We start from the raw sequence: 109493 nt of genomic DNA on the forward strand, positions 1-109493 counted from the left end.
CCGGTGAACGGGGTGGCGCTGGTGCCGCTGGCCGACAAGCTGCGCGATTATCCCGGCGAGATCGTGGTGCGCCGCCGCCTCGGGCCACCGCCGTGCCCGCGCCGGCAGCGGCTGGTGGCGCGGCTGGTGCGGCGCCTGCTGCATCGTCCCTATAAGAATTTTGTCTGGTGCAACGCCCTGGATCTGCTCAGCGGTTATACCCGGCCGCCGGACCGGCGCGGCTGGTTCTGTTCGGAGCTGGTGGCGGAGATGTACCGGCGCCTGGGCTGGCTGCCCCGGGACGCCCGGGTGGCCGGTTTCGTGCCCGGTGATTTCGACTCGCCGCGGCTCGCCGGCGAACTGGCGCCGCCGGAACTGCTGAAGGCGTGGCGCGGCGCTACAGCCAGCGCCGTACCCGCTGGCGATAGGTCCGCCACTGATCCCCGAAACGCCGCGCATGAAACGCTTCTTCCGCGGCGATCACGTGAGTTTGCATGACCCACAGCACCGCCAGCAGCATCAACAGCATGCCGGGGCTGGCCAGGCTCAGGGCGCAGGCCAGATGCAGCAGCGCGAACGACAAATAGATCGGGTTGCGGCTCAGCCGGAACACGCCGCCGGTGACCAGCACCCGGGCGGCGCGGTGCGGCATGACCGTGGTGCGATGGCGGGCCAGTTGCAGCAGGGCCGTCACCACCAGCAGCGCGCCGGCCACCGCCAGCACCGTGGCCAGGGTCTGGCGGCCGGCGAAGTCCGGCAGCGTCCAGCCCAGGGCCCGGTCCAGGCCGTGGCCGATCAGCAGGCCACCCAGATGCAGCAGGGGCGGCGGCATGCGCACTTCGGGGTGCGCCGGGTCGGGTTGCTCGGACATGGTTGGCTCTCGGCTTGTCGGTCTCGTTGTCAGGGGTGAAAAGCTGGGTTATGGTAATTCACATCCCGCCCGCGCGGGAGGGATCGCGATCCGAACTGTGCCAGACCAGCCACCGCCGGTGAGCCAAAAACACGGCGGCAGGAGCACGCGTCACTCTCGCGACCCGCTGTTTCCGTTCGCGAGAACCCGCCAGGGGACGTTCGCCCCGGTCGCCCAACCGCACCGTCAGGTGCAGACCAACAGGGGAAACGCATGGAAGAGCGCGCGGCCACTTTGCACTCCGTCTCCGCAGCCAAAGCCCACCCGTCCAACACCCGCCACGGCCAACCCGACGCCACGCCCAAGACCTACGTTCTCGATACCAATGTGCTGATCCACGATCCCAACTCGCTGCTCAATTTCGAGGAGCACCGGGTGGCGATTCCGATGACCGTTCTGGAGGAGCTGGACCGTCTGAAAACCGGTAAATCCCACACCGCCTCGGACTGCCGGGCGGCGATCCGCCAGATCGATCGGGTACTGGGCCAGGCCAGCCCGGCGGAAGTGGAAGCGGGCATCCCCATCAACCGCGGCCGCACCGAGCAGGGCACCCTCACCGTGCTGATGCCGCGCGGCGGCAGCGGCGGCGGCGCCCTGCCGGAGCACCTCAACGACAACCGCATTATCAACGACGTGATGGCCATGAAGATGGCCGACCCGGACAGCCGCTACGTGCTGGTCACCAAGGACATCAACATGCGCCTCAAGGCGCGCGCCTGCGGCATCGACGCGGAGGATTACCAGAACGATCAGCTGGTCTCCGACATCAAGCAACTGACCCGGGGCTTCTTCGAGGTGGCGGGCTCGTTCTGGGACAAGGTCACCGAGGTGGAGACCGTGCAGGAAGGGGCGGAGACCCTGCACCGCCTGTCCCACGGTCTGGTGGTCAGCGACATTCTTGGCGAGGAGGTCTACCCCAACCAGTTCATTCTCGACGAGCAGGGCTTCGTGGGCCGCATCGTCAGCGTGCGGGGTGGCGTGGTGACCCTGCGTCACCACAAGGCCGAGACGCTGATGGAACAGGAGGCCTGGGGGCTCAAGCCGATGAACGTGCAGCAAGCGGTGGCGCTGCAGCTGCTGCTGGACCCGGACATCCACCTGGTGACGCTGACCGGCGCCGCCGGCTCCGGCAAGACCATCCTGGCCCTGGCGGCGGCCATCGAAATGACCGTGGAGCAGCGCCGCTTCAACAAGATCATCGCCACCCGCTCCACGCCGCCCCTGGCCGAGGAGCACGGCTTCCTGCCCGGCACCGAGGAGGAGAAGATGGACCCCTGGCTGGGCGCCATCAACGACAACATCGAGGCGCTGCACCTCAACGACGAGAACCCCCAGGGCAGCATTCAGTACGTCAAGGAACGGGCCAATATCCAGTTCAAGGCGCTCAACTACATCCGGGGTCGCAGCTTTCAGAAATCCCTGATCCTGATCGACGAAAGCCAGAACCTGACGCCCCACCAGATGAAGGCGATCATCACCCGGGCCGGGGAGGGCTCCAAGGTGGTGTGCCTGGGCAACCTGGCGCAGATCGACACCCCCTACCTGTCACCGATCAGCTCCGGGCTCACCTACATGACCGAACGCTTCAAGGGTTTCGAGCACGGCGGCTCGGTGCAGTTGATGGGCGTGCCCAGGTCGTTGCTGGCGGAGTACGCGGAGACGTGGTTGTAGCGTTCCATACACACCGGTAGGAGCGGTCGTCCGACCGCTCCTACATGGGGGCTATCCCCCGAGAGCCTCCTCCAAAACCCCCCGACACGCCTCGCTGTCGTAGAAATCCCCCAGCGCGTTCTCGATCCAGGGCGTGAGGACGCCCTGTTCGTCGAGCACCCGGGCGCCGCTGGCCAGGGCCGGGGCGAGCACCTTGCTGCGTTGTTTCGGGGTGGTGCCCATGGCCTTGAGCAGGCCGGGCAGGTCGTGGTCGAGCAGCGCCTGCACCGCGGCCAGCACGCCGGCGTTCACCAGGGCGCGGCTGTATTCCAGGCGCGCCGCCTCGTCGGCGATCACCACCGCGTGCGGCACGGTCTGCGCCACCAGATCGTCCGGCGCCTGACGGAGGGCGTCGGCGGGGCGCAGCGGCGCCAGCCGGCGGTAGCCGTCCCGGGCCAGTTCGGCGATGCGGCGGTCGGTGAGCTGGGCGTTGAGCCACTGCTCGCCGGTGCGCAGGGTGGCGCGGATATTGTGGCGCAGGTAATCCCGGATCGGTTCTTCCAGCCCGCCCATGGCGCGGCCCACGCTCTTGCGGCCCAGCTTCATCATGCTGCTGACGCCGGGCAGTTTGGCCAGGGCGTTTTCCTCGAGCAGAAAATTCTTGATGCCGGTGTAGAGCATCTCGCTGACCATGTCGCTGACCAGCGGATGGTTGAGGCAGGCGTGGATGGCTTTCTCGCGCAGGGGCTTGAGGCGCAGGGCCTGGGCCAGGATCGCCTCGAAATGGTGTTCCTCAAGCAGTTCGCCCACGGTGGCCGGCTCGTCCAGGGCGCGCCGGCGCACCGCCTCGGCCACCTGCAGGATCACCGGTTCCAGGCCCCGGGTGGTGTGCACCTGGGCGAGCCAGTCGTCGACCACGGTGGCCAGGACGTCGGCGTCCACCAGGGCGCCCACCGGCGTCTTGCCCAGCGCTTTGACGCCGTCGTCCAGTTGCGTTTGCCAGTAGGTTTTTTGCTGCAAGCGCTCACGGGCGTGAGCGACGTGGGCCGCGCGCAGGGCGGCGGCCAGGTCGGCTGCGTTCATCCGCTTCCTCGTTATTCTGAACGGGTGGGCGTCATCATGGCCAAAAGCGGCGCCGGCCGCGCCACTGTCGCGACGGCGCCTGCGGGCGCTGGCGCTAACCGGCCGGGTGGTCGTCGCCGGTTTCCACCTGATCGGGGTAGGCCCGCCGCCAGTACTCGAAACCGCCGTCCAGGCTGACCACGGATTGAAAACCCTGCTCGCTGAGGAAGTCGCTGGCCGACTGGCTGGAATGGCCGTGGTAGCAGTACACCACCAGCGGGTGGGCGCGGTCGGTGGCGGCCAGGAACGCCTCCAGGCCGGCCTGGCTGAGGGGCAGGGCGCCGGGGATGCGCGCCTGCCGGTGGCTCTCCGGGTCGCGCACGTCAATAAAGAGAGCGCCGCCGTCGCGCAGGATTTCGCGGCCCTGTTCCGGGCCGATGCATTCCGCCATGGGAAGCTCCTTTACCGGTCGGCGACCAGGGCCGCGTCCGGGTGTTCGCAGTTGAGTTTCCGGCCGATCGCTTGTTCCAGCTGCGGCAACAGGAAGGCGTCGTCCTCGCAGGCGAAGCTGATCGACACGCCGCTGGCGCCGGCCCGGCCGGTACGGCCGATGCGGTGCACGTAATCCTCCGGGTCTTCCGGCAGGTTGTAGTTGATCACGTGGGAGACCCCTTCGATATGGATGCCCCGGCCGGCCACGTCGGTGGCGATCAGCACCTGCAGGTCGCCGGCCCGGAAGCGCTCCAGGGTCTTGAGCCGCTGGTTCTGGGGCACATCGCCGGAGATCAGCGACACCTTCAGGCCCTTCTTGTGCAGCCGGTCGTTCAGGCGGCGGGTGATGTCGCGGCGGTTGGCGAACACGATCACCTTGTCCATGTTCTCGCGGGTGATCAGGTTATAGAGCAGGTTGAATTTATCGTCGGTGGCGGTGATGTAGACCTTCTGGTCCACCGTCTCCGTGGTCACCTGGGTGGGCTCGATCTCGACCACGGCGGCGTCCTCGGTCCAGCGTTGCGACAGGGCCATGACGTCATCGTTGAAGGTGGCGGAGAACAGCTGGGTTTGCCGGTAGCGGTTCGGCGGGGTCATGCGCACGATGCGTTTCACGTCGGGGATGAAGCCCATGTCCAGCATCCGGTCCGCTTCATCCAGCACCAGGGATTCCACCCGGTCCAGCCACAGGTCGCGGCGCTTGGCGAAATCCAGCAGCCGGCCCGGGGTGGCCACCAGAATGTCGATCAGCCGGGTCTGCAGCCGTTCCTGCTGACGGTTGAAATTCATGCCGCCGACCACGCTCATCACCTGCAGGTCGGTGTGCGCCGACAGCTGTTTGGCGTCCTTCTCGATCTGCATGGTCAGCTCCCGGGTGGGCGCCACGATCAGGGCGCGGGGTTCGCCGGCGAAGCGCTTCACCGTGATCGGGTGGCGCAGCAGGTCGTTGATCATGGTGATCAGGAAGGCGGCGGTCTTGCCGGTGCCGGTCTGGGCGCGGCCGATGGCGTCGGCGCCGGCCAGGGTGTGCGCCAGGACGCTGGCCTGAATCGGCGTGCAATATTGAAAGCCCGCGTCGGCGATGCCGCGCATCAGCGCCGGTTCCAGATCGAAGTCGTGGAAACGGGTCTCCCCTTCTTTTTCCGGCACCTGGAATTGCTCCAGGGTCCAGTCTTGCGTGGTCTCGTTTTGCATCGAATCGCTCGGTCAGGAAAGCCGGGAACGGCGGTCTGGCGGCTCCACCGGCCGGCCGGCGGCGTCGTCAGACCGCACAGTGTATAAAAAGCGGGCTTATCCGAATACCAAAACCCGGTTATTGGCGGGCATGGCGTGGTCGCCGAGCAGGGCGCGACCGTGGTCGGCGAAGCGCGCCACCACCCATTCCTGGTCGCGCAGCCCCATGGCCGGGTCCCGGGCGCGCAGGCTCTCGTCGAAGCGGCGGTTACTGTCGGTGGTGGGCTGGCCGCCGTAGCGGAACGGGCCATAGACGGCGAAGCGTCCGCCCGAGGTAAGCCGACGGCAGGCCTGGTCGATGCAGTGCATCACCTGGTCGCGGCTCATGATGTGGAAGGTGTTGACCGTGAGCACGTAATCGAAGGGGCCGTCCGGCCAGGCGGCGTCGTCCTGGACGCTCAGGCCCACCGCCGGGCCCAGGTTGGCGGCGGGTTCGGCGGCCAGCCGGGGCAGCAGGGCGTCCAGGTAGTCCGGCTGTTCCGACGGCGTCCAGTGGATATGGGGAAAGCGGGGCGCCAGCCAGACCGCGTGCTGGCCGGTGCCGGCGCCGATCTCCAGCAACGTTCCCGGGGCGGTGAGGTACTGACTGAGGACCTCGAAGAGGGGGCCCTTGTTGTTCTCGGCCGCCTGGGAAAACGGGAGCATGGTGGATCCTTATTTCGCGGTATGGCTCATTTCGCGCTAGGACTTCCGCGCCATCTTCTGGCCGGCCACCATGATGCGCTGGTAGGCCGTGGGCATCAGCCGCTGCATGCTGTCGATGGCGCGCGCGTCGGAGCCGATCAGCACGCGCCGCTTGTTGCCGCGCACGCCCTTGAGAATGGTGCGCGCCGCCTCTTCCGGCGTGGTGCGGAACATTTTCTCGAAGTCCCGGCGGGCCTTTTCCGGATCGCCGGTGATGCGCTCCATGCCGTCCGCCATGCGCGCGTTGCGGGCGATGTTGGTTTTGATCCCGCCCGGATGCACGCTGGTGCAGGACACCCGGCCGCCTTCGATTTCCAGTTCCTGGCGCAGGGATTCGGTGAAACCGCGCACCGCGAATTTGGCGGCGTTGTAGGCGGACTGGGTGGGCACGCCGATCAGGCCGAACACGCTGGAGACGTTCACGATATGCCCTTCGCCAGCGCGCTTCAAATGGGGCAGGAACGCCTTGGTGCCGTACACCACGCCCCAGAAGTTAATGCCCATGAGCCATTCGAAGTCGTCGTAGCTCATGTCTTCCACGGTGGCGCCCAGGGCCACGCCGGCGTTGTTGATCACCAGGTGCACGGCGCCGAAATGCCCGGCCACCCGGTCGGCGAAGCCGTACACCGCGTCCCGGTCGGACACGTCGAAGACCTCGGTGATCAGGCGGTCCTCGCCGAGGCCCAGTTCCCGGGCGGTGTCCCGCAGGCCGGTTTCATTGATGTCGGAAAGCGCCAGACGGGCGCCCGCCTCGGCCAGTTGATGAGCCAGGGCGCGGCCGATGCCGGAGCCGGCGCCGGTGACCACGGCGACCTTATCGTTGAACTGTTTCATTGCGACTTCGTCCGTTGCGATGGAATGGCCGGAGTGTATCGATTCCGGCCATTCCAAACGGGCCAATCACCCTGTGGGCGCTGACCCTGCCGCCGTGGCGCGATGTCAGGTCGGCTCCAGGCAGCCTTCGGCGGCGACCCCGGCGATGGCCGACCGGCAGCGCGCCAGCGCGGCCTCCAGCGCCGCCTCGTCGTTGCCGTCCACGACCACCGGCGCGTGCACGGTGAGCGTCGCGCCGCCGGGGTGCATGCGCAGGCTGTCCGGCGGCAGGATCTCGCGGGTGCCGGTGAGGGTCACCGGCAGCAGCGGCAGATCCAGGTCCCGGGCCATGCGGAAGGCGCCTTTCTTGAAGGGGCGCAGCGTGCCGTCGCGGCTGCGGGTGCCTTCCGGGAAGAACAGAATGCTGGTGCCGCCCACCAGGCGGGCCTTGGCCGTCTCCAGGCTGGCGATGGCGGCTTGGGCGTCGCCGCGGTCGATAAAGATGTGGCCGAGCAGGGCGCAGCAGGGGCCGATCACCGGCACCTTGCGCAACTCGTGCTTCATCACCCAGCGGAAATCCTTGTCCAGGTGCCCGTAGAGTACCCAGATGTCGTACTGGCTGAGGTGGTTGGCGACGATCACGTAGCTCTGTTCCGGGTCCAGGTGCTCCAGGCCATGGAGGCGGACCTGCACGCCGCTGAGCATCAGGCCCAGGCGCGACCAGGGCACGGCGGTGAGGCGGCCGGCGCGGCGCGGGCCCAGGAACGGCACCAGCAGGAAACACAGCAGCCCGAACAGCACGGTGGCGGCCAGCATCAGAGGCGCGAAGATAAACCAGGAGTACACGAAGAAGAGCGCGTTGATCATGCCTGTCGACTCCGTCCGGGCGGCGAAAAAAGGAGCGGGGCTCAATAATAGCGGAAGCGTCGCGGCGCTGTCCGAAAAGGACAGGCGTTATTGGGGTTTTGTTACGTTTTCCACCTGCACGGGGCGGCCCGGCCCGCGCAGATCCAGGCCGCTGTAGTAATGCCCCTGGTAACGGGGTTGACGCACCGCCGCACGCAGCCGCCGCAGGGTGAAATGGGCCGCGTCGCGCAGCAGCAGGCGGGCCAGCCAGGCGGGCAGGTCGCCGCCCGGGTCCAGCCGCAGGCGGTAGTCCACCTCCACCCGGTCGCCCTCCAGGCGCCGGAACGCCAGGCTGCCGCGCAGCCGGGGCACGCGCACGTAGGCCGGGTCGGGGGGCAGCAGCCCGGGCCGGTTGCTCAACGCCACGGTGATCTGATCCGCCGAGGCGGGGGCGGGCAGCAGGCGGCTTTCCAGCAGCGCTTCCCGGTCGCGCAGCGGCCAGGGCAGGCGCGTGGTGAAGCGCAGCCGGCGGCCGCCATCCGGGCTGGCGGCCAGCTCGTCCACCTCGGTGACGAAATGCAGCCATTCCGGATAGGCGGCGTAATCCCGCAGTACCGCCACCAGGGCGTACTCGTCGCGCAGCGCGAAGCGGGTGGTGCCGCGGATGGCGAAATCCGGGCCGTCGTCGTTTTGGCGGAACACCCGTACCTGCTGGCGGTCACTGATCAGGGACCAGAGCGGCGGCGGACCGTCCGGCACCGACACCAGGCCGTCGGCGCTGCCCACCAGCAGAGGCAAGAGCAGCACCATGGGCAGTGGCAGGACGCTTTTCCGCATATCGTCTGATCCGAACGTCTTAGGAGGTCGCGGCCATGATAGGCCCATCATCTGGTAAGGGGTGGGCCGTTGGTCCGATTTTCAAGCGCGTCGGGCGGTCCGGCCGAGGCCAAACGCGGCCGGCCGGTGTTAGACTCGGCGATCTTGACCGCAACGCAGCCATAAATGACAACGCAACAATGAGACGCCCGCGACTATGACGAAGCGTTTCCCGCCCCGATGGACGCATCGGTGGCCGCATTGGGTGGTAGGGGTGATGTTGGTGGCGGCCTTTCTGGTGACGCTGCCGGAACACGAGGAACGGGTGGACGAGCCCGCTTTCCGTACCGACTACGTGCGCGGCCACGACAACCTGGACGGCCGCTGGCAAATGCGGTTCGCCTCCGACGCTGAAACTCCCCTGGTGCACGCCGCCTCCATGGTGGAATTGCCCGATGGCCGGCTGCGGGCGTTCTGGTTCGCCGGCTCCGCCGAGGGCGCCGAGGACGTGGGCATTCACTCCGCCGTCTTCGACCCGCGCCGGTCGCGCTGGAGCGAGGAGGAGCGGGTGGTCACCCGCGAGCAGATCCGCCGGCAATGGGGGCGCCACGTGCGCAAGCTCGGCAACGCCGTGCCGGTGCTCGACGACGACGGCCGCATGCGCCTGTTCGTGGTGGCGGTGAGCTTCGGCGGCTGGGCGGCCAGCCGGCTGGTGGTGTTGGACTCCCACGATCTGGGCGCCACCTGGACCTTCGACGAAGCGCTTACCACCAGCCCGTTCCTGAACATCAGCACCCTGGTGAAAACCCCGCCGATCCACTACCAGGACGGCACCGTGGGATTGCCGGTCTACCATGAGATGGTGGGCAAGTTCGGTGAAATCCTGCGTCTGGACCGCGACAACCATATCGTCGACAAGGAGCGCATCGGCCACGGCCGCAAGGCGATCCAGCCGCTGGTTCTGGTGGACGGGCCGAAGCGCGCCACCGCCCTGCTGCGCAACGAGAGCGAGGACGACCAGGGGCGTCTGTACCGCAGCGACACCGGCGACGGCGGCAATGACTGGACGCCGTTGTACGGGTCCAAGCTGATCAATCCGTCGGCGGCGGTGGGCGGTGTGGTGCTGTCCCCGGGCCATTGGTTGGTGGTGGCCAACTGCAACGCCTACGAGCGCGACGACCTGTGCGTCCACGAGACCTTCGACAGCGGCCGCACCTGGAGCGACCGGCTGTTCTTCCATAACCGCGAAGCCTGGCGCGAGGGCCGGGTGGAGGAAACCGCCTTCCTCGGCATGATCGACGAGGAAGTGGCGGACACCCTCAATGCCGAGAACCCGGCGCTGCTGCGTCGCCGCGTGGACCACAACAAGTGCGCCCGCGACGGCTGTGAGTTTCAGTACGACTATCCCTATGTGCTGCAGGCCAGCAACGGCGACGTGCACATTCTCTATACCTGGAACAAGACCGCCATTCGCCACGCCTGGCTGCCCGCCGGTGACGGCCAGGGGGACAAAGGATGATGATGCCGGAACTGATCTGCGCGCTGGTGCTGGTGGCGGTGGCCCTGCGCCTGGGCGCGCGCCTGCCGAGGCCCGCCCGGGCGGTGCTGGCGGCGCTGGCCCTGGTGGCGGCGCTGTTGCCGTTTCCCTACGGCCTGAGCGGCTGGGTGCTCAGCTACCTGAGCCATTTCAGTCTGTCGTCCGGGCTGCTGGCCCTGGTGGCCATCCAGCATCGGCTGACCGGCCACTACTGGCTGCCGGTGCGGGAACTGCGCGCCGCCTGCCTGTTGCTGGTGGGGCTGGCGCTGTGGTTCTACCCGATGAGCCTGGGCTCCAGCTACGCGGACCCCTATGCGCTGGGCTTCGGCGATACCCTGTTCAGCGCGGTGCTGCTGCTGGTGGGGGTGTTCGCCTGGCTGAACCGGGCCTACGCCAGCTGCGTGGTGCTGGTGGTGGCCCAGCTTGCCTACGGCGCCAACGTCCTGCACTCCGACAATCTCTGGGACTATCTGATCGACCCCTGGCTGGTGTTCTGGGCGATTGGCTGGCTGGTCCGCGACCGTCTGCTGGTGCGCCGCGCCCAGCGGCTGCCGGCGGCGCAACCGTCGCTGGACGCCCCCGCCCCGGCGGCGGCGCGGGTGGCCGGCCAGCGCTGATCAGCGGGCCCGGCGCGGCCAGTACAGGGCCGCGCCATAGCCCACCACAAACATCACCAGATTGCCGATCAGGCCGGTGTAGTAGAGGTCGAACGGCGCGCTCAGCGTCGCCGGCAACATCCCTTCGTTGGTCAATACCGTCCAGGACGTGAACAGCAGGGTGGCGACGATGCCCCACCAGGCCGCCCGCGCGTCCCCCCGCCGGCTCAGGAAACCGAGCAGATACAGCCCCAGCATGCCGCCGCCGAACAGCGACACCAGAATGGTGGAGGTGTCCTGCAGGGTGTGGGTGTCGGCGCCGTTCAGCCAGAGGGCGCCGACGATCATCAGCACGGTGACGGCGGTGGCCACCCAGCGCGCCGAGCGCAGATAGTGGCGGTCGTCCAGGCCGGTGCGCAGATGGCGCCGGTAAAGGTCGACAATGGCCACCGTGGCCACCGAATTGATGCTGGAGTCCAGGGAACTCATGGCCGCCGCCAGCGCCGCCGCCACCACCAGCCCGGCCACGCCGGCGGGCAGGTACTCGGTGATGAACCAGGGCACGATGGTCTCGGCCTTGGCGGTACCGGCCAGCACCGCCTCGGCCACCGGATCCGGGTGATGCTGGAAGAACACCCACAGGGCGGTGCCCAGCAGCATGTAAAAGGCCCACACCGGCAGCGCCGTAAACAGGTACACCCACAGCCCCCGGCGGGCTTCCCGGGTGGAGCGCGACGCGCAATAGCGCTGCACCGTGTTCTGATTGCTGGAATATTCGGTGAGCCAGTTGGTGAGGCCGATGAACAGCATCATGGTGGCGGTCTTCTCACTCAGCGACAGCCCCCAGCGCACCGGCTGCGGTTCGCCGTCCCGCCATTCCGACAGGGCGAACTTGCCGGCGGCGCCGGCTTCCCGGAACACCTGGCCGAGCCCGCCGGGCAGGGCCTCCACCACCACCCACACGCACAGCAGGCCGCCGAGCAGCAGCACCAGGGTTTGCAGCACATCGGTCCAGATCACCGCGTCGATGCCGCCGACCACCGTATAGAGCCCCACGAACAGACCGGCGGCGATGATCGCCGTGGTCGGCGAGACTTCCACCAGTTGCAGGATCAGCAGCGACAGCAGCCACAGGATCATGGCCAGGCGCACCAGTTGGGCGACGATAAAGGCCACCGCCCCGTACACCCGCACGCTGGGCCCGAAGCGCAGCTCCAGAAACTCGTAGGCGCTGGTCATGTTGCCGCGCCGGAAGAACGGCAGGAACACCCGCGCCGCCATCACCAGCGCCAGCGGCAGGGCCAGGTTGGGCAGGTAGCGCAGCCAGCCGGTTTTGAAGGCGTCGGCGGGGTAGGCGAGAAAGGTAATGGAACTGATCGAGGTGCCCACCAGGGACAGGCCGATCACCCAGCCGCGGAAGCGGCGCCCGCCCACGAAGTATTCCTCGGTGCTGGTGTTGCGCCGCGCGAACCAGAAACCGATCAGCAGGACCACCGCCAGATAGGCCAGCAGCACCGCCCAGTCCAGGGGCGCCAGGGTCATTCCAGGATTTCCACCTGATCGGCCTGCTCACCGCGCTCGGAGTGGCGGGTGACGAAGCGCACCGGGGTGCCCGCCCGCAGGCTGCGACGGCCGCCGTCCAGCACCGCCTTGAAATGGACGAAGATCTCCTCGCCGTCCTCGGCGAGAATGAAGCCGAACCCCTTCTTGGGATTGAACCACTTCACCTCGCCCCGGCGGCGCCCGTCGTTCTCCGCCGCCGACGGCAGCCGGGGTGCGGGCAGGCGCCCCCAGGGCAGCAGGGCCAGGGCGTACAACAGCACCGGCACCCACAGCCAGGCGGCGGCGCCGAAGGCGGCCTCGCCGTGGCTGGCCACCAGGCCGATCAGGTACACCAGCACCGCCGCGTGCAGCGGCCGCCGGGTGGCGCCGCCGGCCAGGCACACCAGATTGACCGCCGCCGCCAGCAGCAGGCCCAGGCCGGTTTGCTGGGACAGCAGCGGAGAGATCATCAGCACCTGCTCGCCACCATGGACCAGCAGCACGAAGCGGTCGGGGGCGAACAGCAACCCGGCGCCGGGCAGCGCCAGCAACAGGACGGCCAGAGCGTACACGGCCGCCAAGGGTTTGGAGACTTTCATGGAATCGGCTTACCTTTTTTCGAAGCAAGTAGGTCGCGGAACGGGTGGGAGGCTTGAAACCGGCCTCTCTGATTATCGCCGCGCATTTTGTTGCCGCGAATTGTAACGAAGCGGACACGCAATCTCATGTCCCGTGACTCTCGCCGCCGCGCGCCACGGCCAGTATCATGCGGAAATGCGCTTTCCCTTTCTTACCGACGCCTTCCTGGGCGCCCTGGAGGACACCGGCGCCGCCACCCCGGAGCGCGGCTGGACCCCCTGTCATTTACGAAACGGCCCTGTAAAAGATAGCCCTCCGCAAGAGGGCGACGCTTTTCTGCCGCTGTATGCCCGCGACGGCTCCCGGGGCGAATACGTGTTCGATTTCGCCTGGGCGGACGCCTACCAGCGCCACGGGCTGCCCTATTACCCCAAACTGGTCACCGCCATTCCCTTCACCCCGGTGGTGGGGCCCCGCTGGCGCGGCGACTGGCGGGCCGACGACCTGTGGCGGCGGGTGCGCGAGCGGGTGCGGGAGCAGGGCGCCAGCGGCTGGCATCTGCTGTTCCCGGACCGCCCGGCCCGGGAGGCGCTGGCCGAGCTGCCGCTGATCGAGCGCCAGGCCTGCCATTTTCGCTGGTTCAACCGGGACTACGCGGACTTCGAGGCGTTCCTGGCCACTTTCAATTCCCGCAAACGCAAGAGCGTGCGCCGGGAGCGCCGCCGGGTGGCGGAGCAGGGGCTGACCGTGGAGCGGCTCACCGGCGCCGACATCGGGCCGGAAAGCTGGCGCTTCTTCTACCATTGCTACGCCAACACCTACCTGGTGCGCGGGCAGCTGCCCTATCTGAGCGAGGCGTTTTTCCTGCGGCTGGCGGAGCGCCTGGGCGATCAGCTTCTGCTGGTGCTGGCCAGCCAGGGCGATGAGCCGGTGGCGGCGGGGCTGTATCTGTTCGACGACCGGGCGCTGTACGGCCGCTACTGGGGCAGCGTGCGGGAGTACGACGCCCTGCATTTCGAGGTCTGCTATTACCAGGGCATCGAGTTCGCCATTGAACGGGGTCTGTCGGAGTTCGACCCGGGCGTGCAGGGCGAGCACAAGATTCTGCGCGGCTTCGAGCCGGTGCTCACCTATTCGCTGCACTGGCTGGCGGAGCCGGCGTTCCATGAGGCGGTGGCGGATTTCTGCCAGCGCGAGGCACGTCAGGTGCTGGCCTACCGGGACGAGGCGCGCACCTTGCTGCCCTATCGGGCGGATCAGGCCGGCACGGTCACCGGCGCCGGGTCCGGGGACGGCGCCAGCCCGCGCTGAATCATCAGCGCCATGGTCACCGGGTCGCGGGGATCGGTGCGCGGGTGGGTGGGGCATTTCGGCCCCAGGGCGCCGGTCACGTCGTCCAGGGTATCGTCGTCGCTGTCGTCCAGATTCACCAGGTATTCCAGCACCCGGCCGCCGCCGTCCACCAGGGTGCCGGTGTACATGCGCTCGTCGCAGCGGCAAACCAGAGCGAACACGCTGTCGCCGACGGTCACCCCCTGGGCGGCCAGCCAGGCGGTCAGGCCCGGGTCCAGTTCGCCGTCGCGGATAAGGCGGGTGCGATCACAGACCGCCTGCCAGGTATTACGATGACTGATCTTGGTCAGCTCCATCCCTCATTCCCCCATTCCCCAATTTGTGAACGGTATCACAAATTGTAAAATGTTCAAATATTGGCCAGGGAGGACCGGAACAGCGGTGGCATGGGGCAATCCAGCAGCGCGCCCAGGGCGCGCAGCAGCTCGGCTTCCGCCACCTGAACCTGGCCATCGGACAGCACCAGGTCGGCGGCGGCGTCGATCAGCGGCGCTTTGAGCAGCGGCGTCAACCGGTTGAGCCGGTCCACGGCGGTCTGCAGCCGGGCCGGGCCGCAACGGTCCGGCGGCAGCAGCAGACGACCGGGCGGCAGCAGCCCGTGGGTGGCGCGCTGAAAGCCGGCCAGAGCGGTGGTGCGAGCGGAATCGCCGGCCCAGGCCAGCACCGAGAACACCACCTGGATTTCGTTGGCCACCGCGCTCAGACGGTGGATCTCCCGGCCCGGCAGGCGCCGTTTCGTCGGCGTCAGCGCCTGACGCGCGATGGCCGACAGCGCCCGGCAAAGCAGATCCTGCTCACCCCGATGCCGGGTAATCGCCTGCAACTGGGCGACGATCACCGGGCGGCGGCGCTCCGGCGCCTGGCGCAGGGTGGCCACCGCCAGATCCAGCAGCGGCAGACGCAGTCGCGTGCCCAGGCCGCGCACCTGCTCCACCAGGGCGCCCCGGCGGCCGCCGCGCAGGGCCGGTGGCGGTGGCGTATCGCCCAGCACCAGCGCGTAGAGCACGCATTCGGCGCCTTCCTGGGTGTGCAGCGCCCGCTGCAGGTCCACGGGAATGCTGGCCAGCAGCGAGCGGGCATAGCCCAGATTGGCCGCGTCCAGATGACCCACCCGGGTGGACGCCGCCGACGACGGCGCCCGGGCCTGGCGGGTGCGCACCCGGGCCCGCACCGGCCAGTCCGCGCCCAGGGCGCGCAGCCGCTGGTCCAGGCTCGGATGGGTGGCCAGCAGGCGCCGCCAGCGCAGGCCCAGGGTTTCGGCGAAGGCCATGTGGCTGAGGTCCTCCGCGTGCAGGCTGTGCAGGTGCGAGCCCTCCTGGCGAATCTTGATCAGGGCGCCGGCCAGGCCGGCGGGCTGGCGGGTGAACTGCACCGCGCTGGCGTCCGCCAGCCGTTCCCGCTGGCGGGAGATGGCGGCCTTGATCAGCCGCCCGAAGAACAGGCCGGCGAAGCCGATCGCCATCAGCAGCGCGCCGCCCAGGGCGAACAGCGGCAGGCCCCGGCGGTGGCCGTCGCCGGCGGTGGCGTGCAGCAGGAACTCACCCACCTTGCCGATCGCCAGCACCCCGGCCAGGGCGGCCAGCAGGCGCAGGTTCAGGCGCATGTCCGCGTTCAGAATATGGCTGAATTCGTGGGCCACCACGCCCTGCAGTTCGTCGCGGCTGAGCCGCTCCAGGGCGCCCCGGGTCACCACCAGCACGGTGCTGGAGGGCGTCAGCCCGGCCACCAGGGCATTGATGCCGTCCTCGCGCTCCAGCACGAAGCTGCGCGGCGGCACGGTGCCGGCGGCCAGGCTCATTTCTTCCACCACCCGCAGCAGGCGCCGTTGGCGGGCGTCGCCGGGCTGGGCGGGCACTTCCCGGGCGCCCAGCAGCCGCGCCAGGGCCGGGCCGCCGTCGCGCAGCTGCCAGGCCTTGCGCAGGGACCCGCCGATCAGCACCGCCAGGGTGGCGGCGGTGAGCCACAGGCCGGCGTCGCTCAGCAGCCAGGCGCGCCAGGACAGGTCCGGGTGCAGCCAGTGGCCGATCAGCCAGGCACAGACATTGACGGAGGCGGCCACCGCCGCCAGCGCGGCCAGGAAATACCCCACCAGCAGCACCGTGCGCCGCCGGGCCCGCGCCTGATGATCGAAGAAGTCCATGTTGGGAGGGTCAGAAGGCGACGTGAACCGCGCGGCGCGCTTCCGGATTCTCGATGTCCAGCAGGGCGGCTTCCTTGAACGGCCCGAAGAAGCCGCTCACCGCGTTGTGGGGGAACTGTTCCCGGTAGGTGTTGTAGCTCATCACCGCGTCGTTGAACGCCTGGCGGGCGAAGCCGATGCGGTTCTCGGTGGCGGCCAGCTCCTCCATCAGATCGGCCATGGTGCGGTCGGCCTTCAGTTCCGGGTAGTTCTCGCTGACCGCCAGCAGCCGCGACAAGCTGCCGGAGAGGATCGATTCGGCGCGCCCCAGGCGGTCCATGACGGCGCCGTCGTCCGGCCGTTCGGCGGCGTCGCGGCGGGCGCCCTCGGCCTGGTTGCGCGCTTCGGTGACCCGCGTCAGGGTCTCGCGCTCATGGTCCAGATAGGCCTTGGCGGTGCTCACCAGATTGGGAATCAGATCGTGGCGGCGCTGCAGCTGCACGTCGATCTGCGCGAAGGCGTTTTTGAAGCGGTTGCGCAGGCTGACCAGGCGATTGTAGATCGCCACCAGATAGATCAGCCCGGCGATGATAACGGCGAAGAACAGCCAGGTACCCATGTTTCCCCCTTTCCCCTGCCGGGTCGGCTTGACCGTGCTTAACGTTACTGCAAGCGGCGGCCCCTGGCTATTGGCGCGATGACGATCGCATCACGGTTGCAGCGGGTGCAGGGGCAGGTAGTGGTCCACCAGCAGGGCGGTGAACAGCACGAACAGATAGACGATGGAATAACCAAAGGTTTTCATCGGCAGTTTGGGGTTGCTGCTGAAGCGCAGCCGCACCGCGTGCACCAGGAAAATGCCGCTGAGGATCACCGCGCTGACCAGATAGATCAGCCCGCTCATGCCGGTCAGGTAGGGCAGCAGCGAGCAGATGAACAGCAGGATGGTGTAGTACAGCACCGACTCCCGGGTAAAGGGGATGCCGTGGGTCACCGGCAGCATGGGCACGTCCGCCTTGGCGTACTCGTCGGCGCGATGGATGGCCAGCGCCCAGAAGTGCGGCGGTGTCCAGACGAAGATGATCAGCACCAGCAGCCAGGCGTAGGGGTCCAGGGAATTGGTCACCGCCGCCCAGCCAAGCAGCGGCGGAATGGCGCCGGCGATGCCGCCGATCACGATGTTCTGCGGCGTGGCGCGCTTCAGATAGAGCGTATAGACGAAGGCATAGCCGACGAAGCCGAACAGGGTCAGCCCGGCGGTCAGCGGGTTGACCAGGAAATAGAGCATCGCCATGGAGGCCAGCGCCAACAGCACCGCGAAGGTCACCGCCGCCTTCGGCGAAATCTTGCCGGCCACCAGCGGGCGCTTCTCGGTGCGCTTCATGATGGCGTCGATCTTCTGATCCATGATCTGGTTGATCGCCGCCGACGCCATCATCGCCAGGGACAGCCCCACGAAGGCGGGGATGAAGATGTCCAGGGGCACCATGCCCGGCGGGTCGGTGGCCAGGAACATGCCGGCCACGGCGGTGACCATCAGCAGCATCACCACGCCGGGCTTGGTCAGCGCCAGATAGTCGCGCCAGCCCGGGGTCGGGCGTTCACGCGACTCCGGCGGGGCGCTCATGGTCTTGTCGTTCGCGCTCATGGTGGCTCCCTCTCGGCCTGATCTGGACTAGTCCCGGGGCGGCCCGTCCGGGCCCCGCGGATGACGGGCCGCGCATTTTACGTTGATGGCGCGGATAAAGAGTACCAGCGATATCAGCAGCAGCACCGCCACGAAGTTGTGCGATACCGCCACCCACAGCGGCACCGAGAACACCACATTGCTGATGCCCAGGGTGATCTGCAAGGCCAGCAGGCCCAGGATCACCAGGCCGAAGTTGCGGAAGAACACGCTGCGCGCCCGGGTCAGGATGCGTCCCACCAGCAGCAGGACCATCAGAGTCACCAGCAGGGCGCCGAAGCGGTGCAGCACATGGATGGTGGTGCGCGCGTCGTTCTGCAGCACGCCGAACTCGTAGTCCGGCTTGTCGTGCTCGTGGCCCCAGAACACGAAGGCGTCCTCGAAATTGATGTGCTCCACCCAGCCGTCCTCGCAGATCGGCAGTTCGGTGCACACCACCGCGGCGTAGTTGGCGGTGGTCCAGCCGCCCAGGGCGATCTGCAGCACCACCGCCGCCAGGCTCAGCCCGCCCAGGGTCTTCAGGCTGCGCACGTCGCAATCATTGAGAAAGCGCGGCCAGCGGTAAAGACGGGCGGTGAGCAGGGCCAGCAGGGTGAAGGTGGTGAAGCCACCCAGCAGATGCAGCATGACGATGGTGGGCTGCAGCCCCATGGTCACCGTCCACATGCCCAGGATGCCCTGGAAGATCACCAGGGCCACCAGGAACAGGGGCAGCTTGAGCGGCTGCTTCTCGCGCTTGCGGTTGACCAGGCTGAGGCCGGCGACGATCAGGATCAGCAGGCCCAGGGTGGAGGCGAAATAGCGGTGCACCATCTCCGGAACGGTTTTGTGGGCCTCGCGCAGGGCCCCCGGGGAGCTGGCATTCTGTTCGTTGACGTGCTCGATGGCCTTGCGCACGTCCAGATGCCCGTAGCAGCCGGGCCAGTCCGGGCAACCCAGACCGGCGTCGGAAAGCCGGGTCCAGGCGCCCAGGATGATCACGCCGGCGGCCAGGATCAGCGCCAGCACGGCCACGCGACGCAGCCAGATTTGCGAGGAAGTCAGAGGTTGCCGGGGTTCGGGATGCATGTGTCGAAACCTGTAGGGGTAGCGGGCGCCGCCTCAGATCAGCGAGCCCTTCAAGGTACGTTCAAGATCCAGGCGGATGTTTTCCGCCTCCTCCAGAGTGGCGTCCATGTCCTCGTGGGTGGGGTAGCGCAGAAAGATCTGGCCGTCCGGGCTGACCACGAAAATGTCGCCGAGGGCGTCGCCGCCGGCGTCTTCGTAGACCGGTGCCAGCGCCGCCTTGACGGTGCCGGCGTCGCCACGGGTTTCCACCATGCCGGCGGCCTGATCGTCCAGAAAGCCGCGCAGGTCCTCGGACGCCGGCGCGGTGAGGACCACCACCCGGCGCAGCCGTTCCATGTTCTCGCCCAGGGTGCGTTGCACCTGGCGCATCTGATAGTAAAGGCCGTTCTTGCAGGCCCGTGCGCAGTCCGCGCCGGCCACGTACAGCAGGCTCCAGCGGCCCTCGGTGTCGGCCTGATCGTAGGGCTCGCCGTTGGCGTCGCGCAGCGCCAGGGCCGCGATCTGCACGTGGGGAATGATCAGCTGGCCCTTGTTCTCCCGGGGCAGCGACCAGGGGTCCACGAAATAGCGTCCGGCGATGAAGAACACGATAAAGGGGCCGACGATGGCCAGCAGGGTCAGCCTGTTTTTGAGACGTGGCGACATGATGTTTCAGTGATCCGGTCGGGGGCGCCGGCGGAAATGGGCGACCAGGTACATGATCAGGGCGGCCAGACCCAGCCCCAGCCACTGCAGCGCATAGGCCTGGTGACGTTCCGGGCTGATCGCCGCCGTGATGTCCTGCCAGGGCCTTGGCAGTACGGGGGCGTCGCCCAGGGGCTGTTCGGGCGGCACCCGAATCTCGAAGGGCGCCAATTCTACCCCAAGTCGGCGCCCGATGGCTTCAAAATCCACCTTTTGCACCCGCAGCGGCCATTGGTGTTCCGCCAGCGGTGTGTCCTTGAGCACCAGGGCGCGGGCGTCCGGCTGATACAGCGGGCCGCTTACCGTGATTGCGCCGCGCACCGGCGCCACCTCGGGCAGCGTGCCGCGGTCGGCGCCGCGGGGCAGCCAGCCCCGGTTGATCAGCACCCAGCGGCCGCTTTCGTCGCGCAGCGGGCTGAGCAGGTAATAACCGGCCACGCCCTGGTAGGTGCGATTGTCCAGCAGCACCGGATGGTCGTTGTCGATCTTCCCGCGCACCCGCACCGGCAGGTGCTGGCGGTCATCGCGGCGCAGCGCCTCGGCCAGACCCACCGGGGCGGCGTGGGCCTTGGCCGCCTGATCGGCCAGCCAGGCGCGTTTCTCGCCGGCGCGCTGCCATTGCCACCAGGACAGGCTCAGACACGCCGCGACCACCAAGAGCGTGAGCAACAGGCCAAGGGGGGAAAAGCGCCTCTTCATCTTTCACTCGCTGGGGTGGCGGCTACAATGGGCGCGTATTGTACCCGACCGGGTTCGCACGTCGAGGCAATGCCGCCCGACGTTGGCTGAGGAGAAATATATGTGGTGGGTGAAGCTGATCGTCATCGTGCTGTTGATCGCGGCGGTGATCTCCCTGGGCAAGGCCCTGATGTCGCTGGTGCGCGGCCAGGGCAAGGACGGCAAGACCATGCGTGCCCTGGCCTGGCGGGTGGGGTTTTCGGCGGCGGTGTTCCTGTTCATTCTGCTGAGCATGATGATGGGCTGGATCCAGCCCCACGACGTCAACCCGGGCCAGCGCTACGGTGAGCCCATCGAACAGACGCAATAAAGGCGGAAAACAAAAAGCCCCGGCTTTTGACCGGGGCTTTTTGTTTCCAGGGTGGTCGGCGGGGTTACAGCCAGTACACCACCACGAAAAGGAACAGCCAGACCACGTCCACGAAGTGCCAGTACCAGGCCCCCGCCTCCCAGGCGAAATTGTTTTCCGCGTCGAAGTGGCCCTTGATCACACGCAGCAGCGTGACGAACAGGAAGATGGTGCCGATGGTCACGTGGGCGCCGTGGAAGCCGGTCAGCAGGAAGAACAGGCTGCCGTAGATGCCGGCGTGCAGGGTCAGCCCCATTTCCACGTAGGCGTGGTGGTATTCCCAGGCCTGCAGGCCCAGGAAGATCGCGCCCAGCAGCACGGTGGCCGCCTGGAAACCGATCAGCTTGCCGCGCTTGCCTTCCAGCAGAGCGTGGTGGGCGATGGTCAGGGTGATGGAGCTGGTCAGCAGGATGGCGGTGTTGATCGCCGGCAGACCCCAGGCGCCCATGGCCTGGGTGGTGGTGCCGTCCGGGGTCTTGATCAGCGGCCACATGGCCTGGAAGTCCGGCCACAGCAGCTCATGGGTCATGGCGTTGCTGCCGGCGCCGCCCAGCCACGGCACGATCAGCCAGCGGGTGTAGAACAGGGCGCCGAAGAAGGCGCCGAAGAACATCACTTCGGAAAAGATGAACCACAGCATGCCCTGGCGGTAGGAGATGCCCAGCTGCTTGCTGTGCAGGCCGCCCACGGATTCCTTGATGGTGTCACGCCACCAGATGGCGATCACCAGCCACAGGGTGGCCAGGCCGAAGAAGAACAGCGGCATCCCCCAGCTGCCCTCGAACTTGTCCGGGGCGGTGCTCTGCTGGATAAAGTGGGCGCCGCCCACGGCGGTCATGAACAGCCCCACCGAAGCCGCCAGGGGCCAGGGGCTGCTCTCGGGTACGTAATACTTTTCAGTAGCCATTTTGAAGAAGTCTCCTGTACAACCGGGCCGTTACTTGGCGACCGTATTGTTGTTCATCACGGTGTCGTTGTTGGCGGCGACCCGATCGGTCACGTCGAATATCGTGTACGACAGCGTCAGCGTGGTGATGTGCTCCGGCAGCTCCGGGTCCAGATAGAAGATCATCGGCATTTCCTTGCGCTCGCCGGCGCCCAGGGTCTGCTGGTCGAAGCAGAAACACTGGGTTTTGTGCAGGTAGCGCGCCGCTTCCCCGGGGGTCACGGACGGAATGCTCTGGGTGACGATCTCGCTGGTCTTCGGATTGCTGGCGTAGAAATTCACCAGGGTGATTTCCCCCGGATGCACCTTCACCCGGCGGGTGGCGGACATGAAGTCCCCGTTCACGCCCTGGCCCCGCTGGGTGATGAATTCCACGGTCACGGTGCGGTCTTCCACGGTCCGTGCCGGGCCTTCGGTGCTCGCCGTCGACGAGGTCTTTCCATTCAAGCCGGTGATGTCACAGATCACGTCGTAGAACGGCACCATGGCGAACGCGAAGCCGAACATCGCCAGCGCCCAGATCAGGAGCTTGCGCAGGGTGCGCTTGTTGCGATGTTCGAGGCTGTCGTGACTCATGGCGCCGTGATCCGTGATCCGTTATTTCACCACCGGGGGCGTTTCAAAGGTATGGAACGGGGCCGGTGAGGGCACTTCCCATTCCAGACCCTCGGCGCCGTCCCAGGGACGGGCCGCGGCCTTCTCGCCTTTCTTCATGGCGCACAGCAGACAGACCGCCAGGAAGAACAACTGGGACAGACCGAACCAGAAACCACCGATGGAAATCCAGAAGTTGTAGTCCGCGAACTGCAGGGCGTAGTCGGCGTAGCGACGCGGCATGCCGGCCAGGCCCACGAAGTGCATCGGGAAGAACAGCAGGTTCACCGACAGCAGGGAGCTCCAGAAGTGCAGCTCACCAAGCAGCTTGTTGGGCATCACGCCGGACCACTTGGGCAGCCAGTAGTAGGCGGCGGCGAACATGCTGAATACCGCGCCGGTCACCAGTACGTAGTGGAAATGCGCCACCACGAAGTAGGTGTCGTGGTACTGGAAGTCCACCGGGGTGATCGCCAGCATCAGACCGGACAGACCGCCGCAGGTGAACAGGATCACGAAGGCGATGGCCCACTTCATGGGCAGCTCGAAGGTCATTGAGCCGCGCCACATGGTGGCCACCCAGTTGAACACCTTCACGCCGGTGGGCACCGAGATCAGCATGGTCATGTACATGAAGAACAGGGTGCCGGCCAGCGGCATGCCCACGGTGAACATGTGGTGGGCCCAGACCACGAAGCTGAGCAGCGCGATGGAAGCGGTGGCGTAGACCATGGAGGCATAGCCGAACAGCTGCTTGCGCGCGAAGGTCGGAATGATGGACGACACGATCCCGAACGCGGGCAGGATCATGATGTACACCTCGGGGTGCCCGAAGAACCAGAACACGTGCTGGAACAGCACCGGGTCACCGCCGCCGGCGGCGCTGAAGAAGCTGGTGCCGAAGTGACGGTCGGTGAGCATCATGGTCACGGCACCGGCCAGTACCGGCATCACCGCGATCAGCAGGAAGGCGGTGATCAGCCAGGTCCATACGAACAGCGGCATTTTCATCAGGGTCATGCCCGGCGCGCGCAGGTTGAACACGGTCACGATCACGTTGATCGCGCCCATGATCGAGGAAATCCCCATCATGTGCACGGACAGGATGAACAGGTCGGTGGAGGCCGGGCCGTACTCGGTGGAGAGCGGCGCGTAGAAGGTCCAGCCGAAGTTCGGCGCGCTCGGGTGGCCGGCGCCGAAGGCGCTCATGAACACCGAGCTCAGCAGGATCAGGAACGCGAACGGCAGAATCCAGAAGGACCAGTTGTTCATGCGCGGCAGCGCCATGTCCGGCGCGCCGATCATCAGCGGAATCATCCAGTTGGCGAACCCGACGAAGCCCGGCATGACGGCGCCGAACACCATGGCCAGGCCATGGACGGTGGTCATCTGGTTGAAGAATTCCGGGTCCACGAACTGCATGCCCGGTTCCAGCAACTCGGTACGGATCACCATGGCCAGCAGGCCACCGACCAGGAACATGATGAAGCTGAACCACAGGTACAGCGTGCCAATGTCCTTATGGTTGGTGCTGAACAGCCAGCGTTTCAGGCCGGTCGGGGCGTGGTGATGATGGTCATCGTGTGCAGCGGCAGCGGTACTCATCGCTCTCCCCTCCCTCACTCTTGTTCGTAGACGTCTTCGGGTTGAATCAGGTCGCCGGTCTCGTTACCCCAGGCGTTACGCTCGTAGGTAATGACGGAGGCGATCTGGCGCGGTGACAACTGGGCGGCGAAAGCGGGCATGGCGCCGCGGCCTTCCACCAGCACGTGGATGTGCTCTTCCAGATGTTCTTTCTTGGTGGCGAAGTCGCTGCCCGCGAACGGCAGGCCCACACCGCCTTCCCCATTGTTGCCATGACACACGGCGCAGTTGCCGGCGTAGGTCTGCTGGCCGAGCTCCATGGCTTCGTCCAGATCGGCGAACGGGGTCAGGTCCGGCGCGGCGGCGGCCTCTTCCTTCTTCTGCGCCAGCCAGTCGGCGAATTCGGCCTGGCTCACCACCTTGGCCTCGATGGGCATGAAGGCGTGGTTCTTGCCGCACAGCTCGGCGCACTGACCATAGTAGGTGCCTTCCTTGCCTTCGGGAACCTTGGCCCAGGTCTCGTTGACAAAGCCGGGGATGGCGTCCTTCTTGCCGCCGAAGTCCGGCACCCAGAAGGAGTGGATCACGTCGGCGGAGGTGATCAGGAAGCGCACCTTCTGGCCGGAGGGCAGCACCAGCGGGCTGTCCACTTCCAGGTTGTAGTTGGCGCCTTTCTCGGGGAACTCGTTACCCACGGCGTCCTGGGCGGTGCCGTAGGGGAACAGGCCGCCGGCGAGTACCGGGTTGTTGATCTGTTCCGGCGGGGTGGCGATGTTGGACATGAAGGACACGCCGATATTGTTGTCGTCGGCGTAGGTGAGGTACTCGTACTCCCACTTCCAGCGATGGCCGGTGACCTTCACGGTGAGTTCCGCGTCGGAGGAGTCATCCAGCTCGATCAGCACCCGGGTGGCGGGCACCGCCATGGCGATCAGGATGACGAACGGAATCACCGTCCACAGCACCTCCAGGAACACGTTCTCGTGGAACGTGGCCGGGTTCGGATGGCGGGAACGGCGGTGACGGATCATGGAGATCAGAATCAGGCCGAACACCAGCAAGCCGATGATGGTGACGATCCAAAGGATGGTGGTGTGAAGATCGTACACTTCCTGGCTGACCGCGGTGACCCCGGGCCGCAGGTTGTGGTCGGAACGTTCAGTCCAATCGCTGGCCACGGTCCAGCCGCTGATCATCAGCGAAATGAGACCGACCGCCGCGCGGTGGAACAGAGTTGACTGCATGCGTTAGCTCCCTGTTTTCCCCAGCGAGTCCCCCCGGAACAAGGGGCACGCCTTTTCTTTTGCCGTCACCGGCACCTGGAAAGCGAGTTTCAGGATAAGATGCCGTGGAGCCCTGCCGGGGCCCTGCCCGGAAGGGCGGGGGCGGCCAAGGGGGTGGCCGAAAACCCGCCTTATTATTGAGAAAATCGCCTTAGAACAATCACTTACGAAAAGTGAGGGAAAAGGCGGCGGTCTCCCAGGGTGCGGCAAAATGCCCCACGGCATTGTGGGCCGTAACTCTAGTCATTCAAAGGGGCAAAGTCCAGCCGCAAGGCCCGCAAAACAGAGGCTTGCGGGGGGTGCCGGGCGGTCAATCTGTGCTAGACTGCGCGCCCGTTTCAGGCACTCATACCTCCCGGATCATGTCGAAAAGCCGTCAAATCTATCGGGTTATTTTCCTCAACCAGGGCCAGATCTACGAGATCTACGTGGGTCAGATCTACGCCAGCGACCTTTATGGCTTCATCGAAGTGGAGGAATTCCTGTTCGGTGAGCGCGCGCAGATGGTGGTGGACCCCTCCGAGGAGAAGCTCAAGAACCAGTTCGCCGGGGTACAGCGTTCCTTTATTCCCATGCACGCGGTGATCCGCATCGACGAGGTGGAGAAGGAAGGCGTGGGCAAGATCACCGAGGCGGGCAGCAACGTCACCGCCTTCCCCCTGCCGTTCGGCCCCGGTGGCGGCAAGAAGACCTGATCCCTTATGGCACGGCAAAAAAGAAGGGCGTCAGCCTGACTGTACGCCCGGAGGGTTGCCTGATTGTATTGGGAGACTCATTGGGTTAGTGCCGTATCGGTGGAAGAAGTTCCCCACCTGGCGTTCCCGTCCCGATAAATTTTCGAATCAGCGCTTCGTATTCGGCCGACCGCGCCGGCGGAGCGCATGCGTCCTTGCTCCCTGGCCCTCCCTGATGGCCTTGCGCCCACCAACAATCGCGCCGTCGGTATGCAGTCAGAGCCCGCCATCCGGGGGGCGTTCCTGGCCCGGCGCGGAACTGTGAACGACCTCACGCCGGTTTTTCGGATTTAACCTTTCGCGGTCAGTCCTGGCGGTCCCGGTCGCTGGCGGGAACCAGCAGCACCGGGCTGTTTTCCGCCACTTCGTCGCTCACCGAGCGCGCTTCGCCGGACTGGTCGCCGCCGCTGCTCCACACCGAGCGGGACAGATCGGCCTGGGCGGGCAGCCACAGGGCGGAGGTAATGGCGATCAGACCCTGGATGGCCAGTTTGGTCATGGCGAGCGCTCCTGAATGGCGAATGATTTCCATTTTTGAGAGTCGCCCGCCCGGTTCGGTTCCGTGGAACGTCCGTTAATGAGGCGTCGGCTCAGCGGTTGAGTCTGAAAATGTCCATGATCACCTGGGTGGCATCCAGAATGCGGACCACCTCGTTGTCGATCACCACGTCCGAGTAGCCATCCGGGGTGCGGTAAACCGACTCGGGCAGACGGTAGCCCTGATAGTAGAGGTCGTCCGGCAGGCGCCGCCCTTCTCGCAGTTTGTCCCGCCAACCCGGAGGCAGATCGCCCCCCCGGGCCACTTTCTTACGCAGCCCGGGCGGCAGATCGTCGCCGCGGTAGCGATCGCCGTAGCGGCGCAGGGCGTCTCGTTCCCGGTCGCTGAACAGATGCGCGTCGCGCTGCGGTGTTTCCGTACGCGCGCCGCCGGCCTTTCCGTTACCGGCCCAGGAGGGTGGGTTTGCCTGGACGGTCAGTGGCAGGGCCGCCAAGCCGGCGGCGAGCAGCATATGGGAGAAGCGGGTTTTCATGGTCGGCCTCCTTTGATGGGCTTTCGGGCCCATGAAAGCGAGATAAGGGTGAAAGCGCCATGATGCGCTTCCGATTCATTGCGGGGGTAAGGTAACGAAGTGTTTAATGGCGGGCGCTTTGACCGGGAGAAACGCATGAGTGATATCGTCAATCAGGCCATCGACTACGAGGTGGATGGCCAGACCTTCCAGGGCCATCTGCTCTATCTGCGCGGCGCCACCCCCAGCCGGGCCTTGCTGATGGCTCCCAATTTCTTCGGCATCAGCGACGCCGCCATCGCCCAGGCGGAACGCCGCCTGGACAACACCCGGGCGATTTTCGTGCTGGACCCGTTCGGCAAGGACGTGCGCCCGCAAACCCCGGAGCAGGCCATGGAGGCCATGGGCGCGGTGCGAGCGGATAATGCCGCCCTGCGCGCGCGGCTGCGCGGCGCCCTGGCGGTGCTGGAGCGGGAAGCCGGTGAACTGGGCATCGCCCGGGACCGGCTGGCCATGTTCGGCTTCTGTTTCGGTGGCGCCTGTGCCCTGGAACTGGCCCGCGACGGCGCCGACCTGCGCGCCTTTGTCAGTTTCCACGGCCTGCTGGATACGCCGGCGCCGGCCTCCGGCCCGGTGAAGGGCAGCGTGCTGGTACTCAACGGCGCCGACGATCCCATGGTCAGTGAGGACTCACTGAAGGCGTTCAAGCAGGAAATGGACGGGGCCGGCGCGGACTGGCAGCTCACCCATTTCGGCGGCGCGGTGCATTCCTTCACCGACCCGGGGGCGAACATCCCCGGCCGCTCGGTCTACGACCCGAAAGTGTCTCGCCGTGCCTTCGCCGCCATGGATGATTTGCTTAACGAGGTATTTGGCGCCTGACAGCCATCGCGGCTAAAGCCGCTCCTACGGAGCCCCTTGTAGGAGCGGCTTTAGCCGCGATAGCCGTTAATCGAAGACCCGCGCCAGAAACGCGGCGATGTCCTGGATCTCTTCCAGGCACACCGCGTGCTCCATCGGGTAGGTCTTGTACTCGGTGGGGTAGCCCTTGGCGCTCAGGGCGTCCGCCGCCCGGCGGCCGCCCTGTTCCGGCACCATCGGGTCGAAGGTGCCGTGGGCGATGAACACCGGCAGGCCGGCGTTGGCCTCGCTGAACGCCACGCTGTCGGCGGTGGCGAAATAGGTGGACAGCGCCATCAGCCCGGCCAGCTTTTGCGGGTGCCGCAGGGCCGCTTCATAGGCCACCGCGCCGCCCTGGGAAAAACCGGCCACCACGATGCGGTCGGCGGGCACGCCGCGCTCGATTTCCCGCTCGATCAGGGCATCCACCTGGGCGGCGGAACGGCGGATGCCGTCCTCGTCCACCGGGCTGGTGCCGCCCAGGCCGGCGATGTCGTACCAGGCCGGCATCACCATGCCGCCGTTCACGGTCACCGGGATTTGCGGCGCATGGGGAAACACGAAGCGGGTGCGCTTGCGACCCAGCTCCGGCACCACCGGCTCGAAGTCGTGGCCGCTGGCGCCCAGGCCGTGCAGCCAGATCACGCTGGAATCGGCGGGCTGTGACGGCTCGATTTCGACGCAGGGCAGGTAATCCATGCTGTTCTCCTTCAGTTGCCAGCGACGATGACGCGCACCGCCTCCAGGCGGAAGCGGGCATCGCCGATGCGCTCTTCCAGGGCTTCGGTCTGCTGTTCCAGGTAAGTGATTTCCTCCTCCCGGACCAGCGGATTCTTGTCACGCAGGGCGCGCAGCCGGCGCAGCGCCTGGTCCTGGCTGTCGCGCATGGCGGTCAGGGCCTGGTCGATCACCGCCCGGGCCTGGCTGGCGGCGTTCTGCTCGTCGTCCTTGAGCAGCTGCTCCAGCAGCCCTTTCTGGCTGGCCACGATCTTGCGCGCCAGCGGCTTCTCCAGCTTGTGGCACTGCCGGCAAAGGGCATCGTGGGTGATCGCCGAGGACAGGTCGCGGCCGTTGGCGTCCAGCAGCCGGCGCACCGTGGTCACCGGCAGAAAGCGGTCCGCCTGCAGGTGCCGGGGCGCTACCGGCTCCACCGTATAGACCGCCTCCACCAGCAGGGTGCCGGCCTTGATCTTGGGATTCTTGAGCAGGCTCACCGAGGCCTTGCCGCGGTGCTCGTCGAGAATCAGATCCAGGGCGCCGCCCACCAGCGGATGCTCCCAGGTGAGGAACTGCATGTCGTCCCGGGCGATGGCGGTGCCGCGCCGGTCGGTGACGGTGACGCCTTCCTCGGGCAGGTGCGGGAACGGCTCGCGCAGGTGCGGGCCGGGCTTGAGAATCCAGGCGTCGTCGGAGTGCTCTTCCTGGTCCACGCCGTAGTGGTCGAACACCCGGGTCATGAACGGCCAGGGGCTGTCGGCGTCGGCGGCGGCCAGTTGTTCCTTGAGGGTCTCCGCCCGGGCAGGGTCGAAGGAGGCCAACTCCAGCAGCCGGTCGCGGCCCTGTTCCAGGCGCTCGCGCAGGGCGCCGGCCTCGCGGCGGGTAAGGCTGACCAGTTCGTCCAGCAGGGCGCCGTCGTCCGGCTTGGTGAGCGCGGCCTCCAGGGCCTGGCCGGTGCGCTGGCGGATTTCGTGGCCGGCGGGATTGGTGTGCTCGAAGGCGTTCATGCCCTGGTGGTACCAGTGGAACAGCACCTCCTGGGCGTGGCCCTGGAAGTAGGGCACATGGATTTGTACGTCCTCGCTCTGGCCGATGCGGTCCAGGCGGCCGATGCGCTGCTCCAGCAGGTCCGGGTCCAGGGGCAGGTCCATCAGCACCAGATGGTGGGCGAACTGGAAGTTGCGGCCCTCGGAGCCGATCTCCGAACAGATCAGCGCCTGGGCGCCGTCCTCGTGGTCGGCGAAATAGGCGGCGGCCCGGTCGCGCTCGATCAGGTCCATGCCTTCATGGAACACCGCCAGGTTCATGCCCAGCTTGTAGCCGCAATGGGCGTGCAGGTCGATGGCGGTGTCGCGGCGGGCGCAGATCACCAGCACCTTGTCGCCCCGGTGCTCCTTGAGAAAACGCTCCAGCCAAGTGACGCGCGGGTCCTCGCCGCACCAGCGGTCGTCGCCGAAGCCGGCTTCCGGGTACAGGCGCAGGGCCAGTTCCTCGTCCGCGTCCACCCGGTAGTTGTCCGGCAGCGCCAGCGGTTCGCCGTGCACCTGGCGGGCCGGAAAGCCGGCCACGTTGTGGCGGGTGTTGCGGAACATCACCCGGCCCGGGCCGAAGCGGTCCAGCAGCTCGGCCAGCACCGCCTCGCGGTGGGCTTCGTCCACGGTCTCGTCGGGCAGCAGCGCGGCGGCGCGCCGTTTCAGGTCCGCCGGCCAGCTGTCCTGGTCGTGCAGCTCGCCGACCAGTTCCGCCACCTCCCGGTAGTGCGCCTGTTCGGCCACGAAGGTGTCCAGGTCCGGATAACGGTCCGGGTCCAGCAAGCGCAGGCGGGCGAAGTGGCTTTCCAGGCCGAGCTGTTCCGGGGTGGCGGTGAGCAGCAGCAGGCCGCGGCTGGCGCCGGCCAGTTGCTCCACTCGCCGATAGGCCTCGGAGGGCGCGTCCGGCGACCAGCGCAGATGGTGGGCCTCGTCGACGATCACCAGATCCCAATCCGCCGCCGCCAGGCTGTCGATGTCGCAGCCTTCCAGGAAGGCGGTGCTGCACAGCACCAGCTGCTCGGAAAGGAAGGGGTTGTCGTCCATCTCCGGCGCGTCGCCTTCGCCCTCCGCTTCGGCGAACAGGTCCGCCAGCATTTCCTTGACCTCGTCCACGCTGGGACGGGACAGGGCGTTGAGGCGCTCCTCGTCGAAGATGGAAAAGCGCAGATTGAAGCGGCGCGCCATTTCCACGAACCACTGGTGCACCAGGGCGTCGGGCACCACGATCAGGGCGCGGCGGGCGCGGCCGGTTTCCAGCTGCTGGTGCAGGATCAGACCCGCTTCGATGGTCTTGCCCAGGCCCACTTCGTCGGCCAGCAGCACCCGGGGCGCATAGCGTCGCGCCACCTGATCGGCGATGTGCAGCTGGTGGCCGATCAGGTCGATGCGCGGGCCGCGCAGGCCCTGGATCGGTGAGCCCTCGCGGCGGGCGCGGGCCTGCAGCGCGGCCACCCGCAGCTCGAACCAGCGGTTCGACGACAGCTGATTGGTGAGCAGCCGGTCCAGGGCGCCGCTCAGGCGCAGCCGGTGGCCCAGCAGGGACTCCGGCACCGGTTGCACGTTGTCCGGCTCGTCGGCGGGGTAAGCGTGATAGACCACCAGGCCGTTGTGGTCCTCCACGTCCTTGACCACCAGGTCCAGGCCGTCGCCGGTGGTCAGGGTGTCGCCCACGTCGAAGGTAATGCGCGACAGCGGCGCGTTGTTCTTCGCGTAGGTGCGTTCTTCTTCCACGGCCGGGTAACTGACCGTCACCAGACGGTAGTCCACCTCCTTGATCAGTCCGAGCCCCAGTTCGGTCTCGGATTCGCTGAGCCAGCGCTGGCCGGGGGTAAATTCGGTCATGGCTATCCTGTGGCCGATCAATTGGGGAGCGGGATTATACGGGTTCGGCCGCGTCGGCGCGATGAAAGCGCCCGCCGGCCGCTTCGAAAAAGGCGCGGGTGGCGTCATCGGCGGGGAAATAATGCTCGATGCGCAGCTCCTCCATGATCACATCCATGGCGGTGCCGAAACTGGCGAGGGTGGAGAAGGTGGTCAGGCGCTGGCCGCCCACCATCATCTGCAGGGTCAGCATGGGTTCCACGCTGACCGGCGTGGCGCCCAGCAGGGCGGGCACATCGGCCAGGTCCTCCAGGCGCCGGTACAGGCGCTGCAGCTGCGGGTCCGGGCGCAGGTCCAGGTCCCGGCGCAGACGACGCAGCAGCGCCGAGGCCACCAGTTCCCAGTTGAGAATAAAAGGTTTGAAGCCTTCCGGATGAAAGACCAGCTCGACCAGATTGCCGGTGGCCGGCAGCGGGCCGCCTTCGGCGACCATGGCCTGGATCAGCCCTTGCAGGGCGGGGTTGGCCAGCAGCAGGTTCCAGTGGGCATCGAGCACGCCGGCCGGGTAGGGCAGATGGTTGTCGAGCATCACCTCCAGGGCCTCGCGCACCGGCGCCATGGCCGGCTCGTCCAGGCGCGTCTCGCCGTACACCGGCGCGTGGCCGGCGGCCACCAGCAGCTGATTGGTGTCGCGGCAGTTGAGGTCCAGGGCCGCCGCCAGCCGCCGCAGCAGGCCGGCGCTGGGCCGGGCGCGGCCGGTTTCCACGAAACTCAGATGGCGGCTCGACACCGCCGCCCGGCCGGCCAGCTCGAGCTGGCTGAGGCGGCGCGTCTTGCGCCAGTCGGAAAGCAATTCGCCCGGTTCCATCTCCGCTCCCTTTGAAGAGCCGGCTTTTGAGGTGCGTGCCCGGCCATTACCCACCAGGTAATTGTTTCACTTCCCCGGCGTGACGATGCTGACTCTACCAGAAACGACGAGGAGAAAGACCATGCCCTGGCAATCCCTGAAGCACGCGCTTTGGTTCAACGCCGTCGGCACCGCCCTGCTGGGTGTCGTCCTGATCGCCGCCGCCGGGCCCCTGGCGGGCCTGTTCAGCGCCTACCCCGGCGCCGTGCCGCCGCTGCTGATGACCGGCGCCGGGGTAGTCTGCCTGCTGTTCGCCGTGGATCTGGCCTGGGCCGCCCGCCGCCACGGCGACCGCCCCGGCCTGGCGCGCCTGCTGACCCTGGCGGACGCCGGCCTGGTGCTGGCGCTGCCGGTGGTGATGCTGGTGGCCGCGCCCCGGTTGTCGCTGTGGGGCCAGCTGCTGCTGGCGGACCTGGCCCTGATCACCGCCTTTCTGGTCGGGTGCCAATGGCGGGGCCTGGGCGCCGCCACGGTGGCCCTGGACGCCCGGCGATGAGCGCGCTGATGCCGGTGGCGCTGGCCTTCCTGGCCATGGGGGCGGTGGCCATCGCGGCCCCCGACCGGGTGCTGGCCCTGGTGGATGTGCCGCGCCTGCCGTGGGCGGCCCGCAGCGAGGTGCGGGCGGTGTACGGCGGTTTCGGCCTGGCGGTGGGCGGCCTGTTGCTGGCGGCGCCGGCCCTGCCCGCCTGGCGGGCCGGCATCGTGGTGACGGTGGCGGTGGCCCTGCTGGGCATGGCCGGCGGGCGGCTGGCCGGCCTGTTGCTGGACCGGCGCTTGCCGGCCTGGCCGGCGGGCTTTCTGGCCACGGAATTGCTGCTGGCGGCACTGTTGCTGAGTACCCTTTGACACCGGCCCCCGCCGGTTGCGGTATTCTTGGGGCGGGTAAGTCAATCAAGGTGATACGATGGGCGAGATCGTTCCGTTCAAAAAGCCGGCCCGTAAAAAGCCCAAAAAGGGACTGTGCCAGCACGGCTTCCACAAGTGGAAGGTGGTCAAGAACACCCGCTTCGACAGCCAGCGCGGTAAGCTGGTGACCCGCTATCAATGCGAACGTTGTGGTAAACGGAAGGTGGAGGCGCACTGACATGCTGGAAATGAAAGGCCACTGCGAACACTGCCAGCAGACCCTGGCCGAGGACGGCGAGGCCTACATCTGTTCCTACGAGTGCAGCTTCTGCGTGGACTGCTGCACCGCCTTCAGCGCCACCTGCCCCAACTGCGCCGGGGAGCTGGTGCGCCGGCCCCGTCGCGCCACGGACCCCGCCGAATGAACGGCGAGCCGTTCAGCGTCGACAACGGCGCCGGCTACCGGGTGCCCCTGAGCTGGTACCCGGCCGCCGCCGGCGCACCGATCCTGCTGGTGCTGCCGGCCCTGGGCGTGTCCGTGCGCTTCTACGACAAGTTGGCGGCGGCGCTGGCGGCGCGCGGCTTCAGCGTGGCGCTGATGGAGCAGCGCGGCCAGGGCGACAGCGCCCTGCGCCCGTCCCGGAACAGCGACTGGGGGTTCGCCGAGGTGCTCGACCGGGATTTGCCGGCGGTGCTGGACTGGCTGCGCGACCATCACCCGGAAGCGCCGCTGTATTTGCTGGGCCACAGCCTGGGCGGCCACTTCGCCGCCCTTACCGCCGGGCGCCTGCCGGCGCGGGTGGATGGCCTGGTGCTGGTGGCCACCGGCAGCCCCTGGCTGAACGCCTTCGCCGGGCCCATGCGCAAGAAGATACGGCTGCTGACCCGGCTGATACCGGTCTGCAATCTGGTGCTGGGTTATTACCCCGGCGACCGCATCGGCTTCGGCGGCCGGGAGGCGCGTACCCTGATGGCCGACTGGCGCGGGCTGGCGCTCACCAACCGCTACCGGGCCCGGGGGCTGGACCAGGACCTGGACGCCGCCGTGGCCGCCTACCCGGGCCCGGTGCTGGCGATCCGCCTGGCGGACGACGCCTTCGCGCCGGCGGATTCGGTGCACGCGGTCACCGACAAATTCCGCGCCGCCCGTCTGATCGAGGAAACCGTGAACGCCAGCCAGCTCGGCGACAAGGCGGACCACTTCCGCTGGGCGCGCCAGGCCGACACCGTGGCGGAACGGGTGCGCATCTGGCACGGCGCCCCGGCGGACTGAGCGGGCCTTTGTCCCCGGGCCCCGGGGGCGGTACTCTTAGCGGCCAGAACCCGTCAGTGAAGCGCCGCCGATCCGAGTGGCCGGGTCCCTGGAACACCGTCCGGAAACCATGCCCTTGCCCACCCCAGCGTCCGAGCCGTCCATTACCACCGATCCCGTGCTGATCTTCGATTCCGGCGTCGGCGGCTTGTCCGTGGTGCGCGCCCTGCGCGCACAGCTGCCCGGCGTGCCGCTGGCCTATGTGTGCGACAACGCGGCGCTGCCCTACGGCACCAAGGCGGACGACTGGTTGGTGGCGCGCATCGTGGCGGTGTGCGCGGCGGCGGTGGCGGCCAGCGGCGCCCGCGCCCTGGTGGTGGCCTGCAACACCGCCAGCACCCTGGCCCTGGAGGCGTTGCGTGACCGTCTGGCGATCCCGGTGGTGGGCACGGTGCCGGCGATCAAGCCCGCCGCCGCCCTCAGCCACAGCGGCGTGATCGGCCTGCTGGCCACCTCGGCCACCGTGTGCCGGCCCTACACCGACCGCCTGATCGCCGACTTCGCCGCCGGCCGCACGGTGGTGCGGGTGGCCGCCGACACCCTGGTGGCCCAGGCGGAACGCCTGATCGCCGGCGAGCCGGTGGATCCGGCGGCGCTGGACCGGGGCCTCGCGCCGCTCTGGGCGAACCCGGCCCTGGATACGGTGGTGCTGGGCTGCACCCATTTTCCCCTGCTTGAGGGCGTGCTCGCCGAGCGCGCCCCGCGCCCGGTGCAATGGGTGGACTCCGGCGCCGCCATCGCCCGCCGGGTGGCGCAGGTACTCGATCCCCTGCCGCCCGCCGACGCCCAGGCCGATGACCCGGCCTGGGCCACCGGGCCCGTGTCGCCGGGTCTGACACGGGGCTTCGCCGGCTTCGGTTTCGGCGCGCCCGGGTTGTTGGTGCTCTGATCCGGGCCGGATCGCGGTCGGACGACCGCGCCTATACCGCGCCTATGGGGCGCCGATCACCATCACCGCCTGGCCGGCGTTGATCTGCTGGCCCTCCTGGCGGGCCACGTGGACCACCTTGCCGGCTTCCGGGGCGGCCACCTCGATCTCCATTTTCATGGCTTCCAGGATCGCCACGGGCTGGCCTTCGCTGACCGTGTCGCCTTCCTTCACCAGCAGCTTCCAGATATTGCCGGCCGTGGGCGCTTCCACCGGGGTGCCGTCGGGCAGGCCGTCGGCGGCGCCGGCGTTCAGGTCCTGCTGGGATTCGAAATGCAGCTGGCCGCTCTCTTCCCAGCGTTGCAGTTCCTCGTCGAAGGCCCGGTTGCGGGCCTCGGTGAAGTCGCGGATGGACCCTGCGTTGTGTTCCAGAAAACGCTGGTATTCGCCCAGGTTGAAGGTGGTGTCCTCCACCTTGAACGGGTAGCGGCCCTTGGGGAAATCCCGGCGGATTTGCTGTAGCTCCTCGGCGGAGACTTCATAGAAGCGGATCTGGTCGAAGAAGCGCAGCAGCCAGGGCTGGCTGAACGCCTCGGTGCGGTGAAAGCGGTTCCACATTTGGAAGGTGCGCCCCACGAACTGGTAGCCGCCGGGGCCTTCCATGCCGTACACGCACAGATAGGAGCCGCCGATACCCACCGAGTTTTCCGCGGTCCAGGTGCGCGCCGGGTTGTACTTGGTGGTCACCAGCCGGTGGCGCGGGTCGTAGGGGGTGGCCACCGGCGCGCCCAGATAGACGTCGCCCAGGCCCATCACCACGTAACTGGCCTCGAACAGAATCCGTTTCACCTCGTCGACGCTGCTCAGGCCGTTGATGCGGCGGATGAACTCGATATTGCTCGGGCACCAGGGGGCGTCCTTGCGCACCGACTGCGTGTATTTCTCGATGGCCAGCCGGCAGGCCTCGTCGTCCCAGCTCAGCGGCAGATGGACAATGCGCGAGGGCACTTCCAGATCGTCCTGTTTGTCCAGGGTCCGCTCGGCGTCCTTGAGCAGAGCCAGCAGCTCCGCCCGGGGCAGCACCGCGGGGTCGAAATGCACCTGCAGGGAGCGGATGCCCGGGGTCAGTTCCAGCACGCCGTCCAGGTTCTTCTCCTGCAGCCACAGCATCAGGGCGTGGGCGCGGAAACGCAGCCGCAGGTCCAGCTCCAGCGGGCCGTATTCCACCAGCACATAGCGGTCGCCGGCGGCCCGGTAAACCACCGCCGGGCTCTCCGCCTGTTCCTCCAGCCGGCCCAGCACCGGCGTGGTCACCGCCGCCGGTGTCACGGTGCGGGCCGGGGCGCTCAAGGTGTCGAGGCAGCGGTCCTGTTCGGCGGCCAGGGCGTCCGCGTCGTCCAGGCTTACCGGCACGAAGCGCAGGGTGTCGCCGGCCTTCAACTGGCCCAGCTTCCAGCGGTCCGCCCGGATCACCGTGGCCGGGCAGACGAAGCCGCCCAGGGAGGGGCCGTCCGGGCCCAGGATCACCGGCATGTCGCCGGTGAAATCCACGCTGCCGATGGCATAGGCGTTGTCGTGAATATTGGAGGGGTGCATGCCCGCCTCGCCGCCGTCCCGGCGTGCCCACTGGGGCTTCGGGCCCACCAGACGCACGCCGGTGCGGCTGGAGTTGTAGTGCACCTGCCAGTCGGCGCTGAAGAAGGTCTCGATGTCCTGGTCGGTGAAGAAGTCCGGCGCGCCGTGGGGGCCGTAGATCACCCGCAGTTCCCAGCGGTCGCCGAGGGCGGGCTTCAGCGCCTCCGGCACCGCCGGTGACGTCGCGCCATCGGTGGGCTCGCCCAGATGCAGCACGTCGCCGGTGCGCAGCGCGCGACCACCGTGGCCGCCGAACTGCCCCAGGGTGAAGGTGCTGCGCGAGCCCAGATAGGGCTGGCACCGCAGGCCGCCGGCCACCGTCAGGTAGGCGCGGGCGCCGTGGCCGCTTACCTTGCCGAGCTTGAGGGTCTGGCCGGCGCCGACCGCGATGGCCTGGTAGGCGTCCACCGGCTCGCCGTCCAGGGTGGCGTTCATATCGGCGCCGGTGAGGGCGACGCGGGTGGCGCGATTAAAACGCAGGGTGGGGCCGTTGAGGGTGAACTCCAGGCCGGCGGCGGTTTCCTGGTTGCCCAGCAGCCGGTTGCCGAGCCGGAAGCTGAGGGCGTCGAAGGGCCCGGACGGCGGCACCCCCACCGGCCAGTAACCCTGGCGGCCAGGGTAATCCTGCACCGTGGTCAGGGTGCCGCCGGCCAGCACGTCCAGGGTGTCGGGCACATAGTGGAACTGGTTGAGATAGCGGGTGGTCATCTCGCCGTTCCGGAACACCGGGTCGGCCAGCACCGCGCCCAGGTACTGACGGTTGGTCTCGATGCCCTCGATCAGAGTGTGCTCCAGGGCGTCTTCCAGGGCCGCCAGCGCGGCGGCGCGGTCCGCCCGGTGAACAATCACCTTGGCCAGCATGGGGTCGAAAAACGGCGACACGGTCAGGCCCGGTTCGATCCAATGGTCGATGCGCAGCCCTTCCGTTCGCGGGGCGGTGTCGGGAAAGGCCACGGCGGTGAGCAGGCCGGCGCAGGGCTGGAAATCCTTGTTCGGATCCTCCGCGTACAGGCGCGCCTGGATGGCGTGGCCACGGGGCCGCAGCGGCGCCGCCATCGCCGTCAGGTCGTCCAGCTCGCCGGCGGCCAGGCGCACCATCCAGTCCACCAGATCCACCCCGTAGACCGCCTCGGTGACGCCGTGCTCCACCTGCAGCCGGGTGTTCACTTCCAGAAAATAAAAATCGTTGCTGTCCTGGTCGACGATGAATTCCACGGTGCCCGCGTTGCGGTAGCTGACCGCCGCCATCAGCCGGCGGGCGGTGTCGTGCAGGGTGGCGCGCACGGCGTCCGGCAGATGCGGCGCCGGGGTTTCCTCCAGCACCTTCTGGTGTCGGCGTTGCGCGGAGCAGTCGCGCTCGCCCAGGGCCACGGCGGTGCCCCGGCCGTCGCCGAATATTTGCACCTCGATGTGCCGGGCCCGCTCGATGTATTTCTCCAGGAACACGCCGTCGTTGGAGAAATTGTTGGCGCTGAGCCGGCGCACCGTGTCCCAGGCTTTCGTCAGTTCGTCGTCGTCGCGGCAGATCTGCATGCCGATGCCGCCGCCGCCGGCGGTGCTTTTCAGCATCAACGGGTAGCCGATCCCGGCGGCGGCCCGGCGGGCCGCGTCCAGATCGTCCAGCAGGCCGGTGCCGGGCAGCAGGGGCACGGCGTTGGCCTCGGCCAGCGCGCGGGCGGTGTGCTTGAGGCCGAAGTCGCGCATCTGTTCCGGGGTCGGCCCGATAAAGGCGATGCCGTTGGCCTCGCAGCGCTCCACGAAGCCCGGGTTCTCGCTGAGAAAGCCATAGCCGGGGTGCACCGCGTCGATGCCGTGTTCGGCCATCAACGCGAACAGCTTGTCCTGATTCAGATAGGTTTGCGCGGCGTTGCCCTCACCCAGGCTCAGGGCCAGATCGGCCTCGGCCACATGGCGGGAGTCCGCGTCGGCTTCGGCGTACACGGCCACGCCGGTGACGCCCAGGGCACGCAGGGTGCGCAGGATTCGGGTGGCGATGGCGCCACGGTTGGCGATCAGTACCTTCTTGAACATGGGGTCGCTCGCTGGCTGGGCGGGCCGTCCCGCCGTGGTCACGGATCACCGGGGTCGTCCCCGGCGCGGCGCGCGGGCGCCGGTCAGTGCCAGATCAGCACTTCGATGGGCGTCGGGTCGTAGCCGTTGCAGGGGTTGTTGAGCTGCGGGCAGTTGGAAATCAGCACCAGGGTGTTCATCAAGGCCTTCATTTCCACGTACTTGCCCGGCGCGGAGATGCCGTCCGCGAAGGTCAGGCCGCCCTCGGCGGTGACCGGCACGTTCATGAAGAAATTGATGTTGTGGGCGATATCGCGCTTGTCCAGGCCGTACTCTTCGTGTTCGTTGATGGCCAGCATCCAGCTGTCCCGGCAGGCGTGCATGCAGCGCTTTTTCAGGTCGTAGCGCACCGTGTTGCTCTCGGTGGCGCAGGCGCCGCCCAGGGTGTCGTGACGGCCGCAGGTGTCGGCGGTGATTTCCAGCATCGGCCGGTTACGGTTGGAGCGCAGCACGGAGCCGGCGGTGAGATACACGTTGCCCTGCTCACGCACCGTGTCCTGCGCGCTGTAGCGCTCGGCGGTGTCGTCGGCGTTGTAGAACAGGGTGTCGGCGGCCTGGTTGCCTTCCAGGTCGAGAATGCGGAAGGTCTCGCCGGCGCGCACCACTTTCAGGAAGTAGTCCCCGGCGGGCACCACCTGGCGGAAGGCGGCGTCGTCGGGTTTAAACGGACTTTCCTTGATCATCGTCGTTCTCCTCCTCTCAGGCGCCCAGGTAATACAGGCGGTTGTTCTCGAAGGCGCGGGCGTTCTCCGGGCGGAAGTTGAGGCAGTAATCGTCCTCGGTGACCGGCTCCGCCTTGAGCATCTCCACCCGGACTTTTTTCTTCGGGTAGGCCGGCGCCGGGTTGAGCGGGTGCGGGCAGGTGTGCAGCAGCACCAGGGTGTCCATTTCGAAACGCAGGGTGACCCGGGCGCCGGCCTTGGCCGCCGTGGGGTCGAAGCGCAGGGCGCCGTCGTCGCCGCTGACCACCTTGCTGAACACATTCAGGTTGGCGGCCAGGTCGCGCTCGGTGAGGCCGTACTTGGCCATCTCCACCAGAAAGCTGTCGTGGCCGCTCAGGTACCAGCCGTTGCGGTGTTCCTGGTAGCCGTGCTCGCCGTACTTCGCCTTGAGCGCGTCCGGGTGCAGATTGCCGCACACGGTGTCGTGCCAGCCGAAGTCGTCCTCGACGATGGAGGCGAACACCCGGCCCATGTCGGAGTACAGGCAGTTGCCCCGGGTCAGTTTGAAGGTGTGCTGGCCCTTGAGGGTGTCCGGCGCGTTGTAGCGTTCGCGTTTTTCTTCCGGGTTGTAGAACAGCAGGCCCACGTTGGCGCCGCCGTCCAGGTCGGTGAGGCGCAGGGCGGTGCCGCGACGCATCCGGAACGACCAATGGGCGCCGCCGGGCATGGTGTATTCATACAGCGGTTCGGTCATGGCGTGGCTCCTTGTAGCAAACGGGAGGTGTCGTGCACGTTGCGGGCGATGGCTTGCAGGGTGCCCTTCTTGCTGTCGCCCACGGGCAGGTCGTAGGTGAGGCGGGCGCCGTAGCTTTCCGGCGACTGGGCGTCCCGGCGCACCTTGTCGAGCACCCACAGGCGGGTGCCCAGATAGAAGCCCTCCGCCAGATCGTGGGTGATCATGAACACGGTGAGCCCCTGTTCGCGCCACAGGTCCAGCACCAGCTGGTGCATGTCCCGGCGGATGCCCGGGTCCAGGGCGCCGAACGGTTCGTCCAGCAGCAGAATGCGGGGTTTCTTGATCAGCGCCTGGGCCAGGGCCAGGCGTTGTTGCATGCCGCCGGACAGCTCGTGGGGGTACTTGTCCAGGGCGGCGCCCAGGCCCACCGCCTCCAGCATTTCCACGGCGCGGGCGCGGATCGCCTTGCGGGTGGCGCCAAAGGCGCGCCCCAGCCAGCGGTTGGCGTCCAGCTCGCCGCACAGGCTGGCGTTCTGCAGGGCGGTGAGGTGCGGCAGCACCGAGTAGCGCTGGAACACGATGCCGCGGGTTTCGTCCGGCTCGTCGGGAATCGGCGTGCCGTCCAGCAGCAACTGACCCCGGCTGGGCCGTTCGGTGCCCAGCAGCATTTTCAGCAGGGTGGTCTTGCCGCAGCCGGAGGCCCCCACCACGGTGATGAACTCGCCTTCTTCCACGCGGGCGTTGAGGCGTTCCAGTACCACCTGGTCGCCGTACTCCTTCCACAGATTGTTCAGTTCGATGATGGCCACGGTTCCCTCCTTAACGGGCCTGGTGGAACCAGGGGTAGCGCCAGCGGGAATAGCGGGCCAGCGCGAAATCGATGGCGAACGCCAGGAAGGTGATCCAGGCCACGTAGGGCAGAATCACGTCCATGGCCAGATAGCGCCGCACCAGGAAGATGCGATAGCCGAGCCCGTCGGTGGCGGCGATGGCCTCGGCGGCGATCAGGAACAGCCAGGCGGACCCCAGCGACAGCCGCACCGCGCTGATCAGGCGCGGCATCACCTGGGGCCACACCAGCCGAAGAATGATCTGCCAGGTGTTGGCGCCCAGGGTCTGCATCTTGATCACCTGCTCGGCGGGAATTTCCTCGGCGCGCTGCTGCAGATCGCGGATCAGGAACGGCGTAATGCCGATCACGATCAGCACCACCTTGGCCAGCTCGCCCAGGCCGAACACGATGAACAGGATCGGCAGCACCGCCAGGGGCGGCACCAGCGACAGGCCGGTGACCAGCGGCGCGATGCCGGCGCGCACCAGCGGCAGGGCGCCGGTGGCGATGCCCACCACCAGCCCGATGGCGGCGCTGATGGCCACCCCCAGGGCCAGCCGGGTGAGGCTGGCCAGGGTGTCCTGCCACAGCAGGTACTCGCCGGTGCGTTTGCTGGGCTCGAAGGCCATGCGCTGGATGGCGTCCACGAAGCTGGCCAGATCCGGCAGCAGCTTGTCGTTGGGGTTGGCCGCCAGGCGCGCGTCGGAGGCCACCAGATAGAGCACCACCAGGATCACGAACGGCAGCAGCCCCAGGGCCCAGCGGCCCACCGGCCCGGCTTGACGGTTGATCAGCTTCTTCATGACGGCTCCCGGCCGGCGTCGTGGATCAAAGCTCGCCGTCGGCGGCCATCTTCATGTAGGTCGGGTCGAAGCGCAGTTTCACGTTGCCGTCGCTGCCGAACACGCCGGAGGGGGTTTCCACGCCCACGAAGCCGGCGTCCGGGGCGCCTTCGCCCAGCAGACCGTGCTTGAAGGAGAACTCCGCCACCCGCTGCATGGTGGTTTTCACGTCCGGACTGTTGACGAAGTTCACCGCCTCGCTGGCGTCGTAGAACACGCGGGTGGCCTTGAGCTGGGCCTCGAATCCGGCCCGGTCGGTGCCGGCGATCTCGCCCATGGCGGCACGGGCCTGCTTACCGGTTTCTCCGTCATCGCGCATGTCCGCCATGATCTCGTACCAGGCGCCGGCCAGGGCCTTGCCCAGTTTCGGGTTGGCCTTGAGGGTGTCGGTATTGACCACCATCAGGTCGATGATCTCGCCGGGAATTTGTGAGGAGTCGAACACCTGATGGGCGCCGGGCTGTTCGGTGATGGCGCTGAGCAACGGGTTCCAGGTGACCACCGAGGTGACATCGTCGGTTTGATAGGCCGCCACCAGATCCGCGTCGGAGGTGTTCACCACGGTCACGTCGCGCTCGCTCATGCCCACGGTTTCCAGGGCCCGGGCCAGCAGATAGTGGGAAACGGACAGCTCCACCAGATTGACGTTCTGCCCTTTGATGTCGGCGAGCCGGGTTTTGTCCTTGAGGACGATGCCGTCGTTGCCGTCGGAAAAGTCGCCGACGATCAGGGCGGTGGTGTCCACGCCGCCGGCGGCGGGAATGGTCAGCGCGTCCATGTTGGTCATGGTGCAGCCGTCGTACTGGCCGGCGGTGTACTGGTTGATGGACTCGATGTAGTCGTTGATCTGCACCACGTCGATGTTGATGCCGTACTTGTCGGCCCATTTGTCGACGATGCCCTGGGCGGCGCCGTACTGCCAGGGAATCCAGCCCACGTAGATGGACCAGCAGACTTTGAAGTCATCCCGTTGGCCGGCGGCCAGGGCAGGTTTGGGCAGGGTGGAGAGAGCCAGCAGCGCGGCCGCGGAAAGGCAAGCAGTCAGAATACGGGTCATGTCGACCTCCTTCAGGCTATGACGGTGAGGAATCCAATGACACTGTCGTCATGGTGTCTCCTCCCGGGCTTTTGTCCCGCCGTGTAACCTTGCAAGAAGGTCGATCGCTCTCGGACCAGTCGTGGGCGAGGCCCACCGGAACCCTAGCGATCCATTTTTCCGGATTGTGCGAGTCGTGATGGCCACAGACGCCATTCGATTCCTGCGTGGGTCCACGCAAGTCCGATGCCAGTCCGGGCAAGTGGCTGATTCAAAAGGGGGAAGGCGGGCGGGGCGGGCCAGGGCGTGAGCGTTAATGGGGCTTCGGGTGGGCCGCGATGGTGCGCCGTGCCCCGGAGTGGGGCACGGCGGGCGAGGTCAGGGCGTGTCGATAAAGTCCTTGAGCGCGCCCCAGCTGATGTCGTCGGCGTGGCCGTCGTAGGCCAGCGGCATTTCGAAGCGCTTGCCGAGCTGGTCGGCGCGGGGGTTGGTGAAACCATGCTGGGCGCCGGGGAAGCTCAGCAGCTGGAACTCGACGCCGGCGGCGGTCATCTCCCGGACCAGGGCGCTGACCTGCTCGGCGGGTACCATCGGGTCCGCCTGGCCGGTGGCCACCAGCACCTTGCCGTCGAAGGTGCCGCTTTGCAGCGGCTGCTCGGTGCCCAGCGGGCCGTGGAAGCTGGCCACGCCGGCCAGGTCGTTACCCTGGCGGGCCTGCTCCAGCACCACGCCGCCGCCGAAGCAGTAGCCCACCGCGAACACCCGGTCGTCGTCCACGTACTGCTGCTGGCGGAGCAGCGTCTTGGCGGCGTTGATGCGGGCGGTGGTGCGTTCCGGATTGGCCTGGGCCTGGGCCATGAACGCCTTGGCGTCCTTGGGATGGCTGGCCACCTGGCCCTGCTCGTAGAGGTTCACCGCCAGGGCCACGTAGCCCTCCTTGGCCAGCAGACGCGCCCGGTTACGGGCGTAGTCGTTGAGCCCCCACCATTCGTGCACCACGATCACGCCGGCGGTCATGCGGTCCAGGTCGTCGTCCATGAACAGCACGCCGTCGCCGGCGCCGCCGGGCAGCTTGATGTCCTGCTCGATCACCTCGGCGGTGGCGCCACCGGCGCACAGCAGCAAACAGAGGAAGACGGTAAGGCGTTTCATGGTGGGCTCCTTCACGGAAAACGGAATCAATGGACGGGAACGAACGGCGGAGAGCCGGACCGGTGTCTAGTCTTCCCAGACCCAGCGCAGCGGCTCACCGAAATCATCATAGACCAGTTTGCGGCGCGGGCCGCGTCGGGCGGAGGCCGGGCGGCGGGTGCGGCGGGCTTTTTTGCGGGCATCGATGGTGGCCGCCACCTGGGACAGGTCGGTGCGGGTGGCCGGCGGGCCCTGGGTAAACGGAAAGGAACGCCGCTCGCGGGGCTGGTCCGGGGCATCGCCGGTGGTGCCGCTGGGCACTTCCTCGATACGCCCGCCCCGGGAAAGGAACCGCTCCATGTCCCGGCGCAGGCGCTGGCGTTGTTGTTCCTTGCTGTTGCGCACTTTCATGGGACTGTGGATGGCGGTGGCGAGCCTTCAACCATAGCAAGGCCGTGCCCGGGGGGCCAGCCGGGCCGGTCAGAGCGCGGCGCGCACGGCCTCTTCCAGTTCGCCGTCCAGGGGCCTGGCCGAGGACGGGTAGTGTTTGATCACGGTGCCGTCGCGATCCACCAGATATTTGTTGAAGTTCCAGCGCGGTTCGCCGGCGTCCTGGTTGAGGCTGCGAAACACCGGGTTGGCGGCGTTGCCGCGCACCGGCGAGGTGGCCATCATCGGGAAGGTGACGCCGTAGTTGATGTAGCAGACCTTGGCGGTCTGCCCCTCATCGTCCAGCTCCTGGCGGAAATCGTCGGAGGGGAAGCCCAGTACCACCAGGCCCTGGTCCCGGTACTTCTTGTACAGCGCCTCCAGACCCTCGAACTGGGGCGTGAAGCCGCACTGGCTGGCGGTGTTGACCACCAGCACCACCTTGCCGGCGGTGGCCGCGCACAGGTCCAGGTCGTCCTGACTGTGCAGCTTGCGCACCTCATGGTCGAAACGGGCCGCGCACTCGTCGGCCCGGGCCTTGGTGGTCAGCGCCAGGCTGAACACACTCAGCAGCAATACGAAGGCAAAGCACCAGCGTAGATGGATCATCGGAGGTTCCTCGGTATCCGATATCTGTATTGATCAGACACTACTATCCGGCGCCGCCGGTCAAGGCGGCGCCAAGACTCTCGAGCTCGGCCGGCGGCCGCCTTACAGCGGCGTGCGCGGGCCGTCGGGAATGGCGGTGCCGCTGGTGCCGCCGTTGCCGGCGCGCAGCGGGTTGCAGTTCTTGATCACCACCTGGCCTTCCAGCAGGTTGCCGCGGGAGTATTCGCGGAAGACGCAGCGGTTGGTTTCCGGGTCGTAGTTCTCGATCCACAGGTTGTCGCCTTTCCAGGTGGCGGCGATGTGCTGCTGGCCCTGGGGCACTTCCAGGTTCATGGTCCCGCCCAGACGCTTGACGAAAATCTGTTCCAGCCAGAAGTAGTAGAGCAGGGTGCCGGCCAGCCAGATGATCACGGCGATGATCAGCGCCGGCTTCCATTTGCCCATGCGCACGCCGATCCCGAACAGCGCCGCGAAGATGACCAGCGCCAGTACCAACCAATACAAATAGGTGATCATGCGAAACTCCCTGTTTCAGGCTATTGTTTACCGCACGATGATAGCAACTTGATCGCAAGGAGATGTAAAACCGTGAAACAGGGCACGGGCTGGTGGGTTTACATGCTGCGCTGCGCCGACGGCTCGCTGTACACCGGCGTCACCACCGATGTGCTGCGCCGCTGGAAGGAGCACAACGGCGGCCCGCGGGGCGCCCGTTACACCCGGGTGCGGCGCCCGGTGGCCCTGGTGCTGTGCGTGGAAGTGCCCGACCGGGCCCGCGCCGGCCGCCTGGAAGCGCGCCTCAAGGGGCTCACCCGGGCGCGCAAGGAACGCTTGATCCGCGCCGTCACGGTTGCCAACGGCGCCGGGAGTTGCTTGACTGCCGACACTTCTGAACAGGAGATTCTTGCATGAACCTTTGGCGCGCCTTCGTGCTGGCCTGGCTGGCCATGACTCTGGCCGGCTGTGGCATCAACAACATCCCCACCTACGACGAGCAGGTCAAGGCGGCCTGGTCCCAGGTGGAAAACCAATACCAGCGCCGCGCCGACCTGGTGCCCAACCTGGTCAACACGGTGAAGGGCTTCGCCGCCCAGGAGCGGGAGGTGCTGGTGGAAGTCACCGAGGCGCGCGCCAAGGTGGGCTCGATCCAGGCCGGCGAGGACATCCTCAACGACCCGCAGAAGTTCAAGCAGTTCGAGCAGGCCCAGAATCAGCTGGGGTCGGCCCTGCAGCGACTGATGGTGGTGGTGGAACGCTACCCGGAGCTGAAGTCCAACCAGAACTTCCTGGCGCTGCAGTCGCAGTTGGAAGGCACCGAGAACCGCATCGCGGTGGCGCGCCGGGACTACATCGAGGCGGTGCGGCAATACAACACCGAGATCCGGACCTTCCCCGGCCGCATCTGGCACAGCCTGCTGTACAGCGAGCTGGAGCCGCGCGAGAACTTCGAAGCCACCACGGAGAACGCCGAGCAGGCGCCCTCCGTCAACTTTGAATGAACCGGATCGTGAGTAAACCATGACGCTGACGCGACACGGGCTGGCCGTGCTGCTCGGGCTGCTGCTGACCGCGGCGGCCTGGGCGGCGCCGGACTTTCCCGCCCTCACCGGCCGGGTGGTGGACAACGCCAACCTGCTGACAACCGCCCAGGAACAGGCGCTCACCGAAAAGCTGGCCGCCGAGGAGCAGCAAACCTCCAACCAGGTGGTGGTGGTGACGCTGCCCGACCTGCAGGGCCTGACCATCGAGGAGTACGGCTACCAGCTGGGCCGCGAATGGGGCATCGGCCAGGAGGGCAAGGACAACGGCGTGCTGCTGATCGTCGCCCCCAACGAGCGCCGCATTCGCATCGAGGTGGGCTACGGCCTGGAGGGCGCGCTCACCGACGCGCTCTCCTCGGTGATCATCCAGCGGGAAATCCGCCCGGCCTTCCGCACTGGCGACTTCGCCGGCGGCATCAATGCCGGCGTGGACGCGATCCGCGCCGCCATCGCCGGCGAGTACCAGGCGGAGCCGGCCAAGAAGGGCGGCGGGCAACTGGGCACGGTGCTGATCTATTTGATGGTGCTGGTGTTCATCACCATTTTCCTGGGGCTCGGCGCCCTGGGCGGCGGTGGCCGTGGCGGTCGCGGCGGCGGCGCCGTGTTCCTGCCCATGGGCGGGGGCTTCGGCGGCGGCGGAGGCGGAGGTTTTGGCGGCGGCGGCTTCGGTGGCGGCGGCGGTGGTTTCGGCGGCGGCGGTGCCTCGGGAGGCTGGTAGATGTTATTGAACGAAGAGGAACAGAAACGGGTGGCCCGGGCGATCGCGGCCATCGAAAAAGACACCGACGCGGAACTGGTCACGGTGCTGGCCCGCCAGTCCGACGACTACCGCTACATTCCACTGTTGTGGGCGGCGCTGTTGTCGCTGCTGGTGCCCCTGGCGCTGGCGTTCCTGCCGATCTGGCTGAGCGCCCTGGAAACCCTGCTGGCCCAGTGGACCGTGCTGGTGCTGCTGGGGCTGTTGTTCCGCTGGCCGCCGCTGATGATGGCCCTGGTGCCGCGCCGGGTGAAGCAATGGCGCGCCGCCAACCTGGCCCGCCGTACCTTCCTCGATCAGGGCCTGCACCACACCAAGGGTGGCACCGGCCTGCTGATCTTTGTCAGCGAGGCCGAGCATTACGTGGAAATCCTGGCCGACCGGGGCATCGCCGAGAAGGTCCCGGACGAACGCTGGCAATCCATCGTCGACACCTTCACCGCCCATGTGAAGCAGGGCGAGGTGCTGAACGGCTTCCTGGAATGCATCGCCTCCTGCGGCGATGAGCTGATCCTCAAGATCCCGGCCACGGAACAGAAGAACGAACTGCCCAACCATCTGGTGCTGCTCTAGCCTCGGGTCAGTATCCGCACTGGTCGTGTGGGTACTGGCGGTGCTAGGCTTTTTGTTATCACAAAAGGCCTGGCATGAATGAAGAGGAGCCCGGTATGGCGCGTTGGCTCGTGATCCTGGGACTGTGTCTGCTGTTCCCCACCGCCTTTGCTCAACAAAGCCCCGGCGGCGCGCCGGCCGCCGCCGGCAGTTGCGTGGCCTGCCACGGGCCGGAGGGGCAGGGCTCCGGCGCCTACCCGCATCTGGTCGGGTTGGGCGAAGCCTATATCCGGCGCCAGCTGGATGCCTTCGCCAGCGGTGAGCGGGCCAACGCCATCATGAAGCCCATCGCCTCCGGCCTGTCCGAATCGCAACGGCAGGCCGTGGCCGTTTACTTCAGCGGCCTGAGCCCGGTGCCCGCCGATGCCGCCGCCGGCGCGCCGCCCGACGGACCCGGCCGCACGCTGGCGCTGCACGGCCGCTGGCAGCAGGATCTGCCCGCCTGCGTGCAATGTCATGGCCCGGGCGGGCAAGGCATCGGCGAGGACTTTCCGCCTCTGGCCGGGCAGCCGGCGGCCTATCTGGAAGACCAATTGAAAGCCTGGCGCGCCGGCAACCGGCCGGCGGGGCCCCAGGGGCTGATGGGGCACATCGCCGAACGGCTGGACGAGGACGACCTGAAGGCGGTGGCGGCGTACTTCGCCGCGCTGCCGGCGGCGGGGGAGGCCGGTGATGACTAAGCCCGGAATAAAGAGACCCGCGATGAACCGATCCGTGCTGACCGTGGTGGCGGGCTGCGCCGTGCTGGCCATGGCAGCCTGGCTGCTCGCCATGGGGCTCACTGGTGGGCCCGAGGATTACGTGGAGCGTTACGCCGGCCAGTCGGTTACTGCCCGGGACGAGGCCTCCGCCGTGCCGGTAAAACCCTCGGCGCCCGGCCCCTCGTCCTCGCCGTCTTCGCCGGAATCCGGGCAGGCCGCCGCGCCGGCCCCGGCCAGCGAGCCGCCGCCGCGCAGCGCCATCCCCGACAACGAGTTCGGCGAACTGGTGCGCCAGGGCGAGCGCATCTTCGCCGACACCGGGCGCTTCGCCGGCGACTGGGTGGGCAACGACCTGAGCTGTCAGAACTGCCATTTCGACGCCGGCCGCTACGACAAGACCGCGTCGCTGCGCAGCGCCTGGCCCATGTACCCCGCGTACCGTAGCAAGAACCAGCACGTCAACGATTTCGCCGAGCGCTTGCAGGGCTGCTTCACCTACAGCATGAACGGCAAGGCGCCGCCCCGGGACGGCCAGGTGATTCAGGCGCTGCAGGCCTACTCGTTCTGGCTGGCCAAGGGCATGCCCACCGGCGAAGCGCCGGACGTGCGCGGCTACCCGGACGTGGGCGACCCGCCGGAGCCGCCCTCCTTCGCGCGCGGCGAAACCGTCTTCCAGGAGAACTGTGCCCTCTGCCACGGCGAGGACGGCCAGGGCCGGAAAGCCACCGGCGGGGGAACGGGCTTCCCGCCGTTGTGGGGCCCGCGCTCCTACAACTGGGGCGCCGGCATGCACCGCATCAACACGGCGGCGGCCTTTATCAAAGCGGCCATGCCGCTGGGCAAGCCGGACCTGACCGACCAGCAGGCCTGGGACGTGGCGCTGTTCATCAACAGCCACGAACGCCCCCAGGATCCGCGGTTCACCGGCTCGGTCCAGGACACTGCGGAGCGCTTCCACCAGCACCAGGGCCAATACGGCAAAACCGTCAACGGCCAGGTCCTCGGCGAGCATTCGCCGCCCTCCGGCACGGTACCCTGAAGGACCGTCGCAAACAAAAAAGGCCGCCCGGTTGGGCGGCCTTCCTGAAGAGTGGTAGCAAGGGGCGGACTTGAACGGGCAGGCCCTCCTGCGCCGGCCTCAGCACATAAAAAGCGGGGTCGGCCAGATTAAATGCGAAGGCAGTGCAGAAACAGAAAAGCCGCCCATTGGGCGGCTTCTCGGAAGAGTGGTAGCAAGGGGCGGACTTGAACCGCCGACCCCAGCATTATGAGTGCTGTGCTCTAACCAGCTGAGCTACCTTGCCACAGAGGCCGCGAATTGTCCGCGAGCGTCCCGCGCCTGTCAAGGCGGGGAACCCCCGGTGGGCTTCGGGCGTCCATTTCTTGTACATTCGTGTTTTACTTGATAATGATTATCAATTATTGTGTCGTTAATACTTGACCGATTTAGTCGGTTTTCACTAGTCTATCGCGTTAATCACGTACCGAAGGTGTGGGTATGCGTCTGACCACCAAAGGCCGCTATGCGGTGACCGCGATGCTGGATCTGGCTCTGCACGCGGAAGCCGGGCCCGTCTCCCTGGCGGATATTTCCGAACGCCAGGGTATTTCCATTTCCTACCTGGAGCAGCTGTTCGCCAAGCTGCGCCGCCGCCAGCTGGTGACCAGCGTGCGCGGCCCCGGGGGCGGCTACCGCCTCAGCCGGGACAGCGAGGAGATCGACGTGGCGGCGGTGATCGCCGCGGTGGATGAATCCGTGGACGCCACCCGTTGTGGCGGCCAGGGCGACTGCCAGGAGGGCAACATCTGCCTGACCCATCACCTGTGGTGCGACCTCTCCGACCAGATCCAGGATTTTCTGGCCGGCATCACCCTGGGTGAACTGGTGGCGCGTCATGAAGTGCGTTCGGTGGCCCAGCGGCAGGATGCCCACCAGAACCGGGTCCCGGTGAGCACGCTCTAGCCCGACGAACGCTAACCCGGAACGAAGTCTTTCCATCATGTCGCAAGCGGTTTATCTGGATTACGCCGCCACCACCCCGGTGGACCCCCGGGTGGTGGCGGCGATGACGGCCTGTCTGGGGCCGGACGCCAATTTCGGCAACCCGGCCTCCCGCAGCCACCTGTACGGCTGGCTGGCGGAGGAGGCGGTGGAAAATGCCCGCCGCCAGGTGGCCGATGCCCTCAACGCGGACGCCCGCGAAATCGTCTGGACCAGCGGCGCCACCGAGGCCAATAACCTGGCCATCAAGGGCGTGCTGGAGCAAAAAGGCGGCGGCCATATCATTACCTCCCTCACCGAGCACAAGGCGGTGCTGGACCCCTGCGCCTGGCTGGAGCGCAAGGGGCTGGCCACGGTCACCTGGCTGACGCCCGGCGCCGACGGGCGCATCGACCCGGCGCACGTGGGCGCGGCGCTGCGCGACGACACCGTGCTGGTGTCGATCATGCACGCCAACAACGAGACCGGGGTGATCAACGACATCGCCGCCATCGGCGCGCTGTGCCGTGAGCACGGCGCGCTCTTCCATACCGACGCGGCGCAGAGCGCCGGCAAGCTGCCGCTGGACGTGCGCGCGCTGCCGGTGGATCTGGTGTCGTTGTGCGCCCATAAAATCTACGGGCCGAAAGGGGTGGGCGCGCTCTATGTGCGCCGGCATCCGGACGTGCGCGTGGCGTCGCAGATTCATGGCGGCGGCCACGAGCGCAATATGCGCTCCGGCACCTTGCCCACCCACCAGATCGTCGGCCTGGGCGAGGCCCTGGCGCTGGCGATGGCGGACCGCGACGCGGAACAGGCGCGCATCGGCGCCCTGCGGGATCGGCTCTGGGACCATCTGCGCGCCTTGCCCGGCGTGCATCTGAACGGCGGCGAGGCTCCGCGTCTGGCGGGGCATCTCAATGTGGCGTTCGAGGGCGTGGACGGCGAAATGCTGCTTACCGCTTTGACCGGGGCGGCGGTGTCCACCGGCTCCGCCTGCACCTCCGCGTCCCTGGAGCCGTCCTATGTGCTGAAAGCCATGGGGCTGAGCGATGGGCTGGCGCAGAGCGCGCTGCGGTTTTCCGTGGGGCGGTTCACCGACGAGGCCGGCATCGACCGGGCCGGCGAGGACGTGGTGGGCGTGGTCACCCGGCTGCGGGACGCGGCGCGCAGCCGCGCCTGAGCGAGGGCGTCAGGCCGCCAGGGTGGCGGCCTCCTGCTTGATGCGGCCGACCATGGCCAGCAGGCCGTTGCCCCGGGTGGGGCTCAGGTGGCGCAGCAGGTCGATGCGCTCGAAGAAGCCGTCCATGTCGTAGTCGGCCACTTCCTTGGGCGTCTTGCCGTTGAGGGCGGTAAGAATGATCGCCCCCAGGCCGCGCACGATCAGGGCGTCGGATTCCACCGCCAGATACAGGGTATCCGCGTCGCCGTCATACTCGGTGACCAGCCACACCTGACTCTGACAGCCGCGCACGAAGCGATCCTCGGTGCGCAGCGCCTCGGGCATGGGCGGCAGCTGCTTGCCCAGATCGATGATGTAACGGTAGCGCTCTTCCCAGTCATCCAGGAATTCCAGGTCCTCGCAAACGTCCTCGGCGGTCACGTCGCGGCCCAGCTTGATGGCGCGGATATCGAACTCAGTCTGGGGCATCGGATGCCTCGTGGTTTGCCGTAGGAGCGCTTCAGCCGCGATGGAGGGCGTGATCGCGGCTGAAGCCGCTCCTACGGGTAAGGGTTAAAACAGTCCCAGCTCGAGCTGGGCTTCCTCGGTCATCATGTCGCGGCTCCAGGGCGGATCGAAGATCAGTGCCACTTCCACCTCGTCCACGTTCGGCACCTTGGCCAGCCGGTCTTCCACGTCGCCCACCAGCACCGGGCCCATGCCGCAGTTGGGGGCGGTGAGGGTCATGCGTACCTGGACTACGTTCTTTTCATCACGGCGGATCACATCGCAGCCGTACACCAGGCCCAGGTCGACGATGTTCACCGGAATCTCCGGATCGAAAATGGTGCCCAGCACCTGCTTCAGATCCTCGTCGCGCACCGAGCCGTCTTCTTCCGGCGCCTCGAAATCCAGCTCCAGCGGGGTCTGGCCGATGGCGTCGGCGTCGGTGCCGTCGATGCGCGCCATATTGCCGTTCAGGGTCACCGTGTAGGTGCCGCCCAGGGCCTGGCGCAGGTTGACGAAACTGTTCTTGTGAATGGTGATGCGGGTGCCGTCCGGCACCAGGCGCGCGGGCACGTCGCGGCTCACCACCACGGTCCGCTGCTCGGTGGCACGGCCCCCGGAAGGGATGTTCAAATCAAACCTCGTCCATGTCTTCGACGGTGAAGCTCTCGCCGCAGCCGCATTCGCCGGTGGCGTTGGGGTTGCGGAACTTGAACAGGCTGTTGACGCCTTCCTTCACATAGTCGATTTGCAGGCCATTGAGCATGGCCAGCCATTTTTCCGGCACGTACAGCACCACGCCGTCCACCTCGAAGCGGCGGTCGCCGTCTTGCGGTTGTTCGACGAAGTCGAGCTCGTACATATAGCCGGAGCAGCCCGACTCATCCAGGTCCAGACGGATGCCGCCGGCGTTGGCGCGGGCGATCTCGCGACGGGCCTGGTCGCGGGCGGCGTCGGTCATGTGAATCTCGGCCTGGCCGGGTACGAATGTCTGTACCGTCATGGTTTGCCTCCAGAAAGGCGTCCTACAAAAAAGTGCGAACCTTCTCCAATGCGCGGAACAGGCTGTCCACCTCTTCCAGCGTATTGTAGATCGAAAACGACGCGCGCACGGTGCCGGGAATGCCCAGCCCGTCCATCAACGGCATGCAGCAATGATGGCCGGTGCGCACCGCCACGCCCTGCTGGTCGAGCAGGGTGCCCACGTCCGCCGGGTGGGCGCCGTCCAGCAGAAAGGACAATACACCGACCTTGGTGGCGGCGTTGCCGATGATTTTCAAGCCGTCGAACGCCTCGGCCTGCTCGGTGGCGGCGGCCAGCAGGGCGTTCTCGTGGGCGGCCAGGGCGGCGCGGTCCTGCTGTTGCAGCCAGCCCACGGCGATGCCGAAACCGATCACCCCGGCGATATGGGGGGTACCCGGCTCGAACTTGTAGGGCAGCTGGTTCCAGGTGCTCTTCTCGAAGCTCACCGTCTCGATCATCTCGCCGCCAGTCTGATAGGGCGGCATGGCGTCGAGCCGTTCGCGGCGACCGTACAGGGCGCCGATGCCGGTGGGGCCGAACAGCTTGTGGGCGGAGAAGGCGTAGAAGTCGCAGCCCAGGGCCTGCACGTCCACCGGAAAATGACCCACCGCCTGGGCGCCGTCCACCAGGGTAACGGCGCCCACGTCGCGGGCCGCGCTCAACCAGTCCGCCACCGGGTTCACCGTGCCCAGGCTGTTGGACACGTGGGACACGGCGACGATGCGGGTGCGCTCGCCCAGCAGCCGGTAAAAGGCCTCGTCGTCGACGCTGCCGTCCTCACGCAGGGGCACCACCTTGAGGGTGGCGCCGGTGCGCTCGCAGGCCTGCTGCCAGGGCACGATGTTGGCGTGGTGTTCCAGGGCGGTGATCAGCACCTCGTCGCCGGGCTTGAGCTGCTCGCGGCCGTGGCACTGGGCCACCAGGTTGATGCCCTCGGTGGTGCCCTTGGTCCAGATGATCTCCTCGCGGGCGGCGTTGACGAACTCCGCCACGGTGGCCCGGGCCGCTTCGAAGGCGCTGGTGGCCTTGTCGCTCAGGTAATGGGCGGCGCGGTGCACATTGCTGTTGCTGCCTTCGTAGTAGTCGCGCACGGCGTCGATCACCTGGCGCGGCTTCTGGGTGGTGGCGGCGTTGTCCAGGTACACCAGCGGCTTGCCGTTCACCGTCTGTTCAAGGATCGGGAACTGCGCGCGCAGGGCCTGTACATCGAAGCTCATGCGGCCTCCTCGTCGGCGCCCGGGCGCCCGCCCAGTTCGGCGGCCAGCCACGGCTGTGCCCAGTCGGCCACCGCCTGATCCGGCAGACCCATGATCAGCTCGTTGACGAAACCCAGGCTCAGCATGCGCTTGGCCTCGGCGGCGTCGATGCCGCGCGACTGCAGGTAAAACTGCTGCAGGGCGTCGAGTTGGCCGACGGTGGCGCCGTGGGCGCACTTGACGTCGTCGTTGTAGATTTCCAGTTCCGGCTTGGTGTCGATCTCGGCGCCGGCGTTGAGCAGCAGGTTCTTGTTGCTCAGCTCCGCCAGGGTGCCCTTGGCGCCCGGATGGATATGGATGCGGCCGTTCAGCACCGCCCGGCCTTTCTCGCCGGCCAGGCCCCGGTAGACCTGGTTGGAGGTGCAGTCCGGCACCCGGTGCTCCACGCACAGCTGGTTGTCGATGTGGCTGCGGTCGCGGGCCACGAACACGCCCTGCATGTTCAGCTCGGCGCCGCTCTTGTCCAGGAAGGCGCGCACGTCGTTGCGGCGCAGCCGGCTGCCGGCCATCAGCTGATAACTGTCGATGCGGCTGACGCCGGTCTGCTGGAACAGCAGGGTGCCGATGTGCAGGCTGTCGCCGGCGTCGGCCTGCAGGCGGTAATGGGTCAGGTGGGCGTTGTCGGCGGCCTGGATGGCGGTGACCGCGTTGGTCAGCACCGGGCCACGGGCCAGGTACTGCTCAATGAGCGTCAGGCGGCTGCCGGTGCCCAGGTTCACTTCCAGGCGCACGTTGCAGTGCGAAGGCGCGTCGCCGGCGGCCACGTGCAGCACCTGGATCGGTGCCGCCACGTCGGTGTTGGCGGCCACCTCCAGGGTCACCGCGTCGTCCAGGGCGGCGCCGTTGTAGAAGGCGAACGGCGTGGTCAGGCCCTCCAGGCGGCGCGCCGCCCGGCCCAGGGACACGCCCTCGGGCAGGGCGGTGCGGTCTTCATCCAGGCGGCCGTTGACGATCACCAGCCGGTAGTCGCTCAGCGTCGGCAGGTCCGCCGGCGCGGCGCCCTCGGCACGGGCCGTCAGATGGCCGTCGGTGAGCGCGTACAGGGAGGTGTATTTCCAGGCCTCGGTTTTGCGGCCGGGAAAGGCGGCGCCTTCCAGGGCGGCCAGGGCGTCCTGGCGCAGCGGCGCCAGCGCCTCCACCGGCGTCGCCTGGCGGGCGTTGTGCAGGGCCCGGGTCTTCAGGTCCTCGGGCAGGTTCAGGGCGGTGTCGCCACTCATGCCGTCTGGTCCTCTTTACCGTTGTCGCCGTTCTGGCCGCCGGTGAGCCAGCCGTAGCCGTGCTGTTCCAGCTCCAGGGCCAGTTCCTTGCCGCCGGACTTGATGATCTTGCCGCCGGACAGCACGTGCACGAAGTCCGGCACGATGTAGTCCAGCAGACGCTGATAGTGGGTCACCAGCACGATGCCGCGCTCCGGCCCGCGCAGGGAGTTGACCCCCTTGGCCACGGTCTGCAGGGCGTCGATGTCCAGGCCGGAGTCGGTTTCGTCGAGCAGCGCCAGCTTCGGTTCCATCAGCAGCATCTGCATGATTTCGTTGCGCTTCTTCTCGCCGCCGGAGAAGCCCTCATTGACGCCGCGCTTGAGAAACTGCGGGTCCAGGTCCACCTGCTTGCAGGCTTCGCGGGCCTTGCGCAGCAGGGTCACCGAGTCCCATTCCTCCTTGCCCTGGGCCGCCCGGGTCGCTTCCAGCGCCGCTTTCAGGAACTCCATATTGGAGACGCCGGGGATCTCCACCGGGTACTGGAACGCCAGGAACAGGCCCAGTTGTGCCCGCTCTTCCGGTTCCAGGTCCGCCAGGCTCTTGCCGTCGAACAGCGCTTCGCCGCCGGTGATCTCGTAGTTGTCGCGCCCGGCCAGCACATTGGCCAGGGTGGACTTGCCGGAGCCGTTGGGGCCCATGATGGCGTGCACCTCGCCGGGTTTGACGGTGAGGTTCAGGCCCTTGAGGATCGGTTGGCCGGCCACGGAGGCGTGCAGATCGCGAATTTCCAGCATTAATCGACTTCCAGACAATTCATTCAGATTCAAATCGGGGTTGGACGGTGGCTCAGCCCACCGCCCCTTCCAGGCTCACTTCCAGCAGCTTGCCGGCTTCCACCGCGAACTCCATGGGCAGTTCCTTGAACACTTCCTTGCAGAAGCCGTTCACGATCATGGAGATCGCTTTCTCCGGATCGATGCCGCGCTGGCGGCAAAGGAACAGCTGGTCGTCGCTGACCTTGGAGGTGGTGGCCTCGTGCTCGATGGTGGCGCTGGGGTGCTTGGACTCGATGTACGGGAAAGTGTGCGCGCCGCAGCGGTCGCCCAGCAGCAGCGAGTCGCACTGGGTGAAGTTGCGCGCGTTCTCCGCCCGCGGGCCCATGCGCACCAGGCCCCGGTAGGCGTTGGAGCTCTTGCCCGCCGAGATGCCCTTGGAAACGATGGTGCTCTTGGTGTTCTTGCCCAGGTGGATCATCTTGGTGCCGGTGTCGGCCTGCTGGGCGTGGCGGGTCAGCGCCACCGAGTAGAACTCACCCACGGAGTGATCGCCGCGCAGCACTACGGACGGGTACTTCCAGGTGATCGCGGAGCCGGTTTCCACCTGGGTCCAGCTGATCTTGGCGTGGTCGTGGGCAACGCCGCGCTTGGTCACGAAGTTGTAGATGCCGCCCTTGCCGTCCTCGTCGCCGGGGTACCAGTTCTGCACCGTGGAGTACTTGATCTCGGCGCCGGGCAGGGCCACCAGCTCCACCACCGCCGCGTGCAGCTGGTTCTCGTCGCGCTGGGGCGCGGTGCAGCCTTCCAGGTAGCTCACGTAGCTGCCTTCGTCGGCGACGATCAGGGTGCGCTCGAACTGGCCGGTGTTGGCCTCGTTGATGCGGAAATAGGTGGACAGCTCCATGGGGCAGCGCACGCCCTTGGGGATGTAGACAAAGGAGCCATCAGTGAATACCGCGGAGTTGAGGCCGGCGAAGAAGTTGTCGCCCTTGGGCACCACGGAGCCCAGATACTTGCGCACCAGCTCCGGGTGCTCGCGCACCGCCTCGGAGATCGAGCAGAAGATCACCCCGGCCTCGGCCAGCTTGCTCTTGAAGGTGGTGGCCACGGACACCGAGTCGAACACCGCGTCCACGGCCACGCCGGCGAGCATTTCCTGCTCGTGCAGGGGAATACCCAGCTTCTTGTAGGTCTCCAGCAGCTCCGGGTCCACCTCATCCAGGCTTTTCGGGCGATCTTCCATGCTTTTCGGCGCGGAATAGTAGGAGATCGCGTTCAGATCCACCGGCGGGTACTGCACGTGGGCCCAGTTCGGCTCCTGCATGGTCTGCCAGTGGCGGTAGGCTTCCAGGCGCCATTCCAGCATCCATTCCGGCTCTTCCTTCTTGGCCGAAATAACGCGGATGACGTCTTCATTGAGACCCGGGGGCAGGGTGTCGGACTCCACCAGGGTGGTGAACCCCGCCTCGTACTCGGAACGGATGACACGGTCCAGTTCGGAATTGTCGAGTTCGGCTTGGCTGCTCATAGTCACGGGCTCATCGTTGTGAAATACCGGTCTTCACGGACGGAATACCAGAGTAAATTACTCAGGTATTATAGAGGATAAGGCGCCGAGGGGGAATCCGACCGTCATCGCCGGCCATAAGGGGCGCCAACGGTATCATAATTCGCCCCGCGTGCGTATAATCCGCCGGCTTCAAAGACCCCAAAGACCTATGCAATTCTGGAGTGATCAGACAGATGGCTGTTGAGCGTACCCTCTCTATTATCAAGCCTGATGCCGTGGCCAAGAACGCGATCGGCGAGATCCTGGGCCGTTTCGAGAAAGCCGGCCTCAAGGTCGTGGCCCTGAAGATGCTGCACCTGAGCCGCGAACAGGCCGAAGGCTTCTACGCCGAGCACAAAGAGCGTCCGTTCTTCGGCGACCTGGTGGCCTTCATGACCAGCGGTCCGGTCACCGTGCAGGTGCTGGAAGGCGAGGACGCGGTGAAGAAAAACCGTGATCTGATGGGCGCCACCAACCCCAAGGACGCGGAAGCCGGCACCATTCGCGCCGATTTCGCGGAAACCATCGACGAAAACGCTGTCCATGGTTCTGATTCCACCGAATCCGCCGCCCGCGAGGTGGACTACTTCTTCGCCGACGAGGAACTCTGCCCGCGCACTCGCTGAGTGCCCGGTCATTCCCTGGAGGTAAGCCAATGACTGCCCACGAGGCCGATCGCGCGCCGCGCACCGCGGCGCCGGTCCACACCGACAAGGTCAATCTGCTCGGACTCACCCGGCCGCAAATGGAAGAGTTCTTCCTGGCCATGGGGGAGAAGAAGTTCCGTGCCCAGCAGGTGCTCAAGTGGATCCACCATCACCAGGCGGACGACTTCGAGCAAATGACCGACGTGGGCAAGGCATTGCGCGAGAAGCTGGCCCGGGTGGCCGAAATCCGCGGTCCCAAGGTGCTCCACGAGGGCATCTCCCGGGACGGCACCCGCAAATGGGTGTTCGAGGCGGACAACGGCGGCGCCGTGGAGACCGTGTTCATTCCCGACGGTCGCCGCGGCACCCTGTGCGTCTCCTCCCAGGTAGGCTGCGCGGTGGACTGCAGCTTCTGCTCCACCGGCAAGCAGGGCTTCCAGCGCGACATGACCAGCGCCGAGATCATCGGCCAGGTGTGGCAGGCCAGCCGCGCCTTCGGTCCGCGCAAGAATCTGGGCGAGCACCCGATCACCAACGTGGTGATGATGGGCATGGGCGAGCCGATGCTGAACTACGAGCCGGTGCTGTCCGCCATGCGCATCATGCGCGACGACCTGGGCTACGGCATCAGCAAACGCCGTATCACCCTGTCCACCTCCGGCGTGGTGCCCAAGATCGATCAGCTCAGCCGCGACCTGGACGTGTCCCTGGCGGTGAGCCTGCACGCCCCCAACGATGAACTCCGCAACGAGCTGGTGCCGCTCAATCGCAAGTACCCGCTCGCCGACCTGATGGCCGCCTGCAAGCGCTACAGCGACGCCATCACCCATCGCCACAACACCATCACCATGGAATACGTGATGCTGCGCGATGTGAACGACAAACCGGAACACGCCCGCCAGTTGGTCAAGCTGCTCAAGGGCATCCCGGTGAAGGTGAACCTGATTCCCTTCAACCCGTTTCCCCATGCCGGCTATGAGCGCTCCCGCAAGGCGGACATCCTGGCATTCCACAAATTCCTGAATGACAATGGCGTGCTTACCACGGTGCGCACCACCCGCGGCGACGACATCGACGCCGCCTGCGGCCAGCTGGTGGGCGAGGTCAAGGACCGCACCCGCCGCAGTGAACGCTGGCAAGCGTCCATCTTCCATCGCACCGAGCAACCGGACAGCAACGCAGCGCCCGCGCAATGAGCCCTACGCTTCGACAGTTCGTCCTCACCGTTGCCCTGGCCGGCCTGCTCGGCCTGATGGCCGGCTGCGTGACGGTCACCGAGGGCGGCGACCCCAACGAAGTGAACGTGGACGAGGCGGTGGCCACCCGGGTGGCCGCCGGCATGAAGTACCTGCAGATGGGCAACCCCTCCGAGGCGCGCCGCCATTTTTCCCGGGCCCTGTCGCTGAACGACAACAGCGCCCAGGCCCACAACGCCATGGCGCTGCTCTACAACTACGAGCGTGACGCCAGGCAGGAAGAACACCATTACCGCAAGGCCCTGGCCGCCGACCGCGACTACGCGCCGGCGCTGAACAACTACGGCACCCTGCTGTTCTCCCAGGGCCGCTACGACGAAGCCCTGGAAAAGTTCAAGCGCGCCGCCAACGACCCTAACTACGAGGGCCGGGCCAGCGCCTTCAATAATATGGGGGCCGCCTACAAGGCCCTGGGTGAGATGGACCAGGCCCGCGAGGCCTACATCCGCTCGCTGCGTCTGAACCCGGGCAACAGCCAGCTGCTGCTGGAACTGGCGCGGCTGTATTACCAGGACGACCGCGCCCGTATCGGCTGGGATTATTACCGCGATTACGAGCGGCGCGTGCGTCCGCAGAGCGCCGAGGCCCTGTGGGTGGGCATCCGCCTGGCCGCCGCCCTCGGCAAACGTGACCAGCAGGCCAGCTACGAACTGGCGCTGCAGAATCTCTACCCGGGTAGCCGTGAGGTCCGCCTTTGGCGGGCCTGGCGCGACGGGCAGGAGGGAGCCGAATGAGCGAGGACAACGCAGCCATGCTGCCCGGTGAACGTCTACGCCGGGCCCGTGAAGAGCAGGGCCTGAGTCAGGAAGAAGTGTCCAAGCAACTGCGCTTGTCGCTGTCCTATCTGAAGGCCCTGGAAGACGACGACTACAGCCGTCTGCCCGAGCCCACCTTCATCAAGGGTTACCTGCGCAACTACGCGCGCTTCCTGGGCCTGCCCGCCGAGGAACTGGCGCGGCGCTTCCAGCAGGAAGTGGACCAGCAGCGCGACGCCGAACACGAGCGCGAACAGCAGGCCCTGGAAGACTCGCCGCGCCGCCGCGAATGGCGGGTGCCGCTGGTGGTGATCCTGGTGGTGGTGCTGGCGGTGGCCGTGGGCTGGTGGCTGTGGCCCCGGGGCGAGGACGCGCCGGCGCCGGTGGAATCGCCGTCCGAACTGTCGCCGCCCAGCGGGCAGTTTGGCGACCCCGCCCCGGACAATCCGGACCCGGCGCTGCCCGACGACACCGAACCCATGGCGCCGGCGGACGAGACGCTGACGCCCTCTGGGGACGAGGGCGCCGGGCCCGCCTCCGAAATCGATGCCGGTCCGGAAACGCCCCCCGCCGCCGCGCCCGCGCGCCCGGGTGGCGGTAACGGCGGCGAATCCGCCGTGGCCGGGGCCGGCCCGGCGGACGCGAGCGCCCCGGCGCAACCGGCCGCCGATGGCGTGGACCGCATCAGCCTGTCCTTTTCCCGGGTCTGCTGGGTGCGGGTGGTGGACGCCACCGGCGTCACCCTCAGCCAGGGCCAGCGCGGCGCCGGCGACACCCTGAACCTGGAAGGCGAGGCCCCGTTTCGCCTGACCGTGGGCGACGCCGCCGCGGTCTCCGCCCTGTCCATCAACGGCGAGTCCGTGTCCCTGCCCAGCCAGCGCTCCGGCGACGTGGTCCGCGTCACCTTGCCCTAGGTTCCGCCGGCCACGGCGCCCATACTTCACACAGCTCGAACGTTTCAGGAAGCAGGTTATGGAACCGGAACTGTCCATTCAGCGTCGCAAATCGCGCCAGATCCATGTCGGCAAGGTGCCGGTGGGCGGTGATGCGCCGATCTCGGTGCAGAGCATGACCAACACCGACACCTGTGACGTGGACGCCACCGTGGGCCAGATCCGCCGGCTCGAGGACGTGGGCGCGGACATCGTGCGGGTCTCGGTGCCGACCATGGAGGCCGCCGAGGCCTTCGGCAAAATCAAACGCCAGGTGTCGGTGCCGCTGGTGGCCGACATCCATTACGACTACAAGATCGCCCTCAAGGTGGCCGACGAAGGCGCCGACTGCCTGCGCATCAACCCCGGCAACATCGGCCGCGAGGACCGGGTGCGCGCGGTGATCGAATCCGCCCGGGACCACGGCGTGCCGATCCGCATCGGCGTCAACGCCGGCTCCCTGGAAAAGGAACTGCAGCGCAAATACGGCGAGCCCACCAGCGACGCCCTGGTGGAGTCCGCCCTGCGCCACGCCGAGATCCTGGACCGCTACGACTTCCAGGATTTCAAGATCAGCGTCAAGGCGTCCAACGTCTTCATGACCCTGCAGGCCTACCGCAAGCTGGCCAGCCAGATCGAGCAGCCCCTGCATCTGGGCGTCACCGAGGCCGGCACCTTCCGCTCCGGCACGGTGAAGTCCGCGGTGGCCCTGGGCGGCCTGTTGCTGGAAGGCATCGGCGACACCATCCGCATTTCCCTGGCCACCGACCCGGTGGAGGAAATCCGCGTCGGCTTCGACATCCTCAAGAGCCTCAATCTGCGCAAGAAGGGCGTGAACATCATCGCCTGCCCGAGCTGCTCCCGGCAGAATTTCAACGTGATCGACACGGTCAACGAGCTGGAAGCGCGCCTGGAGGACATCAACGAGTCCGTGGATCTGGCGGTGATCGGCTGCCTGGTGAACGGCCCCGGCGAAGCCCGTGAGGCGGACATCGGCCTGACCGGCGGCACCCCCAACAACCTGTCCTACCTGGACGGCGAGAAGAGCCACCACATCAAACAGGAAGCGCTGGTGGACGAGTTGGAACGCATGGTGCGCGCCAAGGTGGAGAAAATGCGCGAGGACGAGGCCAAGGGCATCATCGCGCGCAGCGAATAACCGTATTGGAACAAGGAGCACCGGTGAGCAAGAAGATCGCGTCGGTACGCGGCATGAATGATGTATTGCCCGAGCAGACCCCGCTCTGGCAATGGCTGGAGCAGCGTGCCCGCACGGTGCTGGCCGCCTACGGGTACCGGGAAATCCGCATGCCCATCGTGGAGCGCACCGAGCTGTTCGCCCGCGGCATCGGCGAGGTCACCGACATCGTCGAGAAGGAGATGTACACCTTCGAGGACCGCAGCGGCGACAGCCTGACCCTGCGCCCGGAAGGCACCGCCGGCTGCGTGCGCGCCGCCGAGGAACACGGCCTGCTGTACAACCAAACCCAGCGGCTCTGGTACACCGGCCCCATGTTCCGCCACGAGCGCCCCCAGGCCGGCCGCTACCGTCAGTTCCACCAGATCGGCGTGGAAACCTTCGGCATGGAAGGCCCGGACATCGACGCCGAGGTGATCCTGCTCACCGCCCGCCTGTGGAAGGACCTGGGCCTGGCGGACCAGGTCACCCTGGAACTGAACACCCTGGGCGACCCGGACGACCGGGCCCGCTACCGGGACGCCCTGGTGGCGTTTCTGCGCGAGCACCGCGAGCGCCTGGACGAGGACTCCAAGAACCGCCTGGAGCGCAACCCGTTGCGGGTGCTGGACAGCAAGGACCCGGGCACCCGCGAGGTGCTGCAGGACGCGCCCCGGCTGGCCGACCACCTGGGCGACGCCGCCCGCGATCACTTCGAGCAGCTCAAGGCGCTGCTGGAAGCCGCCGGCGTCGACTACGTGATCAACCCCAACCTGGTGCGCGGGCTGGATTACTACGGGCGAACCGTGTTTGAGTGGACCACCGACGCGCTGGGGGCCCAGGGCACGGTGTGCGCCGGCGGCCGCTACGACGGTCTGGTCCAGCAATTGGGCGGCAAACCCACCCCGGCGGTGGGCTTTGGCATGGGCCTGGAACGGCTGGTGCTGCTGCTGGAAAAACAGGGCCAGGAACTGCCCGGCCCGGTGGCGATCTATATTACCGCCATGGGGGAGGTGCAGGCCCAGGCATTGACCCTGGCCGAGCGCCTGCGCGACGCGCTGCCCGGCGTGGGCATCCAGTGCCATTGCGGCGGTGGCGGCTTCAAGAGCCAGATGAAAAAAGCCGACCGCAGCGGGGCCCGTTACGCCCTGATCCTGGGCGAGGACGAAGTGGCCGCCGGTCAGGTGGCGGTAAAACCGTTGCGCGAGCAAGACGAGCAACAGCAACTTAACCAGAATGAGGTGGCCGATTGGCTGGCCGCCCGTTTGCACGAAGGGTACTAAGGAGAAACCGGGGTGGTCGATTACATTCGCGACGAAGAAGAACAGGCCGAACGCATCAAGGAGTGGTGGCAGAAATACGGCATCGCCACGATTATCGTGATCGTGCTGGCGGTGGGAGCCCTGCTGGGCTGGCGCCAGTGGCAGGAGCACAGCGCCGGCGAATCCGGCAAGGCCTCGGTGCACTACGAAACCATGATGCAGGCCCTGGCCGCCGGCAACGCCGACCAGGCGCGCGGCGCCGCCACCACCCTGATGGACGACTACGACGGCACCGCCTACGCCGACTACGCCCGCCTGGCCCTGGCCAAGCTGGCGGTGGACGCCGGTGACCTGAACGCCGCCGCCGACGAGCTCGGCGAGGTGGCCGACAACGCCGCCACCCGTGAACTGGAATACACCGCCCGCCTGCGCCTGGCGCGGGTGCAGGTGGCACTGGGGGACCTGGATGCCGCGAACGAGCAGATTTCGCGCACCTTCCCGGAGGCCTGGCAAGGCCAGGCGCTGGAGCTGAAGGGGGACATCGCCAGCGCCCGGGAGAACTGGGACGCGGCCCGCGCCGCCTACGGCGACGCCCTGGAGGCCCTGGACGAAGGGGCCGGCCGGGACCGCGTGCAAATGAAACTCGACGACCTGAAGTCGCAATCGTGAGTCCGTATTCGTGAAATATTCCTTCTCCACCCCCGCGGCCGCCGTGCTTCTCTGCGTGATGGCGCTGGCCGGTTGCGCCAGCAACCCCAACGCCATCGAGCCCAACCCGCTGCCGGACTTCGACAAGCGCTTCGACGTGGACCGCCTGTGGCGCTCCGGCGCCGGTGACGGCGTGGACGACACCGCCATGAAGCTGCGCCCGGCGGTCACCGCCCAGCGCGTGTTCGCCGCCGACATCCACGGCCGGGTCTACGCCTTCAACCGGGAAAACGGCAAGCGCCAGTGGCGCAGCAAAACCGGGGACCGCATCTCCGGTGGCCTCTACGCCGGCTACGGCCAGGTGCTGTACGGCACCCGCGAAGGCGAAGCGGTGGCCCTGGACGCGGAAACCGGCGACGAGCTGTGGCGCAGCCGGGTCAGCAGCGAAGTGCTGGCGCCGCCCACCAGCGACGGCCTGCTGGCGATCTTCCAGACCATCGACGGCCACGTGCTGGCGCTGGACGCGGAAACCGGCGAGCCGCGCTGGGACTACGAAACCACGGTGCCCAACCTGACCCTGCTGGGTGGCACCCAGCCGGTGATCGAGAGCGGCCGGGTCTATGCCGGCTTCGCCAGCGGCAAGGTCGCCGCCATCGAACTGGAAACCGGCGCGCCGCTGTGGGAGCGCCGTGTCGCCGAACCCACCGGCCGCTCCGAACTGGACCGTCTGGTGGACGTGGACTCCAGCCTGCTGGTGGAAAACGGCGGCGTGTTTACCGCCACCTTCCAGGGCAAGCTGGCGGTGCTCGACTGGGAGAACGGCCGCCCCTACTGGGCCAAGGACATCTCCACCCATCAGGAAATCAGCTCCTACCTGTCCACCGTGTTCGTGGCCGACAGCGAGGGCCTGGTGCGCGGCGCCGAACAGCGTAGCGGCACCTTCCTGTGGCAGCAGGACAAGCTCTACGGCCGCCGCCTCACCGGCACCGCCGTCCAGGACGGCCTGGTGGTGGTGGGCGACTTCGAGGGCTACCTGCACTGGATGGACAGCGAAACCGGCGAGCTGGTGGCCCGCTACCGGGACAACCGGGACGGCTTCGCCGATACCCCGGTGGTCTACGACGACGTGCTCTACGCTCTGAGCGCCGACGGCAAGCTGGCCGCCTACAAGATCGAAGAAAAGTAGCTTGCAGCTCCCCTTTGTAGGAGCGGCTTTAGCCGCGATCACGGCCCTGACCGCCCATCGCGGCTAAAGCCGCTCCTACAGCCGGGTTATTAGACGCGTCGGCGGCTTCCGCCTTGTAGCTAGAATCCCCCCACGCCTGTATCCTGCCCCGTAATCACCATTGCCACCCTGATCGAGCCCCAATGAAGCCCGTAATCGCCCTGGTGGGCCGCCCCAACGTGGGCAAATCCACCCTGTTCAACCGCCTGACCCGCACCCGCGACGCCATCGTGGCGGACTTCCCGGGCCTCACCCGGGATCGCCAGTACGGCGACGGCAAGCTGGGCGAGCGCCCCTATACCGTGGTCGACACCGGCGGCATCGGCGAGAGCGAGGAAGGCATCGACCGGCCGATGACCGACCAGGCCCTGCAGGCCGTGGGCGAGGCCGACGTGGTGCTGTTCCTGGTGGACGGCCGCGCCGGCCTCACCGCCGCCGACGAGCAGGTGGCCACCGCCCTGCGCAAACTGCCCAAGCCGGTGTTCCTGGCGGTCAACAAGACCGACGGCCTGGACCCGGAAACCGCCATGGCGGATTTCTACGCCCTGGGTCTCACCGACCTGTTCCCGATCGCCGCCGCCCACGGCCGCGGCGTGCGCGCCATGATGGACGCGGTGCTCAAGGATTTCCCCGAGGCGGAAGAGAGCGATGCCGCCCCGGAAGACCCGGACACCGTGCGCGTGGCGGTACTGGGCCGCCCCAACGTGGGCAAGTCCACGCTGATCAACCGTATCCTCGGCGAGGAGCGGGTCATCGTCTACGACCACGCCGGCACCACCCGCGACAGCATCGAGGTGCCGTTCACCCGCCAGCCCCGGGATGGCGGCGGGGCCCGGGACTACGTGCTGATCGACACCGCCGGCATCCGCCGCCGGGGCAAGGTCCACGAAACCGTGGAAAAGTTTTCGGTGATCAAGGCCCTGCAGGCGGTGGAAGCGGCCCAGGTGGTGGTGCTGGTGGTGGACGCCCGCGACGGCATCACCGACCAGGACCTGCACCTGATCGGCTACACCATCGAAGCCGGCCGCGCCCTGGTGGTGGCGGTCAACAAATGGGACAACCTGGAAAGCGACCACAAGGACTGGGTCAAGCGGGAAGTGGGGCGGCGCCTGCACTTCGCGCCCTGGGTGAAGGTGCACTACATCTCCGCCCTGCACGGCACCGGCGTGGGCGACCTGTTCGCTTTCGTCGAGCGGGCCTGGGACTCCGCCTTCATCAAGCTGGGCAGCAACGCCCTGACCCGCATGCTGGAAGACATCACCGGCTCGCACCCGCCGCCGCGCAACGGCCGCTTCCGGGCCAAGCTGCGCTACGCGCACCTGGGCGGCTCCAACCCGCCCACGGTGGTGATCCACGGCAACCGCACCGACTCGTTACCGAACAGCTACCAGCGTTATCTGGAAAACCGCTTCCGGGAGCTGTTAAAAATCGAAGGGTCGCCGATCCGCTTGGAGCTGAAATCCGGCGACAACCCGTTCGAGGGCCGCAAGAACACGCTCACCGAGCGGCAAATCAAACGCAAACGCCGCATGATGAAGCACGTTAAAAAGTAAGCGGCCCCTGGCCGCTTAGGGGGACTTCGTGAGACGCATTGGGGGATGCGCGCTGCTGGCACTGGGAATGTCGGCGGCGCCGGCCTGGGGGCAATTCGACGACACACCGGGCCCGGTGCCCCGGGTACTGACCCCGGCGCGTCTGGACCAGCCCATTTCCGAAGTGCCCGCCAGCGTCACCGTCATCGACCGGGAACTGATCCTCGCCAGCGGCGCCCGCGAACTCTATGAAGTGATGCGTCTGGTGCCGGGCATGAGCGTGGCCAAGACCGACGGCAATCTGCCCTCGGTGGCCTACCACGGCACCCAGGCCCGCGATCAGCGCCGCATGCTGGTGCTGCTGGACGGCCGCAGCGTCTACCAGCCGGGCTTTGCCCGGGTCAACTGGAACGCCATTCCCGTGGCCCTGGAGGACGTGGAGCGCATCGAGGTCACCCGCGGCCCGGCCTCCGCCGCCTACGGCGCCAACGCCTTCACCGGCGTCATCAACATCATCACCCGCGACCCCCGTGACGTGGAGGGCCAGCAGGCGCGCCTGCGCGCCGGCAACAACGGCATCCGCGACGCCCGCGTGGCCGCCAGCCACCAGTTCGACGGCGGCGCCTGGCGGCTCAGCGTCAACGACCTGCGCGACGACGGCTACGACGCCGATATTCCGCCGCTGGACACCGGCGACCGTAAACACGTCACCAGCGTCAACGGCCGGGCGGTGTGGGAGCCGGGGGCCCGGGACACCCTGACCCTGCACGCCGGCGGCAGCCGCACCCGCCTGGACCGCCCCTACGAAAGCGGCCTGCAGGAACTGGGCGAATACACCGACGAGAGCGTGGAGCGCGCCGACCGGCTGTTCGTGGGGCTGGACTGGCAGCGCCAGTTTTCCTCCCGCCACCAGCTCAAGGTCAGCTTCTACGCCCAGCACAACGACGAAGACACCAACCTGGACCTGTGCTATTTCGACCCACTCACCGGCAACACCGGGCCCGGCGGCGGCCTGTTCTATTCCAAGGAACTGCGCGACCACTTCCTGGCCAACGGCGGCGACATCGGCCAGACCCTGGCCACCGCCGCCGCCGACCCGGCCGTCCAGAACCGCTATGCCGTTCTGCTGGCCAACGGCGGTGAACCGTTCTGCGGCACCGCCTGGCTGGACGTAAGCGAAACCCGCTACGACCTGGAGATCCAGGACACCCTGCAATTCAGCGAGTGGGCGCGGCTGGTGGCCGGCGTCAACGTGCGCCACGACCGGGGCGAGTCCCAGGCGTTCGTGTCCGGCACCGCCGAGAATGTGAGCCGCCGGCTGTTCGCCAACCTGGCCCTGCGGCCCCTGCCGCCGGTGACCGTCAACCTGGGCGGGTTCTGGGAATACGACGACATCAGCGGTGAGCACTTCAGCCCCCGCGCCGGCGTCAACTGGGAGGTGCTGCCCGGCCACACCCTGCGCGCCATCTACGCCCGCGCTCTGCGCACCCCGGACATTTACGAAGACCAGGCCAACATCAACCTGGCGATCCACGATCTGCCCGCCAGCTACGCGGACCGGGAAGCGCTGCTGGGCTGGTCGCCGGCCTACTTCTTCGTTAACCAGCAGAGCCCGGGCACCCTCAAACCGGAACGCATCCGCTCCCGGGAACTGGGTTACTACGGGCGTTTCACCGCCGGCGCCCTGGGTGCCGTGGAACTGGACTTGCGCTACTTCCAGGAAGAGCTCTGGGACCTGGTGAGCGGCGCGCTCAACCCGTTCAATTTCGAACCGACCAACGACGGCGAGGTGCGCCACCGGGGCACCGAGGCGCAACTGAGCTGGCGGCCGGCGGTCCGCCATCTGCTGCGCCTCACCGGCGCCCACATTCACACCGACACCGAGCAGGGCGCCGAGCAGCGCTTCGCCGCCCGCGACAGCGCCGGCGCGCTCTGGTACTGGCGCCTGGGCGGCGGCTGGTGGTGGTCCACCGCCTACCATCTGGCGCGGGATTACAACGATTACCCCTTTGAACGGATCGACGCGCAGCTCGGCCGGCGCCAGCGCCTGGCCGGCACGGAACTGGAATGGCGCCTGCTATTGCAGCACCCTCTGAACGACGAACCCGTGGTGTTCGAGGAAAACCGGTATCAGGACGATCCACGCTACTGGCTCACGGTCACCGTGAACTTCTGACAGCGAACCCGGGCATGGGGCCCGGGAAGGAACCGGCATGAAGGACGCGACAGCCCGCACAGGACGACGCTCGCGCCGGCCCCGCCACGGGCCGACGGCCGCGCTGTTGCGCCCGGCCAGATGGCTGGCGGTGCCGGTGCTGCTGGCGGTGCTGGGTGCGCTGACGGGGCCGGCGGCCGCCGACCCGACCGGGCCGGTGGAGCCGGTCAGCGTGCGTCTGCGGCCCGCCACCGGGCCGGTCAGCGAGGCGCTGGCCGCCCGCCTGCGCGTCCACGGCGGCGACCGCATACGGCTCACCGAGCAGCGCGCCGATGTGACCCTGGCCCTGGGCGACGCCGCCTTCCGCGCCGCCCTGGCGGCCCCCGGCCACGGCGCGGTGCTGGGCCTGGGCATCGGCGCCACCCGCGTGCTTGAACTGGTGGGCCCGGGCTGCCGTTGCTCGGCGGTGCGCGCCGGGGTGCCGCTGGCCGCGCAGCTGGCGGTGCTGCGGGAGCTGATGCCCGGCGCCCGCCGGGTGGGCGTGATGCTCGGCCCGGACAGCGCCTGGCGGGCGCCGCTGGCGGGCCCGGTGGGGCTGCTGCTGGACGTGGTGGAGGTGGACCCGCCCCAGCGCCTGGGCCCGCTGCTGCGCCGCCACCTGCCGGACTGGGACGCGCTGCTGCTGCCCGAGGACCCGGTGCTGTTCGGCCCCGGCACCGCCCGGCTGGTGCTGCTGACCAGCTACCGCCAGCGGGTGCCGGTGTTCGGCCCCGGCGCCGATTACGTGCACGCCGGCAGCGTCGCCAGCGCCGCGCCGGACAACGACGACCTGGCCCGGGCCGCCCTGGACTGGCTGGGCCAATGGCGCGCCACCGGCCAGTGGCCGGCGCCGGACTTCGCCGGCCACTATGGCCTGGAGATCAACGATTACGTGGCCCGCGCCTACGACCTGAAGGTCGGGCCGGGGGGCCGCCTGGAGCGTCGCCTGGAGATCGACCCATGAGCGTTTCGTCATGAAAAGCCGCAGCGGCATTCGCCGCCAGCTGCAGTGGCTGGGCGTGATCCCGGCGCTGATCATGCTGGTTCTGGTGCTGGTGGCGCTGACCTGGCAGCGTTTCCAGGACGCCGACAAGGAGGTGCGCCAGCTGGGCGGCTTCCTGGCCCAGCAACTGGCCGCCAGCGCCGAATACGGGGTGCTCTCCGGCAACGCCTCGGACCTGGGCCGCCAGGCGCGCATGGTGCTGGAGCGCCCGGACGTGCGCCGGGTGAAGTTTCTCGACCGGGACGGTGAGCTGCTGCTCAGCGCCGGGGAGGGCGCCGGCGAGGGCGAGGTGCTGGAGTTCCGCGCCGGCATCTACCGTCAGCCGGTGCTGTTCACCGGCGAGGCCAGCGGCGCCGAACCGGACCGCATCGGCGAGGTGGTGCTGGGCCTGTCCCGGGGCCGCATCCTGGCCCGCCAGAAGGAGATTCTGCTGGCCAGCCTGCTGCCGGCCCTGTTCGCGGTGCTGGTGGGCCTGCTCAGCGCCCGTTACCTGGCCCGCGCCATCGCCGAGCCGCTGGTGCACCTGACCCGGCTGGTGCGGGTGATCCGCGGCGGCGACTACCAGGCCCGGGGCGACCGCCGGCTGGACGGCGAAATGGGCGACCTGCAAACCAACATCAACGACCTGGCGGACGGCCTGGAGCGCGCCCGCCATAACCAGCAAAAGGCCATCGCCGACCTGCGCGACGCCCACCGCCACGCGGAGCAGGCCAGCCAGGCCAAGAGCGACTTCCTGGCGATGATGAGCCACGAACTGCGCACCCCCATGAACGGCGTGCTGGGCATGCTGCAGCTGCTGGAAACCACCTCCCAGAACGAGGAACAGCGCGAGTACACCCAGGCCGCCCTGGAATCCACCGGCCACCTGCTGGAAGTGATCAACGACATCCTCGATTTTTCCCGCATCGAAGCCGGCCGCATGGAAGTGGAGCAGACCTTCTTCGACCCGGTGCCGGTGCTCAACAACTGCGTCAACACCTTCCGCTATCTGGCCCGGGAGAAGGGCCTCTATCTGCGCCTGGAAGGCGCCGCCTGCCTGGCCGGCCTGGAGGTGTGCTCGGACCCGGTGCGCCTGCGGCAGATTCTCAGCAACCTGATCTCCAACGCGGTGAAATTCACCGACCAGGGCGGCATCCGCGTGCAGGCCAGCGTCATGTACCAGCAGGAGCACACCATCGACCTGGCCATCGACGTGCGCGACACCGGCATCGGCATCGGCGAAGACCAGCGCGCCCGGCTGTTCCAGGCGTTCTCCCAGCTCGATTCTTCGCCCTCGCGGCGCCACGGCGGCACCGGCCTGGGCCTGGTGATCGCCCGCCGGCTGGCGCAGATTCTGGGCGGCGACCTGACCCTGATCAGCGCGGCGGGGGAGGGCAGCTGTTTCACCCTGAGCCTGCGCCTGCGCACCCGCCCGGCGGTGGATGCCGGCGCCAAACCGGTAGCGGTGGCGGTGGACCGCTTGCGGGGCCGGGTGCTGCTGGTGGAGGACAATGAAGTAAACCGGCTGGTGGCCCGGCGCATGCTGGAGCACCTGGGACTGGACGTGGCCACCGCCGGCGACGGCGCCAGTGCCCTGGCGCGGGCCGGGGAGGAACGCTTCGACTGCATTCTGATGGATGTGCAGATGCCGGTGATGGATGGCCTGGAAGCCACCCGGGCCCTGCGCCGCCGGGAGCGGGAAAACGGTCGCGACCCGGTGCCGATCGTGGCGCTCACGGCCAACGCCATGTTCGAGGAACGCCAGCGCTGCCTGGCCGCCGGCATGGACGCCCACCTGGCCAAACCGTTCCGCCGTCACCTGCTGGCCAACCTGCTCAGCCGTTTCCTCCCCGCCGCCTGACCGCGCCCGCATACCCCTGTAGGAGCGACTTCAGTCGCGATCAAGGCCTTGCCGCACACCCCACCGCCGTAATCGCGGCTAAAGCCGCTCCTACAGGTTTGGGGGGGTTACAGGTTTGGCGGTTTGACGCGGGTGACGGTGGCCTCGAAAGCGCCCTTGGCCAGCCGGGTTTCCACGGTCTGGCCTTCTTTCAAGTTTTCCACGGAGCGCAGCGGCTCACTGTCCACCAACGTCAGGGAATAGCCCCGGTCCAGGGTGGCCAGCGGACTGGCGGTGTGGAGCCGGCGGCCCAGGCCGGTGAGCCGCTGTTCCAGATGGCGCTGTTGATGGCCGAGCGGCACCGGCAGCCGCCGGCGCAGCTCCGCCAGGCGCTGGGCCTGGCGCGCCAGCTGCTGGGCCGGCGACTGCTGACGCAGACGCACGTCCAGCGGCCGCCAGCGGCTCTGCAGCAAGGCCAGCTTATGGCTCAGGGCCCGGGCCATGCGCGCCTGCTGCTCGTCCACCAGCTGCCGGGTCTGCTCCAGCTGCCGCTCCGGGTGGCGCACCTGCAGGCGCCGGGTCAGCCCGTCCAGCCGCTGGCGCTGGCTGTTCAAGGCCACGCCCATGCAATGGCGCTGGCGGCGCGCCAGTACCCGCAGCCGCTGCAGCAGCGCCTCGCCGTCCGGGCTGATCAGCTCCGCCGCCGCCGACGGCGTGGGCGCGCGCACGTCCGCCGCGAAATCGGTGAGCGCCACGTCCACCTCGTGGCCCACGGCGCTGACCACCGGCACGGGACTGGCCGCCACCGCCCGCACCAGGGCCTCGTCGTTGAACGCCCACAGATCCTCCAGGCTGCCGCCGCCCCGGCCGATCACCAGCACGTCGCAATCGCCCCGGGCGGTGGCCCGCTCCAGGGCGGCTCGGATTTGCGCCGGCGCCTCGGCGCCCTGCACCGGGGTGGGGAAGATCAGCACCGGAATGCCCGGCGCGCGCCGCTGCAGCACATGCAGAATGTCGCGGATCGCCGCCCCGCTGGGGCTGGTGATCACCCCGATCTGCCTGGGCCAGGCGGGAAGTGGGCGCTTACGTTCCTGGGCGAACAGCCCCTCGGACTCCAGCTTCGCCTTGAGCGCGTCGAACTGCGCCCGCAGGGCGCCTTCACCGGCCTCTTCCATGTGCTCGACGATGATCTGGAAGCCGCCCCGGGGCACGTACAGGGTGATGCGCGCCCGCACCAGCACCTGCTGCCCGTCCCGGGGCTGGAACCGCAGCAGGCTGTTACGGTTTCGAAACATGGCCCCGCTAACTTGGGCCCGGTCGTCCTTGAGGCTGAAATACAGATGCCCGGAACGGGGCCGCGCCAGATTGGACAGCTCCCCCTGAAGCCAGATCAGGGGAAAGCTGCCCTCCAGCAGGCCCTGGGCTTCCAGGTTCAAGCGGCTGACGGAATACGGTTGGCTGCGCGATGAAGGATCCATGGCGCGCAATGTAGCGATTTCCGCGCCCCGCGGCCAGCCGGGAAACCGGTCCGCCCGGATTGCCCGGCGGGCCCGCTTTCCCGTATAATGTCCGGCTTAATTTAACGGAGCCCCTGGTTCGCCCTCGCGCCGGCTCCTCCCCGCCCGACCCGGCTTCCCGGCCGGCGACAGCCCGGCGCACCGGGGATCAGACTCCCCCAGTTGTATACGGTGCAAAATGCTCAGAATCGCGCAAGAAGCACTCACGTTCGACGACGTCCTGCTCCTGCCCGCCCACTCCGATGTGCTGCCCAACGCCGTCTCGCTGAAGACCCGGCTGACCCGCAACATCGAGCTGAATATCCCGCTGATCTCGGCGGCCATGGACACCGTCACCGAACACCGCCTGGCCATCACCATGGCCCAGGAAGGCGGCATCGGCATCCTGCACAAAAGCATGCCGGTGGAAGACCAGGCCCGGCAGGTGCGCGCGGTCAAGAAGTTCGAATCCGGCGTGGTCAAGGACCCGATCACCATCAGCCCCAACGCCACCGTCCGGGAGCTGATCAACCTCACCGACGCCAACAACATCTCCGGCGTGCCGGTGGTGGAAGGCGAGCAGGTGGTGGGCATCGTCACCAGCCGTGACACCCGCTTCATCACCGACTACGACCAGCACGTGGCCGACATCATGACCGGCCGCGAGCGCCTGGTGACGGTTGGCGAGGGCGCCGACGCCAGCGAAGTGCAGGCGCTGCTGCACAAGCACCGCATCGAGAAGATCCTGGTGGTCAATGAATCCGGCGCCCTGCGCGGCATGATCACCGTCAAGGACATCGAAAAAGCCACCCGTTACCCCAACGCCTGCAAGGACGCCCAGGGCCGCCTGCGCGTGGGCGCCGCCGTGGGCACCGGCGGCGGCACCGAGGAGCGCGTGGCCGCGCTGGTGGAAGCGGGCGTGGACGTGATCGTGGTGGACACCGCCCATGGCCACTCCCAGGGCGTGCTCAACCGCGTCGCCTGGGTCAAGAAGCACTTCCCCGAAGTGGACGTGATCGGCGGCAACATCGCCACCGCCGAAGCCGCCAAGGCGCTGATGGACGCCGGCGCCGACGGCGTCAAGGTGGGCATCGGCCCGGGCTCCATCTGCACCACCCGCATCGTCGCCGGCATCGGCGTGCCGCAGATCACCGCCGTCTCCGAAGTGGCCGCCGCTCTCAAGGGCACCGACGTGCCGCTGATCTCCGACGGCGGCATCCGCTTCTCCGGTGACATCGCCAAGGCCGTGGCCGCCGGGGCGCATGCCATCATGATCGGCTCCCTGCTGGCCGGCACCGAGGAAGCCCCCGGCGAAGTGGAACTGTTCCAGGGCGGCTACTACAAAGCCTACCGGGGCATGGGCTCCCTGGGCGCCATGTCCGGCAAAACCGGCTCGTCCGACCGCTACTTCCAGGACGCCGCCGCCGGCATCGAGAAGCTGGTGCCCGAAGGCATCGAAGGCCGGGTGCCCTACAAGGGCCCCATGAGCGCCATCGTCCACCAGCTGATGGGCGGCCTGCGCGCCTCCATGGGCTACACCGGCTGCGCCGGCATCGACGAAATGCGCACCAAGCCCTACTTCGTGAAGGTCACCAACGCCGGCATGAAGGAAAGCCACGTGCATGATGTGACGATCACCAAGGAAGCGCCGAACTACCCGGTGGGGTGAGACGCGATCGAAGCACCGCTTCGCAGCGCGGCTCACGCCCGGCCAAGGACGGCCGGGCAGGGCGCTCTGGAGAGGGGGCGTTGCGCCAGGGAAGGCAAGCACGGCGCCTCGACGAAGCTCAACAGAATTTGAACTGGCCGGCTCACCCGCCGGCCTTTGCATTTAAAACCGGCCCGCAACCGCCGGCCTAACCGGAAACGGACCATGCAAGACATCCACGCCCAGCGCATCCTGATCCTCGACTTCGGCTCCCAGTACACCCAGCTGATCGCCCGCCGCGTGCGCGAAATCGGCGTCTACTGCGAAATCCGCGCCTTCGACGCCACCGCCGAGGACATCGCCGAGTTCGACCCCAAAGGCATCATCCTCTCCGGCGGCCCGGAATCCGTCACCGCCGCCGAGACCCCCCGCGCCCCGCAAGCGGTGTTCGAACAGGGCGTGCCGGTGCTGGGCATCTGCTACGGCATGCAAACCATGGCCGAGCAACTGGGCGGCTCCGTCATCGCCGGTGAAAAACACGAATTCGGCTACGCCCGCGTCACCAAAGCCGACGGCAACGACCTGCTCAACGGCATCGTCGACCACGAAGAAGCTGGCCACGAATACCTGGACGTCTGGATGAGCCACGGCGACCGCGTCGGCACCATCCCCGACGGCTTCGTCGTCACCGCCACCACCGACAGCTGCCCCATCGCCGGCATGGCCAACGACGACAAACGTTTCTACGGCATCCAATTCCACCCGGAAGTCACCCACACCCTCCAGGGCGGCCGCCTGCTGGAACGCTTCATCCGCGAAATCTGCGCCTGCGACGCCCTCTGGACCCCGGCCAAGATCATCGACGACGCCATCGCCACCATCCAGGAACAGGTCGGCACCGACCACGTCATCCTCGGCCTCTCCGGCGGCGTCGACTCCTCCGTGGTCGCCGCGCTGCTGCACAAGGCTATCGGCGACCAGCTCACCTGCGTCTTCGTCGACAACGGTCTCCTCCGCCACGGCGAAGGCGACCAGGTCATGGAAATGTTCGCCGACCACATGGGCGTCCGCGTCATCCGCGTCGACGCCGAAGACCACTTCCTCTCCCGCCTGGCCGGCGAAGCCGACCCGGAGAAGAAGCGCAAAATCATCGGCAACACCTTCATCGACATCTTCGACGCCGAAGCCGCCAAACTGAAAAACGCCAACTGGCTCGCCCAAGGCACCATCTACCCCGACGTCATCGAATCCGCCGCCTCCAAAACCGGCGGCGCCCACGTCATCAAATCCCACCACAACGTGGGCGGCCTCCCCGAGCACATGAAGCTCAAACTGGTCGAACCCCTGCGCGAACTCTTCAAAGACGAAGTCCGTAAAATCGGCCTCGAACTCGGCCTCCCCTACGACATGGTCTACCGCCACCCCTTCCCCGGCCCCGGCCTGGGCGTGCGCATCCTCGGTGAAGTCAAAAAGGAATACGCCGACACCCTCCGCCTCGCGGACCACATCTTTATCGAAGAACTCAAAGCCGACGGCCTCTACCACAAAACCAGCCAGGCCTTCGCCGTCTTCCTGCCGGTCAAATCCGTCGGCGTCGTCGGCGACGCCCGCCGCTACGAATACGTGGTCGCCCTTCGCGCCGTCGAAACCATCGACTTCATGACCGCCCGCTGGGCGCACCTGCCCTACGAGTTCCTGGAGAAGGTTTCCAGCCGGATCATTAACGAGATTCCGGGGATCAGCCGGGTGACGTATGACATCTCTTCCAAGCCGCCGGCTACGATTGAGTGGGAATGATCTGATCTGGCCTGCTGGTAAGGGCTTACTTAAAGGCCGCCGGCGCGGGAGCGTCGGCGGCTTTTTATTTTGAATAAGCATCAGATAAGATGCCAAGCGATGGACAATTTTATTTACCAATTGGGGGGGCTAAAATTCTTGGCTCCCATAAGTGATAGAAATCGCACGAGCTCGATGGATTTTGACCCTAGTGATCTATTGGGGAATAACGATGACACGGTCAGGTGCAAAAAACGTGGTTGATGAAATGAGTCTTGAGCTTAGTTGGGAGTCGGCTAGCCTCGTGGAGGAGCTCGGGGAGCCCGATAGGCTAATCTACCCATTTTTTGGCGATATCCTCGGGGTGGATGACGATGATGGCCGAACTCTTATAGGAAAGTTTCAAGCTTGGTATATAGATGTCAGTCGTGCGATTAATGAACAAGAATCCGTGTTCGATGTTATGGATTCCCTCTCGGTGTCAATAGCGGAATATTTTGATCCTATTTTCGGTGAAAATTCCCCACACTTTTCTGATGCAGTTGATGATATTTCTGATTGCGTTACTGATGGATATAACCTGCTAATTTTGGATCGTATAGAGGTTTTGCCTCAATTTCGGGGGCGGCGTATCGGTTTGAAAGTGCTTCGTCAGATGATGGTCAGGTTCTCTCCGGGTGCAGGTGTCATCGCCTTAAAGGCTTTTCCTCTGCAGTTAGAGCATGAGTCATTTGATGAGGATGCGAGGGCGTGGCGAGAGCGACTTGACCTTAATAGCTTTGTTCAAGACGAAGAAGTTTCGATGGCGAAGCTACAGGATTATTATTCAACATTAGGGTTCAAGGCTATTCCTAACAGTGATTTTATGATTTTTTGTACTGGATGGCCGATTCCCTCTTTGGATGATGGGTTGAGGCGACGTAACCTAAAGTAGTGCTCTGCGCTGTCGAAACCATCGACTTCATGACCGCCCGCTGGGCGCATTTGCCGTAGGAGTTCCTGGAGAAGGTCTCCAGCCGGATCATTAATGAGATCCCAGGGATGAGTCGCGTGACGTATGACATCTCGTCAAAGCCGCCGGCTACGATTGAGTGGGAGTGAAAATACGTCTTTCAGGGACTATCGGTAGCGATCGAGAAAGTGACGTAACTTTTTACCATCATGGCAATTTTCGGCATGACGGTAAAACTACGCCCTGACTTCTTTTGATAACCAGGACTTAGGGTCATCATCAGGGCTCCTGACCTTTGACGGTAACCAACCGCGAACACGAGTGCCGCAGTCAGCGAGTCGTTCTGGCACGCAATCTGTTGGTAACACTACGTGCTCGAGAACTGGCGCAAGTCGCCAAAGACATCACCGCCGAAACCGGCTTGGCATATCGCTCGGTCGCACCATCTGAGGCTCGGTTGACGTACTGACCGCGTAGTGGTCGGAGGTTCGTGTTGGCTACATATTTTTTCGGCCGGCCGCGGTGTCGTATTGAAAACGGTTCCCATCTATTATCTCTTGTTGCGCCGTCGCCCACTCAGCCAATCGTCGTACGTTTTCCGCCAAGGAATGCCCGAGTGGCGTCAGGGAATATTCAACCCGCGGTGGTGTACTTGTATGGACTGTTCGCTCCACTATCCCGTCACGCTCTAAGGTCTTGAGTGTCCTCGTCAACATCTGTTGTGAGATACCACTCACTTGCCGTGGGATCTCGTTGAAGCGCCGTGGGCCGAGTCGCAGAGCGACTACAACTTGAATTGTCCATTTCTCGCCGATCAGGCTGAGAATTTCTTTTACGCCTCTACATTCGTTTTGGGCATTTGGGGGACTCATATTCATTTGACCTGCTCCTAAATATATGCTTTGACGAAATATTTTAGGTTACATACGTTGTGGCTTCCAACAAACGAGACTTCCTCCCTGTAAGGAATCGGTGCGGGGAAGTTTGTCATGCGGATACTACTATGATTCTCTACTACTATCCGGGAGCTTGCAGCCTCGCCGATCACATCGCGTTGGTCGAGTCAGGACTTCCCTACAAGCTCATGAGTATCACCCATGAGAAAAAGACCGAAGACAGTCGTGACTTTCTGTCGATCAACCCTAAGGGCTACGTGCCGGCACTCGAACTTGATGATGGAGAAGTGCTCACCGAGAACCCGGTTATCCTTAACTACATCGCCGAAAAAAGTGGAAAGCTTCTTCCCAAAAAGAGCATCGCAAGATGGCGGTCCTTGGAAGCGACTGCTTTCATGGCGTCTGAAATCCATGGAAGTTACGCGCCATTTTTTTTGAATTTTCCAGAGACGGAGAAGGAGCGGGCTCGCAAAAAGATCACGAAAGCCTTCTCTCTTTTGGATGATCAGATGGGCGACAAAAAATATCTTGTTGGTGAGGATATTACGATCGCCGATTGTTACCTTTTCTGGGTGCTTATGGCGTCTGAAAGAATCGGTCTTGAGCTGACGGAGCGCCTTCGAAGTTACTATGATGACATGAAACTCCTGCCGTCAGTATCCCGTGCGTTAGCTGAGGAGAACCTGGGTTAAAAACGCTACGGGAATGGATGTTTCCGAAAATCAAAGTTTTGAGAAGAGAGTGGCAGGCCAGGGTTTCTTCCCCCTTGTTTTCTCGCTGTCGCAGGAGAATTGCACTTGGCTCGCGCGGCTGAGCGTCTGCATATTTACCAATCACCGTTGTCGCGTGCCATCAAGGAACTGGGGGAAGACTAAGGCTTGCTCTTCAGGGTGTAGTCCCTGTGCCCTTTGCGGACTGTCAGTTTGCGCTGTTTCATGGTCTTGCTCCTGTTGCGCAATTTCCGGGTTGCGCAAATAGGGCGGCCGGAAGGCTGGAAACAGCAACAGGTGCTGTTCCGACGATTTCTTGCAAGCAGGTGTACCTCCGCACGCTGTACTGTCATTATGGACAGTACCGATAATTACAATAAAGAGGTTGAGTGAGTGACATCGTCATTTTCGAGGAGGACGTCGGGCCGGTGGAGGTTCGCCTGGAGGGCGAGACCCTGTGGGCGACGCAAGGCCAGATGGCCGAGCTTTTTGATACCTCCACGGACAACATCGGCCTGCACCTTAGGAACGTCTACGCGGAGGCCGAGTTGGACGAGGCGGCAACTACCGAGGATTTCTCGGTAGTTCGTCAGGAGGGCAAGCGCCAGGTCCGGCGGCGGCTCAAGCACTATTAGGGCGGAGTAAGTCCCGTATACCGGCCCGGCTCAGGGCTCCTCAACCATAAACACCCCTTTCCCCGGTGACGGCGGCCCTTTGGGATCGTTGAACGTATCCGGCAGCGCATCAAGCGGCTGCCGATCGCTGACGATGGAGGGTATGTCGGGATCGGCGAACACCTTGGCCAAATACGCCAGCCGTTCGGCGTTTTCCTGGAACAGGACCCAGCGATAACGGATGCCCGCCCGGCGGGCCGCGAGGCGTTTTTTGGCATAGATCCCGCCGCTGGTGGCCAGGCCGCCCACCACGCCCTTGTCGGTGACCGAGCTGAGCACCGGATTGGTGGTGTTGACGTAGGCGCGGCCGGGGGTGTCGCGGCGGCGCAGGAGGTCCAGCAGCGGGTCTTGCCGGTGGTTATCGCCGGGGGCGGCGAAGTTGAGGATGATGTCCGCGTCGATGGCGGCCATGGCCGCCGGGTCGCGGTAGTCCACGGTCTGGTCGGCGCCCAGGCGCCGTACCCAGTCCTGGTTGCGTTGGGAGGCCACGGCGGTGATGGTGGCGCCCCAGCGCCGGGCCAGCACCAGGGCGATGGAGCCCACGCCGCCGCTGGCGCCGTTGATGCACAGTTGCTTGCCCCGGGCGTTGTCGGCGGAGAGGCCGGCGGCGGCCAGGGCTTGCAGGGCGGTGAGCCCGGCGTAGCCCAGGCCGGCCGCGGTGGCGTCGCCGAGGGTGTCGGCGATGGGCGCCACGCATTTCCGTGGCAGATTAAAGACCGCCGCATAGGTGCCGCCGGTGCGCGGTGAGGCCGCCACCAGCACGCGCTGGCCGGGCCGCAAGTCGGTGACGCCCTTGCCCACCTCGACCACCCGGGCCACCGCGTCCCGGCCCGGGATCAGCGGCCCCTGCCGTTTGCGGTCCAGCAGCGGGGCGCCATAGCCCTGGGCCACCAGCGGGTCGATGGGGTTGATGGAGGTGCCGATCAGTTCCAGCTGTACCTGATCGTTGCCGGGCGGCGGCGGCGCCGGCACCTCGGTGGGGCGCAGCGTGCCGGTGTGCGAGTCAGCGATGATAAAAGCCTTCACCTTGTCTCCTTTCACTTTGTGTCCGTGCGGTCGCCGCGTTCCGAGGTGGCTTTGGGCGGGGCTCGCTCAGGCCCCGGCTTTAACAGTATGACGTTGCTTGCCCAGGTTCAGCACCTGGTCGCGGCTGGTGATGGTGGATTCCACCACATCCCCGGCCTTCAGGTATTGGCGCCGGCGCTTTTGGGACTTGATAAAAAGCTGCCATTTTTTTGACTCGGGCAGCAAGGCGGCCACCTTGGTCACCGCCGGGCTGGGCAGGCCCAGGGCGCAGCCGGCGGGGGTGCCGGTCATCAGCACGTCGCCGGGGGCGAAGTCGTGAATCAGGGCATACTCGCTGAGGGTTTCGGCGGGCTTGAACACCAGGTTCGCGGCGCTGTCCTGCTGCCGGGTTTCGCCGTTTACCGTCAGTTGCAGCTGCATCTCGCCCAGGTAGTGCATCTCGCTTTTTTCCAGCAGGCACAGCACCGGGCCCAGCGGGCAGAAGGTGCGGTAACTCTTGCCCTTGTGGAACTGCATCTGGGGAATCTGCACGTCCCGGGCGGACACGTCGTTGCCAATGCAAATGCCCGCCACGAACTCGTGCAGGTTGGCGGCGGTCACCTCCACCGGCCCGTCGGTTTTCTTGCCCAGCACCAGGGTCAGCTCGATCTCGTAATCCAGCAGCTGCACGTGGGCGGGTTTGACGATCTCGCCGCCGGGGCCGGTGATCGACCCGGAGGATTTGGTGAAGAACATATTGAAGCTTTTGTCGTCCGGGTTCATGCCGGAGTCGATCATGTGCTGGCGGTAATTGGCGCCCTGGCAGAGCACCTTGGCGTCCTTGGTGATCGGCGATAGAAGCGTGACGTCTTCCAGTGCCAGCCCGGCGCTATCGCCGGCGGCCGCCCGGATGGCCTCGTGGCCTTGTTCGATCAGCGCGGCGGTGGTGGTGCAGGGCAGATCCAGCGGCTTGATAGTTGAGCCTTCCAGCAGGCCCCAACGGGGCTGGTCCTGGTGTTGGAAGCGGACAAGATGCAGTGCCATATTCTTTTCTCCTATCAGCCAAATATCTTGGCGAGGGTGATCAGTTTTTTCACCGACAGGTCCGGGCTGCGGCGCAGATTGCGCGTCAGCTCACGGAGTGCCGCCGGCGTCAGTTTGGGTTTGGTGAAGCTGGCCGGCATCGGCTGGCCCCACTGGGACATGGCCTCCCGGCTCACCGGATGCACGCCCATGGGCCGCTCGGCGGTGAACACATCGCCATCGCAATAGTGCTCATGCTTGGCCGCCCAGGGGTCTTCCCAGTAATCGAAAATCTGGCTGCCGAGCACGTGCCGGCCAATGCCCCAGGCGTGGGTCCAGCCGGCGGCCTTGAGCACCCGCTGGCCCATGCCCACCGCGTCGGTATCGATCACCTCGTAGGCGCTGTGGCTGTACAGCGGCATGAAACCCTGGGCCATGGCGAGGGTGTGGTGATCCGCCGGGGTGTCGCCCAGATCCAGACGCAGGAACACCACCGCCGGCGAGCCGTCGGGCAGCACCTGCACGTCACTGGGAATCAGCCCGAAGTGTTGCGTGTACCAGCCGCAGGTGGCCTGAAAATCCGCCACCTCCAGCACCACATGGCCGAGACGCACCACCTCCGGCGGCGCCACCGGCGGGCGCTGGGTGTCGTTCACCCGGGGCAGGTGCTCCGGGACGTTGATCGGCAGCGCCGCCCGGTGGGGCAGGGGCTCGGCCGGCGTTTGCCCGTGGATCGCCTCCACCATGAAGCCGGACGGGTCGGTGAGCCGCACCCGCTCGCCGCCGCCCGGGTAGTCCACCGGTTCAATCGCCGACGCGTCGGGCAGCCGGCTCAGCCGATCGAGGTCCTCGCGGGCGCCCACCTCGAACCCGATGCCGATAAAGCCCGCGTCGTCCCCTTTGGTCACCCGGTAGCAGAACGGCTCCGGGCCGGCGCCACGCAGGTGGAGCGCGTCCGCAGAGCGCGACACCGTGTGCAGCCCAAAGTCGTTCAGGAAGCGCTCGGCCTTCTCCAGATCGGGCCGCTCGAACAGCAGGTAGGCCAGTTTGCGGGCCTTTACCGTGGGCGCCGGATGCCGGGCCGGTTGCGGAGTGGTCAGTTCGGCCATGGGGCTTACCTCGTCCAGGTTTGTTTCGGCGTGGGCGTGCGTTTGGCGCGCAGGGTCTGGCGCGCGGCGGCCATCGCATTGTGCCAGCCCGAGGCCAGCAGCTTGCCGGCGTCGGCCCGTTCCGCCTGCAGCCGGGCGGCGCGCTCCTTGGGCACCTGCTCCGGCAGAATGCGTGGGAAGGCGGCGCCGCGAAGCGGCCCATCGGGTACGGAATCGTGTTTGTAATGAATCGGCATCCGTTTGCTCGACGGCGCATAGACCACGTCATCGCCGGTCCAGCGCAGCGCCAGCGCGCGCCGCCGGCGGGTGCGTGAGGCATTGCCGTAGGAGCCGTGCAGGGTCAGCGGATGGAAGGCGAGAATGTCCCCCGGCTCCATGTCCCAGTCGATCAGGTCGTACTGGTCCGGGTTGGCGTTGATGTCGGGGATGTCTTCCATGTCCTCATCGATGATGCTGGCCACGTAGTCCGGCGAAATGGCTTTAAAGCGCTGCGGCCAGCGGTGGGAGCCGCGCACGTAGAGCAGGCCGCTGTTGTCCCGGTTCACCGGGTCGCAGGGAATCCAGAACGAACAGATCTGCTCGCCACGAATCGGCCAGAAGCTAAGGTCCTGGTGCCAGGGCGTGGGCGCGTCGGTGCCCGGCTCCTTGACGAACATCTGGTCGTAGAAAAAGCGCACTTCCTCGGCGCCCATCAGCTGCCGGGCCAGGTGCGCGCAGGGGCTGTAATAGATCAGGTCGCGCAGAATATCGATGCGCTTCCACAGGAAGATGTCCATCTGGTAGCCCTCGACCTTGCGCGACATAAACCGGCCCAGCAGGGAGCTTTCCCGGCGGGCCTGCTCGATGCCGGCCTCCACCATGGCCATCCAGTTCGGCTCGAGAACCTGCTTGAGCATGATGACGCCGTCCTCCTGAAACGCCCGGATCTCCTCCGCCGTCAGGTCGCGTTGGGGCTGGGCCGCGAAGGTCATGGGCACCTCTTTCGTTGTTGTCATTGATGGCCGGCGCCTTGCCGGCTCGAATAATTGAGATTAGATTCAATATTGAAATAGATGTCAATAAAAGATACAAAGACCGCTTTCAGGGTGGATCACCGGCCAGGCCGGGGCGCCCGTCTTCTTGCGAATGGGTGACAAGGCGATGACGAACAACAAAGAGGCTCTGCCCCGGAGCACCGACGTGCTGGTGATCGGCTATGGCCCGGTGGGCGCTGCGCTGTGCGCGCTGCTGGGCCGCTACGGGGTGACCACCCTGGTGGTGGACAAGGTGGCGGAGGTGATGCTGGCGCCCCGGGCCATCGCCCTGGACAACGAGGCCCTGCGCGTCCTGCAAATGGCCGGGCTGGGCGAAGGCGCCTTCGACCGCATCGCCATCCCGGAAGTGAAGATGCACTGCCGCTACCTGGGCGAGTTCGGCCGCGCCAACACCGCCGGCACCCTCGACGGCCACCCCAAGCTGGTGACCTTCTACCAGCCGGACCTGGAGCGCGCCCTGCGCGGGCAGGTGGGCGCTTATCCCTGCGTGAGTTTCCGGGACGGCTATGAGCTGGTGGATCTGAGCCAGTCCGACACCGGTGTGACGGCCCACCTCAAGGACCGCGACGGCCACCGCCACGAAGTCAGCGCGCGCTACCTGGTGGGCGCGGACGGCGCCAGCTCCACCGTACGCGGCCTGATCGGCCAGGCCTTTCAGGGCGAGACCTACCCGGAAGACTGGCTGATCGTCGACGCCAAGGCCCGCGAGGGCAAAGCCATCGACCACGTGGAATTTCTCTGCGACACCGCCCGGCCCACCCCGCACATGCCCGCCCCCGGCGGCCGCGAACGCTGGGAATTCATGCTCCAGCCCGGCGAAACCCACGAAGAGATGGAAAGCCCGGAAAAAGTCGCCGAACTGCTGGCCCCCTGGATCGCCCCGGAAGACCTGGTGGTGGAGCGCAAGGCGGTGTACCGCTTCCACGCCCGCTGCTGCGGCGCCTTCCAGCAGGGCCGGGTGTTTCTCGTCGGCGACGCCGCCCACATTACCCCGCCCTTCGTCGGCCAGGGCCTGGTGGCCGGCCTGCGGGACGTGGCCAACCTGGGCTGGAAACTGGCCTGGGTGGTCAAAGGCCGGGCCGCCCCGGCCCTGCTCGACAGCTACGACCAGGAGCGCCGCCCCCACGCCAAGAAAATGATCGGCCTGGCCAAGCTGATGGGCAGCCTGGTCATGCCCCGCAGCCGCTTCAAGGCCATCACCGTGCACGGCGCCATGCGCCTGGGCCGCCTGGTGCCGCCTCTGCGCCGCCAGCTCGAGGAGCTGGAAATCAAACCCGCCAACCGCTGCACCGACGGCTTCCTGATCCCGGGCCGCCCGCGCAAGGGCATCACCCGCGGCGCCCAACTGGCCCAGGGCCTGGTCCGCCATGACGGCCAGATCCAGCCCAGCGACGACGTACTCGGCGACCACCTCACCCTGATCGGCTTCGGCGTGGACCCCCGCGAAGCCCTGGACGAGGCCACCCGCGCCCGCTGGGAAGACCACGGCGGCGCCTTCCTGCAGATCGGCCTGCGCGGCCAGCACCCGGCCACCGACACCCCCTTCGCCGAGGACCTCTCCGGCTGCCTCGCCAACGGCCCCTCCCGGGGCACCCTGGTGGTCTGCCGCCCGGACCGCGTCATCCTCCACGACGGCCCGGCCCATGACGCGGAGCGCATCGTCGAGGACTGTTTAGTGGCGCTCACGGCGGCCTAAGGAGACTTATGATGAAGGACTCTCAATATTGAGCTTTTCCCAGTATCATGACGCCACCCAAGCCCACGGTTGGAACGGTCTCATGGCAAAAAAAGCGACGCCCAGTACCGGTAAAACCCCGGCCAACACCCTCACCCGGGGCCACAAAAAGAAAGCCCGCACCCGGCGGCAACTGCTGGACGCCGCCCTGCGCATCTACGCCCACGCCGGCGTCGGCGGCCTGGCCCTCAACACCCTCGCCGAAGAAGCCGGCGTCTCCAACGGCACCGTCTACAACTACTTCCGCTCCCGGGAACAAGTCCTCGAAGCCGTCGGCCTGGAACTCGCTGTCCAGCTCTCCGAGCAGATCCTCACCGTCAGCGAAGCCGTCGACAGCGGCGCCGAGCGCCTCAGCATCGCCGTGCGCACTTTCATGAACAAAGCCCGCACCGACCCCGACTGGACCCGCGCCCTCATCACCGTGGTCCGCTACGCCGAAGGCATGCGCTCCGCCCTCGCCACCTACCTCCGCGCCGACCTCCAAGCCGGCCGCCGCCAAGGCGACTTCCACTACGCCCACGAAGAAATGGCCATGAGCATGGTCATCTCCGCCACCCTGGGCGCCATGAACCTGCTCGTGGAAGACGGGGAGGTGGAGCATGCCGACCGTATTGCCGCGGAGATGGTGCTGCAGGCGTTGGGGGTGCCGCGGGGGGAGGCTGGGCTGATTGCTGGGTTGCCGTTGCCGGGGGAGGGTGGCTAGCTGGTCTTCCCGCAGAGTGGTTGGCTGATCTGCGATTTATCTGATCTGGCGAGTTAGTAAGGGCTTACTTAAAAGGCCGTTGGCGCTTGGGCGTTGGCGGCCTTTTTTGGGGAGAGTGACTTAGTCAAGATATCAGGAGAAAGCCTGCTCCCTGAATTTGTAAGTGGCTGACTTTTCTGGTTTTATTTTGCGCTAGGGAATCCAAGAAGAGTGATATGACGCCGGCGCGTTCATTGGATATTCGCGCTGCCGTCCTAATACCTGTTAGAAGGCTTTCAGGGTTTGAGGACTAGAAGAAATAATTTATGTTAAAAGAACTTCTTGAAAAAGGATATTTTCCTGCGGAATTGCCTGAGCCATTTACTACTAGAAGCTATGCCTCGGCATTCTGTTCGTCCTCTCTACCAGCCATGATACCTTATATATTCGGAAAAAAAGGCCCAAAGTACAGTTCGAAGTGTTCCACATTTAATTTAGCTAGGCGAGGAAAGCTTAGAAGGGTTCTATCGGTTCCCAACCCGATAAACTACTACCATTGTGCAAAGTCTATCTCAGACAATTGGACTACTTTAGAGACTTACTATAAGAAATCAGATCAATCACTTAGCCGGCCTGTGGCTGATACAAATAGAGCTCTTGGTTGGGAGCAAGGTTTCTCACGCCTCTCCGATTCAATGCTCAATACTAGATCTGCTTCAAAGTACATCCTAAAGGCTGACATTAGTAATTTTTACTCCTCTATTTATACACATAGTATTCCGTGGGCATTGCATACCAAAGCCGCTGCAAAAAGTAGCTTTGCATTTTCAGCCAGCATTGGAAATCAAATCGATACTCACGTAAGGAATTGTCAGGAGATGCAAACAAAGGGAGTGCCTATAGGGCCTGACACTTCATTTGCTATCGCAGAACTGATTCTTACATCTATCGATAAGTCACTTACCCCCAGTGTCGGGAGCAAGTATCACAGATATATAGACGATTTTGAATTTGGTTGCACATCGTTTCAACAAGCTGAATCCACTCTTGCCAAGCTGCAGGAGGCCTTGGAGCAATACGAGCTTACACTCAATTCTTCTAAAACGAAGATAATCGAACTGCCATGTCCGCTCGATCCGATTTGGCTCCATGAGCTTAAAAATTATCACTTCAGAAATGGTCGCACGAAACAGAGAAATGACCTACTCCATTACTTTGACTTGGTGATGGATTATCTTGGTAAGTTCCCTGATGACCCAATAGTGAAATATGCAATATTGAAATCATCTTCGCGTCTTACCTACACATCAAACTGGCCTGCATATCAAAGTATCATATTACAATGGTCTATCGCTGAACCTGGTATTCTTCCCATTGCTCTGGATTTCATAAAGTTCTATGAGAGTAACGGATACTTGATTAACAAAAGCGAGCTGCAAGATACGCTTGAATTTTTAATAGCAGAGCATGCTCCTATGGGGCATACAAGCGAAGTTTGTTATGCAATTTTTGGTATGATGCTTTTCGGGTTAACTTTTTCTGATTCGACTGTAAAAGTTTTATCAGAGATCGAAAATCCATTTATTGCGCTGCTTACTTTAGATGCGCAGCAGAGAAAACTAATTTCTAGCGCCCACACCTTTACCTTGTGGCGTAGTCTAATGACGCCTTCTGAATTAACCACTTCAAACTGGCTTTTGGCGTATGAGGCATTGGTTAAAGGCTGGCTTCCTTCATCAACTGGAAAAGATTACGTTAGTTCAGATCCGGGTTTTAAATATTTGAAAGCAAAGAATGTATTTTTTTATGACGAGTCATCAGTTGCGGCATATTCACCAACGCCGAAGTATTGGGCATTAAAAGATATAACTGCTGAGCAACTGAAGTACGTGCTAGAGCCTTCTAACAAGGTGCTCCAGCCGACCTTGTAGTTCCCCCGCTGCGTTCCTGGTTTTCCGCAGAGCGTTGTGTTGGTTCTTTTTAAGTCAGGAGATGACCTTGAGAAAACCGCGTTTGTTCATAGCTTCATCCGCTGAAACCCTACCGGTAGCTGAAGCTGTCAATGTGAACTTAGATCACGAGCTCGAGGTCACGATATGGAAAAATGGAACATTCAAGCTCTCCTCCTCTGCAATTGACGACCTTGTAGAAAAATCGTCGGCCGTTGATTTTGCTCTCTTTATATTCGCTCCAGATGATGTTGCCTCGATACGGAGCAGGGCCGAGCATGTGGTGCGTGATAACGTAATTTTTGAAATGGGCTTGTTCGTTGGGGCGATTGGTAAATCGCGGTCATTTATCCTTAAACCCCGCGATGTTGAAATGCACTTGCCAACAGACCTCTTGGGTGTAACGCCTGCTGACTATGATGCAAGTCGATCCGATAACGATCTTGTATCGGCAACCAATCGGGCGTGTGCGTTGATTAAATCAGAGGTTGATCGAATTGGATTCATTGATCATGCGAGCGTGTCGGCAACACAGAGAATTGTTGCAAATCCAGCAAATTACACGCTCATGGATCAGGATTATCGGTTTCTCGCTACTTGCCTGAACAGCCATACATACGACCCGAGAGGAATGCCTTTCTACAGAATATCGAACAGTTTTCGAGGAATAAATGAGGCGGTCCTCCAGCTATCGTTGATAAAACTTGAGCGAATGGGTCTGCTTGATAAGATAATTGAGACCGACGAGCAAGACGGTTCCGATTATTTTGCTTATTCGGTTACGGAAATGGGGATAGATGCGCTGTTAAAAAACGAAGATGTCATCCAACCAAAACGCCCGGAGCCGGCCGATGATTTCGACGATGACATTCCGTTCTAGTGCAAAAAATGCGTCAGACGGATGCCTTTGCTTCGGCTTCTCTGTGTCAAGGCCACCGGCTAGCTCTGCGTTAGGATTGAATCTATATTGGTGGATTACGTGAAAGAAATCATAGCCTGGATCGAGTCACATGGCGTGACCGTCGATCTCTTAAAATGGGTTATCGTCGGGATCTTGGCCTGGTTATTAGGCGCCTTTCGTTTTTTGAAAACGAAGCTAAAGCGGCCGACTTTAGAGATTGAGAGTCTTACCAGTCGATGCGCGTGGGAAGAGCTCGGGGATATTGATGGAAATCCGGCTAATGTGCGGGTAACGTTTTTGATTCAAGCGGGTGTTAATAATCCAACAGCAGAGCTTGTCGTCATACGAGATTTTTCACTACATATAAGAAGGCTGAAAAAATGGCCGATTTGGCATCAGGCACTTAACCCGACGTCCCTTCCTTGCAGGGTTCGTCATACGGTTGGAGACATTACTAGATATCTGAAGAATTGGTTCTCAAACTTTTCAGAGGGGCCGGGAAGCTTGACATTGGATGGTAGGATAGAAAGCATGGATTTTCAGTCGGGGTTCTTAGTTTTTGTATCCGCATCGTGGGGAAACATGCGTCCGAGGTTAATCGAAAAGGGTGTTCCGATTAAGTTAAAGGCTCGGCTGACAACAGGTGAGACTTTGTATGTTAAGTCAATAATACCAGTTCTTGAAGACCACTCAGTAATGGAGGGTTTGGTGCCAGGAATATTTGGGCACGTTGAAAATTCTTCAACGTGGAATATCATCCGAGAATAATCCTAACCAATGTGTCGAGTTCATTCCTGCCCAGCGAGGCTTCCACCGGGGCCTCTGACGGCTTGTCGTTTATGCAAGACGTTACAAAGCCACGAAAAATTGTCATGCAGCTTGAATCAGATGCCGTTTTAAACGCTAACGATTCAGTAAAGCCGCTTTAATAGCCTCCGCCCCTTTTCGATAACAAACCACAGCCAGCAGCTCCGAATCAACCCAAACTCCCCAATAGCGACTTCCACGGTAATGCCCGATCTCGATGTTCGGCTTGCACTTTTTCATTATGCTTTCCTGTTTGTCTGGCTAGCCATTGATTTCATCCAGAAAGGCACAGGCCCACTGCTCCGCATGACTGCGGCCCAATAAGGCAAGTCTTCTGGCATCCCTGATTGTTCTGTCTTCTCGGTCGAAAGAATCCAGCCGGTTCGCAAGCGCCGAGAAAAGCGCCTCCAAATAGTTAAACTGCTCAACCGCCAAACACGCCATATCGCGTGCTTCGACCTGCTCGACATCGTGCGGCTTGGTCATCTCCGCCTCCTTCAATTACTCTCCTTAGATCGACCCATCCAGTAGAGCGCAGACCACGAATTACGGTCTACAGACGATAAGTAGCACTTTCCCTCTTTGTTGAGACAACCATGACCATCTCCTCCACCCACGATTACCGCCTTGCCGCCAAACGCCGCCTGCCGCCGTTCCTGTTCCACTACATCGACGGCGGCGCGTACGACGAGCACACCCTGGCGCGCAATGTGGCGGATCTGCGCGATCTGGCGTTGCGGCAGCGGGTGTTGAAGGAAGTGGGGGAGGTGGATCTGTCGGCGCGGTTGTTCGGGGAGGCGGTGAGCCTGCCGGTGGCGTTGGCGCCGGTGGGGCTCACCGGGATGTACGCGCGGCGGGGCGAGGTGCAGGCGGCGCGGGCGGCGTCGTCGCGGGGCGTGCCGTTTACGTTGTCGTCGGTGTCGGTGTGTCCCATCGAGGAGGTGCAGCCGGCGATGACGCGGCCGATGTGGTTTCAGCTGTATGTGCTGCGCGATCGCGGGTTCATGAAGAACGCGCTGGAGCGGGCCTGGGCGGCGGGGGTGCGGACCCTGGTGTTCACGGTGGATATGCCGGTGCCGGGGGCGCGCTATCGGGACCGGCATTCGGGGATGTCCGGGCCGGTCGCGGCCTGGCGGCGGGTGCTGCAGGCGATGACGCACCCGCGCTGGGCGTGGGACGTGGGCCTGCGCGGGCGGCCGCACGATCTGGGCAATGTGTCGGCCTATCTGGGCCATCGCATCCAGCTGGAGGATTACATCGGCTGGCTGGGCGAGAACTTCGATCCGTCCATCGGCTGGCGGGATCTGGCGTGGATTCGGGAGTATTGGAAGGGCTCGATGGTGCTCAAGGGCATTCTCGATCCGGAGGACGCCCGCGAGGCGGTGCGGTTCGGCGCGGACGGCATCGTGGTCTCCAACCACGGCGGGCGCCAGCTCGATGGCGTGCTCTCCTCGGCCCGGGCCCTGCCGGCCATCGCCGACGCCGTTCAGGGCGACCTGACGATCCTGGCGGATTCCGGCGTCCGCTCCGGCCTGGATGTGGTGCGCCTGCTGGCCCTGGGCGCGGACGGCGTGCTGCTGGGCCGCGCCTTCGTCTACGCCCTCGCCGCCGCCGGCGGGCAGGGCGTGGCCCATGTGCTGGACCTGATCGCCAGCGAGATGAGGGTGGCGATGACGCTCACCGGGGCGCGGGCGGTTGGGGAGATTTCGAGGGAGAGTCTGGTGGGGGCGGGCGGCTGATCCTTGGTGCCTTGTTAAAGGCTGGCTTTAGTGCGCGCTACCTGTCTGTTCACCCAGTGCTTGGCACTTTGCACCAACCAAGGCACAATCATTTTTGTGCAAACCCTTATTGGTGTAACCGTTTTTGTGCACAGATAACCCGTTTTGTGCAGCGGCTAGTTTGTGTCACCGCTTTGGGTTGTCCAAAAGCCGTTTTATTCGGAGGTCCCCATGACGGAATTGCCCGCCGATCCCATTGGTGCCGCCTGGCTGGCACGGGCGTATGACGTCATGCCGCTGGGGGCCCTGGCGGTGGTGAGCCAGGTGGGTGGCCGTCGTAGCACCGAGGTGAACGATGGCTTCCGGCTGGAAACCTATCCCGAGGCCATGCGGCCGCCGGCCAACTCGGCCGCGCATTTGCAGTTCCACCTGCGTCATGAGGTGCCGCACCTGGAGTTTCTCGCCCGTTTGTTCGAGCGCACCGGGCCCGGGTTTGTGCAGGCGTGGGTGGCGGCGGAGCCCACCGGCCAGTACGCCCGCCGCGCCGCCTTTCTGTACGAATGGTTGACGGACGAGGCGCTGGCGGTGCCCGAACGGCTGGGGGGCAACTACGTGGATGCTCTCGATGACAGCAAGTTGGTGGCGGCCTCCGCTGATCAGGTGGTCAAGAGCAAACGCTGGCGGGTCAACGATAACATGCTGGGTACGCGGCATTTTTGCCCCATGGTGGTCAAGACCGAGGCGCTGGCCCAGGCGGCGGGACTGGATGTGGGTGCGCTGTTTGGCGAGCTAACCGAGGAGTTCGGCGAGGACCTCCTGGTGCGCGCGGCGGTGTGGATGACCCTGCGGGAGAGCAAAGCCAGCTTTGCCATCGAGGGGGAGGCGGATCAGGTGGGGCGGGTACAGCGTTTCGCCGACGTCATGGCACGGCGCACCGGGGAGGGAAGCCTGCCTCTGGATGATGCGGGGCTGGCCGATCTGCAACGGGAGATTCTGGGCGAGAGAACCACCATCCAGCATTTTGGCGTTCGTCAGTCGCCGGTGTTTGTCGGCGAGGTGGTGCGCTACCAGGAAGTGGTGCATTACGTGGCGCCGCCGGATGATGCCGCTGCCGCGATGCTGCAAGGCCTGCGGGTGTTTCTGGAGCGGACCCGGGGCCAGTCTTCCACAATGCGCAGCGCGGTGGCGGCCTTCGGGTTTGTGTACATCCACCCGCTGGCCGATGGCAACGGCCGCGTGCATCGTTTCCTGATCAACGATGTTCTGCGCCGTGACGGCGTGATCCCGGACCCGGTGATCCTGCCGGTGTCCGCCGTGATCATGGATGACGCGGGTGAGAGGCGTGGCTACGACCGGGTGCTGGACGAGGTCTCCAAACCCCTGATGCAGGCCGTGCGCCAGCACGTCGAGTTCACGCCGACACAAACCACCTACCCGGATGGCGTGGTGTCCAACCTGGTGTTCCATGGTACGAAGCAGGCCATGCCGCTTTGGCGTTATCCCGACCTGACGCCCCATGTGATTTTCCTGGCGGCGATTCTCCGTAGGACCTTGACCGAGCAGATGCGCGTGGAATCCCGATACCTGCGCACTCACGCGCGGGCCCGTGCGGCGCTCAAGGAGGTGGTGGAGATGCCAGACCCTCAGGCCGATCGCCTGTTGCGTTCCATCGAGCAGAATGGCGGGCGACTCAGCAACGTCCTGGTCAAGGAAATGCCGGTGCTCAGGAAGGCCGGGGTATGGGAAGAACTCGTCGAGGCTGTTGCGCGAGTCTTTCAGGAAGAGGAGGCGACGGACGCCAGGGTGCTGGATCGGTATCGCCCGGAGAAGCCGGCTGGGAAGTAGTATCCATCCCCAGCGTTTCATTTCCCTCTATATCATTGGTATATTCCGCTCGTGTCGGCGCGATGGTCGACGTAAAAGCCAGAGAGAGCATTTTGAGTTCAAGTACGGAAGACGCAATCCTGAGCGCCGCGGCCGAGGTGCTTGAGCGCGGTGGGGTGGCGGCGTTGACCACGCGCGCGGTCTGCGAAGCGGCGGGGGTGAAGTCGCCGACGCTGTATCACTACTTCGGGGACAAGGACGGGTTGGCGTCCGCTTTGGTGCGTCGCGGTTGGACGGAGTTCATGGCGCGCAAGCGAGCCGCGCCGGATACCGATGATCCCATGGCGCTGCTGCGTAACGGCTGGGACCAGGCGGTGGACTTCGCGTTGAAGCGACCGGCGCTGCACGCGCTGTATGCGGCGCAATTGCGAATACAGCCGGAATTGGCGAACGAAGCCTACGCGCTTATGCGCGGACGGGTTCAACGTCTGGTGGACCGGGGCGTCTTCAAGGTCGCGGTGGACGAAGCCGCCCGCGCGGTCTGGGCCGGCTGCAACGGGGTGCTGGCGTTGACGGGCCGGGGCTTGTCGCGGCGGGAGATCGAGGCCACCAGCGATCTGCTCTTCGATGCGGTGGTGGCCCATCTGAGCGTGGCGAACCGGAGTTGACGGCCACGCCCGGCGGCGCGAGAGGCTTCTTTTCTCAGGTTGACTGCATGGCGGCCAGGCCCTGTTCCCAGGAGACGATGGGGCGGTAGCCCAGTTCCCGTTCGGCCTTGTCGATGTTGAGCGTGAAGGGCTGGCCGATCAGGCGCAGCATTTGGCGGGTAATGGGCGGTTCGCCAGGCCGTTTGAAAACCCGCCACGCCCACTCCATGCATTGCGCCAACCGCCAGGCCACGGGAAGCGGTACGGAGGCCTTTGGCGGGTCGATACCCCGGGACCGCAGCAAGGCGGTCATCACCTCGCGCAAGGTGCCGTCGCGGCCGTCGCTGATGAAATAGGCCTGGCCGCCCGTGCCGCGTTCCAAGGCGAGCATGGCAGCGTGGCAGACGTTGTCCACATGGGCGGTCGACATGGCTTGGGAGCCGTCGCCCACCCAGCGGAATTGGCCTGCCCGCACGTTCTCGACCATCTTATCCAGCGTTGGCATCCCTTGCCCCCAGACCATCGGCGGTCTGATGACGACGGTCTCGAAACGGCCAGGGTCGTTGGCGTCCAGCACCAGGGCCTCGGCGCGTGCCTTGGAGGCGCTGTAGGCTGCCCAGGGTCGCTCCTGGCGCGGCAACGATTCGTCGGCGCGCATCATGGGCTGCATGTCGCCCATCACCACGGCCGCCGCGCCCACTTGCACGAAACGACGAACGCTGGCGGTGGCGGCCGCGGCCTCCAGCAGGTTCCGCGTGCCCTGGACGTTCGCCCGCTCGAACTCGTCCTTGCCGCCCCATAGCTTAAAGACCGCAGCCACATGAATAACGGCGTCGCAACCCTCCAAGGCTCGCTTCAATGCCTGCGGATCGTCGAGATCCCCGGAGGCGGCCTCGGCGCCCAGTGCGGCCACGCGTTGCGCGGCGGAGGGGGACCGGGCCAGGGCGCGAACCTCCCAACCCTGACTCTTCATACGTTGGATTAAGCGGCCACCGACGAAACCCGAACCGCCGGTGACGAGAGCTTTTCGTGTATTCATGATTGCGCCCCTGTATCGTTGATACACATAAAATATATCGCCGATACATTGGCTGTCAATCGCAAGGACGCCCTGACCAAAGTGCGGGCCTTACCGCCGGTGGCGAGCGGGTCGGCAAGGGCCGCCAGGTTCAGCGGCGGGCGAACACTTCTTTGCCCATTAGTACATCCAGGCGATGTACATGGGCCGGGCGCGCCAGGATGGCGTTCATCCGTTGCAGGTCGCGGAAGATGTCGCCGCCGCCGCCTTCCACGTGGGCCTGGCGGCCGGCCCGGTCGGGAAACACCTCGAAGATGCCGAACACCCGTTGCGAGTACCGCACCGCATACCAGGGGCCGGTGGCCGGCTCGTCGCGGACGCAGCCGAGGATGTCCTCCAGCATGCGCTGCACCTCCTGCTCCTTGTCGGGCAGCGCTTCGATGTGAATGTAGAAGGCTTTGCGGCCTTCTGCTCCCTCTTCGCCGGAGACTTCCACGCCCCGGTGCGGGCGGGTGAGGTCGGTGGTGGCGGGTTCGGGCGTGGGGCCGGGTTGGCGTGGGGTCTTGTCGGTCATGGTTCACCTCCTTTGCTGAGGCTTCCACGGTAGCGGTGGGGCTCCGCCGGGCGGTGCCTGAAGCGCGCTATGGTTTGCCTGATTGTGCCGACCGGGCTGTACCGGGGGGCATGCCTGGATAACAATGGGCCATGTCCGATGCTCTGTGCCAGGCGGTGCGCCGCTACACCCGATTGCAGGCCAATACGGCGGGGATCGCCTCCACGCCGGTGCCCGGCCTGTTCCTGGTGTCGGGCGAGCGTCCCGGCGCGCTGGAGCATGCCATCAGCAAGCCACTGGTGTGCCTGGTGCTGCAGGGCAGCAAGCGGGTCACCATCGGCCCGCGCACTTTCACCTTCGCCGCTGGCGATTCCATGATCGTCACCGCCAACGTGCCCACCGTCAGCCGTATCCGCGAGGCCAGCGCCACCCGCCCGTACCTGGCAGTGGCGTTGGATCTGGACCCGACGGTGATCGCCGAGCTGGATATGACCCTGGGTGCTCACGAGGCGTCGAAAGAGCCGGCCTTTGATGACGCCGAGGTTCAGCTCCGGGACGCGGTGTGGCGGCTGGTGCGGTTGCTGGAACAGCCGCGCTCCCTGGCGGTGCTGGGCCCGTCGCTGGTCCGTGAGATCCATCACTGGCTGCTGCTGGGCCACCAGGGCCCGGCGATTCGTCATCTTGGCTTGCCGGAGAGCCGGGTGAGGCGTATCGGCCGGGCCGTCGCCCTGCTGCGCCGGGACTACGCCCGGCCCCTGACCATCGAGCAGCTGGCCGAAGCGGCGGGCATGAGCCGCTCCGCCTTCCACCGGCATTTTCGCGCGGTGACCTCCCTGTCGCCGCTGCAATTCCAGAAGCAACTGCGCCTGATCGAGGCGCGCCGCCTGCTGATCTCGGAAGGCAAAAGCGCCAGCCGCGCCGCCTTCGAGGTGGGCTACGCCAGCGTGTCCCAGTTCACCCGGGAATACGCACGCCTCCACGGCCGCCCGCCGGTGCGGGATCGCAACGCGGTGGCGGAGCAGGGCGAGGCCGCCGCAGACTCAAAATGACTGGATTTTGGGTGGGCAACAGGGCTGAAAGGCGTTCCGATGCCCGCCCCGATTTGCGTTTGCACCCGGCGAGATCGCTGACAGGGATTGTCTCTCCTCGCTGACACCTTTTTCCGTTTTTGCCCACTGTTGCCCACCGCGTGCCAGAGCGATGCTTGCCGTCGACACCTGTTCCCGTCGAGGGCGATCAAGCAACGTCGGATATTTGGAAAGTAATGAATTATCGTAGTTAAACTACGTTTAAGTGAGGTTTTCCAAATTGCTTAATATTTTGGAAAGGCGTATAAGTCGCAGTGTGACTACGCCAAAGCGAAATAAACTAAATGCGCTCTATACCCGGCTCCGGCCCGGCGCCCCGGTGACCTCCGAGGATCTGGCCACGTTGGGGATCTCCGCTGATCTGGCGGTGCACTACGTGCGGGCCGGTTGGCTCACCCGGCTGGCCCGTGGGGTGTATCGTCGGCCCAACGATACCCTGGTGCTGGAGCCCTGCCTGGCGGTGTTGCAGCGCCGCCTTGAGGGCCTGCATGTGGGCGGCAAAACCGCTCTGGATTGGCATGGCGTGCGCCAGTACGTGGCCCGGCAGCCGGTGTTGCAGCTGTATGGGTGGCGGTCCGGCCATCTGCCGGCCTGGTTCACGGATCGCTTCCCCTCCGAGTACCACCGCAAGCGTCTGTTTGAAGAAAAGCCCGATGCGCTACGACATGCGGGGCCTTTCCAGGGCGCCACGGAGGCGCCGCGGGTTTCCGCGCCGGAGCGCGCCTTGCTGGAGATGCTCAGCGAAGTGGGAGTGCGCCAGCCGCTGCAGGAGGCCCGCGAACTGGTGGCGAGCACTTACAGCCTGCGGGCCCGGGTACTGCAAGAGCTGCTGGAGCACTGCATCAGCGTCAAGACCGTACGGCTTTGCTTGCAGCTGGGCCGCGAGGGCGGTTTGCCCTGGGCGGCCAAGCTCGATGCCGACAAGCTGCCCACCGGCAGCGACCGGCCCTGGGTGTCCCGCTCCGAGGACGGCCTGCTGGTGATCAAGCCATGAGGTCCGTTTACCTGGACACGGCCCGCCTGCTCACTCAAGTGGCGCCCCTGGTGTTCGTCGATGACACTTTTGCGTTGAAGGGCGGCACGGCCATCAATCTCTTCGTCCGTGACATGCCGCGCTTGTCGGTGGATCTTGATTTGGTCTTTGTGGACCACACCGTTCCTCGCAAGCAGGCGCTGGAAACGATCAACGAGTCAGTTCGCCAGATGACGGAGCGTCTAAAAAGGCAGGGGTTGGAAGTGCATAGCCCGGAATCGGCGGTCGGTGAAACCAAGCTGATGGCGCGGCGCGGGTCCATCGAAGTGAAAGTGGAGACCAACTTCGTGATGCGCGGCACGGTGCATCCCGTGCAGCAGGCGTCACTGACCGCCGCCGCCAGCGACGCGCTGCTCGCCGACCTGGATGTTCCGATGGTGTCGCTTGAAGACCTTTACGCGGGCAAGCTGGTCGCAGCCCTGGATCGCCAGCACCCACGGGATCTGTTCGATGTGATGCAACTCTTCGACCATGAAGGGATCACGCCGGGGATCCGGCGGGCCTTTGTGGTGTATCTGGCGAGCAACAACCGGCCGCTTCATGAGGTGCTGTTTCCACGGTTCCGGGACATCCGGCACGACCATACCCATAACTTCGAGGGCATGACCGCCGAGCCGGTCGCACTGGAGGCATTGCTGGCAACCCGCGAGCGTTTGGCCCGGGAACTTCAGCGAGGGCTGGACGAGGATGAACGGCGTTTTCTGCTGTCTCTGGTGTCCGCCGAGCCCAATTGGTCTCTGCTGGGCATCGATCACCTGGACCAGCTGCCGGCTCTGCGCTGGAAGCTCCAGAATCTGGTGAAGCTGAAAGAGAATAATCCAAAAAAATTTACCGAACAGACGGAGGCGTTGGCGGAGCGGCTGAACGCCATCCCCTAATGCGAAGACACAAACTCCGCGCCCTCATGGGCCGTCGGTCAGTGGGCGGCGCCGTCGTCCTCGTCCGGCCGGGCCCGGCGGAGGCGTTCCTGTTCTTCCTCGAAGGCGGCTTTGATTTCGGCGAGCACGTCGTCCACGTTGGCGGCCTGACCGGCGTCCTGGAATTCGCCGGTGAGGGGCGTGTCCGGGTGCAGCTCGCCGGCTTCGTAGAGCGCCCAGATTTCCTCGCCGTAGCGGCTGTCGAGCAGGGCCGGGGCGAATTGGCCGTAGTAGCGGGTCATGTTGTGGACGTCACGCAACAGGAAGGTCTTGGCGTGGTTGTTGGCGGCGGCGTTGACCGCCTGGGGCAGGTCGATGATCACCGGGCCGTAGGCGTCGAGCAGCACGTTGAATTCCGACAGATCGCCGTGCACCAGCCCGGCGCACAGCATGCGTACCACGTAGCGCATCATCTGGGCGTGGTCTTCCAGGGCCTGTTCCTCGGAGGGCATCACATCGCACAGCCGGGGCGCCACGTCGCCCTGGTCGTCGGTGATCAGCTCCATCAGCAGCACGCCCTCCAGCATGTCGTAGGGGCGCGGCACCCGCACCCCGGCGTCGGCGAGCCGGCGCAGGGCCTCCACCTCGGCGGTCTGCCAGATTTTTTCCTGCTGGTCGCGGCCGAAGCGGGAGCCCTTCTCCATGGCGCGGGCGCGTCGGGTGCTGCGCACCTTGCGCCCTTCCTGGTAGTGCACCGCCTGTTTGAAGCCCCGCTGGGCGGCTTCTTTGTAAACCTTGGCGCATTGCACTTTGTCGCCGCAGCGCACCACGTAGATGTCGGCTTCCTTGCCGCTCATCAGGCGGCTGATCACTTCGTCCACCAGGCCGTCGTCGACCAGGGGCTGTAGGCGTTTCGGGGTTTTCATGCCGCCCTTATACGCTATTCGCCGGGCCCCGGCATCCCGGCCGACATCCACGAGAGGCGCCGTTCATACCGGATCTGTGATCTCCCCCTTTTGTTTGGCCAGCAAAAACAGCATCACCGCCGCCACGGCGCCGATGGCGTCGCTCCACAGGCCGGGGTAGATGAGCGCCAGGGCGCCGGCCAGGGCGAGCAGGCGCCAGGGTGGGCTGAGCGGCCTTCGCAGGTAGCCTTCCACGGCCACCGCCAGCAGCAGCACGCCGATCACGCTGGTGACGATCACCCAGAGGGTGTTGGCCAGGGTGGCGTCGATCATCAGCATGCTGTGGGCAAACACGAACATGTAGGGCACCAGGAAGCCGGCGATGGCCAGCTTCATGGCCTGGAAGCCGGTGGCGTTGGGCGAGCCGCCGCTGATGCCGGCGGCGGCGTAGGCGGCCAGGGCCACCGGGGGCGTCAGGTTGGCGAAGATGCCGAAGTAGAACACGAACATGTGGGCGACGAAGATCGCCGTGTCGTTGCTGCCGGCCAGTTCGCGGAACAGGGGCAGGTTGAGCAGGATCGGCGCGGCCATGGTGCTGGTGATGATGTAGGTGGGGATGCTGGGCAGCCCCATGCCGAGCACGATGGAGGCGACCATGGTGAGCAGCAGGGTGACCAGCAGCTGCAGGGTCGGGAACGGGATCGAGCGGCCCAGTTGCACCACGGCGTCGGCGGCGTCCAGGGCGATGCCGGTGAGGGTGGCCACGCCCACCACGATGCCCACGGCGCCGCAGGCCAGGGCCACCGGGATGGAGTTGCGCACGCCGTTGGTCATGGCGTCGCGGCAGTCGGCCAGGTCGATTTTCTCCGCTTCCAGGCCGAGCCGGGCGCGCAGGGCGTTGATTACCACCGGCAGCGCGATCACCGCGAACAGGCTCCAGCGGCTGAGCGGCATGTTGGGCATGGCGTGGCCCAGGGCCAGAGCGCGCAGTTGCGGCTCGAAGATCAGCAGCGCCAGCAGCACGCTCAGGCCGATGGTGACCTTACGGGTGCCGCAGATCAGCACGGTGGCGGCGATGGACCAGAAGGCGGCGAAGAACGGCGCGCGGCCTTCGAACAGCAGCCACAGCAGCACCGCCATGGGCACCAGCAGGTGGCCGCGTTTGAGCAGCACTTCGCGGATCGGCGTGAGCTGAGAGCGGGGGATGCCTTCCAGGCCGTTGCGCATGGCGCGCAGGTGCACCTGGAACAGCACGCCCAGATAGAACAGCAGCGCCGGGATGATGCCGGCCAGAATTACCTGGGTGTACGGCACGGACAGCACCTCCGCCATGATAAAGGCGGCGGCGCCCATGATCGGCGGCAGGATCTGGCCGCCGACGCTGGCGGAGGCTTCCACGGCGCCGGCGAAGTTGGGCTTGTAGCCGGTACGTTTCATCAACGGAATGGTGAAGGCGCCGGTGGTGACCACGTTGGCGATGGCGGAGCCGTTGATGGAACCGAGCAGGCCGCTGGCCAGCACCGCCACCTTGGCGGGGCCGCCCCGGGTGTGGCCGGCCACCGCCAGGGCCAGGTCGTTGAACAGCTGGCCCAGGCCCGATTTCACCAGAAAGGCACCGAACAGAATAAACAGGATGATGTAGCTGGCGGACACGGCGATGGCGGTGCCCAGCAGGCCTTCGGTGATGAATACCAGGTGCGACATGATCTGCCGCCCGGTGGCCAGCACGATGTTCTCGTTGAGTTCAGGGTAGAACGACAGCTTGGCGTAGAAGCCGTAGATCAGGAACACCACGCCCAGCAAGGTCAGGCCCCAGCCGGTGACCCGGCGGGTGGCGTCCAGCACCATCAGAATCGCCACCGCGCCCACGATCATGTCGGTGGTGTTGACGCGCCCGCCGGAGGCGATCACCCGGTCCGCCACCACCAGCATGTAGATGCCGATGCCGAAGGCCATGGCGGCCAGCAGCAGATCGATCCAGGGCACCCGGTCGCGCACGCCTTTTTTGGTGATCGGGTAAAGAATGAAGGTCAGCGCCAGCAGCGTATAAAGATGAATGCTGCGCTGGGCCACGTCCACCAGCGGCCCGGAGAAGGAGGTGTACAGGTGGAAGGCGGCCAGCAATACGCACACGGTGGTGACGAACACCACCGTCCAGCGCGGCAGGGCATCGCGCACCACGCTCTCGCGGTCGTATTTTTCCAGGGCTTCCTTGACCGCCGGATCGGTATCGTCCGGGGGCGGCGGCGGGGATAACTGGCTCATGGGCCTCTCCAACTGGCGACCGCCCGCAGCAGGGCGGGCAGCATGGTGAACAAGGGGGCGTCACGGGTGGCGAAGGTCAGTACCCTCGGCGGGCCGGGGTCGGCAAGCGCCAGCGTGACGCCCCGGTAACGCAATCGATAATGCTCCGCGGCGGCGGCCTGCACGTTGAGCGGATCCACCGGGCGGTGGATGCCGTCCATCACCACCCAGCCATTCTCCAGCCGTGTGTCCGTGCCGACCTGATCCGGCACGCCGGCGCCGAAGGTTTTGAAGCGGGTGGCCACCAGCATCAGGCCGCCGTCCGGCCCGATCCGAAAGCGCTCTTCCCAATCTTCCTTTTCCACGGAGTGAGTCCAGCGCAGCACGAAGGGGGTGCCGGCGGGGCCGGGCAGGGCGAATCGGGCCCGGTCGCCGTCCAGCACCACCAGCCACGGCAGCGGCAGCAGCGCCGCCGTGGCCACCAGGGCCAGGGCCGGCGCCAGACACCATGCCTGCCACCAACGGCGGCGGAGTCTTGCCATGGCCGACCGGCAGCCTCAGTGGTCAGTCGTCGTTGCTGTCGCCGGCGCCTTCCCGGTCGTCGTAGTAGGCTTTGGCGCCCGGGTGCAGCGGCACCACCAGGTTCTGGTCCATGCTGGCCGGGTCGATGTCCTTGAGCGCACCCACGGACACCTTGTCGGAGCCCAGGTAGTCGTCGAAGCGTTTGGTCAGTTCCTTGGCCACCGCTTCGTCCATGGACGTGGGCACGATCAGGATGTTGCGGATCGCCACGGTGGTGACCGCGTTCTCCAGGCCATAGCGCTCGGGCTTGCCGGCGGGAATGGTGTAGGTCTCGTAGTAGGGGTAGGCCTCCAGCAGTTTATTCGCCACGTCCCCTTCCACCGGCACGAAGGTGACCTCGCTGGTCTGCATCAGCCCGGTGATGCTGGAGTTGGGCACGCCGGAGGTGAAGAAGGCCGCGTCCAGGTTGCCGTTGCTCATCTCGGTGACGCTGTCGGCATAGCCGGTGTGGCTGACCCGCGCCAGATCGTCGTAGGTGAGCCCGGCGGATTCCAGCACTTTCTGGGCGCTCTGCTCCACGCCGGAGCCGACCTTGCCCACGCCGACGCGCTTGCCCTTCAGGTCCGCCACGCCCTGGATGCCGCTGTCCGCGGTGGCCACGATCTGCACCACGTTGGGGTACAGGCCCGCCAGGGTGGCGATGTCGGCTTTGGCCCCTTCGAACTGGTTCTTGCCGTTGACGGCGTCGTAGGCCACGTCGCTCATGACGATGGCGATCTGGTTCAGGCCGTCCTGAATGTTCTGGATGTTCTGCACCGAGGCGCCGGTGGACACCACCTGCACCCCACCGATCAGATCGCTGGCTTCGAAGATCGGCTTGAGGGCGCCGCCGATGGGGTAGTAGGAGCCGGAGGTGCCGCCGGTGCCGAAGATCAGGTTCACTTCCTGCTGGCCGGCGTCGGCCTGGGCGGATTCGGTGCTGGCGTCGCCGGCCATGGTGCCGGTGTCGGCGTCTTTCTTGGCGGCGTCGTTGCCGTTGTCGCTGCAGCCGGCCAGCAGGGCGCCGGACAGCCCGAGGGCGGCGGCCAGTATCAGAGTACGAGATAGCATGGGTCTCTCCTGATGTTCGCGGTGGTTTATTGCTGTTATCGAGACTGCCCACAGCTTACGAGCGGTGTCTTCCCGATACTACGCCAGGAAGGGCGGTTAAGACTAAGGTCGAACGTGTGCCTGGCCGGGCCGGGAGGGCAGGCCCGAGGGCGGGTGCCATGATGTAAAGTCACATTGACCGTGGTGAAGACACCCGGGTTGAACGTCTTTGGGAGGAGAAGGATGAAGAGGCTGGCGTGGGGCCTGCTGATACTCGCACTGGTCGGTTGCGAGCAGCGATATGACGTGGACTATTTATCCTTGGCGTCCTCGGTCGCGCCCGAGACGGTGGCGGCGCCGGAGGGCGAGTTCGTGGTGCCGTTTCTTGGCGAGGCCGGGCAATCCCGTCTGACCCTGGCGGTAACCCTCGACGAGCTGAAAACAGGCACCGACTGGTCGCCCTGGGTGACCGCCGGCTTTACCTCCATCGACAAGCAGTGGCAGGTGAAAGCCTTCGTGGCGGCACTGGATCGTGACTCGCAGACGCTGAGTGGTGGTTATCAGGTGATCGAGGCGGGCAACATTCAGAAGCAGGTGACGCTGATCACCGGCGAACCGGGTTCGCGGGCCGTGCAGGTTCAGTTGGTCCGGGACGACGAGGGCGCGGTTTACCTCCGTGTCGATGACCGCGAAGCCCGGGTGACCTTACCCACCGGAGAACCGCTGTTCCCGGTGGTGCTGGTGGCCTCCGCCACCGCCTCACTGCGGTGGCAGGCGGACTGATCGGAGTTCCGATATAGTCTCTGGCCAAACGACAAAAGCTGGCAGTTCGCCAACAAGAAAGGAGAGCACCATGTTCAACCACATCATGATCGGTTCCAACGACATCGACCGTTCCGAGCGCTTCTACACCGCCGTGCTCGGCGTGCTGGGCGCCGGCGAGCCGGTGCGCAACGAGTCGCCCACCGGTCATATGCGCCTGTTCTACCGGCACAACGGCAACACCCTAGCCATCAGCCAGCCGATCAACAACGAGCCGGCCTGCGGCGCCAATGGCGGCACCATCGGTTTCAAATGCGAATCGCCGGAGCAGGTGAAGGAGTTTCACGATGTGGCGGTGGCCCACGGCGGCCGGTCCGTGGAAGATCCGCCGGGGCTGCGCGAGAACGCCATGGGCGCCATGCATCTGAGCTACGTGCTGGACCCGGACGGCAACAAGCTGTGCGGCATCCATCGGGTACGCTAACGCCGAAGCAAAGCGCCCCAATTGCCGGGCGGATGCCGAGCCGGCCCGGGCCCGGCCGCCCTGCGATTTCGATGTTTTGTTGCGGAAGTGACAATGGATCAAGACCAGATCAAAGCCCTGTTCGACCAACAGGCGGCGGGTTACGACACCCAGTGGGCGAAGACCGCGCCGATCCGCGAGTGTCTGCATTTTCTGCTGGATTCCCTGTTCGCGGATTTACCCGACAACGCACGCATTCTGTGCGTCGGCGCGGGCACCGGAGCGGAGATTGCCCACCTGGCGGCGCGGCACCCCGGTTGGCATTTCGTGGCAGTGGAGCCCTCCGGCGCCATGCTGGAAGCCTGTCGGCAAAAGGCGGAGCGGGCGGGCTTCGCGGATCGCTGCACCTTCCTCGAAGGTTATCTGGAGTCGTTGCCCGCCGACCCGATCCACGATGCGGCCACCTGCTTTCTGGTCTCCCAGTTCCTGGTGGATGAAGCGGAACGGGTTCGCTTCTTCGCCGAGGTCGCCCGGCGGTTGAAGCCGGGTGCGCCGTTGGCCAGTTCCGATCTGGCCTCGGACGTGGCGTCGCCGGAGTACGAGGTGCTGCTGCGGGCCTGGATGACCATGATGGCCACCTCGGAGGTCTCCCCGGAAATGATCGAGCGTATGCGCCACGCCTACGCCCACGACGTGGGGGTGCTGCCGCCGGCCCGGATCGCGTCGATGATTGCCGCCGGTGGCTTCGAGTTACCGGTGCCGTTCTTCCAGGCCGGCCTGATTCACGCCTGGTGTTCCCGGCGCGCCTGAGTCAGAACCGGCCCGCCCGATAGGGCGACATGTCCACGTCGGTGTTCTCGCCGTCCATCATCTGACCGATCAACTTGCCGGTCACCGGCCCCAGGGTGAAGCCCTGGTGGCCGTGGCCAAAGGCCAGCCACAGGCCGGGCAGGCCGGGGGCGGGGCCGATCACCGGTTTCATGTCCGGGGTGCAGGGGCGGGCGCCCATCCAGGGATGGGGGTCCAACCGGTCCCCCAGGGGGAACAGGCGGCGGGCGGCGGCTTCGGCGGCGTCCAGTTGCTGAAGGTTGGGCGGCGCTTCCTGGCGCGCCAGTTCGGCGCCGGTGGTCAGACGGATGCCGGCGCGCATGGGCGCCAGCAGGTAGCCGGTTTCCGCGTCCATCAGCCAGTGGTTGAGCCTGGCGTCGTCGCGGGCGCCGTAGTGCATGTGGTAGCCGCGTTTCACGAACAGCGGCACCTGCAAGCCCTGGCGGGCGAGCCAGGGCGTGGACCAGGGGCCGAGAGCCAGCACCACCCGATCGGCGGACAGGGTCTCGCCGTCCACCTGGGCGCGCCAGCCCTGGGCGGTGCGCGACAGGGTCTCCAGGGTGCCCCGCTGGAAATGTCCGCCCCGCCGTTCGAAGTCCTCGGCGTAGGCGGCCACCAGCGCACCGGGGTCGGTGACCGTCCAGGGCTGGGTCCAGTGCACCGCCCCGGCCAGCCGGCCCTCGCTCAGGTGCGGCTCCTTGCGGGCCAGGGCGGCGTGGTCCAGCACTTGATAGGTGACGCCATAGCCGGCGGCGTTCTGTTCCGCCTGATGGCATTCCGAGTCCAGGGCGCGGCCGGTGCGGAAGACCTTGAGATAACCTTCCTGGCGGATCAGCGCTCCGGCGTCGGCGGCGCGGATCATCTCGTCGTGGGTCTCCAGGGAGCGGGTGATCAGCGCCGCGTAGGCCGGCACGATGTGCGCGTAGTTCTGGGGCGCGGAGTGGCGCCAGTAATGAAACAGCGGCCCCATGGCGCCGGCCATGCCGGAGGGGCGGTAGCGGATGTCGATCTCCCGGTTGGGCAGCACCCGCAGCAGGGTGGGCAGGTCGCGGGGAAACCGGTAGGGCCGCACCGCTTCGCGCTGGATGATGCCGGCGTTGCCGAAGGAGGTCTCGCGGCCCGGCGCGCCCCGGTCCACCAGCGTGACCCGGTGGCCGCGCCGGCGCAGATGCCAGGCCACGCACACGCCGACCATGCCGGCGCCCAACACCAGAATGTCGCGGGCGGACGGTGACACGATTGCAATCTCCTGCAAAAAAGCGAACGTCTCGGCGGCGACCCGGCGGGCGCCACGTTACGCTCCATGATTCTCCACCCACACTTAAGCATCCGGCGGCCGTTGGAGGAAAGCGTTGAGCGACAGTTGCACACACATCGTGCCGGTGCACACCGGCGACTACCCCGACGCCGAGGCCAAGGCGCGGGAGATTCTGGCCTGGTTTCAGACCCGGGGCCTGGTGGCGGCGGCGCCGTCGGACTGCACCCTGGACGGCCCGGGCTATGCCTTTACGCCGAAGATTCAGACGTTGTTTATCGAGCCCATGGACCCGCGCGTCCACGACGGCGTCACCCGGGGCCTGGCACTGCACGCCGGCCCGCGCAAGGTGTTTCATCCCATGGAGGGCGCCGAGCTGAGCTTTGTCTGCCCGGGCTGCGGCCACGACCAGGGCTGGGACGGGGTGGACGCCATCGGCGCCTGGTTCGCCGGCGAGGAGGACGAACCGGCGTGCCCCGCCTGCGGCGAACGCTTCCACATCAATCGCTATGGCACCGACCGGGGCGGTACCGATACCCCCTGGGCGTTCAGCAATCTGGGCCTCACCCTGTGGAACGACCATGGCGGTGCCTTCCAGCCCGCGTTTCTGGACAGCATGCGTGCCTTGTACGGCACCGACATTCGCGTGGTGGAGGTGCACATATGATGCGTGAAATGAAGGTGGCGATCCTGCTGGTGGCCCTGCTGACGCCGGCCGCCTGGGCCGATACCTCCGGTCGGGCGGACAAGGCGCTGGCCGATCAAGGCGTCGAGGAACTGCGCGAGGGCATCACCGACAAGCATCCCGCCACCTACATGGTGCTGGCGGCGCGGCTGTTCCAGCAGGGCGACAAGCAGGAGGCGGTGACGTGGTTCTACGTCGGGCAGATTCGATACCGGGCCTGGCTGAAAGCGAACCCGGATCTGGACCCGTCCGGCGACCCGGCGTTGTTCGCCTCTTTGATGGAATCGGTGGGCCGGCCGCTGAACGAATACATCGGCGGTGACGTGGACGAATGGGTGGCCACCATCGACGAGGCCATCCAATGGCACCACGCGCACCCGGACGGTTTTCTGGGCAAGGACGACCACCGATCGCTCTACGCGTCGCTGATTGCCGGCCTGGAGGACATGCGCGACGAGGTCGCCGCCAGCAAGGACGAAATCCGCCGGCAGCGGCGGGAAAACGGGCTGGAGAACCGCTAGCACGGCGCCGGAAAACCCGGATTTTGCGCGGGGTTATTCTCCCGGCGCGCGGCTTGCGGCACTATAGGCGCCACCGTCCGCGACCGAAGAGAGAAAAACCATGACAATGCTGATCCTCGGCCTGGTCCTGTTCCTGGGCATTCACTGCACCGGCTTCGCGCCGGCCTGGCGCGACCGCCAGGTCGCCCGCTTCGGAGCGAACGGCTGGAAGGGCTTGTACAGCCTGGTGGCCCTGGCCGGCTTCGTGCTGATCATCTGGGGCTTCCAGCAGGCGCGGCTGAATCCGGTGCTGCTGTAC

General features: G+C 65.9%; 114 protein-coding genes, 1 tRNA gene, 2 pseudogenes and 1 riboswitch (2 of these 118 cut by a window edge). Of the genes and pseudogenes, 59 read left to right on the forward strand and 58 right to left on the reverse strand.

Annotated features, from left to right (window positions below; all coding sequences use genetic code 11):
- Positions 1 to 477, forward strand: the 3' portion of a protein-coding gene (locus IM760_RS03185; protein WP_338021360.1) for a hypothetical protein. It extends 210 nt beyond the left edge of the window; the window shows 477 of its 687 coding nt (coding positions 211-687); its start codon lies beyond the left edge, outside the window; it ends in the stop codon at positions 475 to 477.
- Here IM760_RS03185 and IM760_RS03190 read toward each other — a convergent pair.
- Positions 377 to 850, reverse strand: coding sequence for a methyltransferase family protein (locus tag IM760_RS03190; RefSeq protein WP_239549583.1), 474 nt, complete (start codon positions 848 to 850; stop codon positions 377 to 379). The two genes, IM760_RS03185 and IM760_RS03190, sit on opposite strands and share 101 nt — an antisense overlap.
- Positions 851 to 1102: 252 nt before the next feature.
- On the opposite strand from IM760_RS03190, the gene IM760_RS03195 reads away from it, so the two are divergent.
- Positions 1103 to 2560, forward strand: coding sequence for a PhoH family protein (locus tag IM760_RS03195; protein ID WP_204427091.1), 1458 nt, complete (start codon positions 1103 to 1105; stop codon positions 2558 to 2560).
- Between the two features lie 51 nt (positions 2561 to 2611).
- On the opposite strand, the gene IM760_RS03200 is transcribed toward IM760_RS03195, so the two are convergent.
- From IM760_RS03200 to IM760_RS03230, 7 genes are all read right to left on the reverse strand, one after another.
- On the reverse strand, positions 2612 to 3622 hold the full coding sequence (locus tag IM760_RS03200) for a hypothetical protein (protein ID WP_204427092.1): 1011 nt from the start codon (positions 3620 to 3622) through the stop codon (positions 2612 to 2614).
- 94 nt (positions 3623 to 3716) lie between these two features.
- Complete coding sequence (gene glpE, locus IM760_RS03205; RefSeq protein WP_204427093.1) at positions 3717 to 4052, reverse strand: thiosulfate sulfurtransferase GlpE; 336 nt, start codon at positions 4050 to 4052, stop codon at positions 3717 to 3719.
- Positions 4053 to 4063: 11 nt separating this feature from the next.
- Positions 4064 to 5287 carry an ATP-dependent RNA helicase RhlB gene (gene rhlB, locus IM760_RS03210; RefSeq protein WP_204427094.1) on the reverse strand — a complete coding sequence of 408 codons (1224 nt, stop codon included), beginning with the start codon at positions 5285 to 5287 and terminating at the stop codon, positions 4064 to 4066.
- 96 nt (positions 5288 to 5383) lie between these two features.
- Positions 5384 to 5971 (reverse strand): DUF938 domain-containing protein, encoded by a 588-nt coding sequence (locus tag IM760_RS03215; protein ID WP_204427095.1) that lies wholly within the window; start codon positions 5969 to 5971, stop codon positions 5384 to 5386.
- A gap of 36 nt (positions 5972 to 6007) precedes the next feature.
- The gene (locus IM760_RS03220; RefSeq protein ID WP_204427096.1) at positions 6008 to 6844 is read right to left on the reverse strand and encodes an SDR family NAD(P)-dependent oxidoreductase; all 837 of its coding nucleotides are present in this window, start codon (positions 6842 to 6844) and stop codon (positions 6008 to 6010) included.
- A 105-nt stretch (positions 6845 to 6949) separates the two neighbouring features.
- Positions 6950 to 7690, reverse strand: a complete 741-nt coding sequence (locus IM760_RS03225) for a lysophospholipid acyltransferase family protein (RefSeq protein WP_204427097.1) — start codon at positions 7688 to 7690, stop codon at positions 6950 to 6952.
- A gap of 87 nt (positions 7691 to 7777) precedes the next feature.
- Entirely contained in the window at positions 7778 to 8506 is a 729-nt protein-coding gene (locus IM760_RS03230) for an START domain-containing protein (RefSeq protein WP_204427098.1), read from the reverse strand.
- A gap of 256 nt (positions 8507 to 8762) precedes the next feature.
- On the opposite strand from IM760_RS03230, the gene IM760_RS03235 reads away from it, so the two are divergent.
- Together IM760_RS03235 and IM760_RS03240 are read left to right on the forward strand one after the other, a co-directional pair.
- Entirely contained in the window at positions 8763 to 10004 is a 1242-nt protein-coding gene (locus tag IM760_RS03235) for a sialidase family protein (protein WP_410170366.1), read from the forward strand.
- Entirely contained in the window at positions 10001 to 10639 is a 639-nt protein-coding gene (locus IM760_RS03240; protein WP_204427099.1) for a hypothetical protein, read from the forward strand. The genes IM760_RS03235 and IM760_RS03240 overlap by 4 nt, the downstream gene beginning before the upstream one ends.
- On the opposite strand, the gene IM760_RS03245 is transcribed toward IM760_RS03240, so the two are convergent.
- Together IM760_RS03245 and IM760_RS03250 are read right to left on the reverse strand one after the other, a co-directional pair.
- Positions 10640 to 12160, reverse strand: coding sequence for a sodium:solute symporter family transporter (locus tag IM760_RS03245; RefSeq protein ID WP_204427100.1), 1521 nt, complete (start codon positions 12158 to 12160; stop codon positions 10640 to 10642). It lies immediately after the preceding gene.
- Entirely contained in the window at positions 12157 to 12759 is a 603-nt protein-coding gene (locus IM760_RS03250) for a cold shock domain-containing protein (RefSeq protein ID WP_204427101.1), read from the reverse strand. Before IM760_RS03250 ends, IM760_RS03245 begins: the two co-directional genes overlap by 4 nt.
- A gap of 133 nt (positions 12760 to 12892) precedes the next feature.
- Here IM760_RS03250 and IM760_RS03255 point away from each other — a divergent pair, with 133 nt between their 5' ends.
- Positions 12893 to 14050 carry a GNAT family N-acetyltransferase gene (locus tag IM760_RS03255; RefSeq protein WP_338021361.1) on the forward strand — a complete coding sequence of 386 codons (1158 nt, stop codon included), beginning with the start codon at positions 12893 to 12895 and terminating at the stop codon, positions 14048 to 14050.
- Here the strand turns inward: IM760_RS03255 and IM760_RS03260 are convergent.
- The 7 genes from IM760_RS03260 to IM760_RS03290 all read right to left on the reverse strand — a co-directional run bounded on the left by IM760_RS03260 (position 13996) and on the right by IM760_RS03290 (position 20349).
- Positions 13996 to 14388, reverse strand: coding sequence for a hypothetical protein (locus IM760_RS03260; RefSeq protein ID WP_204427102.1), 393 nt, complete (start codon positions 14386 to 14388; stop codon positions 13996 to 13998). The two genes, IM760_RS03255 and IM760_RS03260, sit on opposite strands and share 55 nt — an antisense overlap.
- Positions 14389 to 14441: 53 nt before the next feature.
- Positions 14442 to 16232: a M48 family metalloprotease gene (locus tag IM760_RS03265; RefSeq protein ID WP_204427103.1), complete on the reverse strand. Its 1791-nt coding sequence runs from the start codon at positions 16230 to 16232 to the stop codon at positions 14442 to 14444.
- Between the two features lie 10 nt (positions 16233 to 16242).
- The gene (locus IM760_RS03270; RefSeq protein ID WP_204427104.1) at positions 16243 to 16830 is read right to left on the reverse strand and encodes a LemA family protein; all 588 of its coding nucleotides are present in this window, start codon (positions 16828 to 16830) and stop codon (positions 16243 to 16245) included.
- A 90-nt stretch (positions 16831 to 16920) separates the two neighbouring features.
- The gene (gene cyoE, locus IM760_RS03275; RefSeq protein ID WP_204427312.1) at positions 16921 to 17838 is read right to left on the reverse strand and encodes a heme o synthase; all 918 of its coding nucleotides are present in this window, start codon (positions 17836 to 17838) and stop codon (positions 16921 to 16923) included.
- A gap of 48 nt (positions 17839 to 17886) precedes the next feature.
- Positions 17887 to 18966, reverse strand: a complete 1080-nt coding sequence (locus tag IM760_RS03280) for a COX15/CtaA family protein (RefSeq protein WP_204427105.1) — start codon at positions 18964 to 18966, stop codon at positions 17887 to 17889.
- Positions 18967 to 18999: 33 nt separating this feature from the next.
- Positions 19000 to 19611: an SCO family protein gene (locus IM760_RS03285; RefSeq protein ID WP_204427106.1), complete on the reverse strand. Its 612-nt coding sequence runs from the start codon at positions 19609 to 19611 to the stop codon at positions 19000 to 19002.
- A gap of 6 nt (positions 19612 to 19617) precedes the next feature.
- Positions 19618 to 20349: an SURF1 family protein gene (locus IM760_RS03290; RefSeq protein WP_204427107.1), complete on the reverse strand. Its 732-nt coding sequence runs from the start codon at positions 20347 to 20349 to the stop codon at positions 19618 to 19620.
- A gap of 100 nt (positions 20350 to 20449) precedes the next feature.
- Between IM760_RS03290 and IM760_RS03295 the strand changes: the two genes are divergently transcribed.
- Positions 20450 to 20698 (forward strand): twin transmembrane helix small protein, encoded by a 249-nt coding sequence (locus IM760_RS03295; RefSeq protein WP_204427108.1) that lies wholly within the window; start codon positions 20450 to 20452, stop codon positions 20696 to 20698.
- Positions 20699 to 20762: 64 nt separating this feature from the next.
- Here IM760_RS03295 and IM760_RS03300 read toward each other — a convergent pair whose 3' ends face one another.
- The 4 genes from IM760_RS03300 to coxB are packed head-to-tail and all read right to left on the reverse strand — an operon-like array spanning position 20763 to position 25105.
- Positions 20763 to 21644, reverse strand: coding sequence for a cytochrome c oxidase subunit 3 (locus IM760_RS03300; protein ID WP_204427109.1), 882 nt, complete (start codon positions 21642 to 21644; stop codon positions 20763 to 20765).
- A 30-nt stretch (positions 21645 to 21674) separates the two neighbouring features.
- On the reverse strand, positions 21675 to 22259 hold the full coding sequence (locus tag IM760_RS03305; protein ID WP_204427110.1) for a cytochrome c oxidase assembly protein: 585 nt from the start codon (positions 22257 to 22259) through the stop codon (positions 21675 to 21677).
- Positions 22260 to 22280: 21 nt separating this feature from the next.
- Complete coding sequence (gene ctaD / locus IM760_RS03310) at positions 22281 to 23882, reverse strand: cytochrome c oxidase subunit I (protein WP_204427111.1); 1602 nt, start codon at positions 23880 to 23882, stop codon at positions 22281 to 22283.
- Positions 23883 to 23896: 14 nt separating this feature from the next.
- Complete coding sequence (gene coxB / locus IM760_RS03315) at positions 23897 to 25105, reverse strand: cytochrome c oxidase subunit II (protein WP_204427112.1); 1209 nt, start codon at positions 25103 to 25105, stop codon at positions 23897 to 23899.
- Between the two features lie 401 nt (positions 25106 to 25506).
- Between coxB and IM760_RS03320 the strand changes: the two genes are divergently transcribed.
- Complete coding sequence (locus IM760_RS03320; RefSeq protein ID WP_138772817.1) at positions 25507 to 25839, forward strand: DUF1820 family protein; 333 nt, start codon at positions 25507 to 25509, stop codon at positions 25837 to 25839.
- Positions 25840 to 26182: 343 nt separating this feature from the next.
- On the opposite strand, the gene IM760_RS03325 is transcribed toward IM760_RS03320, so the two are convergent.
- Together IM760_RS03325 and IM760_RS03330 are read right to left on the reverse strand one after the other, a co-directional pair.
- Positions 26183 to 26377, reverse strand: a complete 195-nt coding sequence (locus IM760_RS03325; RefSeq protein ID WP_204427113.1) for a hypothetical protein — start codon at positions 26375 to 26377, stop codon at positions 26183 to 26185.
- 91 nt (positions 26378 to 26468) lie between these two features.
- Positions 26469 to 26909: a hypothetical protein gene (locus tag IM760_RS03330; RefSeq protein WP_239549584.1), complete on the reverse strand. Its 441-nt coding sequence runs from the start codon at positions 26907 to 26909 to the stop codon at positions 26469 to 26471.
- 135 nt (positions 26910 to 27044) lie between these two features.
- On the opposite strand from IM760_RS03330, the gene IM760_RS03335 reads away from it, so the two are divergent.
- The gene (locus IM760_RS03335; protein WP_204427114.1) at positions 27045 to 27770 is read left to right on the forward strand and encodes a dienelactone hydrolase family protein; all 726 of its coding nucleotides are present in this window, start codon (positions 27045 to 27047) and stop codon (positions 27768 to 27770) included.
- 66 nt (positions 27771 to 27836) lie between these two features.
- On the opposite strand, the gene IM760_RS03340 is transcribed toward IM760_RS03335, so the two are convergent.
- The 3 genes from IM760_RS03340 to IM760_RS03350 are packed head-to-tail and all read right to left on the reverse strand — an operon-like array spanning position 27837 to position 32225.
- A complete protein-coding gene (locus IM760_RS03340; RefSeq protein WP_204427115.1) occupies positions 27837 to 28487 on the reverse strand; it encodes an alpha/beta hydrolase in 651 nt (216 codons plus the stop codon).
- Positions 28488 to 28498: 11 nt separating this feature from the next.
- Positions 28499 to 31378, reverse strand: coding sequence for an RNA polymerase-associated protein RapA (gene rapA, locus IM760_RS03345; protein WP_204427116.1), 2880 nt, complete (start codon positions 31376 to 31378; stop codon positions 28499 to 28501).
- Between the two features lie 34 nt (positions 31379 to 31412).
- Complete coding sequence (locus IM760_RS03350; RefSeq protein WP_204427117.1) at positions 31413 to 32225, reverse strand: helix-turn-helix domain-containing protein; 813 nt, start codon at positions 32223 to 32225, stop codon at positions 31413 to 31415.
- A 121-nt stretch (positions 32226 to 32346) separates the two neighbouring features.
- Here IM760_RS03350 and IM760_RS03355 point away from each other — a divergent pair, with 121 nt between their 5' ends.
- From IM760_RS03355 to murI, 6 genes are all read left to right on the forward strand, one after another.
- Positions 32347 to 32760: a hypothetical protein gene (locus IM760_RS03355; RefSeq protein ID WP_204427118.1), complete on the forward strand. Its 414-nt coding sequence runs from the start codon at positions 32347 to 32349 to the stop codon at positions 32758 to 32760.
- On the forward strand, positions 32757 to 33110 hold the full coding sequence (locus IM760_RS03360; protein ID WP_204427119.1) for a DUF4345 family protein: 354 nt from the start codon (positions 32757 to 32759) through the stop codon (positions 33108 to 33110). Before IM760_RS03355 ends, IM760_RS03360 begins: the two co-directional genes overlap by 4 nt.
- Before the next feature lie 58 nt (positions 33111 to 33168).
- A complete protein-coding gene (locus IM760_RS03365; protein WP_204427120.1) occupies positions 33169 to 33348 on the forward strand; it encodes a hypothetical protein in 180 nt (59 codons plus the stop codon).
- A 1-nt stretch (position 33349) separates the two neighbouring features.
- On the forward strand, positions 33350 to 33535 hold the full coding sequence (locus IM760_RS03370; RefSeq protein WP_204427121.1) for a DUF1272 domain-containing protein: 186 nt from the start codon (positions 33350 to 33352) through the stop codon (positions 33533 to 33535).
- Positions 33532 to 34383: an alpha/beta hydrolase family protein gene (locus tag IM760_RS03375; RefSeq protein WP_204427122.1), complete on the forward strand. Its 852-nt coding sequence runs from the start codon at positions 33532 to 33534 to the stop codon at positions 34381 to 34383. The genes IM760_RS03370 and IM760_RS03375 overlap by 4 nt, the downstream gene beginning before the upstream one ends.
- Positions 34384 to 34492: 109 nt before the next feature.
- Positions 34493 to 35311 (forward strand): glutamate racemase, encoded by an 819-nt coding sequence (gene murI / locus IM760_RS03380; RefSeq protein ID WP_204427123.1) that lies wholly within the window; start codon positions 34493 to 34495, stop codon positions 35309 to 35311.
- Positions 35312 to 35353: 42 nt separating this feature from the next.
- Here the strand turns inward: murI and uca are convergent, their stop codons facing one another.
- The 10 genes from uca to IM760_RS03430 form a co-directional block, all read right to left on the reverse strand.
- Positions 35354 to 38956 carry an urea carboxylase gene (gene uca, locus IM760_RS03385; RefSeq protein WP_204427124.1) on the reverse strand — a complete coding sequence of 1201 codons (3603 nt, stop codon included), beginning with the start codon at positions 38954 to 38956 and terminating at the stop codon, positions 35354 to 35356.
- A gap of 83 nt (positions 38957 to 39039) precedes the next feature.
- Entirely contained in the window at positions 39040 to 39678 is a 639-nt protein-coding gene (locus tag IM760_RS03390; protein WP_204427125.1) for an urea amidolyase associated protein UAAP2, read from the reverse strand.
- Positions 39679 to 39694: 16 nt separating this feature from the next.
- The gene (locus IM760_RS03395; protein ID WP_204427126.1) at positions 39695 to 40411 is read right to left on the reverse strand and encodes an urea amidolyase associated protein UAAP1; all 717 of its coding nucleotides are present in this window, start codon (positions 40409 to 40411) and stop codon (positions 39695 to 39697) included.
- On the reverse strand, positions 40408 to 41202 hold the full coding sequence (locus IM760_RS03400) for an ABC transporter ATP-binding protein (protein WP_204427127.1): 795 nt from the start codon (positions 41200 to 41202) through the stop codon (positions 40408 to 40410). Before IM760_RS03400 ends, IM760_RS03395 begins: the two co-directional genes overlap by 4 nt.
- Positions 41203 to 41212: 10 nt before the next feature.
- Positions 41213 to 42028: an ABC transporter permease gene (locus IM760_RS03405; protein WP_204427128.1), complete on the reverse strand. Its 816-nt coding sequence runs from the start codon at positions 42026 to 42028 to the stop codon at positions 41213 to 41215.
- Positions 42029 to 42053: 25 nt separating this feature from the next.
- Entirely contained in the window at positions 42054 to 43124 is a 1071-nt protein-coding gene (locus IM760_RS03410; protein WP_204427129.1) for a putative urea ABC transporter substrate-binding protein, read from the reverse strand.
- Between the two features lie 58 nt (positions 43125 to 43182).
- Positions 43183 to 43282: riboswitch (guanidine-I (ykkC/yxkD leader) on the reverse strand.
- Positions 43283 to 43481: 199 nt separating this feature from the next.
- Positions 43482 to 44255 carry a dienelactone hydrolase family protein gene (locus IM760_RS03415; RefSeq protein WP_204427130.1) on the reverse strand — a complete coding sequence of 258 codons (774 nt, stop codon included), beginning with the start codon at positions 44253 to 44255 and terminating at the stop codon, positions 43482 to 43484.
- A 66-nt stretch (positions 44256 to 44321) separates the two neighbouring features.
- Positions 44322 to 44645, reverse strand: coding sequence for a hypothetical protein (locus IM760_RS03420; protein WP_204427131.1), 324 nt, complete (start codon positions 44643 to 44645; stop codon positions 44322 to 44324).
- Positions 44646 to 44714: 69 nt separating this feature from the next.
- Complete coding sequence (locus IM760_RS03425) at positions 44715 to 45272, reverse strand: glutathione peroxidase (protein WP_204427132.1); 558 nt, start codon at positions 45270 to 45272, stop codon at positions 44715 to 44717.
- Between the two features lie 102 nt (positions 45273 to 45374).
- Entirely contained in the window at positions 45375 to 45788 is a 414-nt protein-coding gene (locus tag IM760_RS03430) for a hypothetical protein (protein ID WP_204427133.1), read from the reverse strand.
- A gap of 72 nt (positions 45789 to 45860) precedes the next feature.
- Here IM760_RS03430 and IM760_RS03435 point away from each other — a divergent pair, with 72 nt between their 5' ends.
- From IM760_RS03435 to IM760_RS03460, 6 genes are all read left to right on the forward strand, one after another.
- The gene (locus IM760_RS03435; protein WP_338021362.1) at positions 45861 to 46184 is read left to right on the forward strand and encodes a GIY-YIG nuclease family protein; all 324 of its coding nucleotides are present in this window, start codon (positions 45861 to 45863) and stop codon (positions 46182 to 46184) included.
- The gene (locus tag IM760_RS03440; RefSeq protein WP_204427134.1) at positions 46181 to 46771 is read left to right on the forward strand and encodes a LemA family protein; all 591 of its coding nucleotides are present in this window, start codon (positions 46181 to 46183) and stop codon (positions 46769 to 46771) included. Before IM760_RS03435 ends, IM760_RS03440 begins: the two co-directional genes overlap by 4 nt.
- Positions 46772 to 46790: 19 nt before the next feature.
- A complete protein-coding gene (locus tag IM760_RS03445) occupies positions 46791 to 47531 on the forward strand; it encodes a TPM domain-containing protein (RefSeq protein ID WP_204427135.1) in 741 nt (246 codons plus the stop codon).
- Complete coding sequence (locus tag IM760_RS03450; RefSeq protein ID WP_204427136.1) at positions 47532 to 48143, forward strand: TPM domain-containing protein; 612 nt, start codon at positions 47532 to 47534, stop codon at positions 48141 to 48143.
- A gap of 95 nt (positions 48144 to 48238) precedes the next feature.
- A complete protein-coding gene (locus tag IM760_RS03455; RefSeq protein ID WP_204427137.1) occupies positions 48239 to 48862 on the forward strand; it encodes a c-type cytochrome in 624 nt (207 codons plus the stop codon).
- Positions 48863 to 48884: 22 nt separating this feature from the next.
- Positions 48885 to 49922 (forward strand): c-type cytochrome, encoded by a 1038-nt coding sequence (locus IM760_RS03460; protein WP_204427138.1) that lies wholly within the window; start codon positions 48885 to 48887, stop codon positions 49920 to 49922.
- Between the two features lie 188 nt (positions 49923 to 50110).
- Here the strand turns inward: IM760_RS03460 and IM760_RS03465 are convergent.
- A tRNA-Met gene (locus IM760_RS03465) sits at positions 50111 to 50187 on the reverse strand.
- Positions 50188 to 50381: 194 nt separating this feature from the next.
- On the opposite strand from IM760_RS03465, the gene iscR reads away from it, so the two are divergent.
- Both iscR and IM760_RS03475 read left to right on the forward strand, forming a co-directional pair.
- Positions 50382 to 50846, forward strand: a complete 465-nt coding sequence (gene iscR / locus IM760_RS03470; RefSeq protein ID WP_204427139.1) for a Fe-S cluster assembly transcriptional regulator IscR — start codon at positions 50382 to 50384, stop codon at positions 50844 to 50846.
- A 37-nt stretch (positions 50847 to 50883) separates the two neighbouring features.
- Positions 50884 to 52047, forward strand: coding sequence for an aminotransferase class V-fold PLP-dependent enzyme (locus IM760_RS03475; RefSeq protein WP_204427140.1), 1164 nt, complete (start codon positions 50884 to 50886; stop codon positions 52045 to 52047).
- A gap of 9 nt (positions 52048 to 52056) precedes the next feature.
- Here the strand turns inward: IM760_RS03475 and IM760_RS03480 are convergent, their stop codons facing one another.
- The 7 genes from IM760_RS03480 to sufB all read right to left on the reverse strand — a co-directional run bounded on the left by IM760_RS03480 (position 52057) and on the right by sufB (position 58315).
- Positions 52057 to 52515 carry a SufE family protein gene (locus IM760_RS03480; RefSeq protein WP_204427141.1) on the reverse strand — a complete coding sequence of 153 codons (459 nt, stop codon included), beginning with the start codon at positions 52513 to 52515 and terminating at the stop codon, positions 52057 to 52059.
- An 84-nt stretch (positions 52516 to 52599) separates the two neighbouring features.
- On the reverse strand, positions 52600 to 53166 hold the full coding sequence (gene sufT, locus IM760_RS03485; protein WP_239549586.1) for a putative Fe-S cluster assembly protein SufT: 567 nt from the start codon (positions 53164 to 53166) through the stop codon (positions 52600 to 52602).
- 1 nt (position 53167) lies between these two features.
- The gene (locus IM760_RS03490; protein ID WP_204427142.1) at positions 53168 to 53536 is read right to left on the reverse strand and encodes a HesB/IscA family protein; all 369 of its coding nucleotides are present in this window, start codon (positions 53534 to 53536) and stop codon (positions 53168 to 53170) included.
- Between the two features lie 22 nt (positions 53537 to 53558).
- Entirely contained in the window at positions 53559 to 54773 is a 1215-nt protein-coding gene (locus tag IM760_RS03495) for an aminotransferase class V-fold PLP-dependent enzyme (RefSeq protein ID WP_204427143.1), read from the reverse strand.
- Positions 54770 to 56029: a Fe-S cluster assembly protein SufD gene (sufD, locus tag IM760_RS03500; RefSeq protein WP_204427144.1), complete on the reverse strand. Its 1260-nt coding sequence runs from the start codon at positions 56027 to 56029 to the stop codon at positions 54770 to 54772. Before sufD ends, IM760_RS03495 begins: the two co-directional genes overlap by 4 nt.
- Positions 56026 to 56805, reverse strand: coding sequence for a Fe-S cluster assembly ATPase SufC (gene sufC / locus IM760_RS03505; protein ID WP_204427145.1), 780 nt, complete (start codon positions 56803 to 56805; stop codon positions 56026 to 56028). The genes sufD and sufC overlap by 4 nt, the downstream gene beginning before the upstream one ends.
- A gap of 52 nt (positions 56806 to 56857) precedes the next feature.
- Positions 56858 to 58315 carry a Fe-S cluster assembly protein SufB gene (gene sufB / locus IM760_RS03510; RefSeq protein ID WP_204427146.1) on the reverse strand — a complete coding sequence of 486 codons (1458 nt, stop codon included), beginning with the start codon at positions 58313 to 58315 and terminating at the stop codon, positions 56858 to 56860.
- Between the two features lie 215 nt (positions 58316 to 58530).
- On the opposite strand from sufB, the gene ndk reads away from it, so the two are divergent.
- From ndk to IM760_RS03570, 12 genes are all read left to right on the forward strand, one after another.
- On the forward strand, positions 58531 to 58962 hold the full coding sequence (ndk, locus tag IM760_RS03515; RefSeq protein ID WP_204427147.1) for a nucleoside-diphosphate kinase: 432 nt from the start codon (positions 58531 to 58533) through the stop codon (positions 58960 to 58962).
- Between the two features lie 29 nt (positions 58963 to 58991).
- Entirely contained in the window at positions 58992 to 60179 is a 1188-nt protein-coding gene (rlmN, locus tag IM760_RS03520; protein WP_204427148.1) for a dual-specificity RNA methyltransferase RlmN, read from the forward strand.
- Positions 60176 to 60973, forward strand: a complete 798-nt coding sequence (pilW, locus tag IM760_RS03525) for a type IV pilus biogenesis/stability protein PilW (protein WP_204427149.1) — start codon at positions 60176 to 60178, stop codon at positions 60971 to 60973. The genes rlmN and pilW overlap by 4 nt, the downstream gene beginning before the upstream one ends.
- The gene (locus IM760_RS03530) at positions 60970 to 61908 is read left to right on the forward strand and encodes a RodZ domain-containing protein (RefSeq protein ID WP_204427150.1); all 939 of its coding nucleotides are present in this window, start codon (positions 60970 to 60972) and stop codon (positions 61906 to 61908) included. The genes pilW and IM760_RS03530 overlap by 4 nt, the downstream gene beginning before the upstream one ends.
- Before the next feature lie 58 nt (positions 61909 to 61966).
- Positions 61967 to 63085 (forward strand): flavodoxin-dependent (E)-4-hydroxy-3-methylbut-2-enyl-diphosphate synthase, encoded by a 1119-nt coding sequence (gene ispG, locus IM760_RS03535; RefSeq protein WP_204427151.1) that lies wholly within the window; start codon positions 61967 to 61969, stop codon positions 63083 to 63085.
- A gap of 23 nt (positions 63086 to 63108) precedes the next feature.
- Positions 63109 to 64386 (forward strand): histidine--tRNA ligase, encoded by a 1278-nt coding sequence (hisS, locus tag IM760_RS03540; RefSeq protein ID WP_204427152.1) that lies wholly within the window; start codon positions 63109 to 63111, stop codon positions 64384 to 64386.
- 12 nt (positions 64387 to 64398) lie between these two features.
- Complete coding sequence (locus IM760_RS03545) at positions 64399 to 65034, forward strand: tetratricopeptide repeat protein (RefSeq protein WP_204427153.1); 636 nt, start codon at positions 64399 to 64401, stop codon at positions 65032 to 65034.
- 10 nt (positions 65035 to 65044) lie between these two features.
- Complete coding sequence (gene bamB, locus IM760_RS03550; protein WP_338021363.1) at positions 65045 to 66199, forward strand: outer membrane protein assembly factor BamB; 1155 nt, start codon at positions 65045 to 65047, stop codon at positions 66197 to 66199.
- A 182-nt stretch (positions 66200 to 66381) separates the two neighbouring features.
- Positions 66382 to 67791 carry a ribosome biogenesis GTPase Der gene (der, locus tag IM760_RS03555; protein WP_204427154.1) on the forward strand — a complete coding sequence of 470 codons (1410 nt, stop codon included), beginning with the start codon at positions 66382 to 66384 and terminating at the stop codon, positions 67789 to 67791.
- A gap of 28 nt (positions 67792 to 67819) precedes the next feature.
- Positions 67820 to 69946, forward strand: a complete 2127-nt coding sequence (locus IM760_RS03560; protein ID WP_338021364.1) for a TonB-dependent receptor plug domain-containing protein — start codon at positions 67820 to 67822, stop codon at positions 69944 to 69946.
- 37 nt (positions 69947 to 69983) lie between these two features.
- Positions 69984 to 70928 carry a hypothetical protein gene (locus IM760_RS03565; RefSeq protein WP_204427155.1) on the forward strand — a complete coding sequence of 315 codons (945 nt, stop codon included), beginning with the start codon at positions 69984 to 69986 and terminating at the stop codon, positions 70926 to 70928.
- 10 nt (positions 70929 to 70938) lie between these two features.
- On the forward strand, positions 70939 to 72807 hold the full coding sequence (locus IM760_RS03570; RefSeq protein ID WP_204427156.1) for an ATP-binding protein: 1869 nt from the start codon (positions 70939 to 70941) through the stop codon (positions 72805 to 72807).
- Positions 72808 to 72914: 107 nt separating this feature from the next.
- Here the strand turns inward: IM760_RS03570 and xseA are convergent, their stop codons facing one another.
- Entirely contained in the window at positions 72915 to 74264 is a 1350-nt protein-coding gene (gene xseA / locus IM760_RS03575) for an exodeoxyribonuclease VII large subunit (protein ID WP_204427318.1), read from the reverse strand.
- Between the two features lie 217 nt (positions 74265 to 74481).
- Here xseA and guaB point away from each other — a divergent pair, with 217 nt between their 5' ends.
- From guaB to IM760_RS19065, 5 genes and pseudogenes are all read left to right on the forward strand, one after another.
- Complete coding sequence (gene guaB, locus IM760_RS03580) at positions 74482 to 75951, forward strand: IMP dehydrogenase (protein ID WP_204427157.1); 1470 nt, start codon at positions 74482 to 74484, stop codon at positions 75949 to 75951.
- Positions 75952 to 76155: 204 nt separating this feature from the next.
- The gene (gene guaA, locus IM760_RS03585; RefSeq protein ID WP_204427158.1) at positions 76156 to 77727 is read left to right on the forward strand and encodes a glutamine-hydrolyzing GMP synthase; all 1572 of its coding nucleotides are present in this window, start codon (positions 76156 to 76158) and stop codon (positions 77725 to 77727) included.
- A 235-nt stretch (positions 77728 to 77962) separates the two neighbouring features.
- Complete coding sequence (locus tag IM760_RS03590) at positions 77963 to 78640, forward strand: hypothetical protein (protein WP_204427159.1); 678 nt, start codon at positions 77963 to 77965, stop codon at positions 78638 to 78640.
- Positions 78637 to 78807 (forward strand): annotated as a pseudogene (locus IM760_RS03595) (GMP synthase (glutamine-hydrolyzing)); the annotation flags it as partial. The gene IM760_RS03590 and the pseudogene IM760_RS03595, both read left to right, overlap by 4 nt.
- 146 nt (positions 78808 to 78953) lie before the next feature.
- Positions 78954 to 79127: a DUF3363 domain-containing protein gene (locus IM760_RS19065; RefSeq protein ID WP_476726668.1), complete on the forward strand. Its 174-nt coding sequence runs from the start codon at positions 78954 to 78956 to the stop codon at positions 79125 to 79127.
- A gap of 28 nt (positions 79128 to 79155) precedes the next feature.
- Here IM760_RS19065 and IM760_RS03600 read toward each other — a convergent pair whose 3' ends face one another.
- A complete protein-coding gene (locus IM760_RS03600) occupies positions 79156 to 79536 on the reverse strand; it encodes a winged helix-turn-helix transcriptional regulator (RefSeq protein ID WP_204427160.1) in 381 nt (126 codons plus the stop codon).
- A 125-nt stretch (positions 79537 to 79661) separates the two neighbouring features.
- Here IM760_RS03600 and IM760_RS03605 point away from each other — a divergent pair, with 125 nt between their 5' ends.
- The 3 genes and pseudogenes from IM760_RS03605 (at position 79662) to IM760_RS03615 (ending at position 80899) form a co-directional block, all read left to right on the forward strand.
- Positions 79662 to 80246 (forward strand): glutathione binding-like protein, encoded by a 585-nt coding sequence (locus tag IM760_RS03605; RefSeq protein WP_204427161.1) that lies wholly within the window; start codon positions 79662 to 79664, stop codon positions 80244 to 80246.
- Between the two features lie 87 nt (positions 80247 to 80333).
- Positions 80334 to 80429, forward strand: a pseudogene (locus tag IM760_RS03610) (LysR family transcriptional regulator); the annotation flags it as partial.
- A gap of 224 nt (positions 80430 to 80653) precedes the next feature.
- Positions 80654 to 80899 (forward strand): virulence RhuM family protein, encoded by a 246-nt coding sequence (locus tag IM760_RS03615; protein ID WP_204427162.1) that lies wholly within the window; start codon positions 80654 to 80656, stop codon positions 80897 to 80899.
- Positions 80900 to 80929: 30 nt separating this feature from the next.
- On the opposite strand, the gene IM760_RS03620 is transcribed toward IM760_RS03615, so the two are convergent.
- The 4 genes from IM760_RS03620 to IM760_RS03635 form a co-directional block, all read right to left on the reverse strand.
- Positions 80930 to 81964: an alcohol dehydrogenase catalytic domain-containing protein gene (locus IM760_RS03620; protein ID WP_204427163.1), complete on the reverse strand. Its 1035-nt coding sequence runs from the start codon at positions 81962 to 81964 to the stop codon at positions 80930 to 80932.
- Positions 81965 to 82030: 66 nt separating this feature from the next.
- Entirely contained in the window at positions 82031 to 82987 is a 957-nt protein-coding gene (locus tag IM760_RS03625; protein ID WP_204427164.1) for a fumarylacetoacetate hydrolase family protein, read from the reverse strand.
- A gap of 14 nt (positions 82988 to 83001) precedes the next feature.
- Positions 83002 to 84075 (reverse strand): 2,4,5-trihydroxytoluene oxygenase, encoded by a 1074-nt coding sequence (locus tag IM760_RS03630; protein ID WP_204427165.1) that lies wholly within the window; start codon positions 84073 to 84075, stop codon positions 83002 to 83004.
- 5 nt (positions 84076 to 84080) lie between these two features.
- Complete coding sequence (locus IM760_RS03635) at positions 84081 to 85070, reverse strand: phytanoyl-CoA dioxygenase family protein (RefSeq protein ID WP_239549587.1); 990 nt, start codon at positions 85068 to 85070, stop codon at positions 84081 to 84083.
- 145 nt (positions 85071 to 85215) lie between these two features.
- Between IM760_RS03635 and IM760_RS03640 the strand changes: the two genes are divergently transcribed.
- From IM760_RS03640 to IM760_RS03660, 5 genes are all read left to right on the forward strand, one after another.
- Complete coding sequence (locus tag IM760_RS03640) at positions 85216 to 86805, forward strand: bifunctional 3-(3-hydroxy-phenyl)propionate/3-hydroxycinnamic acid hydroxylase (RefSeq protein ID WP_239549588.1); 1590 nt, start codon at positions 85216 to 85218, stop codon at positions 86803 to 86805.
- 82 nt (positions 86806 to 86887) lie between these two features.
- Positions 86888 to 87547 carry a TetR/AcrR family transcriptional regulator gene (locus tag IM760_RS03645; protein ID WP_239549589.1) on the forward strand — a complete coding sequence of 220 codons (660 nt, stop codon included), beginning with the start codon at positions 86888 to 86890 and terminating at the stop codon, positions 87545 to 87547.
- Between the two features lie 305 nt (positions 87548 to 87852).
- Positions 87853 to 89457, forward strand: a complete 1605-nt coding sequence (locus IM760_RS03650) for an RNA-directed DNA polymerase (RefSeq protein ID WP_204427167.1) — start codon at positions 87853 to 87855, stop codon at positions 89455 to 89457.
- A gap of 67 nt (positions 89458 to 89524) precedes the next feature.
- Positions 89525 to 90355 (forward strand): TIR domain-containing protein, encoded by an 831-nt coding sequence (locus tag IM760_RS03655; RefSeq protein ID WP_204427168.1) that lies wholly within the window; start codon positions 89525 to 89527, stop codon positions 90353 to 90355.
- A gap of 99 nt (positions 90356 to 90454) precedes the next feature.
- Complete coding sequence (locus IM760_RS03660; RefSeq protein WP_204427169.1) at positions 90455 to 91144, forward strand: hypothetical protein; 690 nt, start codon at positions 90455 to 90457, stop codon at positions 91142 to 91144.
- Between the two features lie 300 nt (positions 91145 to 91444).
- Here the strand turns inward: IM760_RS03660 and IM760_RS03665 are convergent, their stop codons facing one another.
- The gene (locus tag IM760_RS03665; protein WP_204427170.1) at positions 91445 to 91669 is read right to left on the reverse strand and encodes a hypothetical protein; all 225 of its coding nucleotides are present in this window, start codon (positions 91667 to 91669) and stop codon (positions 91445 to 91447) included.
- A gap of 110 nt (positions 91670 to 91779) precedes the next feature.
- Here IM760_RS03665 and lldD point away from each other — a divergent pair, with 110 nt between their 5' ends.
- From lldD to IM760_RS03680, 3 genes are all read left to right on the forward strand, one after another.
- Positions 91780 to 92922: an FMN-dependent L-lactate dehydrogenase LldD gene (gene lldD / locus IM760_RS03670; protein ID WP_204427171.1), complete on the forward strand. Its 1143-nt coding sequence runs from the start codon at positions 91780 to 91782 to the stop codon at positions 92920 to 92922.
- 210 nt (positions 92923 to 93132) lie between these two features.
- Positions 93133 to 94746 (forward strand): Fic family protein, encoded by a 1614-nt coding sequence (locus IM760_RS03675; protein WP_204427172.1) that lies wholly within the window; start codon positions 93133 to 93135, stop codon positions 94744 to 94746.
- A gap of 62 nt (positions 94747 to 94808) precedes the next feature.
- The gene (locus IM760_RS03680) at positions 94809 to 95393 is read left to right on the forward strand and encodes a TetR/AcrR family transcriptional regulator (protein WP_204427173.1); all 585 of its coding nucleotides are present in this window, start codon (positions 94809 to 94811) and stop codon (positions 95391 to 95393) included.
- Between the two features lie 34 nt (positions 95394 to 95427).
- Here IM760_RS03680 and IM760_RS03685 read toward each other — a convergent pair whose 3' ends face one another.
- Both IM760_RS03685 and IM760_RS03690 read right to left on the reverse strand, forming a co-directional pair.
- Complete coding sequence (locus IM760_RS03685; protein ID WP_204427174.1) at positions 95428 to 96411, reverse strand: NAD-dependent epimerase/dehydratase family protein; 984 nt, start codon at positions 96409 to 96411, stop codon at positions 95428 to 95430.
- A gap of 130 nt (positions 96412 to 96541) precedes the next feature.
- Positions 96542 to 96964, reverse strand: a complete 423-nt coding sequence (locus IM760_RS03690) for a putative quinol monooxygenase (RefSeq protein WP_204427175.1) — start codon at positions 96962 to 96964, stop codon at positions 96542 to 96544.
- A 131-nt stretch (positions 96965 to 97095) separates the two neighbouring features.
- On the opposite strand from IM760_RS03690, the gene IM760_RS03695 reads away from it, so the two are divergent.
- From IM760_RS03695 to IM760_RS03705, 3 genes are all read left to right on the forward strand, one after another.
- Entirely contained in the window at positions 97096 to 97992 is an 897-nt protein-coding gene (locus IM760_RS03695) for an AraC family transcriptional regulator (RefSeq protein ID WP_204427176.1), read from the forward strand.
- A 295-nt stretch (positions 97993 to 98287) separates the two neighbouring features.
- Positions 98288 to 99025 (forward strand): type IV toxin-antitoxin system AbiEi family antitoxin domain-containing protein, encoded by a 738-nt coding sequence (locus IM760_RS03700; protein WP_204427177.1) that lies wholly within the window; start codon positions 98288 to 98290, stop codon positions 99023 to 99025.
- Entirely contained in the window at positions 99022 to 99942 is a 921-nt protein-coding gene (locus IM760_RS03705) for a nucleotidyl transferase AbiEii/AbiGii toxin family protein (RefSeq protein ID WP_204427178.1), read from the forward strand. Before IM760_RS03700 ends, IM760_RS03705 begins: the two co-directional genes overlap by 4 nt.
- Before the next feature lie 38 nt (positions 99943 to 99980).
- Here the strand turns inward: IM760_RS03705 and IM760_RS03710 are convergent, their stop codons facing one another.
- The 4 genes from IM760_RS03710 to IM760_RS03725 all read right to left on the reverse strand — a co-directional run bounded on the left by IM760_RS03710 (position 99981) and on the right by IM760_RS03725 (position 104702).
- A complete protein-coding gene (locus tag IM760_RS03710) occupies positions 99981 to 100847 on the reverse strand; it encodes a PA4780 family RIO1-like protein kinase (protein WP_204427179.1) in 867 nt (288 codons plus the stop codon).
- 63 nt (positions 100848 to 100910) lie between these two features.
- Positions 100911 to 103091 carry a TRAP transporter permease gene (locus IM760_RS03715; protein WP_204427180.1) on the reverse strand — a complete coding sequence of 727 codons (2181 nt, stop codon included), beginning with the start codon at positions 103089 to 103091 and terminating at the stop codon, positions 100911 to 100913.
- Positions 103088 to 103612, reverse strand: a complete 525-nt coding sequence (locus IM760_RS03720) for a DUF1850 domain-containing protein (protein WP_204427181.1) — start codon at positions 103610 to 103612, stop codon at positions 103088 to 103090. The genes IM760_RS03715 and IM760_RS03720 overlap by 4 nt, the downstream gene beginning before the upstream one ends.
- A 22-nt stretch (positions 103613 to 103634) precedes the next feature.
- Positions 103635 to 104702: a TAXI family TRAP transporter solute-binding subunit gene (locus tag IM760_RS03725; protein WP_204427182.1), complete on the reverse strand. Its 1068-nt coding sequence runs from the start codon at positions 104700 to 104702 to the stop codon at positions 103635 to 103637.
- 222 nt (positions 104703 to 104924) lie between these two features.
- Here IM760_RS03725 and IM760_RS03730 point away from each other — a divergent pair, with 222 nt between their 5' ends.
- The 3 genes from IM760_RS03730 to IM760_RS03740 all read left to right on the forward strand — a co-directional run bounded on the left by IM760_RS03730 (position 104925) and on the right by IM760_RS03740 (position 106716).
- Positions 104925 to 105464 carry a hypothetical protein gene (locus IM760_RS03730; protein WP_204427183.1) on the forward strand — a complete coding sequence of 180 codons (540 nt, stop codon included), beginning with the start codon at positions 104925 to 104927 and terminating at the stop codon, positions 105462 to 105464.
- A gap of 70 nt (positions 105465 to 105534) precedes the next feature.
- A complete protein-coding gene (locus IM760_RS03735) occupies positions 105535 to 105927 on the forward strand; it encodes a VOC family protein (protein ID WP_204427184.1) in 393 nt (130 codons plus the stop codon).
- A gap of 93 nt (positions 105928 to 106020) precedes the next feature.
- Positions 106021 to 106716, forward strand: coding sequence for a class I SAM-dependent methyltransferase (locus IM760_RS03740; protein WP_204427185.1), 696 nt, complete (start codon positions 106021 to 106023; stop codon positions 106714 to 106716).
- A 1-nt stretch (position 106717) separates the two neighbouring features.
- On the opposite strand, the gene IM760_RS03745 is transcribed toward IM760_RS03740, so the two are convergent.
- The gene (locus IM760_RS03745; protein WP_338021365.1) at positions 106718 to 107971 is read right to left on the reverse strand and encodes an NAD(P)/FAD-dependent oxidoreductase; all 1254 of its coding nucleotides are present in this window, start codon (positions 107969 to 107971) and stop codon (positions 106718 to 106720) included.
- Positions 107972 to 108086: 115 nt separating this feature from the next.
- Here IM760_RS03745 and IM760_RS03750 point away from each other — a divergent pair, with 115 nt between their 5' ends.
- The 3 genes from IM760_RS03750 to IM760_RS03760 form a co-directional block, all read left to right on the forward strand.
- Positions 108087 to 108656, forward strand: coding sequence for a hypothetical protein (locus IM760_RS03750; RefSeq protein WP_204427186.1), 570 nt, complete (start codon positions 108087 to 108089; stop codon positions 108654 to 108656).
- Positions 108653 to 109195, forward strand: a complete 543-nt coding sequence (locus IM760_RS03755) for a hypothetical protein (RefSeq protein WP_204427187.1) — start codon at positions 108653 to 108655, stop codon at positions 109193 to 109195. Before IM760_RS03750 ends, IM760_RS03755 begins: the two co-directional genes overlap by 4 nt.
- Positions 109196 to 109295: 100 nt before the next feature.
- Positions 109296 to 109493 carry the 5' end (the start) of an NnrU family protein gene (locus IM760_RS03760; protein ID WP_204427188.1) on the forward strand. The gene runs 378 nt beyond the window's last position, so the window shows 198 of its 576 coding nt (coding positions 1-198); the start codon lies at positions 109296 to 109298; its stop codon lies beyond the right edge, outside the window.

It is taken from the genome of Alloalcanivorax marinus, assembly GCF_016906305.1.
In the GTDB taxonomy this organism is placed as follows: Bacteria; Pseudomonadota; Gammaproteobacteria; order Pseudomonadales; family Alcanivoracaceae; genus Alloalcanivorax; species Alloalcanivorax marinus.

What these genes read in the sequence shown, in the direction of transcription:
- IM760_RS03190 (WP_239549583.1), bottom strand. Translation starts at nt 850, where the DNA reads ATGTCCGAGCAACCCGACCCGGCGCACCCCGAAGTGCGCATGCCGCCG.
- IM760_RS03195 (WP_204427091.1), top strand. Translation starts at nt 1,103, where the DNA reads ATGGAAGAGCGCGCGGCCACTTTGCACTCCGTCTCCGCAGCCAAAGCC.
- IM760_RS03200 (WP_204427092.1), bottom strand. Translation starts at nt 3,622, where the DNA reads ATGAACGCAGCCGACCTGGCCGCCGCCCTGCGCGCGGCCCACGTCGCT.
- glpE (WP_204427093.1), bottom strand. Translation starts at nt 4,052, where the DNA reads ATGGCGGAATGCATCGGCCCGGAACAGGGCCGCGAAATCCTGCGCGAC.
- rhlB (WP_204427094.1), bottom strand. Translation starts at nt 5,287, where the DNA reads ATGCAAAACGAGACCACGCAAGACTGGACCCTGGAGCAATTCCAGGTG.
- IM760_RS03215 (WP_204427095.1), bottom strand. Translation starts at nt 5,971, where the DNA reads ATGCTCCCGTTTTCCCAGGCGGCCGAGAACAACAAGGGCCCCCTCTTC.
- IM760_RS03220 (WP_204427096.1), bottom strand. Translation starts at nt 6,844, where the DNA reads ATGAAACAGTTCAACGATAAGGTCGCCGTGGTCACCGGCGCCGGCTCC.
- IM760_RS03225 (WP_204427097.1), bottom strand. Translation starts at nt 7,690, where the DNA reads ATGATCAACGCGCTCTTCTTCGTGTACTCCTGGTTTATCTTCGCGCCT.
- IM760_RS03230 (WP_204427098.1), bottom strand. Translation starts at nt 8,506, where the DNA reads ATGCGGAAAAGCGTCCTGCCACTGCCCATGGTGCTGCTCTTGCCTCTG.
- IM760_RS03235 (WP_410170366.1), top strand. Translation starts at nt 8,763, where the DNA reads ATGTTGGTGGCGGCCTTTCTGGTGACGCTGCCGGAACACGAGGAACGG.
- IM760_RS03240 (WP_204427099.1), top strand. Translation starts at nt 10,001, where the DNA reads ATGATGATGCCGGAACTGATCTGCGCGCTGGTGCTGGTGGCGGTGGCC.
- IM760_RS03245 (WP_204427100.1), bottom strand. Translation starts at nt 12,160, where the DNA reads ATGACCCTGGCGCCCCTGGACTGGGCGGTGCTGCTGGCCTATCTGGCG.
- IM760_RS03250 (WP_204427101.1), bottom strand. Translation starts at nt 12,759, where the DNA reads ATGAAAGTCTCCAAACCCTTGGCGGCCGTGTACGCTCTGGCCGTCCTG.
- IM760_RS03260 (WP_204427102.1), bottom strand. Translation starts at nt 14,388, where the DNA reads ATGGAGCTGACCAAGATCAGTCATCGTAATACCTGGCAGGCGGTCTGT.
- IM760_RS03265 (WP_204427103.1), bottom strand. Translation starts at nt 16,232, where the DNA reads ATGGACTTCTTCGATCATCAGGCGCGGGCCCGGCGGCGCACGGTGCTG.
- IM760_RS03270 (WP_204427104.1), bottom strand. Translation starts at nt 16,830, where the DNA reads ATGGGTACCTGGCTGTTCTTCGCCGTTATCATCGCCGGGCTGATCTAT.
- cyoE (WP_204427312.1), bottom strand. Translation starts at nt 17,838, where the DNA reads ATGAGCGCCCCGCCGGAGTCGCGTGAACGCCCGACCCCGGGCTGGCGC.
- IM760_RS03280 (WP_204427105.1), bottom strand. Translation starts at nt 18,966, where the DNA reads ATGCATCCCGAACCCCGGCAACCTCTGACTTCCTCGCAAATCTGGCTG.
- IM760_RS03285 (WP_204427106.1), bottom strand. Translation starts at nt 19,611, where the DNA reads ATGTCGCCACGTCTCAAAAACAGGCTGACCCTGCTGGCCATCGTCGGC.
- IM760_RS03290 (WP_204427107.1), bottom strand. Translation starts at nt 20,349, where the DNA reads ATGAAGAGGCGCTTTTCCCCCCTTGGCCTGTTGCTCACGCTCTTGGTG.
- IM760_RS03295 (WP_204427108.1), top strand. Translation starts at nt 20,450, where the DNA reads ATGTGGTGGGTGAAGCTGATCGTCATCGTGCTGTTGATCGCGGCGGTG.
- IM760_RS03300 (WP_204427109.1), bottom strand. Translation starts at nt 21,644, where the DNA reads ATGGCTACTGAAAAGTATTACGTACCCGAGAGCAGCCCCTGGCCCCTG.
- IM760_RS03305 (WP_204427110.1), bottom strand. Translation starts at nt 22,259, where the DNA reads ATGAGTCACGACAGCCTCGAACATCGCAACAAGCGCACCCTGCGCAAG.
- ctaD (WP_204427111.1), bottom strand. Translation starts at nt 23,882, where the DNA reads ATGAGTACCGCTGCCGCTGCACACGATGACCATCATCACCACGCCCCG.
- coxB (WP_204427112.1), bottom strand. Translation starts at nt 25,105, where the DNA reads ATGCAGTCAACTCTGTTCCACCGCGCGGCGGTCGGTCTCATTTCGCTG.
- IM760_RS03320 (WP_138772817.1), top strand. Translation starts at nt 25,507, where the DNA reads ATGTCGAAAAGCCGTCAAATCTATCGGGTTATTTTCCTCAACCAGGGC.
- IM760_RS03325 (WP_204427113.1), bottom strand. Translation starts at nt 26,377, where the DNA reads ATGACCAAACTGGCCATCCAGGGTCTGATCGCCATTACCTCCGCCCTG.
- IM760_RS03330 (WP_239549584.1), bottom strand. Translation starts at nt 26,909, where the DNA reads ATGAAAACCCGCTTCTCCCATATGCTGCTCGCCGCCGGCTTGGCGGCC.
- IM760_RS03335 (WP_204427114.1), top strand. Translation starts at nt 27,045, where the DNA reads ATGAGTGATATCGTCAATCAGGCCATCGACTACGAGGTGGATGGCCAG.
- IM760_RS03340 (WP_204427115.1), bottom strand. Translation starts at nt 28,487, where the DNA reads ATGGATTACCTGCCCTGCGTCGAAATCGAGCCGTCACAGCCCGCCGAT.
- rapA (WP_204427116.1), bottom strand. Translation starts at nt 31,378, where the DNA reads ATGACCGAATTTACCCCCGGCCAGCGCTGGCTCAGCGAATCCGAGACC.
- IM760_RS03350 (WP_204427117.1), bottom strand. Translation starts at nt 32,225, where the DNA reads ATGGAACCGGGCGAATTGCTTTCCGACTGGCGCAAGACGCGCCGCCTC.
- IM760_RS03355 (WP_204427118.1), top strand. Translation starts at nt 32,347, where the DNA reads ATGCCCTGGCAATCCCTGAAGCACGCGCTTTGGTTCAACGCCGTCGGC.
- IM760_RS03360 (WP_204427119.1), top strand. Translation starts at nt 32,757, where the DNA reads ATGAGCGCGCTGATGCCGGTGGCGCTGGCCTTCCTGGCCATGGGGGCG.
- IM760_RS03365 (WP_204427120.1), top strand. Translation starts at nt 33,169, where the DNA reads ATGGGCGAGATCGTTCCGTTCAAAAAGCCGGCCCGTAAAAAGCCCAAA.
- IM760_RS03370 (WP_204427121.1), top strand. Translation starts at nt 33,350, where the DNA reads ATGCTGGAAATGAAAGGCCACTGCGAACACTGCCAGCAGACCCTGGCC.
- IM760_RS03375 (WP_204427122.1), top strand. Translation starts at nt 33,532, where the DNA reads ATGAACGGCGAGCCGTTCAGCGTCGACAACGGCGCCGGCTACCGGGTG.
- murI (WP_204427123.1), top strand. Translation starts at nt 34,493, where the DNA reads ATGCCCTTGCCCACCCCAGCGTCCGAGCCGTCCATTACCACCGATCCC.
- uca (WP_204427124.1), bottom strand. Translation starts at nt 38,956, where the DNA reads ATGTTCAAGAAGGTACTGATCGCCAACCGTGGCGCCATCGCCACCCGA.
- IM760_RS03390 (WP_204427125.1), bottom strand. Translation starts at nt 39,678, where the DNA reads ATGATCAAGGAAAGTCCGTTTAAACCCGACGACGCCGCCTTCCGCCAG.
- IM760_RS03395 (WP_204427126.1), bottom strand. Translation starts at nt 40,411, where the DNA reads ATGACCGAACCGCTGTATGAATACACCATGCCCGGCGGCGCCCATTGG.
- IM760_RS03405 (WP_204427128.1), bottom strand. Translation starts at nt 42,028, where the DNA reads ATGAAGAAGCTGATCAACCGTCAAGCCGGGCCGGTGGGCCGCTGGGCC.
- IM760_RS03410 (WP_204427129.1), bottom strand. Translation starts at nt 43,124, where the DNA reads ATGACCCGTATTCTGACTGCTTGCCTTTCCGCGGCCGCGCTGCTGGCT.
- IM760_RS03415 (WP_204427130.1), bottom strand. Translation starts at nt 44,255, where the DNA reads ATGAAACGCCTTACCGTCTTCCTCTGTTTGCTGCTGTGCGCCGGTGGC.
- IM760_RS03420 (WP_204427131.1), bottom strand. Translation starts at nt 44,645, where the DNA reads ATGAAAGTGCGCAACAGCAAGGAACAACAACGCCAGCGCCTGCGCCGG.
- IM760_RS03425 (WP_204427132.1), bottom strand. Translation starts at nt 45,272, where the DNA reads ATGATCCATCTACGCTGGTGCTTTGCCTTCGTATTGCTGCTGAGTGTG.
- IM760_RS03430 (WP_204427133.1), bottom strand. Translation starts at nt 45,788, where the DNA reads ATGATCACCTATTTGTATTGGTTGGTACTGGCGCTGGTCATCTTCGCG.
- IM760_RS03440 (WP_204427134.1), top strand. Translation starts at nt 46,181, where the DNA reads ATGAACCTTTGGCGCGCCTTCGTGCTGGCCTGGCTGGCCATGACTCTG.
- IM760_RS03445 (WP_204427135.1), top strand. Translation starts at nt 46,791, where the DNA reads ATGACGCTGACGCGACACGGGCTGGCCGTGCTGCTCGGGCTGCTGCTG.
- IM760_RS03450 (WP_204427136.1), top strand. Translation starts at nt 47,532, where the DNA reads ATGTTATTGAACGAAGAGGAACAGAAACGGGTGGCCCGGGCGATCGCG.
- IM760_RS03455 (WP_204427137.1), top strand. Translation starts at nt 48,239, where the DNA reads ATGGCGCGTTGGCTCGTGATCCTGGGACTGTGTCTGCTGTTCCCCACC.
- IM760_RS03460 (WP_204427138.1), top strand. Translation starts at nt 48,885, where the DNA reads ATGAACCGATCCGTGCTGACCGTGGTGGCGGGCTGCGCCGTGCTGGCC.
- iscR (WP_204427139.1), top strand. Translation starts at nt 50,382, where the DNA reads ATGCGTCTGACCACCAAAGGCCGCTATGCGGTGACCGCGATGCTGGAT.
- IM760_RS03475 (WP_204427140.1), top strand. Translation starts at nt 50,884, where the DNA reads ATGTCGCAAGCGGTTTATCTGGATTACGCCGCCACCACCCCGGTGGAC.
- IM760_RS03480 (WP_204427141.1), bottom strand. Translation starts at nt 52,515, where the DNA reads ATGCCCCAGACTGAGTTCGATATCCGCGCCATCAAGCTGGGCCGCGAC.
- IM760_RS03490 (WP_204427142.1), bottom strand. Translation starts at nt 53,536, where the DNA reads ATGACGGTACAGACATTCGTACCCGGCCAGGCCGAGATTCACATGACC.
- IM760_RS03495 (WP_204427143.1), bottom strand. Translation starts at nt 54,773, where the DNA reads ATGAGCTTCGATGTACAGGCCCTGCGCGCGCAGTTCCCGATCCTTGAA.
- sufD (WP_204427144.1), bottom strand. Translation starts at nt 56,029, where the DNA reads ATGAGTGGCGACACCGCCCTGAACCTGCCCGAGGACCTGAAGACCCGG.
- sufC (WP_204427145.1), bottom strand. Translation starts at nt 56,805, where the DNA reads ATGCTGGAAATTCGCGATCTGCACGCCTCCGTGGCCGGCCAACCGATC.
- sufB (WP_204427146.1), bottom strand. Translation starts at nt 58,315, where the DNA reads ATGAGCAGCCAAGCCGAACTCGACAATTCCGAACTGGACCGTGTCATC.
- ndk (WP_204427147.1), top strand. Translation starts at nt 58,531, where the DNA reads ATGGCTGTTGAGCGTACCCTCTCTATTATCAAGCCTGATGCCGTGGCC.
- rlmN (WP_204427148.1), top strand. Translation starts at nt 58,992, where the DNA reads ATGACTGCCCACGAGGCCGATCGCGCGCCGCGCACCGCGGCGCCGGTC.
- pilW (WP_204427149.1), top strand. Translation starts at nt 60,176, where the DNA reads ATGAGCCCTACGCTTCGACAGTTCGTCCTCACCGTTGCCCTGGCCGGC.
- IM760_RS03530 (WP_204427150.1), top strand. Translation starts at nt 60,970, where the DNA reads ATGAGCGAGGACAACGCAGCCATGCTGCCCGGTGAACGTCTACGCCGG.
- ispG (WP_204427151.1), top strand. Translation starts at nt 61,967, where the DNA reads ATGGAACCGGAACTGTCCATTCAGCGTCGCAAATCGCGCCAGATCCAT.
- der (WP_204427154.1), top strand. Translation starts at nt 66,382, where the DNA reads ATGAAGCCCGTAATCGCCCTGGTGGGCCGCCCCAACGTGGGCAAATCC.
- IM760_RS03565 (WP_204427155.1), top strand. Translation starts at nt 69,984, where the DNA reads ATGAAGGACGCGACAGCCCGCACAGGACGACGCTCGCGCCGGCCCCGC.
- IM760_RS03570 (WP_204427156.1), top strand. Translation starts at nt 70,939, where the DNA reads ATGAAAAGCCGCAGCGGCATTCGCCGCCAGCTGCAGTGGCTGGGCGTG.
- xseA (WP_204427318.1), bottom strand. Translation starts at nt 74,264, where the DNA reads ATGGATCCTTCATCGCGCAGCCAACCGTATTCCGTCAGCCGCTTGAAC.
- guaB (WP_204427157.1), top strand. Translation starts at nt 74,482, where the DNA reads ATGCTCAGAATCGCGCAAGAAGCACTCACGTTCGACGACGTCCTGCTC.
- guaA (WP_204427158.1), top strand. Translation starts at nt 76,156, where the DNA reads ATGCAAGACATCCACGCCCAGCGCATCCTGATCCTCGACTTCGGCTCC.
- IM760_RS03600 (WP_204427160.1), bottom strand. Translation starts at nt 79,536, where the DNA reads ATGAATATGAGTCCCCCAAATGCCCAAAACGAATGTAGAGGCGTAAAA.
- IM760_RS03605 (WP_204427161.1), top strand. Translation starts at nt 79,662, where the DNA reads ATGATTCTCTACTACTATCCGGGAGCTTGCAGCCTCGCCGATCACATC.
- IM760_RS03625 (WP_204427164.1), bottom strand. Translation starts at nt 82,987, where the DNA reads ATGGCACTGCATCTTGTCCGCTTCCAACACCAGGACCAGCCCCGTTGG.
- IM760_RS03630 (WP_204427165.1), bottom strand. Translation starts at nt 84,075, where the DNA reads ATGGCCGAACTGACCACTCCGCAACCGGCCCGGCATCCGGCGCCCACG.
- IM760_RS03635 (WP_239549587.1), bottom strand. Translation starts at nt 85,070, where the DNA reads ATGACAACAACGAAAGAGGTGCCCATGACCTTCGCGGCCCAGCCCCAA.
- IM760_RS03640 (WP_239549588.1), top strand. Translation starts at nt 85,216, where the DNA reads ATGACGAACAACAAAGAGGCTCTGCCCCGGAGCACCGACGTGCTGGTG.
- IM760_RS03645 (WP_239549589.1), top strand. Translation starts at nt 86,888, where the DNA reads ATGGCAAAAAAAGCGACGCCCAGTACCGGTAAAACCCCGGCCAACACC.
- IM760_RS03650 (WP_204427167.1), top strand. Translation starts at nt 87,853, where the DNA reads ATGTTAAAAGAACTTCTTGAAAAAGGATATTTTCCTGCGGAATTGCCT.
- IM760_RS03665 (WP_204427170.1), bottom strand. Translation starts at nt 91,669, where the DNA reads ATGACCAAGCCGCACGATGTCGAGCAGGTCGAAGCACGCGATATGGCG.
- lldD (WP_204427171.1), top strand. Translation starts at nt 91,780, where the DNA reads ATGACCATCTCCTCCACCCACGATTACCGCCTTGCCGCCAAACGCCGC.
- IM760_RS03675 (WP_204427172.1), top strand. Translation starts at nt 93,133, where the DNA reads ATGACGGAATTGCCCGCCGATCCCATTGGTGCCGCCTGGCTGGCACGG.
- IM760_RS03680 (WP_204427173.1), top strand. Translation starts at nt 94,809, where the DNA reads ATGGTCGACGTAAAAGCCAGAGAGAGCATTTTGAGTTCAAGTACGGAA.
- IM760_RS03685 (WP_204427174.1), bottom strand. Translation starts at nt 96,411, where the DNA reads ATGAATACACGAAAAGCTCTCGTCACCGGCGGTTCGGGTTTCGTCGGT.
- IM760_RS03690 (WP_204427175.1), bottom strand. Translation starts at nt 96,964, where the DNA reads ATGACCGACAAGACCCCACGCCAACCCGGCCCCACGCCCGAACCCGCC.
- IM760_RS03695 (WP_204427176.1), top strand. Translation starts at nt 97,096, where the DNA reads ATGTCCGATGCTCTGTGCCAGGCGGTGCGCCGCTACACCCGATTGCAG.
- IM760_RS03705 (WP_204427178.1), top strand. Translation starts at nt 99,022, where the DNA reads ATGAGGTCCGTTTACCTGGACACGGCCCGCCTGCTCACTCAAGTGGCG.
- IM760_RS03710 (WP_204427179.1), bottom strand. Translation starts at nt 100,847, where the DNA reads ATGAAAACCCCGAAACGCCTACAGCCCCTGGTCGACGACGGCCTGGTG.
- IM760_RS03715 (WP_204427180.1), bottom strand. Translation starts at nt 103,091, where the DNA reads ATGAGCCAGTTATCCCCGCCGCCGCCCCCGGACGATACCGATCCGGCG.
- IM760_RS03720 (WP_204427181.1), bottom strand. Translation starts at nt 103,612, where the DNA reads ATGGCAAGACTCCGCCGCCGTTGGTGGCAGGCATGGTGTCTGGCGCCG.
- IM760_RS03725 (WP_204427182.1), bottom strand. Translation starts at nt 104,702, where the DNA reads ATGCTATCTCGTACTCTGATACTGGCCGCCGCCCTCGGGCTGTCCGGC.
- IM760_RS03730 (WP_204427183.1), top strand. Translation starts at nt 104,925, where the DNA reads ATGAAGAGGCTGGCGTGGGGCCTGCTGATACTCGCACTGGTCGGTTGC.
- IM760_RS03735 (WP_204427184.1), top strand. Translation starts at nt 105,535, where the DNA reads ATGTTCAACCACATCATGATCGGTTCCAACGACATCGACCGTTCCGAG.
- IM760_RS03740 (WP_204427185.1), top strand. Translation starts at nt 106,021, where the DNA reads ATGGATCAAGACCAGATCAAAGCCCTGTTCGACCAACAGGCGGCGGGT.
- IM760_RS03755 (WP_204427187.1), top strand. Translation starts at nt 108,653, where the DNA reads ATGATGCGTGAAATGAAGGTGGCGATCCTGCTGGTGGCCCTGCTGACG.